Below are 114,885 nucleotides of genomic sequence, written 5' to 3'. Positions count from 1 at the left end.
TCTTTGCACGTCTTGCAGTTCTGGATATTCCAAAATATATTCTACAAACCATTTTCCTAAACCCTGTCCTCGATAAGGTTCAAGAATAAAAACATCTTTTAATAACGCAGAAGTTGCATAATCAGTAATGACTCTCGCAAAGCCAACTTGTTGATTATCTTCATAAATTCCAAAACATAAAGAGTTTTGTATTGACTTTTCAACAGTAGCTAACGGGATGTTTTCAGCCCAATAGGAAGTTTGTAAAAAATCATGAATAATTTGAGTATCTAATTTAGATTTATCGGTGCTGATGTAAAACTTGTGTTTTAATTCTTCGTTCATTTGGCTGAATTTTTTATTTAATATGTTGATGCCTAATAATTCATTATTACAGTCAGTGCTTTGCAAACTAAGATGATGAAATTACTGAACCAGTAGCTGGATAGTAGAGGCTATATTCAGTGTTCAAGTATATTGGTGCATCTACTATTGATTATGAATCAGCCTACAACAAAATCTTGGCAAGAAGTTCTTGCTGCTTTTAAAAAAATCTGGGGTTATGAAGATTTTCGTCCACCACAAGGAGAAATTGTCAGCAGTTTATTGGCACAAAAAGATGCGCTGATTATTATGCCCACAGGTGGCGGCAAGTCGATTTGTTTTCAACTTCCTGCACTGCTACAAACAGGATTAACCTTAGTAGTTTCGCCCTTAGTTGCTTTGATGGAAAACCAAGTTCAGGAACTACTACAAAGCCATCAAAAAGCAGCACTTTTGCATAGTGAATTATCTTCATTCCAACGCCGTACAACGCTACAAGCTTTGGAACGTCAACAGCTAAGATTACTGTATTTGTCACCAGAAACTTTACTCAGTCCGCCAGTGTGGGAAAAATTATGTCAGCCAGAATTGCAAATTAATGGCTTAATTTTGGATGAAGCTCATTGTTTAGTGCAGTGGGGTGATACTTTTCGCCCAGCTTATCGCAGATTAGGGGCAGTGCGTCCGGCATTGCTAAAATCAAAACCACCAGGAACAAAAATTAGTATCGCCGCTTTTACCGCGACTGCTGACCCCTCAGCCCAAAAGATTATTCAAACAGTTTTACAATTACAGCAACCAGAGATTTTCCGGTTGAATCCCTACCGTCCGAATTTGCATCCCAGCGTTCGCATTGCTTGGACACCACGAGGTAGAAAACAACAATTATTAAAGTTTATTCAAAATAGACCCCAACAATCGGGATTAGTTTATGTTCGCACTCGGAGAGATAGCGAAGATTTAGCCCAATGGTTAGCAGAGATGGGTTATGCCACAGCTAGTTATCATGCGGGATTGGGTGCAACTGAACGCCGTGAAGTAGAAGCAAGTTGGTTAAGTGGCAAAATCCTCTTTGTTGTCTGTACGTGTGCGTTTGGTATGGGGATAAATAAAAGTAATGTTCGCTGGGTGGCACATTTTCACGCACCACATTTGTTATCTGAATATGTGCAAGAAATTGGCCGCGCTGGAAGGGATGGGAAACCAGCAGAAGCGTTGACATTGGTAAGTGAACCTACGGGGTGGTTAGATTCGGGGGATAAGCAAAGACAGGAATTTTTTCAAGAACAAATGCGATCGCAACAGCAAATAGCGCAGCAACTTGTGAAAAAATTACCAAAACAGGGAGAAGTGAATACAGTAACTCGACAATTTCCTGAAGGTGCTACGGCGCTAGCTTTACTCCATAGCAGTGGTCAGCTAAACTGGCTTGATCCTTTTCATTACAGCATTGCTCAAAAAGCGGGAAATCAGCCAGCGACTCAATTAAATGCTGCTAAACAGATGCATCAATATCTAACAACTAAGCAGTGTCGCTGGCAGTTTTTGCTAAATGCCTTTGGTTTTGACAAAGAAGCTGCTAACCTGCGCTGCGGACATTGCGACAATTGCCGTCAATGAGTATAAAACCAATTCGCAATTCGCAATTCGCAATTCGCAATTAATTCAGCCACCCACAAGGGGTGGGGTTTTTACCTACCTTGAGAAACAAGGATTTTTTCGCCCACAAGGGGCGAGGTTTTGAACCTAGCTTTTTCTGATAAAAGACTCGTCGCTGAGTATAAAAGGTGGATGAACGGAGCTAAAAGCCTCATTCACGAGTATAAAAGGTGGATGAATGGAGCTAAAAGCCTCATTCACGAGTATAAAAGGTGGATGAATGGAGCTAAAAGCCTCATTCACGAGTATAAAAGGTGGATGAATGGAGCTAAAAGCCTCGTTCACGAGTATAAAAAACTCGTTCAGGAGATCAATACCTGATCCCTTATTTTCCAATGAGGTTCATCCAATAGGATGAATTGTCATTTTCACCACTAAGTGACAATAGGGTAGTCAAGTAGAGGATGAAAATATGTCATCTGCTCAAGCGCCCTCCCTATCACCGTTGATTCCGCGCGAAATTCTGTTTGGGAATCCCGAAAAAACCAGCCCACAACTTTCCCCTGATGGCAAGTACTTGGCATATATTGCCCCCGATGAGAAAAATGTATTGCAGGTATGGTTGCGAACTGTAGGACAAGAAGACGACCAGATACTGACTGCCGACAAAAAGCGCGGTATCCGCATTTTCTTCTGGACTTATAATGCCAACCAGTTGATTTATATGCAGGACTCGGATGGTGACGAGAACTTTCACCTCCACTTGGTTAATATTCACTCCAAGATTGTGCGTGACTTAACGCCATTCCAGGGTGTGAAAACCGGACTTGTGGAACTGGAACCTAAATTTCCAGATGAAGTGCTGGTAGCGTTGAACTTAAACAATCCTCAAAAGTTTGACGTTTACCGTATCAACCTTAAAAATGGTGCAGTTGAGTTCGACACCGATAACCCCGGTAACATTATCAGTTGGACATCTGACGCTGATTTCCAAATACGTGCAGCGACAGCTAGTACACCCGATGGTGGTTACGACCTCTTATTGCAGAAATCAGATAAACAGTGGGAAACTCTCCGCCACTGGGGGTCAGAAGAAGAAGGGAATTCTGTTAGCTTCTCAGATGATGGTAAAACCCTTTACATTCAAGGGAATCACGATGCTAACGCCAAACGTCTGCTAGCTGTTGACCTAGACACCCGTCAAGAAACTGTCATTGCTGAAGATGAGCAGTATGATGTCGTGGGGATAATCATTCAGCCATTAACGCGAGTTATCCAAGCAGTTTCTTTCTACAAAGATAAACAGGAATGGCAGGTAATTGACCAAAGCATCGCCGCAGATTTTGAGGAAATCGCTAAGGTGCGTCCTGGAGAATTCTCTATAATTAGCCGCGACTTGGAAGACAAAACCTGGCTAGTAGCTTATAGAACTGACGATGGCCCAGTTTATTACTATGCCTATAACCGAGAGTCCAAAACTAGCACTTTCCTCTTTAGCAACCAATCCAAACTCGAAACGTTGCAGTTAGCTTCAATGCAACCGATTTCTTACGAAGCGCGGGATGGTTTAACTATTCACAGTTACCTGACAACCCCTGTAGGAATACCTACCCAGAATCTACCAACAGTATTACTGGTTCATGGTGGCCCTTGGGCGCGGGATACTTGGGGTTTCTCTCCCACAGCGCAATGGCTAGCTAACCGGGGTTATGCCGTTCTGCAAGTGAACTTTCGCGGTTCTACTGGCTACGGTAAAGCATTTTTAAATGCCGGAAATCGGGAATGGGCTGGCAAAATGCACGATGACTTGATTGACAGCGTGAACTGGCTAGTGGAAAAAGGCATTTCCGACCCGCAAAAGATTGCGATTATGGGCGGTTCTTATGGCGGTTACGCCACCTTAGTGGGGTTAACTTTTACACCAGAAATCTTTGCGGCTGGTGTGGATATTGTGGGGCCGAGTAACCTAATTACTTTGATAGAAACTATACCGCCTTATTGGGAACCATTAAAGGCAATGCTTTATCATCGCGTCGGTAACTTAGAGACAGAAGAGGAATTTTTGAAATCGCGATCGCCTTTATTCTTTGCTGACCGAATTCAAAAACCTTTACTCATCGGTCAAGGTGCAAATGATCCGCGAGTGAAACAATCAGAAAGCGATCAAATTGTCAACGCAATGCAGCAAGCTGGTTTACCAGTACAATATGCACTTTATACAGATGAAGGACATGGTTTTGCCAGACCAGAAAATCGGTTGCACTTTTTTGCGATCGCAGAAGAGTTTCTCGCCAAATACATAGGCGGTAGGTTTGAACCTTTGACAGATATCCCCGGTCATTCAGGAATTGTTAAATAAAGTCTCACGCATGGTGGTTAGTGTAATTCACTGACCACTTTTTAGCGACAAATATTTGAGAAACCTAGATTTCGCACGCTTCTACATCTGCTTAGACAGAAGAATTGAGTCCTGTCGTCATAAGTTTACTAATACTTATGAGGCTGCTTGGACAGTTGAATAAAAAAATCCCACAATGCCCAGCGCGATGAGCGAAAATGAAATTCTAAGTGTCGCAAAAGCCTTGCCTAATGAATGGACGAGAGTTCTACTCAAGCTTAATTCGGCTTCATATTCTGCATCATGCAGTTCAGGAGCCAATTTTTGGGCTAGGCATTATTGAAGAACTGGCACGTCACGGCTATAAACTCAGTGCCGGAACACTCTATCCAATGTTGCATGATATGGAGCGCAAGGGATATCTATATTCCGTTGAGCAGAGATCGGGACGGCAAAGCCGACGACTCTACCGAGCTACTGATTTAGGAAAAATGACTCTAGAGGATGCCAAAGAAAAGGTACGCGAATTATTTGGCGAATTGTTCGAGGAGTAGAGACGCGATAAATCGCCGTCTCTACAAGGATCAATTTTTCGTCTTGACGGTGATTTATCGCGTCTTTATATCTAGATTTTCATCAAAAAACCTTAACCAAACCGTATTGTCATCTCCTCTACTCACCACTACTCACGATAAGCTTTCTAAAAACTTCTGGAGATAAGGTTGACCTGGGTTGATATCAAGTTCTTTTGCTCTTGCTAAAACCTGTTCACGGTTTAGCTTTTGTTGAGTTGCAAAGGCAATGAGCGCTAAGGCACTGGCTCGTCCTCCTGCACCGCAATGAAAATATACAGGAGTCGGCAATTCCTCTAATTCTGAGAGAACTGTTGCAGTCAAGTTGTCGTTGGCTGAATTTGTCTTGAGTGGAACATTGACATATTCAAGACCTGCGGCTTTTGCTTGTTGCTGTTCGTCTACTAAGGCTCCAGTTTCATCAAGCGATCGCAGATTCACCACAGACTTATACCCTTCATCAGCAAGCTGTTTTAGTGTCTCTGGGGTTGGCTGTCCACCTGCCGAAAACTCATCGCTCACTTTCTTGACATCACTCATACATACTCCGTAATCTCGATTGTATTGCAGTGTTTTTTAGTCAATGGCATAGTATAACAAATTAATTTCTAATTATATAGATTTTCGTTATCGAAATCCGATATTCTTGTTTTGTCATCATCATTAATCAGGAAAATTATAGTGACGCAAGAAGCTGAGGATATCCAGAAAGAGCAAGAAGTGATTTCCTATAAGGTTTTGACTCCCAAAGAACAGAAGCAGCGATTAACAGAACTGGCGGCGGTGTTTTTGCGACTGGGAGCGATCGCTTTTGGTGGCCCTGCTGCTCACATCGCCATGATGGACAATGAAGTAGTGAATCGCCGTCAGTGGATGAGCCGGGAGAAACTGCTAGATTTACTGGGAATTACGAATTTGATTCCAGGCCCCAACTCGACGGAATTAGCCATTCACATTGGCTACGAACGAGCCGGATGGCGTGGTTTAGTAGTTGCGGGTAGCTGCTTTATTCTACCTGCGATGTTAATTGTTTGGGCATTAGCCGCCATTTATGCTCGTTATCAAACAGTTCCCCAGGTAGAATGGCTGCTCTATGGAATTAAACCTGTAATTATTGCGATCGTGATTCAGGCTGTGTGGAATTTGGGGAAAAAGGCAGCCAAAGACGTACCGACGATTATTGCAGGGATAGCTGCGATCGCAGCATACTTAGCTGGATTGAATGAAATTTTGGTGCTGATTTTGCTAGGTATCGCTGTGATGCTACTCAAGAATTGGCAAGCCAGAGGACATACAAGCGGAGCATTCCTGTTACCTATGTCAGGTATTCTGGCGCAGGTTGGGAGTACAACAGCAGCAGTTACATCAGTCAGTTGGATTAACGTCTTTGTCTTTTTTCTCAAAATTGGATGTGTTCTCTATGGTAGTGGCTATGTATTGCTGGCATTTCTGCAACGAGATTTAGTCGAGCGCAACCAGTGGTTGACATCACAACAGCTTTTAGATGCTGTAGCGATCGGGCAGTTTACACCGGGGCCTGTTTTCACCACCGCAACATTTATTGGGTACTTGCTAGCAGGAAATGCCGGAGCGATCGCAGGTACAATCGGCATTTTCTTGCCAGCTTTTGTGCTGGTGTTGGTGATTAATCCTTGGGTTCCTAAGTTGCGTCAATCTCCTTGGGCAAGTGGATTTTTGGATGGTGTAAATGCAGCTTCTTTAGGATTAATGGCAGGAGTCACATACACATTAGGACGAGCTGCGCTGGTAGATTGGTTAACAATTATTCTGGCAATTTTGAGTGCGATCGCTGTGTTTAGATTTAAAATAAATTCAGCATGGTTAGTGCTAGCAGGAGGAGCCATTGGATTGGCTTCACACATATTATTTGGCTGAACATAGCGATACAAAAGTAGTTATAAACCTTTTTTTGATGAGTGAATTTTAACTTTTTACTTTTGCCTTGCTGGGTGTATTCCTTTCTCCGGCTTGGAGTAATTACTGTGCGGTGTAAATATTTGAAACGATTTATGCATACAATAACTGATTCTTAATTTCGTCAGCCGTTAGTGTACTTACCAGAATCCCAATCCGTTGCGCCACTTCATAAGCGTTTTTCTGAGGCACAACGATAATACCAAAATGTTCTCTATTCTCCTCTATATACTGGAGATGCAACCGCTCAAAATCGACATGGTTATGTGTCAGAATACATCTGCCTACAGAAGTTGCAAATTCAAGTTGCTCACGGTCAGTTTTGCCGAGGGTTGCTTGTTCAGGAACAGTTGCGATATCCAGACCGCGTGATCGCAACAGTCTAGCAACCAATGCTGACATATCCTCATCACTGTAAAGTGCAGCAAAAACCGTCACAATGTCCCCAATATAGCTTTTACAGATGGATGTATTAATTCATCGGGTACTCGGTTTCGCTCAATGTATTCATTAATCTCTGCCTGATGATCGAGATAAAAACTCAAAGCATCAAACACTTGTGCTAGCGTCAGATGTGGCAAATGGTTCAGGATTTCTTCTGGCATAATCCCCAACCGCCACAAACCGACAATGGCACGAACAGATGTGCGAGTACCTATAATAATTGGCTCTCCACTTAAAATTTCAGGGTTGCGGGTCACGTAGCGTGAGGAGGTTTCAGCAAACATATAACGAATGAAGGAAGCATAACTGGCGCTGTCTTTAGTTTACCAGACTAGAAAATTGCTTAGGCGAGGGTTGCGATCGCAGAAGGGTTTCTCGCCAAATACTTAGGTGGCAGATTTGAACCTTTGGCAGATACAGCGCTTCCGCCTGTTATAAGGTACACTAGGTTAAAATATAAATACTTTTAAATGAAGTCATACTCTATCGAGCTTCGAGAAAAAATAGTTGCAGCACATATTCAAAAAAATATCTCAATCAGGAAAGTAGCTAACATATTTTCTGTCTCAAAGAGTTTAGTGCAAAAGCTTGTAAAACAACAAAAACTTGAAGGAAATTTACAACCAAAGCCGCGAGGAAAACCACAATTTAGTCATCTGACAAATGCTGACATAGAGTTAAGAGAATTAGTTGAAGCACATCCAGATGCAACATTGATAGAGTTGTGTGAATTATTTGCAGACAAAACTGGTAATTGGGTAGGTCGAAGTGCAATGTGTCGTGCCTTACAAAAATTAGGATTAAATCGTAAAAAAAAACATTGCGGAGTAGTCAAGCAGCAACAGAAAGAGTTCAAAAACTAAGAGTAGAATATTGGGAACAGGTCAGAGATATAGATCCAGATAACTTAGTATTCCTAGATGAGACAGGAGTTTTATTAGGTCTGGCAAGAACTCATGCGCGTTCGCAACAAGGAACAAGAGCTTACGACCAAAAACCATTTTATAGAGGTGCAAAAGTCACAGTAATTGGAGCAATTAGTATTAAAAAAGTAGTGGCGTTAATGACGATGAATAACTCAATGGATAGCCAAGCATTTGATGTATTCATTGAGAAGTTTTTAGCGCCTAATTTATGGACAGGAGCAGTAGTCGTCATGGATAACTTACCTGCCCATAAACTAGCATCAATTGTACCAATGATTGAAGCTGTAGGTGCGAAAGTTATTTGTTTATCCTCATACTCTCCTGATTTTAATCCAATCGAGTTATGGTGGTCACAACTCAAATCTTTTTTACGCAGTTTTGCTCCAACTACAACAGAAATGGTTGATACAGTAATCTCAGTTGCACTCGACTTAATGAATCCTCAACATTTAAAAAACTGGTTTACTAATTGTTGCTATTGTACCTCATAACACCGGGAAGTGCTGTATCCCCGGTCATTCAGCAACCCCTAAATAAAGTTTCAAAATGGTGGTCGGTGAATTACACTAACCACCCTTTTGAAAGCCTTACTGATAAAGCAATTTAAGAGGTGCAAACGCTCACCATTGTTGCGCGATATTGATATTTGTCCTTGCAATAGTCCTCGAACCCACCTTATAAAAAGGCTTGCTCTAATTCCCTGATTTTTATGGAGGGAATTAGAGCAAGCTTTAATTAAATACTATTGTGTAATAACGTAGATGCAAAGCATAATTAAGGGTCTATAAACCTTGCTTTTATGACAGTATTAACAGACTCTGTGGCTGCACGAGAAATATCCACAAAGTCTTGTACCACATCTCTGTGCATTTGAGCTTGACATACAAAGCTGTATTTTGCGTGTCCCAAAGTTCCTGATTCCACTTGTTGCACAGGAGCATTATTATATTTTTGATTAAAAACAATTTTGTTTTGCCGATTGAAAGCTATTGATTCTTGAACTTGAAATACACCTGAATTACAGTCTGCAATTTCTCGAATTCCAGCTATAACTGCACCACTTTTATCTGGGCGTAGGTATCGCATTCTGATACTATATTCGACTAAATAACCAGACCTTTGAATAGAATTTGCATCAACATCTAACTCAATACCTTCATTAGAACTACCAACATTCACCCAATCCATAGATTGTGCATGGGATGGTAGCACAGTAGATAATGCCAGTATCAATCCCAAAGTAAGTTTTCTAAACATATCTTCTCCCTTCTATATATCCAATCTAGAGGGGAAGTAAGCAAAACAAAATCCGCAAAAAAACGTAAGTTTTATGAATTTCTCTAGCAAGTAAATGTAACCTACTTGCTACCAGGCAATAAAACTACGCGATCGCACTTCTCAAATCACTTCGCCTGTCTGCCTTTTAACCGCATTGCTTTATCCAGCGTTGAGTACTTGCTCTGCGGTTAGCTGTAACTCTGGGAAAATAGTAGAAGCGATGTCTACGACGGGCTACGCCTACGCAGAAGATTTTCTCACCAAATACTTAGGTGGGAGATTTTAACCTACTCTGATGCTCAGACTCTTCTTTTTGCAACAGAAAATCGAGATAATCTTGTAATTGTAACAATCTCGCTCCAGATAGCTGGCGTAACTTGGCTAAAATCATTTCTTCTTGCTGCAACTGGGCAATGGGGATAATTTGAGATGCTGCTACTTCGATCGTCACATGGGGCAGATCAAACCCTTCCAGACTATACCCGTCCTCTTCCCCTTCAGGCATGGGATAATGTTCCACAATTGTTGCAACATTCCCTCGCTTGAGATTGTATTCTGGTAAATCCTGTGCTAATGCAACTTGAGAGAATAAGGGGTACTGTACCTTCATAAGTTAGCTCCTTGATCTGGCACTAAGGTGACAAATTTGGTTGTATCGTTTGCAACCATCCAAATGGTTAAGATATTTAGTTCAACACCATTAAGCCCTCGCAGACACGCACGAATAGCATACTTCTGCCCATAACGAGTTGTTTCGATCGTCTCGGCAGGTTGCGTTAAAACTTGAGCGCGTAGATCCCTTTCCAGTTGTTGCCAGTTGTCTAGTGTGTACCCAGCCCTAGCTAGAAATTTAGATTTATCGTCTTTTGGCAACGGCACAAGCAGATACTTGGTTAGCTTTTCTTCTGCGATTATTGCATCCTGCGGTAAAAAGGCCATCGGCTCATGGCATGAATTTTGGGTAGCAATTATTTACTACATTTTACTGTTTGAGATGATGAAAGTTTTGATCGCGATCGCACTTTTAAAATCCCTTCGTCAGTCTTCCTTATTAAATTTAAACTAAGAAATGGCGTCACACGTATTGCTTTCTCCAGCTTTGAGTACTTGCTCTGCGGTTAGCTGTAACTCTGGAAAAATAGTAGAAGCGATCGCAGTGTTTCCTGCAAATCTGGTTTCTTCATAAAACCCGTTAACTAATATCAGTACGGTAACTGCATTTATCTGAGGGTCAACAATCCAATATTCAGTAATTCCCCTTGCGGCATACTCGGAACGTTTGTAGCGATAGTCTCGATCTTCGTTAGCTTTGCCAGGAGAAACAACTTCGACAACTAGTGCTGGAGGTGGCATATCCAGGGTGATTGTGGATCGAGTTGCACCTTCTAAGATTGTTGCAAGTTCATCCGTTAGCACAACTAAATCAGGAATGCGAGTTGTTGCACGAGAACCAGCAACAACAATTTCAACTTTGTTACTTAACCGATTGAACGGGACGAACTTGAGAAAATTGACCAGCAAAAATAGAGATATCTGGACATTTTTTGGACTTTCGGGTGGCATTGCAACTAACTCACCTGCCACAAGTTCATAATGACTATCCGTGCCATCGTCATACTTCAAATATTCCTCAAGCGTTAGACCTTTGCCAATGATTGTAGTCATATCAGGTCAACAGAAGTTACGTACTAATAGTTTACCAAATTCATCAATCCTGATCTATTATTTAAAACCACAGATAATTCATAGATATTTATCTGTGGTTATATTTTCATCAAATTGACTTTTGTAAATTTAGTAAACGCCTGATTATTTAAAGCGATCGCTTCCCTAAAATTGCTGCAAAAACCGCAAATCGCTAGCATACAAGCGACGAATATCATCGATTTGATGTAACACCATTGCAAAGCGTTCTACACCAAAACCGGCAGCAAACCCAGTATAAACTTCTGGATCATAACCCACAGACTTAAGTACATTTGGATCAACCATACCGCAGCCCATCACCTCCAACCAGCGCCCATTCCACTGCAAATCCACTTCAGCTGAAGGTTCAGTAAACGGGAAATAACTGGCGCGGAAGCGAATAGGTAAATCGCCAAATATTGCTTGTAAAAATACTTTAATTGTGCCCTTGAGGTCTGTAAAAGTTAGTCCCTCGTCAATGGCTAAAAGTTCTATTTGATGGAAAACAGCCGAGTGAGTCGCATCTACATTATCTCGCCGATAAACTCGCCCTGGAGCTACAACTCGAATCGGTGGTTCTTCTCTTTCCATGTAACGAATTTGCACTGACGATGTATGAGTCCGTAAAAGATTCCCATCTGGCAGGTAAAAAGTATCCTGCATATCACGGGCGGGGTGGTCAGGCGGGGTATTAAGAGCCTCGAAATTATAATAATCTGTTTCCATCTCTGGCCCTTGAGCCACGGTATAGCCCATACCAACAAAGATATCCAGCGCCCGGTCAATAATTCCATTGAGGGGATGAATGCGACCTTGGGGGCTGTAAATTCCCGGCATAGTAACATCCAGAGTTTCCGCCTCTAGCTGTAGTTGAATTTGCGCGGATTCCAGGGCAACGCGTTGCTGGTCTAGACTAGTTTGCAGAGATTCTTTGACTGTATTAGCGATCGCTCCAATTTTTGGCCGTTCCTCTGCACTCATCTGCCCCATACTTCGCAACAGTGCCCCCAGTTCCCCTTTTTTACCCAGATAGTTAACTCTGAGTTCCTCTAGACGTTCTAGGGTGTCGGCGGCTGCGATCGCTTTTTCTCCTTCCTGCCGCAGTGCTAAAAGTTGAGCTTCTAAATTGCTAGTCATTAGTTATTAGTCATTGGTCATTAGTCATTAGTCTATATTCAAAAGCTGTAAGCTGCTCGATAAATCAACTTACGCTATGCCATTAACAGCAATGAAAGGTGAAGGTCAAAATCAAACCTCTGTTTATCAGTTAGAGACGATTGGGCTAGTACAGCAGGCGCGTAAATCTAGCTAAAACATCTCACTTAATGAGACTTGGGGATTGAGCAACTTATGTTAAAGGTAGGCAAACTGATGCCACAGTGTACTAGTGAGTATAAATGTTTTTTTGCTGCTTGTGACCTCAGACATTGACAAATGGCTAATAACAACCAACTAATAACTAATGACCAATGACTAATACTTCGGCTCCCTTCCCTACGGGACGCTACGCGTAGCTTGCTTCCCCGCAGGGGTACGACTGCGCTCAGGGCAAGTCGCTCAGTACAAGTGACCAACGACCAATGACTAATGACTATGAAATTACTAATTAGCAACGATGATGGCATTTCTGCCTTGGGGATTCGTACCCTAGCCAACTACTTGGCAGAGGCAGGTCATGATGTGAGTGTAGTTTGCCCAGATCGAGAGCGATCGGCAACTGGACACGGGTTAACTTTACACCAACCCATTCGCGCCGAAATTGTTGAAGGGATTTTTCATCCTGCTATCAAAGCTTGGGCTTGCGATGGTACGCCTTCAGATTGTGTCAAATTGGCGCTGTGGGCTTTGCTAGATACTCCCCCCGATTTGGTTCTATCTGGCATTAATCAAGGTGCAAATTTGGGAACTGAAATCTTATATTCCGGTACTGTTTCTGCGGCAATGGAAGGTCTAATTGAAGGTATTCCCAGTGTAGCGCTGAGTCTTATTAGTCACACATCTAAAGACTTTCAATCTGCTGCTAAGTTTGCCAAAATTCTTGTAGACCATTTAGCCCAAAAACCACTGCCAGATTTAATGTTGCTCAACGTCAATGTTCCTGCGGTCAAATGGGAAGAAATTGCCGGTGTTACTCTCACCCGTCAAGGAGTACGGCGTTACATTGATGTGTTTGATAAACGAGTTGATCCTCGTGGAAAAACGTACTATTGGCTAACCGGAGAAGTCATTGAGGATGTAGAACCCCCATCTGGATTAAATCTGCCTCAAAATGTACCGACAGATGTACAAGTTGTACGTAATAACTACATCAGTATTACCCCGTTGCAATACAATCTTACTTACGCAACTGGACTAGATAAATTGTCTGATTGGGAATTTAATTTTCTGTGAATCATTTGATTAATCAGGACAAAACTGGAGTTATTCAAATGCATCACAGAAAAATGTAGGCTATAACGTAGGGAACTCTTGAAATAAGCGATACACATCCATCCCAAAACCGGGAAAATTCTAAGTTACAGGATTTCATTCACATTTACACAATCAGCCAGAAACAGGGTATGCTGTTTTACCAAGAAATCCTCCCTCTACCAAAATCGGTGAGACAGTACAAACTTAGACAAAATAAGTAACAATTATTTCATTTATCGCCCGCTCAGTCCAGCAAGCAATACCCATGTCTAGGATAGAGAAACAATTTACCGTGCAATTTTGGGGCGTTCGCGGCAGCATCCCCAGTCCAGGGCCACACACTGTTCGTTACGGCGGTAATACCCCTTGCATATCAATGCAAGCGGGCGATAAACGCTTAATTTTCGATGCTGGCACAGGATTACATGTTTTGGGGCAATCTATGTTGCGCCAAATGCCGTTAGAAGCTCACATATTTTTTACCCATTCTCACTGGGATCACATGCAGGGTTTTCCCTTCTTTAGCCCAGGGTTTGTAAAGGGTAATGACTTTCATATCTACGGCGCGATCGCACCTGATGGTTCTACCATAGAACAGCGCCTCAACGATCAAATGTTACACCCTAACTTTCCCGTACCCTTGCAGATTATGCAAGCCAATTTAAATTTCTACGACATTCGACCAGGGCAACCAATCCACATCGATGATGTCACTGTAGAAACAGCACCTTTAAACCATCCAGGAGAAGCTGTAGGATACCGCGTCAACTGGCATGGTGGTGCTGCTGCTTATATCACTGATACCGAACATTTTCCCGATCGACTTGATGACAATGTGCTGTGGCTAGCTCGTAATGCCGACATTTTAATTTACGATTCTACGTACACAGACGAAGAATATCATTGCCCAACATCGCCAAAAATTGGCTGGGGACATTCCACCTGGCAAGAAGCGGTGAAAGTGGCACAAGCTGCTAATGTCAAAACTCTAGTAATTTACCACCACGACCCCGCCCACAATGACGACTTTTTAGATCGTGTAGGCAAACAAGCATCTGCGAAATTTCCTGGTGCTATTATGGCACGGGAAGGAATGGTACTTCAGATTCCTACCTCAGTTGTCTTATCAGAATCTTTTCCTGTTAGTAAGTTTTCTAGTTAAAGATCGCGATCGGAGGAATTGGAGATTTTAGATTAGATTGGTGATCAGAAGCTTTTAGCGCGAGAGCGTACCTGTTGGCTGCACAGTGAGACAGCGCTGCCCAGAGTTGTCAAAGCGCCGACACAGGATAAGGGCGACAACAGGAGGACACATTTTATCGATTCTACCAACACAGCCCAGATACCCTCTCTTGCTGCTGATTACAGGGTAAAACCTTGTAATCTCAATGCAGAACTAGAGCCTTTTTAGCTCTGCTATTTGGGGTTATCTAGACTTAGCGATTAGCTCTCAAGCTAATGGCACAAGAAATCATCTTGGGCAACTTCCCCTGGTTATGCTTTTGGCTGATAGCTAAAAGGGATGGCATCAATACCCTGGCTGATCGCACAAAACCTCATGGGCAGTTAGTGAATGTCCTCCTCAAGGCGGTTTACCATAGGGTAGCTTCCTGCTGATAGCTAAAATAAACCTAAAATCTCAGAATCCACGTGCTAAATTTGTCTAAAAATGGGTGTTCTGTGCGGGTTGCTTCTTCAAGCGTTGGGCTACTAACGCCGACTGCTGTTGCCCTTGGCAAGTTTGATGGTGTTCATCTTGGGCATCAAAGGGTAATTCAACCAGTCTTGCACGCTGGTGATCACTTGTCAGGAGCTAGTAGTCCGCAGTCAAAGGAAAATCAACAACTAACAAATCAAGAATATACTTACTCAACAGTTGTCACCTTTGACCCCCATCCACAGGAGTTCTTTACAGGGCAACCCCGGACTTTGTTAACGCCACTGGATGAAAAAGTCCAACAATTGCGATCGCTTGGGGTAGAGCAACTGGTACTACTACCCTTTGACAAAGAATTATCGGCTTTGACTCCCGAAGAATTTGTCGACAAAATTCTCGTGCAACAACTACAATGCCAAAGAATTAGTATTGGGCAAGATTTTTGTTTTGGCGAAAAGCGAAGTGGTACTGCCAAGGATTTGCAATTACTCGCCGCCAAGCACAATATCCCCGTTACTATCGTTCCCTTGCAAACTTATACAGGTGACTCGCCTATAGAAAGCAGTTGTGTCACCACTACTCCGAGCCAGGATGTCCCTATTAGCACTTCATTGATCCGCCAAACCCTGGAAAACGGCGACATCGAAAACGCAAATCTACTACTAGGACGCACCTACACCTTGGTTGGTGTAGTCGTTCAAGGTCAACAATTGGGCAGAACAATTGGCTTTCCTACTGCCAACCTCCAACTACCAAAAGAAAAGTTTTTGCCGCGCCAAGGAGTCTACGCTGTTCGCGTTTTCACTCTCACTGAAACATTAGATACCGCTCTTAGTGAGAGCTTAGGCGTAATGAATATCGGTAATCGCCCAACTGTAAACGGTACTGATTCATCGGCAGAAGTACATTTACTCGATTGGTCTGGTGATTTGTATGGCAAAAAATTGGCTGTGGAACTAGTGAAATTTTTGCGCCCTGAACAAAAATTTGCTTCTCTAGAAGCCCTAAAAACCCAAATCCAACTTGACTGCGTTGTTGCCAAAGAAATTTTGAGTGCTAAAGCGCAAAGTTAAAAGTTAGGAGTTAAGAATTAGGTGTTCTGAGTGGGAACAATGTATTTAGGGAAATTGGGCATGGAGAAGAGGCAGAGGGGCGGGTGCAGGGGGCAGAAGGGAAAACCTTCGCCCTTGCTCCCTGCTCCCTGCTCCCTGCTCCCCCTGCTCCCCCTGCTCCTCCTACTCCCCACTCCCCACAACGCATGAGAGAAAAAATCGACGCTTTAACACAAAATCTGGCTCTTACCATCGTTGGCAAAGCTGAGGCAATACGCTTAGTGCTAGTCGCCTTCCTCGGTGGTGGCCATGCCCTCCTAGAAGATGTTCCTGGTGTTGGTAAAACTCTCCTCGCTAAATCTCTAGCTCGTTCACTGGATGGCAAGTTTCAACGGCTACAATGTACCCCCGATTTACTGCCAACGGATATAACTGGCACCAACATTTGGAACCCAAAAAGCGGCGAATTTACTTATCTTCCTGGGCCAATCTTTGCCAATATATTACTAGCTGACGAAATCAACCGCGCTACACCCCGCACTCAATCAGCTTTGCTGGAAGTTATGGAAGAACATCAGGTAACAGTCGATGGTGTGTCTCGTGCAGTTCCCCAGCCATTTTTTGTTATTGCCACTCAAAACCCTATCGAGTACCAAGGTACTTTTCCCCTGCCAGAAGCGCAAATGGATCGGTTTATGTTGTCGCTAAGTTTAGGCTATCCTTCCGAGGTAGAAGAACTACTTATGCTGCAAAATCTCCAAAATGGTGTAAAGATTGCTGATTTGCAGCCTTGTATTACCTTGGCAGAAGTACAAGAATTACGTTACTTATGCTCTCAAGTAAAAGTGGCAACTTCTTTGCAACAGTACATCCTCGAATTGGTGCGGGCAACACGCCAAGATGAGGAAATCGCCCTTGGCGTCAGTCCGCGTGGTACATTAGCATTACAACGGGCTGCCAAAGCGCTAGCTTTTCTATTAGGGCGTGATTATGCCATCCCCGATGATGTGAAATTTCTCGTCCCTCACGTTCTTTGCCATCGCCTTATTCCTAGAGGAGGACGCAACGCTAGAACTGTTGTTGAGCGATTATTGCGATCGGTTTCTATTCCTTAATGTAAGAGTGAATCTAAACTTTAGATTCTTTATCCTGCTTCAATTTGTGCGTGTTAAAGTGAGTTCGATGTTTCTCAAATTTTGTGCTTGTTCTCTTAGTTATATTCTACCTTATTAAGTAGATACATTCACAAAATGTACACTATTTGGAAATGTCATAAATGACCGACAATAGCCATGTTAACACTGAGCTAATACAGGGTTATATGATATTTTTCTACCAGTGTAGACAATATTGAACGGGCAAGAATGCCACTATAGTTTCTGTCAGCCAACCATTTTTTACCTTTATCTGAGATGACACAGTTGCCACTTGATAGACTCTTGTCATTGATAACTTTCAATAATCCCAAATCTGATAATTCTCTCACTACTTGCGAAATATATTTATGACCAGCTAGTAGTTCATCTATTAACATCATTAAACGGTCGAGCTTGTACCAGTGAACTCCTTCATCACCTTTTAGATCAAGAAGTTCAAGAATGAGAGCATAATCCTTTCCCATAGATTCTAATGAGGTAGACAACAGATGAAAGCGATCGAAGTTACCGGTAGGATTGACTCTCAAGGAAACCTAGTTTTAGATGAGCCGATTCAGGGAAGCACTTATCCTCATCAGGTTCGGGTAATTGTGTTGGTTCCAGAACCAGCAGAAGCAGAAGAGGTTGACCCTGATGATACACCCATTGAGGAGATTAAAGCTAGCTTGAGAAGAGCCTTGCAGCAAGCAAAAGCTGGTCAACGCCTACCATTATCCGAAATGTGGGAGGGAATCGATGCCGAATGAACAGCCATTGGTATTAATCGATTTAACTCCTGAATATAAACAAAACTTGCGCGATCTTTCTAAGAGATTTCGCAATATTCGCTCTGATGTTCAAGCGATTATTGAGCAATTACAGCAAGGCAATTTTGTCGGCGATCGCATTGCGGGTATCGGTGAAGAGTATATTATTTACAAGCGAAGAGTTCGCAACAGTAGTATCCAAAAAGGTAAGAGTGCTGGATACCGATTGATTTATCAAGTTGAGTCACCTACAAGTATTTTGCTATTAACGATTTATTCCAAGTCTGATCGAGAAGATATTGGTGTAAATGAAATCCGAGATATTTTGGCTGATTTTTCTGGTGAGTCAGTTTAAAACTGCCAACAGATTTTTTCTGGGAAAGTCAGTGGTGTGCCACTGTGATTAATCTTTAGAGATGTATAGACACAGGGCTGCTTGCCATTATAAAACTACTGACACAAAATCCGAAACACTACCAATACTGCGTAAGTCCTATGATTAGCACAAGCGCTACTTTTAAATATCTGGGAATGTGAGGAATGTCAATTTTTGTTAAGCGCAAAACCAGCGATGCCTACGGCGGGCTACGCCAAAGCGCCGAACGTGAATTTAAACGCCAATTTTTTGGTTTACTTTTGGTAATTGTAACGTGGAGTTTGGCTATGGGCTGGCTTCTAGCCTTGGCAACTAACGCCCAAAGTGCTGTTACCACCCCTGAAATTGGTAGTGTTGACGTTGTGCCTGCACAATACCAACTGGGGCAAGAACTGTATTTGGAAAACTGTTCCACGTGCCACATTGGCATACCACCAGCCGTTTTACCTACCCAAACTTGGAAAAATCTCCTGCAAGATTCACAACACTACGGCGCACAAATCAAGCCTTTAGTCGATCCGCCGCGCATTTTAGTGTGGAAATATCTTTCGACTTTCTCCCGTATCCAGCTAGACGACGAAGAAACACCATACCGCCTCGATAACTCGCGTTATTTTAAAGCTTTGCATCCAGGAGTTGAGTTATCACGTCCCGTCCAGGTTGGCAGTTGTGTCAGCTGTCATCCCAGTGCTAGTGATTATAATTTCCGCCAGCTGTCAGCAGAATGGAAGTGAGGAGTTAGGAATGAGGAGTTAGAAGTTAGGAGTTGAAAAATTCATAACTTACGCCGTGTGCAACTTTCTCTCAGACCTAACCCCCAACCCCTTCCCTACAAGGGAAGGGGAGCAATAATCAAAGCCTCTCTCCGTTTCGGGGAGAGGTTTGGAGAGGGGTTTTAAGAATAAGTCGCACATCGCGTTAACTTATAACTCCATTCCCTTACTCCCTCTCTGGCCCCATCTGGGGGCAAAATGATACTATGAAGAAAGAGTAAATATAAGATAAGAGTTAAAACCAATCATTTAGTAAACTGATTGGCTAGTTTTTCTCCTGTTTTTGAGGTAATTGTCATTTCACACCCATCCACGACCGAGACGGTTGGGCTGGGTTAAATGTTTATAATCAATGCCGAGCCTTTAATCCCCATCCCCCTTGATTCAGTTCTATAATCTGCCATGCTAAAACTTTTGTTGGGCGACCCCAACGCTCGTAAGCTTAAAAAATATCAACCTTCTGTTACTGAAATTAACCTTTTAGAGGAAGAAATTAAGGTTCTTTCTGATGATGAGTTAAAAGGTAAAACCGTCGAATTTAAACAACGGATTGCTAAAGGGGAAACCCTAGACGACATATTGCCAGAAGCTTACGCCGTTGTTCGGGAAGCAGGACAACGAGTCTTAGGCTTGCGGCACTTTGATGTCCAACTCCTTGGCGGTATCATTTTGCATGTGGGACAAATTGCCGAAATGAAAACCGGCGAAGGTAAAACCCTAGTTGCTACCTTGCCAAGTTACTTAAATGCCCTTACTGGTAAAGGTGTACACGTCATCACTGTGAACGATTACCTGGCTCGTCGGGACGCTGAATGGATGGGACAGGTGCATCGGTTCTTGGGGCTGAGTGTGGGGCTAATTCAGTCAAGCATGACTCCTAGTGAACGCCAGAAAAACTACGACTGCGATATCACCTATGTTACCAACAGCGAGGTCGGCTTCGACTATCTGCGGGATAACATGGCGACATCAATGGCAGATGTGGTACAACGCCCGTTTAATTATTGCGTAATTGACGAGGTGGACTCGATTTTAGTTGATGAGGCGCGGACACCACTAATTATTTCTGGGCAGGTGGAAAGACCTACAGAAAAGTATCTGCAAGCCGCGGAAATAGCTTTCACACTCAAAAAAGACGAACATTACGATGTAGACGAAAAAGCTCGTAACGTTTTATTGACAGATGAAGGATTTGCGGAATCGGAAAATCTTTTAGGAGTCACAGATTTATTTGACCCAGAAGATCCTTGGGCGCACTTTGTTTTTAATGCAATTAAAGCCAAAGAACTTTTCCTCAAGGATGTAAATTACATCGTCCGCAATGGTGAAGTGGTAATTGTGGATGAATTTACCGGTCGGGTGCTAGCCGGACGGCGTTGGAGTGATGGATTACACCAAGCGATTGAAGCTAAAGAACACGTAGAGATTCAGCCAGAAACTCAAACTCTAGCGACAATTACTTACCAAAATATGTTTTTGCTGTATCCAAAACTCGGTGGAATGACGGGAACGGCAAAAACAGAAGAACCAGAATTTGAAAAAATTTATAAGTTGGAAGTTGCGGTAATTCCTACCAACCGCGATCGCAGACGCGAAGATTTGTCTGATATGGTCTTTAAGACGGAACCAGGCAAATGGGGTGCGATCGCTAGCGAATGTGCCGAAATGCACGAACTCGGCAGACCTGTGTTAGTAGGAACCACTAGTGTGGAAAAATCCGAACTTCTCAGCCGGCTGTTAAAGCAACTGGAAATTCCCCACGAATTACTTAACGCTAGGCCGGAAAATGTCGAGCGTGAGGCGGAAATTGTCGCTCAAGCTGGACGGAAAGGCGCTGTCACTATTGCTACTAACATGGCTGGTAGAGGTACAGACATCATCTTGGGTGGTAACTCCGAATACATGGCACGTCTGAAGCTGCGGGAATACTTCATGCCCCGGATTGTCATGCCAGAAGATGAAGATAACTTTAGTGTGCAAAAACCAGCCGGATTACCTACAGGACATGGTGGCGGTCAAGGCTTTGTCCCTGGTAAAAAAGTCAAAACTTGGCGGGCTTCGCCAGAAATTTTCCCCACCCAGTTGACCAAAGAAACAGAAAAACTACTCAAAGATGCAGTAGAAATTGCAGTGCGTGAGTATGGCGATCGCAGTTTACCAGAACTAGAAGCTGAAGAAAAGGTAGCTGTAGCCGCAGAAAAAGCTCCCATCGATGACCCTGTGATTCAGAAATTGCGGGAAGCTTACAACCGCATTAAGCAGGAATATGAACAATTTACTACCCGCGAACATGATGAGGTAGTGGGAATCGGTGGTTTGCACGTAATTGGTACAGAACGCCACGAATCGCGGCGGATTGATAACCAGTTACGGGGACGTGCAGGACGACAAGGCGACCCTGGAACCACGAGATTCTTCTTAAGTTTAGAAGATAACCTACTGCGAATTTTTGGTGGCGATCGCGTTGCCGGATTAATGAATGCTTTCCAAGTGGAAGAAGATATGCCCATTGAATCTGGGATGCTTACCCGCAGTTTGGAAGGCGCACAGAAAAAAGTCGAAACCTACTATTACGACATTCGTAAACAGGTGTTTGAGTACGACGAGGTGATGAATAATCAACGTCGGGCTATTTATGCCGAACGCCGCCGGGTGTTAGAAGGTCAAGATTTGAAAGAACAAGTAATCAAGTACGCTGAAAAAACGATGGATGATATCGTTGACTACTACATCAACATAGACTTGCCCTCGGAAGAGTGGGAGTTAGAAAAGTTGGTTGAGAAAGTCAAAGAATTCGTTTATCTGCTAGCAGATTTACAAGCGAGTCAATTAGAAGATATCACAGTCGGCGAGATTAAAGCCTTTTTGCACGAACAGGTGCGAATTGCTTACGACCTCAAAGAAGCGCAGATTGACCAAGTTCAACCCGGACTGATGCGGCAAGCGGAACGCTTTTTTATCTTGCAACGCATTGATACTCTGTGGCGGGAACACTTGCAACAAATGGATGCCTTGCGCGAATCAGTGGGGCTACGTGGTTACGGTCAAAAAGACCCACTAATTGAATATAAGAGCGAGGGTTACGAACTCTTCTTGGATATGATGGTTAACATTCGCCGAGATGTAGTGTACTCGTTATTCATGTTCCAGCCGCAGCCTCAGCAGATGATGCAAGCTTCATCTGAGATGGTGTAAGTAGGGAATAATTTCATGCAGAGACGCAAAGGTGCAGAGGCACTTTTGCGTCTTTGTATTTTAAGGCATCTCTCAAAAATATTTTGCTTTCAGGAGCGATCGCATCCCTCGCAAACTTAAGCTGTTGACTCATGCTATCAGCATTAGGCTCAAATCTGATTAATTCATTTATCTGACATAACTGGAAGAATTGCTCATCTGTTATTTGAATAACAGGAGCAAAGTTGATAGTTAACGCATCCATAGAAAAATTTCAACTTGAATATTCCCATCAAATGCCAAAGGCGAATACACTTTAGCGAAAAAACATATTTAGAATGATTGACCCTAAGGATTAATTACTTTATCCGCAGCACCAGTTAATATTTCATCCATCCAAGCATTTATGCTTTTGCCAGCCTTTTTAGCAGCAATAAATATTTTGCGGTGGTGTTCTGGAGTTGTGCGGAATGGAAGTTTACCAGAGAATGGTTTATCAGGCTCCTCTCCTAGTTCTTCACAGAAAGCAAGATAATCATCAACAGAAATTTGAAATTCTTGACGCGCTTCCTCTACAGTTTTTGCCTTAAAGGTAATCACGTCATTAATATCTAGGACTTGACCAAAAAGTATTCCCGCTTCTACATCTACTTCTATACTAGCTGTGTATCCTTTATAAGTCATCCATATTTCAATTCCTGCCTTAATTAAAAATTCTCTAACAGACTTTGACTGCTCCTTTATCTGTCTCATTTTGAGGATGCGGTTCGTGAAAAACAGCTTTCACATCATTTAATTTCACAGCGAACCCGCGAACCTCTACCTTGAGTAATATCAGCACCGAGAGCTATAAATAAACTTTCAATATCTTTCCAAAGAATATTAGATGGTACAGGATTCGTAAAAATTAACTCTAAAATCTGACGTTGTTTGTTATTGAGATCCATTTAATCAATACAATTTCAGCCATCTTACAGTTAAGTTGAATATAGCCACAGATATAATGATATCATATTATGATATCATTGAAAATATAGAAGCGTAGCGGCTTGTCGTTAGACATCGCCTATTGTGGAAGAGTGAGTGCGTTAGCGTTCGCGCAGCGTCTCGTAGAGAAGCTCACCGTAGGTATTGCCTTACAGAAAACCTCAAAAATAATGCGATCGCCTGAGTAGAACAATAATTTACTAAGCTGTTGCAAATTCTGTAAATTTTCTCACATCTGGAGGCTGAAAAGCTAACACAATATCGTTGCTACTTACACCTAATTTTATTAATTCAGTCGCTATTCCTTCTTCTGTCCAGTCTTCTTCTATGAAAATTTTCTCATTTTTAATCCGAATATGAACATGAGTATATTTAAGTCTTTTGCTACCTTGCCAATCTACAGTTAACCAGAGATAATGATCATGACTTTCATCAAACACTAAACAATTTTCAGCAATTTTATCAGGTGATTGACGAGATAAATTATCATATTCAGTTAGCACCTGTTTAATTAACTCTCGATATTGTGTTAATTTATCCATAAAGTAATTTCCTCCCTTTCATTGTTAAAAACAATAAATTAAATTTGCTGAAGTTTAACTACTGCTTGAATAGATTTTCTTTGAAAGAAAGTATCAAACACTGTATCTCTGAGTTGCTAGATAAATTTTATAGGTTTTACTGGCTAGTTGTAAAATATAGCGGTATAAAATATATTGACCTAGAGAATTTTCAAAATTTCTCATGGGAGAAGGACTGATAAAACTCTTGATTTCTACAACTATTTTTCGTCCCTTCTTGTTATGCTAATAAGGCTTTTTCTATAAATAAATCAGCATAAAGTTCTGCATCTTCATACTGCAAAAAATAAGGGTCAACTATAATTGTCCAGCCATCCTTAATTAAGGCATTTTTAACAGCATTATGGTAAATGTCTTTTGCTGGCATTTCCTTTGTGGTAATATTGGCTAGATATTAAGCTTAGTTATTATAATTATACTCACTGGCCGAGAACTTCAATATCCCAAGGCAGAGAATTATAACATTGCCAGAAACGTCGCATTGTATAGTGCATCAGAATTACCAACCGCTTCCTGTGCTAAAGCAGACATCGCCTGTTGTGAAAGAGTCAGCGTTAGCGTAGCTCACCGTAGGTATCACTTTGTATATTTGACTTCAAGACAAAAAAAGTATAGAGCATCAAACCTCTATTTGTTAGAATATCTTTTGTTACTAAAGAGAGAGAAGTTATCTGGTGGACTCTACATTTAACTGGAAACTGGAACAGACTTTACTTGAAAAAGTCATAAATCTGGCTACTCAACGAGGGCAATCTCCTGAATCAATAGTCAGTGAAGCTGTTAGGCTATATCTCGAAACCCAATTGCTAGAAACAGTTGATGATGCTGCATCTGACCCATTAATTGGTTTATTTGCAGCAACACCTGATTTGGCTATAAACTCAGAAGATGTTCTCCAACAGGAGATTACTGAAAAATCTGGTTGGACGTGGAAATAAAATTAGCAGTAGCTGATACAGGTTTTGTTGTAGCATTGTTGAACCGTTCGGATGCAATGCACAGTATTGTTGCACCACTATATACACAACAAAAACAAATTCTGTTACCCCAAACAGTATTAGCAGAATTAGCTTATTTGGTAGGACGTAATGCAGGTATAGCGACAGTAGTAGCTTTTTTACAAGGACTATCTGCGAGTCGTTTTAGTTTAGTAGCTTTAACAGAGCAAGATGTAATTCGTGTGGCGGAAATCTTGGATGAGTATGCAGATAGTCGGATTGATTTTGTAGATGCAAGTGTTATGGCTATAGCTGAACGCTATGGGATTAAAAAAATATTTACTTTAGATCAGCGAGATTTTAGATTATATCGACCTCAGCACTGCGATAGCTTTGAGATTTTGCCTTAAAGAAAATAATAGTTAACAAAAGAGCGATGTCTACGACGGGCTATTCGGCGTCGCCTTACAGAAAACCTCAAAAACTAAGCGATCGCGTGTTGGGGAAGAGTGAGCGATCGCCTTGCAGAAAACTTCAAAAATTAAGCGATCGCCTATTGTGGAAGAGTGAGTGCGTTAGCGTTCGCGCAGCGTCTCGTAGAGAAGCTCACCGTAGGTATTGCCTTGCAGAAAACCTCAAAAATAAAGCGATCGCTGTTGTGGAAGAGTGAGTGCAATGTCTACGACGGGCTACGCCTACCCTTTGTTTAGGTATTCAATTCTCAATTTTGCGAAGTTGCCAATACTATGACAACCCCAACCAACACCGCAAAGATTGCTCTAAAAGTTCAGCATCAGCATCAGCTAACTTGCCAATCACTTTGACAACTAAGCTTTTATGCACTGTGTATAAACCTCTCTTGACTGCTGTAGCCACGTTTAGCCCTGCTGCTGCCCATTCAGACAAGACAAACTCACCTTCTAGCAATGCTCCAGTTTTGCTCGTCAAGGGCGTGATTAAAATGTCTTGGGAAACGTGTGGCGCACTTACAACAACAGCAGGTCTAACTTTTGAACTGGACAAATCTGAAAAGGGATACTGAACCAAAATGATGTCATTTTTAGAGTAGTTGGGCATAGACATCATCCTCAGCGTTATCCCAAACTGATGAGAGTGATGTTTGACTGGTTTGAAGCCAAAATTCAGTTTCATCATCAGGAAGCAGCGTCACTAACACTCTTGTCCCTTCCGGTAATTCCTCTGACTCCAGCAATTCGATTTTTCCTTCCCGAACAGTAGCCCAAAGCGTTTTTAGCATATCTGTTTTATGAATAGTCATGCTTTAATTTTATGCTTCGATAGTTTATGAAGAGCGATCGCCTTGTAGAAAACCTCAAGAACAAAGCGATCGCCTGTTGTGGAAGAGTAAGTGCGATCGCTTTTAGAGTAGTTCGGCATAGACATCATCCTCAGCGTTATCCCAAACTGATGAAAGTGATGTTTGACTGATTTGAAGCCAAAATTCAGTTTCATCATCAGGAAGCAGCGTCACTAGCACTCTTGTTCCTTCCGGTAATTCCTCTGACTCCAGCAATTCGATTTTTCCATGCCGAACAGTAGCCCAAAGCGTTTTTAACATATCTGTTTTTTGAACAGTTATGCTTTAATTTTATGGTTTGATAATGGTTTGATAGTTGATGAGAAGCGATCGCCTTACAGAAAACCTCAAAAATTAAGCGATCGCCTGTTGTGGAAGAGTAAGTGCGATCGCCTTGCAGAAAACCTCAAAAACTAAGCGATCGCCTTGCAGAAAACCTCAAAAATAAAGCGTAGATGCGTAGCGGCTTTCACTTGTCCTCTCCAACAATGTCTTTGACAACGCTCTATATGCCAGTATTTGATTGGTGTGTTCGCTGTGCAAGTTGCTCTCGATAAGCCTGAACAGCAAGAACTTGTTGGAAAAATTTATTTGGATCAATCATGCATTTTGGCGATGAATTCTCATCAAAAGCATTTATCGCAAGAGTAGGATTCAGTAGTCCACTTATGCCTTGCTTTTCAAGAAATCGCTTTTTCTCAATACACCACTCATTAAGTTTAATAACAGTATTAAGAGCCTCTGTAGTAGTTCCCCAATATGATCCAAGATTATGAGGGCGTGGAAACCCCTCTTGCTGGTCATACTGCCTCATTGCTCTGATAATTTGCATTCCAGTATCAGGATGTAAAAGTCCCGAGCCAGATACAAGTTGATGAACAAGAGCGTATGTCTGTGGCTCAAGAATTCCGGTATGTCTTTCAAGAATACGTTCTGCTCTGGTGTAAAACTCCTGTTCTCGTTCAGGCAACCATTCCCACCAAGTACGTGGTGGAGCTACGCTTGGCTGACTATCTAAATCAAGATACGTTTTTATTGCATCGATTGTTTCGAGCGAAAGAAGTTGATTAACTGTTAAAGGTACTGACTGTGAAACAGGCGCTTTACATACATTCTCCCAGAATTGGATGATTTCTGATGGTGCTGGACGAGGAACAGTTTGTGCGAAAGCAGATTCCCAAAATTGAATTATTCTTGTTGCCAACATCCGAACATCTTCGTATGCAGCAGCTTGAAGAGGAAGAGTTCTTCGTAATTCCTGCTGTCGAATTAACTGATCAACAAAAACAACTGTCAAGATAATGCCAAGTATTTCAGTAAATGCATTTAAGCCAAAATCAGCCAGCCCTGGAATGTTCTTCTTCCAGAAGAAAAGGCAGACAAGAGCTAGAATTGCAAGTGGGATTGTCAGATTACGAGTTTCAACAATTGGCACTAAAAAAGGGTTTAGCCAGTCCTCAATTTTCAGATAACAGCGTTTCAAGAACTTGCTGCTCATGTGCTAGAATTAATACTTAATAAATGCGGAAGGCACGGTATAACCGTGCCTCTTAATATTGTAGGGTATGTATAAACCTACTCTATCCCTTCAATCCGGTCTTCAACCTCTTGGTACAACTCGCGCAGACGATCTAAATTATCCTCGCTAGTCTCCCAATAACCGCGTCCATTCACTTCCAACAAAGTTGATACAATCTTGCGGAAAGAATGGGGGTTGAGGTTCAACAACCGTTTCTGCATTTCTTCATCTTTGATGAAGGTTTCGTTAGTATCCTCATAAATCCAGTTATCCACAGCGCCGGCTGTCGCACTCCAACCTGTTGTATTCACCAACCGCTTGGAGAGTTCGCGCACACCTTCGTAACCGTGAGACAGCATCCCCTCGTACCATTTGGGATTTAACAATTTGGTACGTGCATCTAAACGGACGGTTTCTGATAATGTCCGCACTTGGGCGTTAGCTGTGGTTGTATCTGCAATATAAGATGCTGGTTTTTTACCATCACCCCGCAGACTTGCCACTAGTTTAGTAGGATCTGAATCAAAGTAGTGGGAAACGTCCGTTAAGCTAATCTCGGAAGAATCCAGATTTTGGAAAGTTGCATCAGCAGTTTTCAATGTACTTTCAAAAATACCGCGCGATTCATCCATGATTCCGGGGTTATCGGAATTGAAGGAGAAAGATTTCCGGTTGAGATACATTTCCTGCAACTCGGCTTCGCTATCCCAAGTACTGTTTTCTACTGCCAAGTTGATATTTGACGAGTAGGAACCAGAAGCATTGGAGAAAACACGAGTTGCTGCTTGACGCAGATTAATCCCCATTTCCTCAGCTTGCTGCAAAGCGTGTTTGCGAACAAAGTTCATTTCTAAGGGTTCATCTGCCTCGGCTGCCATCTTCACCCCTTGGTCTAGCAGGTTCATTTGGTTGATGAACAAGTCGCGGAATACACCAGAACAGTTGATTACCACATCAATTCTGGGTCGTCCCAACTCTTCTAAAGATATCAATTCCAACTTGTTCACCCGTCCCAAGGCATCGGGAACTGGACGCACGCCCACCATCCACATAATTTGCGCTAGGGATTCACCGTAAGTTTTGATGTTATCGGTTCCCCAAAGGACGCAGGCGATGGTTTCTGGCCATTTCCCATCGTTTTCAGCCTTGTTACGGAGCAAAAGCCTGTCTACAACGATTTTGGCTGATTGGACTGCTGCTGTTGTTGGGATGGATTGCGGATCTAAAGCATGGATATTCTTACCTGTGGGCAATACATCCGGGTTGCGGATGGGATCGCCACCAGGGCCGGGTAAGATGTATTCACCTTCCAGCCCTCTGAGTAATGCTCCGAGTTCGTTATCTGCACAAACTTGTTGCAGGCAGAATTCCAAATACTCAAGTAAGGGTTTTAAGGCTGCGGTGTCAACTTTGGGATAACCTGCTTTATGCAATGCTTCTACCCAAGGTTCTTTTTTGCCCATGTTGAAGAAATTCAACCGGGAAACCAGAGAAACTCGTCCTTCCGCGTCGATTTGCTCTTGGACAAGGGCGGTAACTGCTGCACGGGTTGCCAAAGTGATATCTTGCAACAACTGGACATCTTCTAAAATGCCTCTGTCATTATTTTGGTAAATATCGTCAATGTTACGCCCAATGCTGTTGGCGATAATTCCCGGCAAGCCTTGAAGTCCTTCTTCTTGACGATCTAGACTAGCAATGTTTACGAGAGTTGCGATCGCTTCTTCTGCACTTGGCGGTTTACCAATGACGTGTAAACCACAAGGCAACAACCGAGACTCGATTTCCATCAACTTGCGGTAGACGTTACCAACAATATTATCGCGCTCTTCGGCACTCATATCTCTGGCATCGGTTTCTGGCAGGTTGATATCCTTATCCAGATTCACGATCCGGCATTTATCCATGATGCTGTTGACAATGGAAACACCGCGTCCACTATCTTTTAAGGTTTGGTAGGAAGCAATTAACTCGCTGAGTTCCTTCAAACCTTTGTACAACCCAGCATTTTCTGCTGGCGGTGTCAAGTAGGAAATTGTTTCGGCATAACTCCGACGTTTGGCAATTGTCGCTTCACTAGGATTATTCGCTGCGTAATAATACAGGTTGGGAATTGAGCCAATTAAGTTATCTGGATAACAGTCACCAGACATCCCCATCTGTTTACCTGGCATGAATTCCAAGGAACCATGTGTACCAAAGTGCAGTACAGCGTCAGCTTTCCAAACCTGCTCTAGGTAAGTGTAGTAAGCAGCAAAACCGTGGTGAGGACTAGCTGAACGGGAGAATAACAACCGCATCGGGTCGCCTTCGTAACCAAATGTAGGTTGGACACCGATGAAGACGTTACCGAATTGCTTACCATAAATCAGCAAGTTTTGCCCGTCGCTGTTAAGGTGTCCGGGAGGTGGGCCCCAGTTTTCCTCTAAGCGGTGAGAGTAGGGAGTCAGCGCCTCATACTCAGGAACCGACATTTTGTAAGCAACGTTCAGTTCTGGGCTGTTGTACTGCGCCTGGGCATCGTGAATGACTTCTTGCAGCAATGCTTCGGCTGATTCTGGTAATTCTGGTAAGTCGTAGCCGTTATTTTTGAGGGCTTTCATCACCTCGTAAATGGAGCCGAATACATCCAAGTAAGCGGCGGTTCCCACATTGCCTTTATCTGGCGGGAAGCTGAAAACGGTGATGGCGACTTTTTTATCAAGTTTTGGCTTGCGGCGGAGGTTAGCCCATTTTAAGGCGCGTTCGGCTACAGCTTCAACCCGATCGCGCAGTGCGATCGCTTTCCCTGTAGTTCCATCTCTACCAGATAATATAATTGGCTCAATTGCCCCATCCAATTCAGGAATTGCAATTTGCAAAGCTACTTGAATTGGATGTAACCCTAAATCGCTATCCATCCACTCTTCTGTGGTTTGGAATACTAAGGGTAACGCCACCATATAAGGACGGTTTAAGCGTTTGAGTGCCTCAATTGCTTTGGGATGATCTTGTCTGGCTGGGCCACCCACTAAAGCAAAACCAGTTAGCGAGATCACTGCATCTACTAACTGTATTTTGGTAATTGGTTCGTAGAAGTACGCCTCAACAGGTTTGGAGAAATCCAAACCACCAGCAAACACAGGTAATACCCGTGCGCCTAGTGCTTCCAACTCCTGCACCATTGCTACATAATGGGCATCATCCCCTGTAACTAGGTGAGTGCGTTGCAATACTAACCCGACACAAGGAGCTAGGGGATCTTTTAGATCACTAGAAATATCCTTACGAGCTGTATACCAATTGAGGTATTCTCTGACATCTTCAAACATACTGGGAGCCAAAGGATGCCAAATCCCTAAATCGGGATAAACCACCGGCTGTTCGTATGTAGAAGGTGCAAAATCTTGTTTTTCTAAACCTTTAAATACGTATTTATCAGCTAGCATCAGCAAAAAGTTTTCCAGGTTTTCTGGAGAACCACCTAGCCAATACTGAAAACTGAGCATGAAATTTCGGGCATCCTGTGCCTTATCCATCGGTAAAAACTTCAGCACTTGCGGTAGGGTTCGCAAAAGCTTCAGCATTCCATCTTGGAATCCCGCACCGGATTTTTCTTTGCGTTTCCGCATGAATTGAGCGATCGCACTTTTTGACTGACCCAACTGTGCCAAGGAAAAGCTGCCCATTTTACTTAAGCGCATTACCTCTGGCATGGAGGGAAAGACAACGGAAACGTCTAGATGATCGCGGTGTGGTTCTACTGCTGCTACTACTTTTTGTGCTAAGTCTTCGATGAAAATGAGGGAAGCGATGAAGATATTCGCACTCTCAATTTCTCGTTTGAACTCCTCGTAATTTTCAGGGTCGCGGAGTTCCTCAATCAAGTACCCGCTAATTTCAATCGCCAAGTTGGGATTGTTCGCGTTAATGGTGCGAACCGCTTGCGACAATGCGCTCTGGTACTGGGACTCAAGCACGACATAGACCACCTTGATTAAACTACGTCCGCGTAAGTTATCAGGCGCAATGTGTCTAATGGTGGACTTGACGTGTGTGAACATGCTTCTTCGGCTCCTTTGATGCGTGTTCTCTGAAGGAAGCTACTAGGGGCATCGTCAGCCACAGGTAACTTGTGATTTTTAGGCAATATCTGTTTTTTATCAGAAAATGCTTGCCCAGTAGGCATTTTATCCCTTATATGACACAAATCGATATAAAAAACGAAATATTTCTTTGTAATTGTTGACTTTACATAAAAGTATTTGCTCACAAATTTGTAAATTTTTCGCAATACTTATTTTTAATAGTTAAATAGCTATCTAGCAATTTAAATCAATTTAACGAAACTTGCCTATACTGACTAAATATTTTTTAGTTACAGCACTTCCGGCAGCTATGAGGTACATCCTCAAAGCTAAAAGCTATGTTAGGAGAGAGGCAATAAGAAAAACTGTATTGCATAATAGCGGGAAGCGCTGTAGCGTAGAAAGGCTACAATTATGTACTTAGTTTTAATTTGTACTAACTATTAAGTAGACAGGGTTTCTTTCGGGTTAGGGACTTCCAAGTAAAAAAATATTCCATGAACCATAGATAGCCCTAAAGCAATTAGTATTTATCTTTTGCCTAAATCACACCATACTTGATAAGCAAACAGCTAAAAATGAAGTATATAATTTCTCGTCATGCACAGACAGAAATGGAGCGAAGAAATATATCTAAAGCTGTAGTTGAATCCGTTCTCAATGCTCCTGGACAAGTAGTGTCAGAAAAAGAAGGTAGAAAAGTCTACCAGTCAAAAATTGACTTTGGTAGTGGGAAAACATTCTTACTGCGCGTTATCGTAGTAGATGATATTGACCCGGCAGTTGTAATAACCGTATATAAAACTAGTAAGATTGAAAAATACTGGAGATAATATGAAAATTACCTATGACCCAGAAGTAGATATATTAAGAATTATATTGAGTGATGTACCCATAGAAGATAGTGACGAAGAAAAGCCAGGGGTAATTTTAGATTACGACGAAGATGGAAATATTATCGCCCTAGAAATATTAGACGCTTCCAAAAAAATCGATAATCCACGTTCCCTAGAGTATTCGATTTCTACATAATAAAGCTTGGATATGTATTATACCAATTTCAAAAACCAATAGAAGAGATGCATTTGTAGAGATGAGGCTTCCCCGCCCCTTATGTCATCCAGCTTGATTATCGTTCGTTTAAGCCTGTAATTGTTGAACTTGCTCGACAGTCAAACCAGCAAGACAGACAATTAATGCGATGGCGTAAACGCCTGCCGTAGGCGAGCGCAACTTATTCACTAAGCATAAGTAACTACGCAAAATTAATTACAGTCATTGCCAGCGTTGGCGTTCGCGCAGCGTCTTGTTGGCGCAGCCTCTCGTAGAGAAGCGTTCGCGGAGCGTCTTGTTGGCGCAGCCTCTCGTAGAGAAGAGAAGCAATTAGCTTGCGGATGGGATGCGTGAAAGAAGTACACGCATAGGCGCACAAAGCTAGTAGTTAATTATTTTCCTCCTTTGCTTCCTGACTCCTACTGATCCTCAAAACGGATGCAACTGCTGCCCCACAAGGCATTTTTGGGAGAAGACATACCACAGCAAAGGTTTTGCCAATGCAGACAAACACCGCGTAATATTAGTATCATCTATAACCAAAATAGCTTCTTGATTGCCCAGTTACTAGTATATAGTATGGCTAAAATTACCGTTTGCATTCCTACTTTTAATCGTGTTCATCTTCTCCCTTATGCCATTGACAGTGTACTAAACCAATCTGAGCAAGACTTTGAGTTAATTGTTTGTGATGACGGTTCTAGCGATCGCACACCTGAGTTAATGTCACAGTATACAGACCACCGAATTAAATATATCCGTCATCCGCAAAATATTGGTAAAAGTAATAATATGCGCTCTGGCTTTGATGCTGCCAGTGGTGAATATTTTATTAAATTTGATGACGATGATCGACTAACACCCGATTTTCTCGCAAGTACCGCAGCTATTCTTACTCAAGACTCTAGTATTGATTTTGTTGGTACAGACCATTGGATAATTGATATCAACAATGTCCGGGATGAGGCAAAAACTCAAGAAAATTCTCATCGCTGGGGTAGGAATAATTTACCCGCAGGTGTTGTAAATAATTTGTTGGAAGTCGTATTTATTCGGCAAAGCTTTCAAGTTGGAGCGACATTATTTCGGCATAAAATTTTGCAAGAATTAGAATATATGCAGCCAAATCTGCAAAATTGTGAGGATAATGATTTATTTGTGCGTCTGGCTTTGGCTGGAAAAAAGGGCTATTACTTACCAGAATTATTGATGGAATATCGCTACCATGCAGAGCAACAAGGTATAAATCGAGCGATTCCTTATTTATTTGATAAAATCCGGTATTTAGAAAATTATAAGTTTGAGTCTGAACAAATAGAGGCAATTAGGAAAAATCGTTTAACTGAAACGCAATTATTATTAGGTTTGCGTCTAATTGAAAAGGGTGAAACGCAAAAGGGCAGAGAACTAGTTTTAGCAGGACAGTCTTTTTCAACTCCTAAAGCTTGGACTGGTTTAGGGTTATCGCTGTTACCAGTAGGGTTACGAGGTAAGGCGTTTAATGCACTGCGACAGGTGCGGGGTTAGAAAATAGTTATTGAAATGTTTCACATAGAAGTGCAGAGAAAATTATGCAGGGTTTTACACTGTGAAAAACTTCTCCTAATACGGTTCAGTTAGCCCAAAAAACTTTAAGCTGTGTAGGTTGGGTTGAGGAACGAAACCCAACATTAAGCCTTAATCGTTGGGTTTCACTTCGTTCAACCCAACCTACTAGGTGCTTATTTGACTAACTACTAACTTCTTGACCACTCATCAATAATAGTCAAAATTGTTTTATCACCCAAGTTCTTAACAGATTTTACTACATCACGATAATCTTCAAACTCTTGCTTTGGTTTTTTATATCGAGCATCTTCTATAGCTTTTGCAAGTTTTTCCGCCCCAGGAATCCTAGAGCGTTGTAACTTTATGGATAACTCGTCTTTATTCAAAGAGTTCAATAAACTAAGTGGATTACTCTGTTCACCCTTTTGGGGAATAAGGTTTTCAAGTTGCTTGAACTGACTATCTATTCTCTGTCTTTCTTGTATAAGTTCTGACTTAAATTCATTGAATTGCTTCTCAAGACGCAATTCTAGATTTGCCAAACGTGGTTCTAATTTTGTTGTTTCAGGGTGTAATATTGCTGTTTTACCAGAAGAATCAGTTTTTTGAAGAGATACAACTTGCTTTAGTACTAAATCTTCCAATTTTGGGGCGATGACAAAGGCATTAACCATTTCAGCTTGCCGAGGATTTTTTTTCTCGTGCTTTAACAGCAGCATAATATTCAAAATGTCCATCAACTACTGTATAGCTCTCTACTCCTGTCACTTTTACAACTAATGGTCTGATAATTCCTCCAGTTTCTATAATTATGTCTGCAAGATTTTCCAAATCAGCCTCTGAAAAACTTGATCGAGGTTCATTAGAAGTAATACTTTTTACATCTACTAAAGAGAAATTAATCATTAATCAACCCCCATTTTTTGGATAACTTCATCTGCTAATACATTAAATTCTTCAGCAGAAATTTGAGCAGAAGTTTTTATTTCGGCAAATTTAATAATAGATTTAGGGTCAGGATATTCTAAATCTCCAACTAGGATAGTCTGATTCATGCATTCTGATAATGCTGTTCTGTCATAAATTACAGATTCCATAAGTGGCAATTGATAGCGCTCTGAAATTACTTCTCTCTGTTTAGGGAAATTGTATTGTAAAAACTTCGCATTTGTTGAAATTTTAGAAGCAAGAACACCCATTATACTAATGGGCGATTTACCCATAATTTCCCTAGATTCATTAATTTGATTAACAAAATTTTTGACTGTTGGTAAACCTTGGTTAGCAAATGGTTTCAAATCCGATGGAATTATCAGGTAATCAGTAGCAATCAGTGCAACTTCAGCATACAAATCTCTAGATGGTGGAGTATCAATGATTACAACCTCATAGCTGTCTTCTACCTTTTTTAATTTTGTTACTAGCCTACTCCTACTAGCTAATATTTTAGTTAGTTTATCTTGAGATTCAATCAACGTGATATGTGAAGGAATAACATCAATTTCTGGATTATTGAAATAATCAGATGTACGCACTAATTCTGCAATAAAATTAAAATCTCCTGATTCTAATAAATGGTATACGTTTCGCTCTCTTAAATTATCATCTTCTTCAAATTGAAATTTGATTAATCCTGTAGCAAAAGTAGTATTCGCCTGAGAATCTATATCAATCAAAAGTACTCTTTTACCTTTTTTACGTAATGCTGCTGCAAGGTTGACTGCAATAGTAGTCTTGCCAACGCCGCCTTTATTATGGTAGATTGCAATCGTTTTCATTGAATGTTGCCTCTTTGTTTCAAAATTTAAATTATTTTCAGTTGCTTGAACTTCTGGTTTATTTACTAACTGTCCTTCTTTCAAACTTTCTCTACCAATTAAATCTTTAATTTCATCTAACTTAGTCTCAACTTCCTTGCCAGGACACTGAAATACTAATTGAATATCGTATTGCAATTTTTGATAAATTCTAATCTCTTTGCCATTAGTCAACAATCCATACCTGACATTCAAGCTGGTTAAATAATGCCTGAGTCGCGGGACATGATTATTTAAGTTTTGTTTGGGATGCTTTGCCTCCATGACGACACTCAGTGGTGAGTTGGCATTTAAGACAAAGGGAATCACTTGTGCAGCAAATGCTAAGAAATCTAAACGGATGCTACCAACGGCAACCTCTTGATGCCAGGTGTCAGGAGTATAACCTAGTTGTGGTAGCAAATATTGCACTATGAGTTTGCTTTCAACTTCGCTTTCGTTACGGCACAGCTCAGGATTAAAAGGCAATATTTTTCTACCTCTAAATAATTATTGGACTTGAGACAAAACCTCATATTTGCTAGATTATGGCATAGCCTTAATTATGTTGAGTGATAGAAATCACTTAGAAAAAGATAAAAAATCATCATAAAATTAGTACTATTTACTGATAAAATAGCCAATTCTGAGAGCTAGGCATATTCAAAATTAACAGGCTACGCATATATTTCCCCATTGCTCCTGTAAATGGCTAGAATCAAAGAGTTTACTCAACCTATTTGCGTTAAAGGTTTTGGCTACTGTATCTTGTCCGCACTGCCATCAACTCGTTGATAGTCAAGCTATTAGTTGTCCCAATTGCCGGACGACACTCAAAGCTTACGGTCATCCCGGTATTCCATTGCACCGCGCCACTGGGGATGGGTATCTGTGCGACACTTGCACCTATCACGCTGATGATACTTGCAATTTTCCTCAGCGTCCCTACGCTAAAGACTGTACCCTCTACCAAAATATTGAAGAGACAAAGTTAGAGTTGCAACAGCAGCGTTACACCAAGGATTTTGCAGTAACTGTGAAAAGTTGGGTAAAACGCAATCAGGCTTTGCTGTTGCTATTAGGTTTATTATTGATCTGTTTGTTGTTCGTTATATTAAGGTCTTAATTTGGATTTTCTGAGGAGTGGGGAATATAACGCTTTTGTGTTGAGTTTAATATAAACCTAAAATACTTACGATTTTATATTTCAATTGTCTCCCTATCTAAATTGGAATTTATTTTTTGTTGTTTGTGAGAAATCCGGGTTTAGACATCTGAATTATCGGCTGTTTGAATTTATTGCTCGTATTGCCGTGCAGCTATCCCCCATTCATCCGGAATATCCCCTTAAATGCTTCATCCAAAATCGCCACCATAGGGAATAGTCAAAAATAATAAACTATGCCCAATCCCTAATCTTCAGGCTGTGATGATTTTGGATGCTGCCGCAATCTTCAAACTGTGGTGATTTTGGGTTCTTCGGCAATAGGTTCAACTTGTATCGCTGGCGCTTTATCCTCAAAGGCGGCTAAGTCGAACCAAAAAGTAGTGCCTATACCAACTTCACTCACTAAATGGACTTTACTACGATGTCTATCAATGATATTTCTGACAATTGATAAACCTAAACCCGTACCTTCTAGGGTATGAACTCGGTTTTCTACCCGAAAGAAAGCGTTCAAAAATTGAGTGTTGATCTTCTGTGGCGATGCCAATCCCAGTATCAGAAATTTCAATCCGCACTGGAGAAGATAGCGTGTGACTGGGTTTAAAATCTAGCTGGTAGGCGCGGATTGCCACTTTACCACCGACTTTGGTGAATTTAAGGGCATTACCAATCAGATTGCCAAATACTTGTACTAATAGATCATAATTACCCATTACTAGGGGCAAATTAGGAGCAACTTCCTGAACTAGTTCAACACCTTTATCTTTTGCATTGAGTTGGTAAGTACGCAAGGTTTGCTCGATCGCTTGGGCTAAATCTACGCCATCGAAGCTGTAGTTGCGACCAGATTCGAGTTTTGATAAATCTAAAACATCGTTAACTAGGCGGGTGAGGCGATCGGTTTCATGGTTCACAGTTTGCAGAAACTCTTGCCGTTCTTGCAAAGCTAATTCTTCGCCGTAGTCGTGCAGGGTTTCAATATAAGTTTTGATGTTGAATAGAGGCGTTCGCAGTTCGTGAGAAACGTTGCTGATAAATTGGCTTTTTGCCTCGTTGAGTTCGACCTCACGGGTTATATCTTGGATAGTAATTGCAATACCTTTGATGCTTTCTCTTTGCAGGTTGAGTACTGTAGTCAAGAGAATGCGGATCGTTCGCGGCGCGGGTTGGTTAATAGAAATTCGGAATTCGGCGCTTTCGCATTCGCCTGCTGCCATTTCGTACAAGGGACGGCTGATTTCCATTTGTACCGATGGAGGTAAGTGATGTAACACATTGCAGCCAACCACATCAGCAGTTTCCCAGCCAAAAATTCGCAGCGCTGTAGAGTTGACTAAAATCACTTGCATATTGTTATCAATCAACACAGCACCATCTGCGATCGTCGAAACTAGGGTTTCTAGCTTGGCTTTTTCTGCGGTTAATTCTTCAATATTCTGTTCTTCATAGCGCTCTAATCGCTCTCCCATTTCATTAAAGCTTAAAATTAACTCTCCCAGTTCGCCGCCTAAAGGTAAATCAATGCGCTGCTTGAAATTACCAGTAGCAATTTGCTTTACCCCCACCAGCAGTTCTTTAATGGGCTTAGTGATGGTCAAGGCGTTAATCACTCCTGCCAAAATCACCATTACCCAAATCGTGATAAAAACGGCAATAGTGACATCACGGGTAAAATTGGTGGAGATGACAGCAGTTTGATTAGGATTGATACCGATCGCTAATACACCTAAGTATTTTTGATTGACAATGAGAGGAACAAATACATCGGTAACTGCGCCATCTGGGGTTGTATGTTGCCGCACCATCGGCTTTTCCCCATCCCCAGGGTAATCTTCTGGTAGTTGTATTCGCCGTTTAATGGTGAGGGAGTTTTCTACCTCGGCTTCCCAAAAAGGTATGCCAAAAAAGATTTCCCCGTTTTCATCAGCGTATAGCATATAACGCACACTAGAGGTACTGCTGTAGAAGCGTTGAGAAAATTGAGCAACCTCACTGAGATTATTGTCAGCGATGAGGGGGGCAACGTTGCAGCAAGTAGCAGCCCTAAGTCACCGCCCGAAGCGGGTGTCAATCATCCGCGCATCTTGCTGAATTGTATTCACAGCCCAAAAAGTCAAACCACTCATCACCAACGAAACCACCAATGTAGCCACAGCCAACAGTTTAGTCTGGAGTGTGAACTCCGACCACCAACTTGCGATCGCACTTCGAATTGTTTTTAACAGAGTTAGCATCTTAAATAAAGTTGTTAGTAGTCTTTGTTATAAAGCCCAACAACTAAAAAATTAACAGTTAATTTGACAAATATGTTAGCGGAGAGAGGAAGATGGAAAAGTGCAGGGAATATTCCTGTAAGGTAGTCCTAACGAATTTACCTCATTTCAGCCATCTGAGTTGATATCGAGTTGAGGATTAACGCGTTAAACTCCATTTTTGTGACTATTGTTTACGCACAGATGAGTAGTCTAACAAAAATTGCGTCTGTCGTGATTTTTAGCTAGTTGTTCGGCTCTGGTTAGCGGCTGCGATGAAACTAGAACTAAGCACATATTCAAACCGACGCGCCACCGCTACGATGCTACTGCAAAATCTGTATACTGCCGCATCTTAGGCTCATGGAATGCCAACACTATATCCTCCTTGGCAACACCTGCACGAACTAGGTCAGTTGCGATACCGTTTTCAGTCCAATCTTCCTCGATCCAGAATTTGCGATCTCGAATCCGAACGTAGACAGTTATACCAGTAATACGTTCGCCATTTTGCCAACCAAGGTTCATCCAAATATAGTGACCCTTTGGGTCATCGATAATCAAAAATGTTTCCATGTCTTGGTTAGGACGACGGTTACATAGTTCTACATACTCTGTCAGGATACGCTTAATTATCTTGGGGATACTCTGTTAATTTATCCATTCTGTGATCTCCTCTGTTTCTGTATCGACTACAACGAGTGGAAGTTGATGTTTGTGAAGGATGAGTTGAATTACATCCTGGTTGAAAAAGTTTTTATAAATGAGCGCACCAACAGCAACGTAAAGTTTACGGTCTGGTGCTGTTTCCTCTAGAAGATAACGGTAGATGTCATACTGACCGAGAGCTTCTTTCAAATCTTGTATCTTTGATGCGCCAACAAAGCTTTTCACTTCAACAACAAGTTTTTGCCCATCTCGTTCAGCTGCAATGGGGCGTTCAGCACCGAGATCAGCGTACAACGTTGTTCTTCGATACTGAATTATGTAGGGATCGTCTGTAATTGCCCAGCCCGTCCTTTATCAATGCATTTTTTACGGCGTTATGGATAAAGTCTAACTTGGGCATAACTATAACTTAAGTATAAGTCGGTCTTGCGGCCTGATCGAAATCAAGTACTAGGCTTAAAGTTGACATCAGACCATCGCTTACGGGGCTTGCTCCCCCTGCTTCACGCTGGCCACTCTATGCCCAATATCTCTCCGGTAATATATTCCCTCAAACTGAATATAATTTGATCCCTGCGTAGGCTTGAGCGATCGCTTGCTCAAAATTTTCGCCGATTCCAGTCACATTTAATACTCGACCGCCATCGGTCACTATTTCTTGTTGCTGGTTTAACTTCGTACCTGCATGAAATACAGTTGCTCCGGTTGCTTCTGCCTCACCAATACCAGTAATCACCTGGCCTTTCTTGTATTCTCCTGGATAACCACCGGAAGCGGCAACGACAGTAGCAGATGCTCCCGCTTTCCAAGCAATGGGCGGCAATTCACTTAATCGCTGCTGTACACAGGCTAGAAGCAACTCTTCTAGGGGTGTTTCTAACAGTGGCAAAATCACCTGAGTTTCTGGATCGCCAAAACGACAGTTAAATTCCAAAACTTTCAAGTCGCCATCGGGTGCAATCATTAACCCAGCATACAATACGCCTCGGTAGTCAATGCCTTTAGCTCGTAAAGTGGCGATCGCTCTTTCTAAGACTTCTGTTTGAATGCGTGCCATCAACTCTGGTGTAGCGATAGGTGCTGGGCTGTATGCTCCCATCCCGCCAGTATTTTCACCCGTATCGCCGTCACCAATTCGCTTGTGGTCTTGAGCTGGCAGCAAGGGTCGAATCGTTAACCCATCGGTTAACGCTAAAACTGACACCTCTTGCCCAGTCAAACATTCTTCAATGACGACAAACTCACCAGCACTGCCAAACTGTCCCTGAAAAATAGCATCAACGGCACTCTCTGCCTGTTCAACTGTTTCAGCCACCGTTACACCCTTACCAGCCGCCAAACCATCAGCTTTAACAACAATTGGCGCTCCCGTAGCTCTCACATAAGATTTAGCTGCTGCTGCCTCCGTAAATACCGCAGCCCGTGCCGTTGGAATTCCCGCTTCTTGCATTAGGGCTTTTGCCCAAGCTTTACTCGCCTCAATTTGCGCTCCGGCTCTGACTGGGCCAAATACCATCAATCCTTTATCTTGAAGGTAATCTGTGATTCCCTTAGACAGAGGGACTTCTGGCCCAACTATTACTAGAGTTATGCCATGTTCTAGAGAATATCGGCTTATACCTTCAAAATCATCTAATGTTAGGGGCAAGTTCTGGCAACGTTCCATACTTGCTGTGCCCCCATTGCCTGGTACACAGACAACTTGCTCAATTTGCTTAGATTGCAACAGTTTCCACGCCAGAGCGTGTTCACGCCCCCCATTACCTACAACTAAAACTTTCACTTATTTCCTCGTGCGTTTCTTGCGAAACGAGAATGCCCGATTCGGCTCTCGCAGATCAATTTTTCATCAATTCTCACACTTGTGCAAGCCCCCTGATGACTAAAATCATCTTCAGCTAATGACGATTATTGATTACAAGTATTAACCTGTGAAGATGGAGATTAATGAAAATATCAAAAAATAGACAACATGGCTAAAATTATTGTTACTGGAGCTGCTGGCTTTATTGGCTCTCATCTTGTAGAAACATTGCTGCAACAAGGAGAAGAAGTGATCGGCATTGATGAATTTAATGATTACTACGATCCTATGTTAAAGCTTAAGAATGTTGCCCACTTACATCAGTCACCTGGCTTTACATTAATTGAAGGAGATATGCAGTTTTTGGATTGGCAGCAACTCTTAAAAGATGTTGATGTAGTTTACCATCAAGCGGCCCAAGCAGGTGTTAGAGCAAGTTGGGGTAAAGCTTTTCGCGGTTATACAGAACGAAATATTAATGCTACACAAGTTTTGCTAGAAGCAGCTAAGGATGCTAAAGACCTGAAAAGGTTAGTTTTTGCCTCGTCATCGAGTGTATATGGTGATGCGGAAACATTACCTACCCATGAGGGAATTTCTCCTCAACCAGTTTCTCCTTATGGCATTACCAAGCTAGCAGCAGAGTTTTTATGTGAACTGTATCACAAAAACTTTGGTGTGCCCTGTGTGGCATTACGCTACTTCACAGTTTATGGGCCCAAACAGCGGCCAGATATGGCATTTAATAAGTTCTTTAAATCCATTTTGCAAGATGAAGCGATTCCGATTTACGGCGATGGCCAGCAAACGCGGGAGTTTACGTTTGTTAGTGATATTGTCGCCGCTAATTTAGCCGCCGCCAGCGCACCCCAAGCAGTGGGAGAAATTTTTAATATTGGCGGTGGTAGCAGAGTAGTTTTAGCGGAAGTTTTGGATACGATTGAAGAAATTGTCGGGAAAAAAATCAAAAAAAACCACATAGAAAAGGCTATGGGAGACGCACGCCACACTGCTGCTGATGTATCTAAAGCGCAGAAAATTCTGGGATATCAGCCACAAGTCTCTCTCAGAGATGGTTTGACGCAGGAATGGCAATGGATTAAGTCTTTGTATTGACCTTACGTGAGGTACACCCGTAGGGGCACGGCATCCCGTCATAGGTGTCAACTTAAGCTAAAAGCCTTTTCAAATCTCGTTTCCAGCCTCTGGGCTGGAAATGCAACTCGAAAGCGGCTCTGCCGCCAGCAAGGGAGGCGGAGCTTCTATGAGGGCATTCCCAGTCTCCGACTGGGAACGAGGCACGAGGCAATCCTAAAAGCTTTTTCTAGACTGGTTTTTACGTTGAGTTGACACCAATGGGCATCCCGTGACCCTCTTGCGATATAATTTTGTACCGCATCTGAGTGGGAACCGCTATATAACAAAGACTTAAGTATATTTGACTAAATTAGAAATCGCTATAAGCAATTCTTCTGGTGCTACAGGTTTAACGATGTGCTGTTGAAATCCTGCTTTTAGCGCGTACTGCTGATTAATTTCGCCTGCATAAGCAGTCAGAGCGATCGCGGGAATCTGTTTTCTGCCGATTTTTGCTTCTAGAGTCCGCACCTGTTCCATTAGCATATAGCCGTTCATCTCTGGCATCCCAATATCGCTGAGTAAGATATCTGGCTTTGACTGTGTGAGCGCTTTTAATGCTTCATCTCCTGATGCGACTGCGGTGACGATCGCACCAAACTGTTCTAGCACAAAGCTGAAAAAGTCGCGGCTATCAGCATTGTCATCCACAACCAAGACTCGTAAACCCATGAGGGGAGAAGAGGCAAAAACAGCAGTTGAGGAATCAAGATTTATCTCATCCGGGATTTTTGCACTGTCTTTGATTAGCGGCAACCTAACTGTGAAGATCGCTCCTTGCTCCTCGCCAAGACTTTCAACCCCAATCGTTCCCCCGTGCATCTCAATTAAGTGACGAGCGATCGCTAAACCTAACCCTAGCCCCCCAAACTTTCTCGTTGTTGTACTATCAGCCTGACGGAAATAGTCAAATATATAAGGTAGAAAGTCTGGGTGAATGCCTTTACCTGTGTCGCTGACGGTAATCTGCGCTTGAGAGTCGATGCACTCCAATCGCACATTTACTTTTCCGCCAGTGGGTGTAAACTTGACAGCATTTGATAACAGGTTCCAAAGGACTTGCTGTAAGCGGGCTGAATCACCCAGAACTTTCCCCGTCGTTGGAGCAAGCATCGTCTCAATCTGGATGGTTTTCGCCTCTGCTGCTAAATGTACTGTTTCCATTGCGGCTTGAATGGTAGATACCAGATCGACTGGGATCATGTTGAGGCTGAGTTTGCCTTGGAGGATACGAGAAACATCTAGTAAGTCTTCAATTAGTTGAGCTTGTAATTTGGCATTGCGCTCAATAGTTTTCAATGCTTTGTTGAGTGATATATCATCAAATTTACGGCTCTGCAACAGTTTTGCCCAACCAAGAATCGGATTCAAGGGCGATCGCAGTTCATGGGAAAGTACTGCCAAAAATTCATCTTTGATGCGATTAGCAGCCTCGGCTTCTGCTCTAGCTAATTGCTCAAGTTGCAAAAGGCGATCGCGTTCTGATTCAGTGCGTTTGCGATCGCTAATGTCAGTTAACATAGCGATCGCACCTAAGAACTCATTTTGCTCATCAAATATCGCTCTAGCAGAAACCAGTGTCCAGATGTACGAACCATCTTTGCAACACAATCGAGCTTCTTTAAGATTGTTGTTTTCTCGCTTCAGCCACTCCAGTTTCTGTTCATCTGTTATGCCATCAGCCCGATCTATAAAATCAAATATGGAACGACCGAGCATTTCTTCTGCCGGATAGCCCAACATCTGAAACATTCGCTGATTCACAAACTCTGTTCGGGCTTCTTGGTCAATCATCCAGATTCCTTCATAAGAGGTATCAACAATTCTGCGATACTTCGCTTCACTCTTCTGTAAGGACTCCTCTGCTTGCTTGCGCTCACGCCGCTCTCTAGCTTCGCGCAATGCCCGTTGTACTGAGGGAACTAATCGCCCTAGTCGTTGTTTTAACACATAATCGGTTGCACCGTTCTTCAAAGCTTCGATCGCTAATTCTTCACCCAGCGCGGCAGAAACAAAAATAAAAGGAACCTCTGGACAATGATTTCGGGCAATTTCCAAAGCTAAAATTCCATCGAAAGAGGGCAAGGCATAATCGGCAAGAATTAAATCGAAAGTCTCTGTTTCTAGAGCAGCCAGGAAATCAGCACCGGTTTCGACTCGGATCAGTTCGCAATTAATTTCCCCTTCGGTTAGCATCGCTTCGGTTAGCTCTGCATCTAAGGCGCTATCTTCCAAAAGGAGGAAACGGAGGCAATTCATCAGGTACGCTCCTTTTGAGGATGAGGCACTGGAGGTAGGGCACCCACGGGAGGCTGATTAATCACCGCCCAAAACAGGCCAACACCTTTAATGGAATCGACAAAATCATGGTAATCCACTGGCTTGACAACATAAGCATTGACCCCTAACTCGTAGCAGCGAACTAAATCCGGTTCCTCACGGGAAGAAGTCAGTACCACAACTGGAATCACTCGCATTATTGGGTCTGATTTGAGTTGTGCCAGGACTTCTAGCCCATCGACTTTCGGCAGTTTCAAATCGAGCAACACGACAACAGGATACCCTTCCATTCGCAACCGAAACAATCCCCGGCGATAGAGATAATCTAGTGCTTCTTCTCCATCACGCACTACCACCACTTCGTTAGCGAGATGGTTTTCCGACAAAGCAGCTAATATTAACTCTGCATCATTGGCACTGTCTTCAATTAGCAGAATTCGCTTGAGTTCTTTCATCACTCTCATTTATCAACAACTTAGGCAGCAAGAAATAAAAGGTGGCTCCACTGTCAACTACAGCCTCTGCCCAGACTCGACCGTTATGTCGATGAATAATGCGTTGCACGTTTGCCAATCCAACACCAGTGCCTTCAAATTGGGGGTCGCTATGTAAGCGTTGAAATACTCCAAATAGCTTGTGTATATATTGCATATTAAAGCCTACGCCGTTATCTTGAACAAAAAAGACAACTTCGTTTTGATTATCAATACTTCCAATAGTAATTTCTGCTAGGTTTTGAGTCTGGGTATATTTTAGGGCATTGCCCATTAGGTTGCGAAGCACGAGCCGCAGCATGGAGGGGTCGCCCTGGATTTCTGGCAGTGGCTTGATGTGCCAATTGATTGTGCGTCCTTGAGTTTCTGTGAGCAAATCGCGTTTTACCTCTTGTACCAATTCCTCCATATTCAGGTTGATGTAGCGCATTTCAGTGCGCCCCATACGAGAAAATGTTAACAATTCATCGATCAGTATTCCTGCCTGTTTTGCTGTTCCGGCAATTATTTTCAAATAGCGCTGACTTGTTTCATCTAAACTTGTTGAGCTATTACGTTTTTGAAGCAATTCTATAAATCCGGCGATGTGGCGTAGCGGTGCCCGCAAGTCGTGAGAAACTGAATAAGAAAAAGATTCGAGTTCTTTATTAGCGGCTTGGAGTTGGGCAGTGCGCTCTTGAATTCGTTGCTCCAGCATTTCGTTGAGTTGTTGCAGGGCGTCTTCGGCAACTTTGCGATCGTGAATGTCGCTGGCGATGCCCACCCATTTGATAATCTGTCCGGCTGCATCTCGAAATGGCAAACCCCGGACAATATGCCAACGATAGCTACCATCAGAAACTCGACGAAAGCGGATTTCTATTTCGTAGTTTGTACCATTAGCAACAGCTTGCATCGAAGTTTTCAAAACGCGATCGCGATCATCCGGGTGAATCACATAAATCCAGCCATAACCAGAAGTCTGCTCCATTGTCAGTCCGGCGAAGTCTAACCAGTATTGATTGCAATAAGTAATACCACCATCGCGATTGCCCATCCAAATGGCCTGCGGTGACACCTCCGTTAAAATTCGGTATCGCTCTTCACTGTCACGTAGCGCTTTTTCTGCCAAATTGCGATCGTGGGTATCAACACAGGAGCCGATATAGCCGAGGAACTCCCCCGTTGGTGCAAACCGAGGCACACCAGTATCAAAAACCCAACGATATTCGCCATCATTGCGTCTGAGGCGATATTCCATTGTAAAATTTTGTCGGGCATCAAAGGCATTGGTGTATGTGTTTAAGCAACGCTGAAAATCATCAGGATGAACACCTTCAGCCCACCCATTGCCCATCTCTTGCTCTAGAGTCCGCCCGGTAAAATCTAGCCAGGGTTTTATTAAAGTAGTTACAAAGTTTATCAGTACCGGGACATCCAAATCAGTACCGGAGCCGTGTCTGCCAAATGGCGAAAGCGTGATTCACTTTCGCGCAACGCTGCTTCTGCTTGGTTGCGAGCGCGTAGTGCGGCTTGCTGTTCGCTGATGTCAGTGATCAACGCTGCATACCCTTCAACGATTCCCTGTCTATTAAACTGAGGAACATAAATACAATTGATGTAGCGTGTGCCACCATCTTTATAAGGAATTTCACCTTCAAATATTAGCTGCTTTCCTGCCAGAACTTGTTCCACATTGGGACGAACTACTTGATATGCAGATTCACCTAAAACTTCCCAAAGATACTTTCCATAGATTTCTGCTGCCGAATGCCCAAACCACTTTTCATAGGCTCGGTTGTTGAAGCGGTAGCGTTGTTCTGAATCTACAAAAGAAATTAGTACTGGTAATGTATCTGTAATTAAACGAAGTTCTGTTTCTCGTTGCCGCAATGCTTCTTTGTTAGACTCTGTTATGCGACCAAACCTGACCTCGCTTTCGCGTAGTGACTTCAGATTTGCCTCAGCTTGCCGTTGGGCTGCGCGGCGTGATTCGTTGAGCCAGCTGATTAACACTGCTGTCAGCATGAACACAACTAGGGGGATTACAAGACCGTGACTAATTTTCAGCGAATAGAGTGGCTTAAAAAAGAAGTAATTGATTGCCAAAGTAGACAAAACGGTTGCAAGTAAACCTGGCCCTAAGCCACCGTACGAGGCACTCACCATCACCGCAGCAAAAAACAGTGTCGCAGGCGTTGGGGTGAGATATGGATTTAGTAGCAGGGTTGCCCGCAGTGCTAAAGCAACGGATAGCAAAGCAACACCATAGTGCAGCAGCTGCTCTCGGATGAATGCGCCCTTGTCTCTACCGCCAGCAAAGATATTTTGGGATTCAGATGCCCTCGCCTTACGACTCATAACCCTACTCTGCTTCTGGAAAATACTGATTTAGCAGGCTTTTGCCGGGTTCGCCCATCTTCCGTAACATTTCTTCTATTAGTTTTAGGGCTATGCTTGAAGGCTCTGTATGTCCATTCTCCCAACGGTTGACTGTTTTGAAGGAAACTCCTACTTTAGCAGCAAACTGTTTTTGAGAAAGATTGAGTCGCTGCCGAAGCTCCCGAATTAAATCTAAAATTTCCAGCCGCTTTGTTACAGGCATTTATATATTTTATTTTCATAGAATAATTATTCTATGACAGGCGTCTTATTGATTTTCTCCTACTAGGGAAAGATTTTCTCTGTTTCCGTCTCTTACTGAACCGTATTAGTTCAAAGGTTCAACGATGATGCTCAGAGGTTCAACGATGATGCTCAAAGGTTCAACGATGATGCTCAGAGGTTCAACGATGATGCTCAAAGGTTCGACGATGATGCTCAGAGGTTCGACGATGATGCTCAGAAGTTCAACGATGATGCTCAGAGGTTCGACGATGATGCTCAGAGGTTCGACGATGATGCTCAAAGGTTCAACGATGATGCTCAGAGGTTCAACGATGATGCTCAGAGGTTCAAGTTTCAGTATCTAAGGGTGAAACTTGAAGTTTCCAATGTTGGGGTAGTTGAAGATGTTCCGGTAGAATGGTTGTGCGATCGCCTTTAGCCAATTCAATCTGCTGTTGTTCTAAATTTTCGGCTTCGTTGAGGATTGACCTTTGCAGATTGGCTTATAGCAATCCTAAAGGATTTATTTTTTTAACGAACCGCAAAGGACGCAAAGAGCGCAAAGGGAAGAGGATTATAAATAAAAAGTGAAACTGGTAGAATACGCCCAAATAACAAATGATGCTGAGATAACTTAACTAGACTGCCGCCAGTGTGTCGGTGCTTCGATATAATCAGGTAGACGAGTAGTGCGATCGCCAAGTGCGTCTGTAATCTGCTGCAGCTCTAAATTTTTAGCTCCTGTCAAAATTGTCCCTTCCAGTTTGACATCATTAAGGTTAGTCTCTGAAAAGTTAGCTCCCATCAGGTTTGCCTGAGTCAGGTTAGCTTGATAAAAAGTTGCCCGATATAAATTTGCTCCAATGAGGTTAGCCTGAAACAAATCAGCTTCCGTTAAGCTGGCTTCTGAGAGATTGGCAAAATAGACTTCTGTTTGATGAAGTTTGGCTGCATTCAAATTAGCCCCTGAAAGATTAGCACCATTTAAATTAGCCCCACAAAGGTTAGCACCAATCAAACCCGTTAGCTGTAGGTTGGCTTTCCCCAATTTGGCTCCTTGCAAATTAGCTAAAAACAGCTTTGCCCCTGAGAGGTTGGCAACTTTTAAGGTTGCTTGTTGCAAGTTAGCTTTATAGAGGTTCGCCCCTTGCAGATTAGCTGCACGCAGACTTGCTCCAGATAGGTTGGCTGAACGCAGGTTTGCCCCGGTGAAGTTGGTACGGTTGAGGTTAGCCCAACAAAGGTTAGCTCTACATAAGCTAGCTTTTTCTAATTTGGTTTCATAGAGAATAGACCTAATGAGTTTAGCGCCACTAAGGTCAGCCCCACTCAAGTCAGCCCCACGTAAGTCAGCCCCACTCAAGTCAGCCCCACGTAAATCTGCTTGTTGCAGGTTAGCTTTTAACAAGTCTGCTAGTCTAATATCGGTGTTACGTAAATCAAGTTTCTGATCTTTTGGGTCTTCGAGTAAATTACGTCTGCTGATAACAGTTAGGGCTGCTTGAATATCGGTGCGTATTTTTGGTAATTCTTCATGGAGATTTTGATCTAACGGCTGTGTAGGACGCGGCTCAATTCTACGTCTACTTGAGTAAACTTCTGCTTGATATTCTGGCTTTTGTTGCTCCCCTTTTACGTGCTGGATAGGTGCATTCTCTCGCACAAAGGCAGTGAGGATTTCCATGATTGTCCAATGTTCTTTCGGAAAATCCTGAGCAACTCTTTCTAATGCATAAATTGCGCCTGTCCGCGTTTCGACTTTTTCATGCCCAAGCTGCCCAATTGCCCCCATAAAGCGCTCTGCAATCAATCTGTCTTGATTGAGTTTTGTATTTTGCAGACCAATTTCGAGATTTTTCTCAGCTGCGATCGCATTTTTCTGCATCGCTTGGGCACGCCTTGCCGCATAATAAGTATTAACCATTGCTGCCGATGCGAGAAAAATTATTGCAGTAGTGGTTAATGCTTGGTTTCTATACTGTATTTTTTCCTGTATTGACAATTCTTTAATACTAGACAATACGAAAAAAATTATAGTCAATGAGAAGCCAAATATAACTGTTATGGTTATCAACCAATTCAACTGAGTGTCTGTCTTTTTAGAAGACATGGTAAAAATTTTCCTTACAACTTAGAATTATTACTTAGATGTTGAGGAAAAATAGTATAGCATTTAGCAGAAAATTATAATAGGTGTCCAAACACTCCTTGAACTAAGGAATGATATCGAATATTATTATGTCCTAATTTTCAAAGCTGATTAAAGCTTGCTGCCTATCAAAGACTCAATGAATGCATTCCCCTTCTGTCTGGGAACAGGTTAAGCCTGATGTATGTACACTGTAGGCTTGCGAGGTTAGTTATTCGGGTTTAATAAGTAATCAAGCGAACATGATATTAGTCTTTTACTGAGAGAATTTGATTTCTCTAAGATTTGCCCCATCGAGTATGGCATCATTGAGAGTTGAGATATGTAACGCAGCTAGATATAAACTTGCACGATGCAGATTAGCTGCACAAAGGTTAGCCCTCTCTAGGTTGGCTGCACTGAGGATTGCTCCTTCTAAGTTGGCTAAATGTAAATTAGCCCCTTCAAGGTTAGCTGCACTAAGTATTGCTCCCGCTAGATTAGCTTCTTTAAGGTTAGCTCCCGCTAGATTAGCTTGATAAAGATTTGTTTGTTTTAGATTCGCCCCATTCAAGTTTGCTCCTCTCATGTCCGTATAGCTCAAGTCAAGCTGCTCACCTTCTGGGTCTTTGTTTGCATCTCTTCTAGCGATAACAGTGAGAGCTGCTTGAATATCTACACGAAGTTTTGCTGACAGGTTGTTTGTTACTTTCTCTTGGGGAATACAAAGAGCATTTTCTCGCACAAAAGTAGCAAGAATGTCTATAATTATCCAGTGGTACTGTGGGTAACTTTGGGCAATTTGTTCTAGCTCACTAATTATAGCTAGACTGCTTTCTATTGTGTTATGTCCTAGCTGTTGACTTGCTATTCTTAAACGTTGCTTTGGCGAATAATACTGATTATTTTTAAATTTTTCTTGGAAAGTGTTTATCCACAGGGATATTTTTGATGGCTGTATATTATTTCTTGGTGAAATATTTTTCATAGTATGAAAAAGTTAATAATAACTCAAAGTATCCTGAAATGTCCAAGTGTATTGCATACAAATGAGAAGCGTTATATTGTTTCATGCGTGGTCAATATTTTAATATGGTAATGCAATAAAAACATGAAGAATATAACTGTTGAAATTCAGCAAAACTTACAGCCAATAGTTAAAGACCTAGTGTTAATTGGTGGCGGTCACAGTCATGCTATTGTTATGAAAATGTTCGGGATAAAACCGTTACCTGGAGTGCGTTTGACATTGATTACCGCAGCCTCAGACACAGCCTACTCTGGAATGTTACCAGGACACATTGCCGGATTTTACAGCCACGATGAATGCCATATTGACTTGCGACCTTTGGCGAACTTTGCTCAAGCACGGTTATATATTGACACGGTAGTTGCCCTAGACTTGGAAAACAACAAAGTTCTTTGTGCTAACGGACTGGTGGTAGATTTTGATTTGCTGTCTATTGATATTGGCAGCACTCCGTCCAAAATATCTGTATCAGGTGCGGCAGAATATGCGATCGCAGCTAAACCAGTATCGCAGCTATTAGAGCATTGGGATAAATTAATTGCAGCCGTAAGTAAAAATCCTCACGAGCCAATTAGCATTGCGATCGTTGGTGGAGGTGCTGGCGGTGTAGAATTAGCGCTATCGATGCGATCGCGTTTACATCAGATTTTACATCAAACTCAACAACCTATTCAAAACCTGGAAATTCATTTATTTCAGCGTGGGCAAGAACTGATGCCCAATTACCATCAATCAGTGCGGCATCAACTTCAGCAAATTTTAACTGAGCAAGGTATTAAGCTGCACCTTGGAGAAACTGTGTGTAAAATTGCACCCATAACACCCAAGGAAACTAAAGAAGTATTTGAAATTAAATGTGAATCTGGCTTGGTAGTAGAGTGCAATAAAATCTTTTGGGTAACACAAGCATCAGCACCCGAATGGTTAAAAGCGGCTGGACTAGGAACTGATGAGCAAGGTTTTATTCTGGTAGAAGACACATTGCAATCTCAAACGCACCCGCAGGTATTTGCATCTGGTGACATTGCCACAATGGTAAATCATCCACGTCCCAAAGCTGGGGTATTTGCTGTTAGACAAGGCAGACCTTTATTTAATAATTTGCAGCGAATTTTATTAGGTAAGTCGCTTAAACCTTATAAACCACAGAAACAATATTTAAGTCTAATTGGTACAGGAGACAAACGAGCAATCGCAACCAGAGGCGCTTTTACTTTACCACCTTACAAACTATTGTGGCATTACAAAGATTGGATAGACCACCGCTTCATGGAACGCTTTCGCTTTGAATAATATCATGTCTGAAATAATTTAGTTGCGATTTCTACAGTCATTGCACCCCACAGGGCAGATGCTCCACTTCAAGACCTTACTGGCTCTCCTTAATCCCCTCCCCTTGTAAGGTTACTGTGTACACACAAGTCTTTTAGAGTTGCTGCGTAACGTAGAGTGAGCTAATACCAATTCTGGATGAAGATGCGCTAAGGGACTTGCAAGAAAATAAAGTACCAGCTAAACAGGGACAATAGTAATATCCCATTTGGGTAATGTTTCAGAACGCTGCCATTGGGGTTGGTATTGTTCTAACTCTTGCGAGAGAACCTTGATTCCTTTGTGATATGTGGTTTGAACCAGATGTACAATGGGAGCAATTCCTTTCCAAGTCATATTGGCGGCCCATTGTGCTGCGGCGGCAACAGAATCTAAAATCGCACCATTCCAATAGTTCTCCAAGGCAGCCCAACACCGCTCTATTGGATTGTACTTGCTATGGTAAGGGGGATAATAAATCAGTCGAATTTTTAAATTAATTGCACAAGACAACTCAACCATGCGTTTGATAAATTGTGTGCGGTTACTGCGAGTAGCGGCACCGCCATCAAGATCAATCACCCACTCATCAAGTTCCAGGTAATTGTGTTGATTCTCATGCCACCAAGCGGTTAAACAATCGACGATAAAATCACTGGTTTCCGCCGACTGACCCAAGTAAATCGATAGCTGGTCATTATGTGTATTGAGAATGCCAAAGGGAACTAAGACTGATGACCACTGTGTATCGTGGTCATCAGCAGCTTTCGCCTCCATTGTCCGAGCTTTACCGCCTCTAGAAAGGTTGCCAATCTTCACCTTAGCTTTAGTATCTATAGACACTCGCAACGATTTGGGGTTTTCATCTGATGCCTGATTCTCCCGGAACACATTCTCGAAAATGGCATCAGTTTGCGGAATCTTTTTCAAGGGTTTCGTTTTTTGTGTTTTTTTAGGCGATACCCTAAGCGATTGAGAATTTCTCCACAAGTTTGACGAGATGGCAATTCGCTCTCGTTATAGCCATGAACACTTACTAATGCTTCTCTTACTGCTCTGGCACTAATGCGGGCATACAGAAAGGTCGATTGAAATTTAGGGTCGGCTTGAGCTTGAGCATCCACCAATGAACGAATATCTGCTTCTAAGTTGGGCAATACCTCAATACTATTGTGTCGTCCCCTTGCCTGATAATTCTCTACACAGACTATCCCCGTCCGCCTTTCATGCAAGCCGAGTTGCACACTCTGGCGATTCCATCCCATAACGGTTTCTGCAATGCGTGCTGAACTATCGAAGTAATCTTCGGTAACTTTTGCCATGAAATCTCGTTTGCGATTGCTAGTCAGTTTCTGTGCTGCATCTTTAAAGGTCGATTTGATGGTGTCGGTGAGCATGAATTGAGGGATTCCCATTCTAGATATTTAAACTAGGCGCGGACAGTTCACCGCTTCTTCTCTTCTAGAATGGCTGGTATTTTATTTTCTTGCAAGTCCCTAAACGATATTTAAGTACAAGAAAGAAGAAAGAGAAACGAACCGCAAAGGACACAAAAAAAGAAGTTAAAAGGGTTTCGCGCAGCCTCATAAAGAAATGGTATAACTTTCACAAGTCGATGCATTGGCATTGCAAGTCGATACATTGGCATTGCAAGTCGATACATTGGCGTTGCAAGTCAATGCATTGACACTGCAAGTCGATACATTAGCATTGCAAGTCAATACATTGGCATTGCAAGTCGATGCATTAGCATTGCAAGTCGATACATTGGCATTGCAGGTCGATGCATCAATTTGTATGTACAGAGTAGCCTTGCTAACGAAAGGGGAGACAAAGCACAGCTTTGGCGAGGTGAAGTTCTTCAACTAAGAGGCTCTTGGTTGGGGGTCTGTTTCTTCTTCCCTGCTCCTTGCTCTCTGCTCCCCTGCCTCTTTTTCAAAGCTGTTCAATTAATTCAATAATTTGTTGATAATATTGGATATTCCCTTCTTGGTAATATAAGTCTGCGGATTTCTGGAAATCTGTAATTGCTTGTTGAGAGTCTCCCAGATTGCGGTAGACATCTGCCCGAAGGATGTAAGCTGAAGCCCAATTAGGCTGACGCTGTAAAGCTTGATTTAAGTCTGCAAGCGCTCCTTCTAAGTCTCCTAATAGTGAACGGCTACGACCGCGATTATACCAGTCTTCGGCAAAGCTGGGGTCGAGCGCGATCGCTCGACTGTAATCTTCTATAGCCTTTTGATAATCTTCTAGGGCATAGCGAGCATTGGCACGATCGCTGTAAAATGCAGCAGATTGGGGATTAAATTGTAATGCTTGGGTGTAATCGGCGATCGCACTTTCATAAGCTTCTAAAGCATAATGTGTAGAACCTCGGTTGTAATATGCTTCAATTAAATCAGGATTAATTTTTAATGCTTGATTATAATCTGTGATCGCTCCCTGTTCATCTCCTAAAAGACGACGAGCATTTCCGCGATTGCAATAGGCTTGGGAAAATTCAGGAACAAGCTCTATGGCTTGAGTGTTATCATCAATTGCTCCCTGTAAATCTTGCAGAGCTTCACGAGCAATACTCCGACCATAATAAGCTGCGGCTAAGTTATCATTAATTTGCAATGCTCGATCATAATCTTTAATTGCGCCTTTATGATCTCCTAAAGAACGACGAGCCGCCGCGCGATCGCAATATCCTTCTGCTAAATTAGGATTGAGTTGTAATAGGCGATTGCTATCTTCAATTGCACCTTGATAATCTCCCAATCGGCGGCGAGCGTTAGCCCGAAAGCCATATACTAAAGCTAAAGTCGGATTTTCTTGTAACGCTTGGTCATAATCTGCGATCGCACCTTGATAGTCTTCAAGAGTACTACGAACCAGACCCCGCTCACAATAAGCTTGCACATCATCAGGATTCAGCTTTAATGCTTGGTTAAAGTCTTCAATTGCTTCGTGATAGTTTTTGAGGTGAGCAAGCACAAGACCCCGATTATAGTATGCTCCGGCAAAGCTGGGGTTGATTTTTAGAGCCTGGTTGTAATCTGCGATCGAACTTTGATAATCTGCTAAAGCGTAGTGAGCATTACCTCGGTTATGATAAGCTTCTGCCAAATTAGGATCTAATTGTAATGCCTGATTATGGTCAGCGATCGCTTCTTGATAATTTTCTAAAACGTGGTGAATATTGCCGCGATTGCTGTAAGCGCCGGCAAAATGGGGATGCCATTGTAAAGCTTGCTGAAAATCTGCGATTGCTCCTTGATGATCGCCACGTTCAAAACGAGTTACGCCGCGATTATGATAAGCGTTGGCAATATCAATATTGATATTATCAGCTAATTGGGTACTCATTTCGATAGTTTGGATATAATCTGCGATCGCTTTATCGTAGTTTTCCAAAGCAAAGTAGGCGTTTCCCCGGCTGTGGTAAGATTGGGCTAAATTTGGATCGATTTGTAATGCTTGGTTATGGTCAGCGATCGCACCTTCATAATCGGCTAGAAAGTAACGAGCATTAGCCCGGTTGTAATAGGCTGTGGCAAAATTGGGATTGATTTCGATGGCACGATTAAAGTTAGCGATCGCACTGTGATAGTCTTTGAGTTGACCACTTAAAATCAGTCCTAGATTGTGGTAAGCTTCGGCATAGTTAGGATTTAGCTTGATTGCTTGGGTGTAAGCTGCGATCGCGGCTTGATAGTGACCTTGTAAATTGTGATTTAATCCTTGGTTAAAAAAATCTTCAGTATTCATATAATTTTTTTTGGCTTTTGACATTCTCTAGCCTAAAGCATCAGGATTCTTAACGATATATTTTGAAAATTACTCCAATTAGGCAAAACCCAATTGTAGAGACGCGATTTTATCGCGTCTTAAAAGCCCAATCATCTACACCGTGTAATTTTACTATATTTTTGATAACGGAAGATTAGGCATAGACACCATCTGGTTAGCCTTTTCAGACTTCGTTTGCATAGTTTCCAGCTTCCAGTCTGAAGAATAATCAGGCAACTCATAACCAACACTCTTAACATGAGCCAACATTAACTCATCTCGTTGATGCCAAACAGCAAATATTTTCTCCCTGCCATCATATAGCGTTTCTAAGTCAATTTGATAAACCTCATTTACTCGTTTTAACTTCAAACCCAACAAATTCAACAGTCGGCTGAGTATTTTTATTGCCGAAACCTGCTCTTTCTCTCCAACCAAATTAATCCCCAGCGCTCTTTTAATATGCTTACTATGTTGAAACGCAACATTTTTCAGCAATATCAAATCTGGATCATTTTCAACAAAATTTCGTTTGTTTTCAAGAAACTGAAGCATCCCTAAAGCTCTCATCGCTTCAACTTTGAGCGTGTAAGTTTTTAAATCTGGGAGAAAAACTTTCCCTTCACCCCAAGACAATTGCTGATGCCATTCTTGCTCATCTCTAACGTGAAAATATTCGCTTTCATGAGTTAAATAATAGTGAATTAATAGTTGACTATAATATCCTTGGTCATCTTGTAATTTCAGCCAAGGAGTAACTTCTACACCATACCTTTGTCTAAGAACATATTTGTTAATTTGGTTGCGTTCTCCATCTGTTAGGGAATGCTTAACTAACAATTGCTCATACTCTACATAATCGATATCTTTAGCATTGGCAACAGCAGATGCTACCGATAACTGATTTTGCTGCTTAATCTCTTTGATTTTGCGTTTAATTTCTTTAGCTTTCTGACGACTTTGTGCCCAATCTTTTTGAACTTTAACAATTTCTAAAACTAATCTTTTGCGGGTAGCTAAATCATCTGCATCAGTTGCCAAAAAAGCTAGGCGCAAATCTCGAATAATATTATTGTGAACCGCATTACTCCGCATCTGAATTTGATGCCCATCAGCAATTAAACCATCTTGCATCGATTGCCGATAAAGGCGGATAGAAGCATTTACCCTTGCAGATAACTTTGCCCAAGTTCGCAAATGAATTGGGTCATAAACTAAAGGTAAATCCACATCTATTTTATGTAATGGACTGAGTAAAGCTAAGTTTTCTTTTTGATTTTCCTGATACCAATCAGATAACAAGCGATAATTTGTACTGCCACTACCAATTAAACCAATACCTCGTTTAGCACACCAGACAACACGCGGCACATCATCCCTAACTCTTGCTAAAGCTTGTCTTGCTTCTGAGTCAGGAATTACCCCTTGAAAAATGCCATAAACCCGGTCGAAATGTTGGACATCAATACTAATTCCTGTACCAAGGCTAGGGGTAACAAAAACGCCGTCATATTCAGATATTTTTTGATTAATCGCGGCGATAAAATCAACGGCTGCATGACCAGGTGTATTTGTAGTATGACTACTAACTACCAGAGTTTTAGGAAATTGCCGCCGTAATTTTTGTAACCGCTCTTTCAAATAACGTTCAATTGTTTCACAACTGTAACGCCCAGCGCGACTATCGGTAGTAACATAACATTTACGTCCAGCAAGTAAATCTAATTCCAGTTGGTGAATTAGCGGTGTTGGGTTCGGTGAATCATAAAAAGTTACATCCCAACCATGCTGAGGTTTCCACTGATTGAGAACTACCCAAGGCGTTAATTTAATTCCTGCTAATCCTTGTAAATATTCCAGTGAAACATCTGATAAATCAGCATCTTGAGCAATTACTAACCCCCCACTTGTTAAAACTGTAGCAATTAATTGCTGGAATAACTTTAATATTTTTACACGTTTGTGCTTACAAGTATTACTATTTAAAAGATGCCATAAAGATTGCTCCACTTCATCTAGAATTACTATTGCTCCCCGCCAATGTTCTGGGTTAAGTTTCCAAATTGAATCAACGCACAAACCGAGAGATTGCTGAGGGAATAGAGAGCGCAGGATGGGAGGAGCGGGGGTAAGTGCTTTATTAATCTTTTTCTCTGCATCTTCTTTATGCGTTCCCCATTGAATACCAATTTTTTCACACAAAAATCGTCCAAGCAGGATTCTGTGAGTAATTAATAAAACAGGTTGGCTTCTACTTTTTGCTTGCTGAACAACGCTTTGTAGTGCCGTAGTTTTTCCCGTTCCTTTCGCTGATTTTACTCCTACTAATCCAGAAGTGGGAAAAGGTATCTCACCTATATAAGGACGGTTAAAGGTGAGTGCAGCAGGAATGCTTAATTCGGTGTGGGGTTTGGTTTGAGCAAGATAAATTTCTAAATCAACACTTTGACGATAAACTTTCTCAAAACTACTTGCACCTTTAGCAATAATAAATTCATCAACCCCTTTTTCTATTCCTGGAAGTTCGATAACTTTAACAGGGCAGTTTTTTTGCTGGAATAAACAACCAAGTTGAGAAATAGCATTGTTAACAGCAGCGATTGTCTTGGGTTGAGTTTCAAAATCAAAGCAAATGTAAAAGCTGCGTTTTGTAACTGCAAACGCTCCTAAATCAGGAATTAGCTGACGACGGGTAACTTTGCCAAATTCATCTTTAACAACTCGATAACCACTGGTAATTCCGGGAATGGCAATAGCTACATATCCTTGCGTCAACAAGGTAGCTGCTTTCTTTACACCTTCACAGATGACGAGGGGAATGTTGTGTTGCATCACCCACTGCCAAAAGCCTCCAGCCTCGCCATCAGGAGTAATGCTGATATTGTCAGGCATCACCAGATTGTAACGCCCAGCGACTTGCTGCCAAACTTGCAGCGTTACCCGCAAACAAAATACTCGCGTTGGCGTGCTGGGGGGATGCTCGTACTTGATAGACTTGCCATTGTGATTTTGTCGGGGTTGGTTTGGCTTAAAGCATCCCCATTCCATCATTTGCCAATTACTCAGAGGGTCTAGTCCCGAACACCACCAACCACCTTCAGTGATATGAGCATAACGCTGTAACCATCCAGCCTTCACCATTCCAGTATTGGTGCGGGGAAGTAGCTCAGAAATCAATAGGTACTCATAAGCTGTTACGCCTTGGAGCGACCTAAAATTAAGATGCACTAAGTGTAAGTCTATACCACTACTCTTGACTAATTCTTCAAGGTGTTGGGGGTGTAAATAGTGCAGATGCATAGGGAAAAGCCCAAAGGGAAAGTCAATGAGATTAAAACATTAACATGCATCTGCTTTTTTTCTATAAGAGAGATTGCGAGGCTTTTATGATGCTTTTTTTACTTCGTTACACTAGACACATCGGTTAAAAATCTAGTGGGTTATTCTGCCTATTAGATCCCCAAAGTAATAATTTTGTATTGTGATATTTGTTCAGTTTTAATTTTTATTTATCAGTAAATTTCTGCGTTAAGGAATGCGATCGCTCCAGGGGTTGCAGCAGCGATCGCTATAGGGTAACATCTTGCAAGATAAGCTTTGTCAAGAATCGTAGACGCATAGTTCCCTTTAGCTATGTGCTATTTCAGTAGTGATATCGAGCTTGAAGAAAATCAATTCGGTCATCACTTACTAAATAAACAATTCGATGTTCTTGAGTAAGTCGGCGCGACCAAGCATCTGAATCTAAATATTTCAATGGTTCAGGTTTGCCAATACCTGTAAAAGGATATCGCATAATCGCTTCAACCAAGTTAAAAGCGCGAAGCGCAGTTTTGCGGTTTTTTTCTACCCAATATGCAAGGTCTTCCCGAAATTCTGGATGAAATACAGCATCTCGAAGTTTATTTTCTTGGGGTTAGGTTTTATCCTTCTTCTTCTTCGTCAAATCCCAACTCCTGACGTAATTCGTTAATATTTTGAGGTTTTAAAGTTCTAGCTTTTGCTCTTTCCAAAGCAGTTAACAGACGGACTGCATTTTTAGGTGAACGAAGTAAATGAGATGTTTCTAGTAAACTATTTAGTTCATCAACAGCAATTAGGGCGACGTTTTCCCCTTATTGTCGAGTGATAATTACCACTTCTCTATCTGCAACTACTTGATCGCAGAGTTCGGCTAGGTTGTTACGAGCATCAGTCAAGTTTGTCTGCTTGGACATGGTGGGAAATTTCCTAATGCTGTAGGCTTTACAGTACATAATAGCTTGACTGGTTGGAGGCGTAAGCGTTCTTTCAGCAATGTAATAAAAGTAACTAAAATCATCTGTCAAGTCATACTTAATTCAAAACTGATAAAAAAGTCTATTCTGAAAAATAGGGGTTATGCTTTAAGTCTAACTAAAGAATTTAGAATAACGTTATTGCTGCTGCAATCATTTGATAAGTGCTGTGACAAACTCAATAGCACCAGCACTCTTACTCTCGTAGATACATCGAGATGGACTAACTTATTTATTGTAGTGTTAACCGAAGATTTTCTGAGGTGACTCGTCGATCTAAAACATACGATTGAAGTATGAGTTTAGAGGGTGTTGCAATGCAAGGCAGAATTAATGGAATTAGTTCTCATTATCTGAGTGGCGGTCATGGTGATGATTTATCAGAGCTTATAGATAATTCATATTATGATTCTTATGATTCTGATGGACTTGACTTTATAGATGAAGATGAATGTGAGGAATCAATAAATTCAGTTGATAAAAAAGAGGTTGATAAATTTCCAAAAAAAAAGAGTCCGTGTCAGCAAAATACTGCTATTAAAACATTTATTAATTACTTTAACTTAGGGGTTGACTGTCGTCAGCGAGGAGATCAGCAAGGGGCAATTATGGCTTGGAATGAAGCATTAAGTCTTAATCCTAATAATGCCCATACTTATTACTATAGAGGAATAACTAAAGCTGAAATAGGCAATTATGATGGTGCAGTTGAAGACTTAAAACAGGCGCTCTATATAACTCCTAAATATTTAAATGCTAAACGTCAGCTAGAAAAGATACGTCAATATTTCTTAGGAGTAGATAGTACAGTTTTACCTCTACAATCTAATAACGCTACTCAACATTATCAGCGTGGAAGAGTTAGTTTACACTTTGGAGAGTATCAAGAAGCAATTAAAGAATTTAACCAAGCATTACAGATTAATCCTAACTTAGTTGCAGCATACTACAGTCGAGGAAAGAGTTACTATCAATTAAAAAAGAAGGAAGAAGCTATCAAAGATTTTCAAACATCTGCAAAACTTTTTTGTGAAAATAACCAACCTGATAAACTGGCTAAATGGACTCCATTTGAGTTAGGTGAATCAAATCGAGAAGAAGCAATTTCTTATCTTATTCCATATCTATCTAAAAAAAGCTCCTATGACGAAAAAAGATTAGCTGCTTCCGCTATACACAAACTTGCCAATAGTTACAAAAATATTCCCGCTTTAGCTATTCGTCTTTTATTAGATAATCTAACTTACCCTGCACCACAGGTTAGGCAATACGCTTTAAAGGCTCTTTCTCTAATTAACCTACCTAAATATGCATTTACAATAATTCAGGAAATTGCTAATAGAGATCCAAAAAACTATAACAGAAATTTAGCAAAAGCTATATTAGAAAATTTGAATTCTGTTCCTAATCAAGAATTTAAACAACATTCTGATAAATCTAAACCTGATAATAAATATTTATCAGAAAGAAATGTTTTTAATACTGAGAAAATTGATAATTCTTATAACCAAGGCTATTTTCCTGAAGAAGCTTATGATACATCTATGGATTACGGCTATGTGGATGACCTCAGCAATCCAGAGGATTATCTTTACAATTGTTGATTAAAGTGTTGTTTCTGTATCAATGTAGATAATTTAGTCATAATACCAATTTTTATACTGCTTCTAGAGGTGGTCTTGGTGGTGGTGGTACTATATCCACTAATTTTTGATTATTAAAGTAATCTTTGATATCTTGGGCTATTTGCCCAGAAAACTCAAGACGCTCTTGAGTAGAATTTGTTAATAGCATAGTAATCTTATCTTCAGAAAGCTCAATAATTGCTATGGCACTTAAGTTAATAAGCCGATCACCAACTTGAATAAACTTCATAAATGTAGAAATAAGGTATAAGGTATCAACTTTTATTATACATATTTCGTCTATTAAGTATATGTAAAATTATTTGTGAATTAAAATAATGCTTTATAAACAGTGAGGAGTATTTTTTACTCCTCACTGTTTATAAAGCAATATAAGCTAACCCGCTAATCTAAGACCCGACAGCTTCCTTCGCGGCGTACAATACCTCAGCATTAATTTCTTTGAAACCGCGATCGCAATTAAATTTCTTAATGCTGCACTAGATTTATATTCTGTTAGTTGGAATCATTGTTTAATAGCAGGTAAAACTTCTAATTCACTAGGATGAGTTAAAACTTTGCCTAATAGCTCACTGAAATAAACAACTTGATAATTAGGTGCAAGTTCTGTTTGCAGTTGCTTCCATAGGCTGATTCCTTCTTCTTCAAAAGCCGCTTCAGCCTCTGCACTCAAATCTGGTGAATTAGCAGGATCTTGCCAATTTAATGTTGCATTGTAAATTTCTTCCCATTTTTCAGACGTTTGATTGTTTTTTGACTTAATGGCAATGTCTCTGGGTCAATGTTGCCAATTTTATCAGAACTCACCCACCATAGAGGATAGCATCCATAGTCAGGCATGAGTTTGATTTTTTCTGCTTTAAACTGTCTGTTTTGTATCATGTTCAATACTTCCCCAGGTTTCAGGTAGAGGATTGACCCAGGAAATAGGCACAGAAACAACATCTAGAGTTTCACTGTCTTTAAATATTTCTAAAATATATCCTGGCTCTTGCTGAGTTTTAGTAGGACGCAGATGATCCAACACAACCCCTCTATCGCCAGCTTTTACAGGACTATTAGGAACATTGTGCTTCAGTTCTACCCACTGAAATAAACTAGCTGCTGTCATCGTTTAAGTCTCCTGTGATTTATCAGGATATAGTGTTATAAATCTAACAAATTCTGTTTCTTCATCTTGTTGCCAGATAGTAATTACCTTAATTAATTGACCATTCGGCCCAGTCCACTCACTTTTCACTTCAAACTGAGTCCCCCAATCACTAGGGGTAACTTTTGCAATTTCAGAACCTTCTACAGCATTCATTATATCGTTCTTAAGAAGTTCCCAGTTCTCAAGATTATATCCTGCTAAAGCTAGATATTTTGATTTATCACTTTTAGGTTGATAAACAAGTAAGTATTTAGTGATTTTTTCATCTTGAATTACTAAACCTGATGGTATTTTCATTATATTTAATTTGGTTATTTTAAATAGTTATTGAAAAAACATATAAAAATTAATATTAAATCCATAATATCTGATAATTTAATTTTTATCACTAAAGCAAAAAATGGGGTAAAGAGTATACATAACTCCTCACCCCTCAATCTTCTCGATTAACCGCTAATCTAAGCCCCGACTGCTTCCTTGGCGGCGTACAATACCTCAGCGTTGATTTCTTTGAAACCACGATCGCGGGCAAATTTTTCAGTATTACGCTTCACTTTACCGCGCACAAATCCAGGAATCTTATTCAATTCTGCTTGACCATCTTTTGTCCAATTCAAATCAGAATCAGCAGAAATTCCCCTCGTAATAACTTCTTTAGTATCATGACCACCGAAGATTTCTAATAGGTGATCTTCCATTCCCAAAGTGAAGGAATTGTAGATCAAATCTGTAATCTGATTCGTGCCTTCGTAACCCATAAATGGTTTGTAACCAATGGGGAAGTTTTGCACGTGGATTGGTGCAGCAATTACGCCGCAGGGAATATCCAAACGTTTACCAACGTGGCGTTCCATTTGGGTTCCGAAAATGGCAGAGGGTTCGACACGAGCGATCGCATCCCCAATTTCACCATGATCTTCGGAAATTAGCACTTCATCGCAATACTCGCTCACCTGTTCACGGAACCAGTCTGCATCATATTTGCAGTAGGTTCCAGCCCAAACAACATGAATCCCCATTTCTCGCGCCAGAATCTTGGTAATGGCGGCGGCGTGGGTGTTGTCACCAAATACCACAGCTTTTTTGCCAGTCAAGTTTTGACAGTCAATCGAACGGGAGAACCAAGCAGCTTGAGATACATACAGGGTTTGCTCATTGATGAAGTTTTCGTAGTCAACTTCTGCACCTTGATGCATTAATTACCTGCTGAATCTTGCGAATAACAACGGGCAGTTTCCACTACACCCATTGGAGTAATGTCTATATAAGGTGTGCCAAATTGATTCTTCCAGGTAACGAGCTGTAGTCAAACCGAGTTCGCGGTAAGGCACTAGGTTAAACCAGGCTTTGGGCATCTTCTTCAAGTCATTCACCGAAGCACCTTCGGGAATTAAGGTATTTACCTCAATTCCCAAGTCAGCCATCAGCCGTTTCAGTTCGGTGCAGTCGTGATTATTGTGGAAACCGAGGGTGGTAGTACCGATAATGTTCACTGAGGGCTTTGCTGTTTTGCCCTGTGCCAATTCGCCCCGCTTCCGGGCTTTTTCAATGTAATATTGGACGATTTGATCCAAAGTGCGATCGGCTGCTTGCAGTTCGTTGTAGCGGTAGTGGTTCACATCCGCCAGCATTACATCTCCTTTCGCTTCCAACTGCGCCCGTTCGACAAAGTTGTGCAAATCCTCTTGCAAAATGCTGGAGGTGCAGGTGGGAGTTAACACAATCAAATCTGGATGTTCCTCGGCATCCTTGCGGACGATGTTATCTACTACCTTCTCTTGGGAGCCGCGTGCCAAAACGTTGCGATCGACGACACTGGTTGTTACCGGAGTAAAATCTCTCTCCCGCGATAGCATGGAGCGCATGACGTTAAAGTAGTCATCGCCAATGGGGGCATGCATAATCGCATGAACATTTTTAAAAGAGCTAGCGATTCGCAGAGTGCCGATGTGGGCTGGGCCAGCATACATCCAGTAAGCCAATTTCATGTTTGTGTTCTCCCTTTTCAACAGAAATAACACGGAGTCCGATAAAAGTGGACTATAGGTGCTTGATTATTATTAAATCGTTTCTGATTGTCTCAAAACTTGTAGACCTAAAGAAGTGAAGAGTTGTAAGGGTTTTATCTGGAGTGCATGGGCGTAGGCATCGCTCAAACCTTTTAACTGGTTAGGGTGTAGCTCTTGGCTTTCACAATATGCCTGCTGTTTTATTTAAATAAATCTTAATTTTTCAGCAAATTAGTTTTCAATTTGGGGCGATGCAGTAGTTATTTAGGCTATATTACGCATTTCATAGTGTATTAAGATACTTAAAAAATAATTACCAAAATATTCCATCATTTAGCAATTATGTTTGCAAACCAAATTCTTCTGGATCTACACCCCAATTTACCCAGCGAATTGCTTCACGCGCTGAGTTCATATTCGGTAGAACTCGCAAGGCGTGAATAAAGCTTGTGCTAGGGCAAGTCATTTTTAATAAATGAATTGATTCTTCATCAACATCAGCATCAATTTTTAATAGAGTATATTCTTGCTAAATATCTAATTCAATAGCTTGTAGTTCTTGGCAAATTCGGGCGTAACCAATACCCTGAATTAACACTCGGCGTAGTTCGGCGTTTTCCTCTGTCAAAAGCCATTGAGATTGCCATTGTTGCGGGTGAATTTTACCGTATTTTTCAGGTAAGGTTACACCGTGGTAGGAGTAGAGGCTATATCCATCAATAAATTCAATGGCAGGTTCGCCTTCAGCGTGGAGGCGGTTTTCATTGTCAAAGCGCAGGTGAAGGGGGCGATCGCATACTATACAAATTTTTTCATAAGGCAAAATCCAGCTACAATACCCTAATAGCGACTGCAAAGCTTGCCATTTTATTTGGTTGTAAGAGCAATTTAAGACCGAAATATAAAAATCTACCCAACTGCACACGCTTGAATATAAATGAGTTTTAAACCAAAGACTAGGAAGATTTGTTATGAGTTGAAGTTGAGTTTTTAATTCATCTCTCAATATGTCTTCTAGTATAGTTAAATATGGTAGCACGGCAAGTAGTTGCAGCTGGAGTTGGTTATTTAGCTGCCATTCAACTTGGCTACCTAATTCATTTGTAAATTTGTACAAAAGTTGGTTATAAAATTCGCTGTTCAATAGGTGTTTTAGTTGCTTGTGAATAACAATTTCTAGACCAGCATACGGACTATCACAAAATATAATTTCAGGCTCTTGTTTACGAATCGCTATATACCCAGCTTTTACCGCTTCCGCCGCTTTTTCACGATCAATTCGCTCAGTCGAAAGCGCGATCGCTCTCCACTTTTCCCGATAAACTGGAATCAAAGCCTCTTGCTCAGGCGTTAACTTTTCAATCAGCGACATAACGCCAACCTTCAGGCTCGTATTCTCGCTGAATTTTCACCATCGAGTCACCTTGGGGAATAGAAATAGCTTTATGCTCCTCATGGGCAAGCAATGCCGACTCTGAAAAGACACGCAAGTAGAGTGTGCTATCTTTATCGTATAATTCTGCGTCTCCCTCTGTAATGCGATGCTTATGCCCCGTAAATTCGCCTTCTGCCAAAGTTAAGTGAGGTATTTTTTGTCCTTCAATTTGCTGCACAGGCAGTAAAATTACATCACCTTGACGGATTGGTTTCATAATTTTGCTTTCCTGACATGGGTGCAAACCCAACTTCGCTTTTGCTCTCAAGTTTGGTTTAATCTTGGCACAAGCTCTTAGAAAGTGGGGATTGGGCATTGGTCAATTAATAAATAGTTATTCTTCCCTTCTTTCCCCTACTTCCTCATCTCCCATGCCCTAATGCCCTATGCCCCATGCCCCATGCTCAATGATATTTTGAAAACTGTAGTCGCCAATTATGCGTTAGATAAGTTAAAGATTGAAATAGCTGGAAATTCACACCCAGCGTTTCCTTCCTCTAACCTCTGGGATAGACTAGGCCATAAGTTCAGCGAATTTTATCCCAAGCAGACAGTTTATGTGAGGATTAAATCACCGCCCTAAGCGCGACCTTTTATCTTGACAATTTGCAAAAATTACCTCAATTTGACTGTTTAGCTTAGTAGCTCTTCTTTTTATTGAAATTTCCATGTCAACTCTCGTCATCGTCGAATCTCCAACCAAAGCTCGTACCATTCGCAACTACCTGCCAGCAGGCTATCGGGTGGAAGCGTCTATGGGTCATGTGCGTGACTTACCCCAGTCGGCTAGTGAAATTCCTGCTGCCGTCAAGGGGGAAACATGGGCGCAGCTAGGGGTAAATGTGGACGCCGACTTTGAACCGGTATATGTTGTCCCGAAAGACAAAAAGAAAATTGTCACCCAGCTTAAAGAAGCCCTAAAAGATGTAGATGAACTGATTCTGGCAACGGACGAAGACCGGGAAGGTGAAAGCATTAGTTGGCATTTATACCAACTGCTGAAGCCGAAAGTTCCGACTAAGCGGATGGTGTTTCACGAAATTACCCAAGAGGCGATCAAAAAAGCTCTGAAAGACTGCCGTCAAATTGATGAGCAGTTGGTTCGCGCCCAAGAAACCCGGCGGATTTTAGATCGATTGGTAGGCTATACCCTGTCTCCCTTGCTATGGAAAAAAATCGCCTGGGGATTATCTGCTGGGCGAGTGCAATCTGTAGCTGTGCGAGTTTTAGTGACTAGGGAACGCCAACGCCGCGCTTTCCATGAGGGTACATACTGGGATTTGAAAGCTAGTTTGTCAAAGGAAAAAACCCCCTTTGCTTCCCAGTTGGTAACATTGGCAGGAACCAAAATCGCTAACGGTAGCGATTTTGACGCAACCACCGGACAAATTACCGCAGGTCGCAATGTCTTGTTGCTCAATGAAGACCAAGCTGTAGCGCTCAAGGAACGCCTAACTGGTAAAACCTGGAGTGTTAGCGACATGGAGGAACGCCCAGTAACGCGCAAACCTGCGCCACCGTTCACCACCTCAACACTGCAACAAGAATCTAACCGAAAATTGCGCCTCTCAGCCCGTGACACAATGCGGGTTGCCCAGAATTTGTACGAGCAAGGGTATATTACCTATATGCGGACAGATTCTGTACATTTGTCAGATCAAGCGATCGCAGCTGCTCGAAGTTGTGTAGAAAAGCTTTACGGTCAACAATACCTCAGTCCCCAACCCCGGCAATACACCACCAAATCTAAAGGCGCACAAGAAGCGCACGAAGCAATTCGTCCAGCAGGTAGCAGCTTCCGCACGCCCCAAGAAACTGCTTTGGGTGGTCGAGAACTTGCCGTTTACGATTTGATTTGGAAGCGGACTGTCGCCTGTCAAATGGCTGATTCTCGCCAAACTCAAATTACCGTGCAGTTGCAAGTTGAGGATGCTGGATTCCGTTCTTCTGGCAAAAGGATTGAATTTCCAGGATACTTACGCGCCTACGTCGAAGGTTCAGACGACCCGGAAGCAGCACTGGAAGATCAGGAAGTAATTTTGCCGAATCTGAAAGTGGGAGATCATCCGAATTGTACAGAGTTAGAAGCCGTTGGGCACGAAACTCAACCGCCAGCTAGATACACCGAAGCAACTTTGGTGAAAACCTTAGAAAGCGAAGGTATCGGTCGTCCCAGTACCTACGCCAGCATCATTGGCACAATTATCGACAAGGGTTACGCCCATTTGGTAAGTAACGCTCTCATTCCCACTTTCACTGCTTTCGCCGTCACCGACTTGCTGGAAAAACATTTCCCAGACATCGTTGATCCTAGTTTCACCTCGAAAATGGAGCAAACCCTTGATGACATTGCTACGGGTGAAGCGAAATGGTTGCCCTACTTGCAGCAATTTTATTTAGGAGAAAAAGGGCTGGAAACCTTAGTTAGAGAAAGGGAAAGTCAAATTGATGCCACCAAAGCTAGGACTGTAGAACTAGAGAATCTAGATGCCAAAGTCCGCATTGGAAAATATGGCCCCTACATTGAGGTTGTGAATGGTGAGGGGGTGATCACCGCCTCAATTCCCAAAGACTTGACACCAGCTGACCTCGACCCCAAACAGGTAGAAGTGCTGCTGCGGCAAAAAATCACTGGCCCTGACCAGGTAGGTCGGCATCCCGAAACTGGCGAACCGATTTATGTGAAAATTGGTGCTTACGGGCCTTATGTTCAATTGGGTGATAAAACCGACGAAAACCCCAAACCGAAACAAGCCTCCCTACTCAAAGGTGTCACCCCAGAAACCGTTACCCTGGAAATGGCTGTTGGTCTGTTGGCGCTACCCCGAACATTGGGAGTTCACCCAGTTACTGGCGGCAAAATCCAAGCAAGTTTAGGACGCTTTGGGCCTTATGTGGTTCATGACCAGGGTAAGGAGGGAAAAGATTACCGCTCCCTAAAAGCTGCTGACAATGTATTGACAATTACCCCAGAACGTGCGTTGGAATTGTTGGCTGAACCAAAAAAGGGACGCAGTTCCACCAACAGTAAGTCTAAGGCAGCTTTGCGCGAATTGGGTACGCATCCAGAGGACGGGGAAGCAATTAACATCTACGATGGCCCTTATGGCCCTTACATTAAGCATGGCAAAACTAATGTAAGTATCCCAGAAGGTCAAACGGTGGAAAATATAACGCTGGCTGAGGCGCTGAACTTGTTGGCAGCTAAGGCATCAACCGGGAAATCGACTCGCAAAACGAGTAAATCAACGAGTTCCAAATCTAAGTCAACTGCTAAATCATCAACGACTGCTGCGAAAAAAAAAGCTACAGAAACCTAGTTGCAAGTCAAGAGTCCAAAGTATGACTCTTGACCCTTAAGACTCATCCTTGATAGGATGCAGTTCGATAGATTGCAATGTATGATAGTCTAAAAGGTAAGGGAAAACACAACGCCAAATTTTAGAAGTGGCTTATGTCCCAAATACGGGATTGTGTATCAGCCCGATTGGAAGCCAGAGGTGCGAAAATATGCCATTTTATGCGTACCTGTTAATCAAAAATTGAGGTAGTATCTCAGGAGCGGTCTGTTCATGGACTATATAGAAAAGGTGCTGGAAAAGCTTAAGGAATTAGCTCGTAGGCTAATTGATAGCCTGTTAGGGCCAGAGGCTGAACCGGAACCGGAACTGATTCCGATTCCTGTGAACGATCGCTCACGCCGTCGGCACTAATCCCCAAGTGCTGAACTCGACTTGGCAACCCTTAAGCATTCTGGCACTGCATGGGCCAAACTTAAATTTGCTAGGACAAAGAGAACCCGAAATTTATGGTTCGTTGACACTAGCTGAAATTAACCGCCTGTTAGAAGAACAAGCATTCAAATTACAGGCGAAAATTTTTCCTGTGCAGTCAAATCATGAAGGAACTTTGGTAGATAATATTCATGGCGCATTAGGGCAACATCAGGGAATTCTGATTAATGCAGGCGCGTATACCCACACAAGTGTGGCATTGCGAGATGCGATCGCGGCTGTTAATTTGCCTACAGTAGAAGTACATTTAAGTAACATCTACCGCCGGGAAGATTTTCGCCATCATTCGTATATTTCTCCAGTAGCGATCGGGCAAATAAGTGGTTTTGGCGTTCAAAGTTACTTGTTGGGTTTACAAGCTTTGGTAGATCATTTAAGGATTAGGAGTTAGAAATTAGGAATTGGTAGTTGGTAGTAAAGTTAGGAATTAGCAATCTTTGATTAAGTCCTCACTTTTAACTACATACATAATTTATGCGTCACTCTCCTATAAATCGCTTTAAAGGTACTTTACTCGGAGCATTCCTGGGGGAAAGTTTAACTTCTGGTGGTGAAATACAATTTCACAGTTGCCTAGATTTGGGCAATATGGCGGTTCTGGGTATCCAGAGTTTCATTGCCTTGGGTAGATTAGATTTAGATGATTGGATAGAGCGTCAGCAAGAAGAATCGGCTCATTTCGCAGCAACTGATAACATCTCAATATCTATAAAAATAATTATTGCTACGCTACCAGTAACACTCTTTTTTCACGAAAGTCCAATTAAGCTGCGACAAAGCTTGCTGCGTGTGGTAAAAATCTGGGAAGATGACCCAGTAGTACGGGATGGAACACTAGCAGTAGGATATGCGATCGCTCTTGCCTTAACTGAAAAACTCAACCCTTTAACCCTCATCCCGCAAACAATCGCTTTTCTCGGAGAAACACCGACATCAATACCAAAAAAATTATTAAGAGTCCAGAATTTATTAGAGCAAGGAGCTGGATTGTCAACGGCGCAGGCTGAGTTTGCCAGGGAAGAAAAACTCAGTAACACTATTGCGATTGCATTTTATTGCTTTTTGAGTACTTTGGAGGACTTTCGCCTTGCAGTTTTGCAGGCTACTTACAATGATAATTCTCAAGTGCAAAATGGTACGTCTCTAACCTCCCAAGCTACAGGTGCAATTACTGGTGCTTTATCAGGAGCATATAACGGTACAAGTGGAATTCCTGTAAATTGGCAAGTCTTGCTCTTGCAGAAGAATTCTCCAGGATGGGGACTAACTACTTTTTCCCAAATGTTAGAATTGACCGATGCATTTGTGGCGGTGTGGTCAGGAGTGTATAATCTTACCTTAAATGCAAAGGAGTTCACAGAGGAGGGATGTGAAGAGGCTCCGCTTTCAGTTTATGCAGCTCCTCGCGTTATTCGGTCGCGTTAAGAATAATTCGTAATTAGCGCTTGCCACCGTAGTTGCAGTCTTTTTTTGAGGTATCAAAGTCAGCAATTGCAGGCAGAGATAATGAAAATGCAGCAATTTTTGCAGTTCTTAACCCAGCAATTGACTAACTGGCGGCGACAGTACAAAGGACTACGCCGTAAGGGAAAGTTAATGAGAAGTCCCAAAAGCAAAAGCCATAGAAGGGAACTTCTAAGCACTGTCCAGAAAAATATAATCTTATTTTTATCAAAAACCAACGATAAAAGCGTAGACGTAGCTCGCCGTAGGCATCGCCGAAAACAAGAAATAGCGCTCCAGTCAAAAACAAAATCGGTCAAAACTAAAAGTACTATTTATGCAGTCTGTTTAGATTGGGTGCATGAACAGCGTTCTTTGGTAATTTTAGCGATCGCTCTAGTATCCCTCACTGCCGTTATTGGACATAAATTATACAACCAGACGCAACTTCAAGTAGGAAATCCTGCACCCCAGACAATTACAGCGCCTTACGCAGCTAGTATCGAAGATCAGAAAAAAACAGAAGCCGAGCGCAAAGCTGTTAGTACAAGCTCCTTACAAGTGCTGATGCTTGATGCGCGAATGAACGAACAAATTAAGGAAAATTTGCAAAAACTTCTGGATGATGGCGACGAAATTCGCACCGTTGCTGGAGCTTTTCCTTTTTTTGATCCTGTAATTTTGTCCATCTCTACCCAACGTTATCTCCGCTCTTGTCCTGAATCAGAATGGCAAGCAGTGCTATTGACTATAGAAAATAGTAAAAATCAACAAAAAAGACAAACCGCCGCCTCATCACGCCCATCATCTATAGCTGCACCCAATCAGGAACGCCAACCGCGTACAACAACGCCACAGAAGACAAACCCTGTTGATTTTTCTCAAAACACTGACTTTACTCAAGCCGTAGCACAACTAGAATCTTACCGCATCACTAGTTCTGATAAAAGCTTATCCTCACTGATTGCCCAAATTTTTCAAACACGCCAAAGATACACCCAAGCTAATGCCAAACTTTTACAGTTAGAGACTGTTATTCCAGAAGCAATATACGAGGAATCTCCTTTCTTGGATTTGTCAGATGTGGAATGGGACAAAACACAAATGGGAATCCATGAGAGTGCAGAGCGGATTCTCACCCAAGGCATCCCACAAGGACTGCCAAAAAATATTTTACAAGATGCGGTGAGTTTACAATTGCAGACCTTTGTACCAGAATCCGCCAAAGCTTTGGCAAAGAACCTGTTGTTAGCTGTACTCAAGCCGAATCTGCAAAAAGATGAAGAACAAACCAGAGAAAACGCTCAAAAGGCCGCTGCTGGTGTGCCACCCGTGATGATGAAGCTACGACGTGGTGAGGTGATTGTCAAAAGAGGAGTGCAGATTACTGCATGGAATTTTGAGGTGCTAGAGCATTATCGCCTGGTTCGCCGGGAGGTAAAATGGCACGAGTTAGGCAAGTTAACAGGTATTATTGCGATCGCTATTGGCATTGTTGTCTGGGTAGAACGGCATGTAGATTACGAATTGCGACAACGCGATCGCCTATTGGTGTTATTGCTAACTCTGAGTGTGCCAGGAGTGATTGTGATCGGATTACCTTATACCACCTGGAGTGCCCTTGGTTTATTGTTGGGAAGCTTTTATGGCCCCACTTTGGGGTTAACAGTTGTCGGACTGCTGTTGCCGATATTAGCTATTAGCTTGGATATAAGCAAGGCTGCGCTTTTAGCTGGTGCCGGGGGAGGAATATTAGGTAGTTACATAGCGCAACGATTGCGATCGCGTGAGGAATTGGCATTATTGGGTGTGGCGATCGCTTTAACTCAGGGTAGTATTTATCTGGTTGTTAAAATCTTAATTGGTCAAGCATTTGGTTCAACTTGGTATATCGTTCTCCGAGAAGCCGGATTGTTTGCTTTATCCGGCTTAGGCTGGAGTGTTGTAGCTTTAGGGTTGAGTCCTTATCTAGAAAAAGTTTTTGATTTAGTTACTCCCATCCGTTTAGCGGAGTTGGCGAACCCTAACCGCCCTTTGTTAAAACGACTTGCTACTGAGACTCCCGGAACTTTTCAACACACGCTGTTTGTCGCTACCCTTGCCGAAGCTGCTGCCAAAGAATTAGGATGCAATGTTGAGTTGGTCAGGGCTGGAACATTATATCACGATATTGGCAAAATGCACGATCCCCTTGGATTTATTGAAAATCAAATGGGGGGGCCGAATAAACATGATACAGAGGTTAAAGATCCTTGGAAGAGTGCAGAAATTATCAAAAAGCACGTAACTGAAGGATTGGTGATGGCGCGTAAACACCTTTTGCCGACAGCGATTCAAGCTTTTATTCCAGAGCATCAGGGAACGATGCTGATTGCCTATTTTCATCATCAAGCCCAGCAAATGGCTCAAGAAGATCCAAGTTTAACAGTAGACGATGCAGATTTTCGCTACGATGGCCCAATTCCCCAATCACGCGAAACCGGGATTGTTATGTTAGCAGATTCTTGCGAAGCAGCGCTGCGATCGCTCGAAGCATCGGCGAAACCTCTGGGAAAAAAGCCATCACTCAAAGATGTCTCCACTGAGCAAGCTTTAGCAATGTTAAATAATATCCTGCGTTCTAAATGGCAAGACAATCAGCTCGTAGATTCAGGATTAACACGAGAAGAAATATCAAAAATTGCCCAGATATTTGTGGATGTTTGGCAGCAATTTCATCACAAACGGATTGCTTATCCTAAGTTGAAAGCTAGTAACACTGTGCGGAATTCGTAATCTGATTGTTATTTCCTAACTTATCAATCTTAAAACCCGAAGAAATTATTAGGAGTTAAACAAAAATGGCTACTTTAACTATTCGTTTACCAGACGAAAAACACAACAGATTAAAAGAACTTGCTCAAGCTAAAGGAATCAGTGTAAATAAGCTGATTGAAGAACTTTCCACCATAGCTCTAGCAGAATTTGATGCCAGTACCAGATTTAAAGCAATGGCTGCAACTGGCAACCCAGAAGAAGGCTTAAAAATACTGGCAAAACTTGACGCTTTGACAGAATAGAAATAAGAGAGCTTGTAGTGCGATCGCTTATCCTAAAAGTGATGTATTAAAATACTCGTAATTATTATTCCAAGTCATTCTCTCCTAAATCTTCATTTAAGATTGTTTCAATATCTCGTCCGCCATAAATGACTCTAAGAATTTCTATACCGGAATCTGAAGGAAGATAAAAAACAAGATACTTTTTAAATCCTTTTATTGCTTGCTGTCGAACACCAGCTAAATTGGGATGAGAAAATTGACAAGGTTTCCCATTTCTGGCATTTTACCCAGTTGTTTGAAAGTTATTTCTGCTGCTCTAAGAAACCGATCTGAAGCTTCCAAATTATCTTCTGCAATATAAGTCGCTAATTCTATCAAGTCGCGGATTACTTGCGGTCGTTTGCTTACGTCGCTCATTAACCTTGGTTTGACCCTTTATGCTTGGCGATTCTTTCCCGCACAGCTTGGCGGATGTCTTCCCAATCGTCAGGAGTCATCTCAGTTGCATTCCCAGAATTTAGACCTTCTAAAAGCATCGTTTCCAAACGTTCAGCCGCTTGACGCTTTTGGTCTTGGCGCACTAACTCACGAAAATATTCACTGACGCTGCTGTAACCACCAGTTGCCACTTTCTCTTCTATGTAAGTCCGCATCGCATCAGGGAGAGATATATTTATACTTTTCACTGGCATAACTTCCCTAATTTTTCCTTCATAATATTAGTTTATGCCAATTTATGCCATTTATTGCCATACTAAGCTCAACTAACGAAAGCGATACCTGCGGTGGGCTAGGTTTACGTGCTTTCTCTCAAAAACTACTTCTCTCTAATGTTCCTTCAAACTCTTTCAAAGCTTGTACAGTTCCTACTTGCCAAGCTCGTTCAACTGTAGCGGCAATAATTTGAGTTAGAGGGAGATTTGGAAAGTTAGGGCTGTGATCAGATTCGATGTAATGTTCATCCCTAAGTAGATAAATCCTCAGCTTTTTACTATCGTAAATCCATAGTTCTGTAACTGCGATCGCAACGTATGCATCAAGAGTTGTTTTTGATGTCACAATTGAGGCTGGATTAGCTTTAACGTAACCTAATCAGATTACCTACAGGCTAGTTGTAAAAACTTTCCTTCATTCCCTAAACTATTTTTTTCTCAGTACCAGCATTTGATAAGTTAGTACATAATCTGAAACAATAACATTAAAAGCAGAGAGGGGATTACGTTGAGTCACAATCCAGATGCCATAGCCCCGCACGGTGGACAGTTGGTTAACCGTATCGCCACACCAGAAGAAAGAGCAGAGTTTCTCTCAAAAGCTGACTTTTTGCCGCGAGTGCAACTAAACGATCGCGCCGTTTCTGATGTAGAAATGATTGCGATCGGTGCTTTTAGTCCACTCACGGGTTTTATGAACCAGGAAGACTACGATCGCACTGTTACAGAAATGCGACTAGCTAACGGTCTTGTGTGGTCAATCCCGATTACACTATCGGTCAGTGAAGAAGTAGCTTCCCCATTGCCAGAAGGCGGCTTAATCCGTCTGGATAACTCCAGAGGCGAATTTATTGGAGTTTTGCAACTGACGCAAAAATATAACTACGACAAAACCCGCGAAGCCATAAATGTCTACCGCACTGATGATGCTAAACATCCCGGCGTGCAGGTACTCTATAACCAAGGTAATGTACATCTGGCGGGTGATATTTGGTTGTTGCAACGCGAACCTCATCCCCAGTTTCCCAGTTACCAAATTGATCCAGCTGCCTCACGGCAACTATTTAGAGACAAGGGTTGGAAAACCATTGTTGGCTTTCAAACTCGCAACCCCATCCACCGCGCCCATGAATATATTCAAAAGTGCGCTTTAGAAATCGTTGATGGTCTATTTTTGCACCCGTTAGTCGGGGCGACAAAAGAAGACGATATCGCTGCTGATGTGCGGATGCGTTGCTATGAAATTTTGCTGGAACACTACTACCCCTTAGACCGGGTAAGTTTGGCAATTAATCCAGCCGCAATGCGCTATGCTGGGCCTCGTGAGGCAATATTCCATGCTTTAATCCGCAAAAACTACGGCTGTACTCACTTTATCGTCGGACGAGATCATGCTGGCGTTGGTGACTATTACGGCACTTACGACGCTCAATACATCTTTGATGAATTTGCCCCAAGTGAATTGGGCATTGTGCCGATGAAATTTGAACACGCTTTTTACTGCACGCGCACTAAACAGATGGCAACATCTAAAACCAGTCCCAGCAGGCCAGAAGAACGCATTCATTTATCGGGAACAAAAGTCCGGGAAATGCTGCGGCGCGGTGAATTACCCCCACCAGAGTTTTCCCGTCCAGAGGTGGCGGCTGAGTTGGCACGGGCAATGCGGATAGAAGTATCGGTTTAGGGCATTGGGCATTGGGCATTGGGCATTGGTAAATAATTAATAGTTATTCTTCCCCCACTCCCCACTCCTCCCATTTTGTAACTTTACAATACAGAGTTCAGCCCTGTAAGCTGCTAACTAATGGCTGAGGGCTGATGGCTAATTATGGAACGGCGCACGTTTTTACATAGAATTGGCTCAATACTCGCGGTATTGGGGGTAACTGAAGCTGAGTGGTTGTCTTTGGGAAATCGCTATTATCAGGCTTTGGCAGAACCCAATCCGCGCAAGTTGGCACTGTTAATAGGTATTAACCAATACCCACAAATCCCAGCCCTCAGTGGTTGCCTGACGGATGTGGAATTACAAAGAGAACTTTTGATGCATCGCTTTGGTTTCCAAGGGTCAGATATTTTAACCTTAACTGAGGAACAAGCTAGTAGGGAATTCATTGAGGCAGCTTTTTTGGATCACCTGGGTAAGCAAGCTAAACCTGGTGATGTGGTAGTCTTTCACTTTAGCGGCTATGGCAGCCGTGTCAAATTGGAAACATCACTAGATACAGGACAAAATGCTCTGGTGGCAGCTAATGTGGGTCAGTATTCACAAAATGAGAAACTAGTCAACTATATATTAGAAGAAACTCTACTGCTATTATTGCGATCGCTCCCCACAAATCGAGTAACAGCAGTATTGGATACTAGCTATTACGCTCCTAATACAGTCTTAGGATTAAAAATTCGCGCCCTTCAGGAATCAGTAGGAAAGCTGGCACTAGAAGAACTCGACTTTCTCAAACAACTTAAAACTCAGAAGTTATCCAGCACTCCGATTGTTTTAGCAGCTACCTCAGAACCAAATCAGACAGCAAAGGAAGGATTCTTTTCTGGTTTTACTGCTGGGTTATTTACTTACGCCTTAACACAGTATTTGTGGGAATTCACCCCAGCCACCACAATTCAAGTTGCCTTCTCCCATGTAGAAAATTCTTTATCCCAATTGGGTAGCAAACAGCAACCAGCATTATTAAGTAGTCAGAAAAATCAAAATCTAACGTCTCTACAGCCAGACGGTATCATTGGTGCAGAAGGCGTGGTGACAGCTATTGAAGAGGATGGTAAAACAGTCCATCTGTGGTTGGCAGGATTACCTGCACAAGTACTGCTATACTATGGAGTGAATTCTCGATTAACCTTGGCAACAACAGAAGAATTAATATTGCGATCGCGGACTGGGTTAACTGCAAAAGCGCAAATTTTCAAAATTCAAGGTGCAAATCCCCTACAAGTCGGGCAACTCGTCCAAGAAGCAGTCCGGGTTTTACCTCGAAATATTAATTTAACCATAGCTTTGGATACTGGATTGGAAAGAATTGAGCGGGTAGATGCTACAAGTGCCTTCGCTGGATTTTCCCATGTATCCACCGTAGTAGCAGGAGAAAAACCAGCTGATTATCTATTTGCGAAGCTACAGCAAACACCCAGCCGTTATGGTCTATTTTCTATTGGTGGCGAAATAATTCCCAATACTATGGGGGAAGTAGGAGAAGCAGTAAAATTAACAGCGCAAAGGTTATCGCCACAATTATCAATCTTGCTAGCAGCAAAGTTATGGCGACTCACCGAAAATCAAGGTTCTTCCCGCTTGCCTCTCAAGGCAACCTTAGAAATAATTAGTGACAGTTCACCTCGCATCGTCATGCAGCGCGAAACAGTGCGAGCTTTTAAAACTGAAACCTCGGTTAAAACATCAGTACAGAAGCGATTAATTGCATCTCTCCCCACTCCGATTGTGCCTATTGGTAGTCGAATGCAATATCGAGTGGAAAACCAGAGCGATCGCCCAGTATATTTAATCTTGCTGGGATTAAACAATAATCATACAGCAGTTGCCTTCTATCCTTGGGAAACCCCTCAAGAACCAAACACTGCCGATACCAAACCCCTCTTAAAAGAGGTTGTCATCGCCCCAGGTGAAACCCTCACCTTACCCCAAACTAATGGTGCTTCCGAATGGGTGATTTCAGGGCTAGCTAGCTTTTGCGAACAACAACTAATTTTTAGTACTGCCCCCTTTAGCGAAACTCTCGCCGCCTTGAGTACTATTAAGTATTCCACAGCCGAACAACGCCCGATTAGCGCATTATTCAATCCCTTAGACGTTGCACAAGCCTTGCTACAAGACTTGCATCTCAAAACGGAGACGAACGGCACAGCAGCCGACTCATATATCTTGGATGTGAATAATTGGGCAAGTTTTAGCTTTAGTTTTCAAGTGGTGTAAGTGGGCGTGAATAATTAAAGGTTTGTAGTCAGGGACTGTATCCCTATTTTAAGGGTAAAAGCGTAGCGTTTTTAATGCGAGCCGATGCATTAACAATGCAAGCCGATGCATTAAGGGATTTCCAAGGAATAAATTATCCCAAAAAACGAACCACAGAGACGCAGAGAAAACAGAGAGAGGAGAGATTAAGAGGATTTTTGTGTCAGTTTTGGAATATTTTTTTATTTGGAAGTCCCTAAAAATGCAAGCCAATGCACAAGCCAATGCATTAACAATGCAAGCCAATGCATTAACATTGTCGGGTATTGTCAAGTTTAATTCTCTACAAATTAATGAAATGCTGTACTTAGCGAACAAATAATATTAATACAATTACTGAGAAGTCCCTGAAAATATTAGGAGATTCTCAACGGGAATTCGCTTCTAGTCAGTTTGTCAACAAGCCGCTAGAGTAACTTTTTATTAAGATAAAAAGACGACTGGTTGCAAACATAGGGGATATGCAAAACACAGATATAGTTGTCATTGGTAGCGGTATTGGCGGTTTAAGTTGTGCCGCTCTTTTGGCACGATACGGCTTTGATGTGATGGTTTGTGAAAGTCACTCCATCCCTGGTGGTGCTGCCCACAGTTTTGAGCGCAACGGTTTCAAATTTGACTCAGGCCCATCCCTCTACTCTGGACTATCTTATAGCCCCTCCACCAACCCCCTAAAACAAGTATTAGATGCAATTGGTTCTGAATTACCATGCGTAACCTACGATACTTGGGGTTGTTGTCTGCCAGAAGGTGATTTTGATACGTCGGTTGGTTCCGAGCAATTTTCTGAAGTTTTGATGAAATTTCGTGGTCATAATGCTGTTGTCGAATGGCAAGAACTCCAGCGCGTTATGGAACCATTCGCTGGTGCAGCAATTTCTATACCACCAGCCGCATTACGCTTTGATTTGGGTGCAGTTAGAACTGTAGCCCCGTTTGCCCTATCTCTGGCAAAAAACTTGCCAGATGTCATCAAGTTGACGGGCCCCTTCAGCCGGATTATGGATGGCGTTGTTAAAGATCCATTTACCCGAAATTGGCTGAATTTGTTGTGTTTTCTGCTTTCTGGACTGCCCGCAGATGGCACTAGTGCCGCAGAAGTAGCATTTATGTTTGCCGACTGGTATCGACCAGATGCAGTACTTGAATATCCCATTGGTGGGAGTGGTGCTTTAGTTGACACCCTTGTACAAGGATTGGAGCGTCACGGAGGGAAGCTGATATTGGGCGCTCATGTGGAGCAAGTGTTGGTAGAAGGTAATCGTGCCGTGGGTGTGCGTCTGCGCGATCGCCAAGAAATTCGGGCGCGTCGGGCAGTTATATCTAATGCATCGGTTTGGGACACACTGAAGTTACTACCAGAAAAGGCAATACCCCAACAGTACCGCAGCCAGCGACAAGCAACACCTGAGTGTGATAGTTTCATGCATCTACATTTAGGTATTGATGCTCAAGGATTACAGCCAAATTTGCGCTGTCATTACATCGTAGTTAATAACTGGGAATTGGGCATAACAGCACCTCAGAATGTTGTGGTGATATCAATTCCTTCAATTCTCGATCCATCCTTAGCGCCACCAGGAAAGCATGTGATTCATGTGTATACTCCTGGTAATGAGCCATACTCTATCTGGCAGGGAATGGATAGAAGGAACCAGGAATATGCCGAACAAAAGCGATCGCGTGCAGAAGTAATGTGGCAAGCTTTAGAACGGGTCATTCCAGATATCCGCTCTCGTTGCGAAGTCACACTTGTTGGTACACCTCTAACCCACGAGCGTTATCTCCGTCGTCATCAAGGTTCCTACGGCCCAGCAATTCAGGCTGGAAGTGGTATGTTTCCTGGCCCTAGCACACCTCTAACAGGATTGATGTGTTGCGGAGACTCGACATTTCCCGGCATTGGTTTACCAGCAGTTGCCGCAAGTGGGCTGATTGCTGCCAATACACTTGCACCTGTTAATAAGCATTTAGCAATGCTTCAGGATATTAAGTGCATTTAATTTTTTGAGTATAAAATCTAGTTGCCAAGAGAGCCGCACCCACTGCCAAAACTGCCAGTACACTGTCAGGTTCGGGTACGGCAGCAACTTGAGCATCAACTCGTGCAGTTCCAGCAAACAAACCTGTTAAGTCAGGATCGCCTAGTATATTTGCAAACTCTGGAGAAATCAACAATCTAACATCAGGGATGGTTAAAGTTTGACCATCAAATGCTACAGGTTCCGGAAGACTTAAATCAAACAAAATTGTATTTAAAGAAAATGTGTCTCTTAAAACAAATCCGCTAGTATCTTTAACGGTACGTCCTGAAGCAAAACCAATTGAAAAGTCACCAACAGTAATTTGATCGTTAAAGGTAACAGTACCAGTATGCTCGATTGTACCTGAGAGCGGAGTGAAACCACCCTCGTTAGTGAATGTGAAGTTGGTGGCTGAGTCGATATTGAAGCCAACTAAATAATTGCTGGGAATTGGTGCGACTGTCTGATTAGTGCCTGTCAAGGTTAACCCAATATTTCTCAGAATATCTTCGTGATCGCGATCAATGCTGGTGACTCCAGATATCACCTTAAAAGTTGCAGCTTCTACTTGTATGGGTGCAATTAATATAAAAGCAGTTGTCGTACAACCGAGAATTCCTGCAAACTGAGGAAAATGCATATATACTCCTGATGATATTTATAATTTATTTTATCTAATAAAATGCTTTTTATTAATGTAAAATCTTTAGCATTACCGCTAAAAATCTACTTTTATAAATGAAAAACTATTTTTTAATCTTGATATAAATCAACCATAACATTGATGTTGAAATTTAAGCTATGCAGTTACAAACGTAAATTAAATTAGGTAGTTACAAATAAATGACACTGCTTAAAATAAAGCACAAAGTATAAGATATAAGGCATTAGAGACAACAAATGATAAAAATATAGTTACGTTTAATTATGTCCAGTTACGATTATTTAGCCTTGAACTTACCAATAAATAGAGATGAAACTTATGTTTTACCTCTATTTATTGACAAATTTAGATTAAGAGGTGAAGCAAAACACGAGAGACAATCTCGTTCCCAGTCGGAGACTGGGAATGCCATCTTTGGGGCTGCCGCCTCCCTTGCTAGCGGCAGCAGCCCCAAGAGCATCATTTCCAGCCCAGAGGCTGGAAACGAGGTTTCAAAGGGATTTGAGCTTAATTTGACACTAATGGGCAAAGACAAGCCCTTACCAGCATATTCGTATCATTATTAAAGTGAAATGGTATTACTTCTGTTCATAGACTTGTTCTAATCCACCAGCTTATTTTCTCCAAATTAGGATTTATTTCCTGCCAAAAGCTAGCTGATGAGTCTGCTTCTCTTATTTCTATGAGTATTTTATCTATACTGTCAAAATTTTTTTGAATTAACTGTTTATCTAATTTAGGAATATCTAATTTAAGATATTTCAGACGGTTGGGTAACTCTACTTGCTCTTTCGTCGGCAAATTGGGAATTTGAGCAACTTGTTCTAAAATTTTGTCTACTGATGCAATCACTTCTTGTAGGTTCGGCTTTTTAGTTTGTAATTGTAAATCTTTTTCTTCAAAGGTTTCTTCTAGATTACCTAGCTTTACCATCACTATTTTAACAAAAAAAATATTGTAATCTATCTCGCTAACTTCACCCACTTGCTGGTGATATTTTCCACTTTTATTTATAAATACTATGTCACCTTTCTCAATTCTGTTGTTCATAATTTCTACAACCTCTCAATTAAATTGTTAAATAATCTCCTCTACCGAAAATACTACTCTAAAGCCACAAACCCTAAGTCCACCGTCTGATTCATTCCAGCTACGGCTAGCGCTGCGACACAGTTCTGCGTTGAAACTCCAAGAACCACCCCGTAGCACCCGGCGATTAATATCACCGCCAGCTTCCCAAGCTGTTCCATCTGAGGGTGCATCGTTGTAATTGTTGTGCCACGAGTCAGCACACCATTCCCAAACTAGCCCGTGCATATCGTACAATCCAAAAGTGTTGGCGACTTCAAAACTACCGACGTTTGTTGTTTCTTTACGGAATTTGCTTTTTGGTTCCATAGTGCAGCTGACTAACTCAGAGGTAATGGTTTCGCCAAAGTGAAAGGATGTTGTAGTTCCAGCACGACAAGCGTATTCCCACTCAGCCTCACTTGGTAAACGATAGTCGCGTCCAGTTTTTTCTGATAGTCTGAGACAGAATTCTACAGCCTCATACCAAGATACATTTTCTACTGGTCTATCTAAACCTTTAAATTTCGATGGATTAGGATTTAAAGCTTGTTTTATTTTAGGTAAAGCTGCTACTACTCTCCACTGTGCTTGAGTTACGGGAAATTTCCCCATAAAAAATGGTTCGACGCTAACTTGATGTTGAGGACGTTCGTCAGCATCCCCTTCAAACTCCGGTGAACCCATCATATAAGTACCGCCAGGAATTGATACCATTTCTAATGTGACAGACTTACCCAATTCTTCGGCAAAGAAGTTGGCATTACAACTCATGCGGTTTACTTCCCTACCACCTGTGTCTACTGTCACTACGTCAAATTCAAAAGTTTCTAACGGGGGTAATGGTACGATTACTTTTTGTGGTATCGGCGGTAATATGGGTTGGGACATCGAAACAATTTTTAAGGCAACAGGTTCAATGTTGAATGTTGCAAATTTCAAATCATTAATAACTTCGACTGCTGTTTGATATCTTTCACTCGGTAGATGTTTTAGTAATTTATCTAAAATTTTTCCTAATTCGTCGCTGATAGTAATAGCTTGTTGTTGTAAACGCTCACGCCACAACCACTTAGCATTCATGGCATCATAAATAGGATCATTAACTTGTCCAGAAGCATCCTGCAAAGGCAAACATCGAGTTAAAAGACGTACACAAGTTACACCCAAAGCATACAAATCACTACCGTGACAAGCAAATCCAGCCATTTGTTCAGTTGGGGCATAACCAAGGGTATAAATTACTGTAGCTTGTCTTCCTAAACTGGTTTGTGTTACCTGTTTAGCACCGCCAAAGTCAATTAATACAGGTTTTTTATCACTTGCACGGCGGATAATATTTTCTGGTTTGATATCCCGATGAATTACGTTATGGGCATGAATGAATTCCAGAACTGGCAATAAATCAGCTAAAAGTTCCCAAATTTGTGCTTCACTATAGATTTGTTGCTGAACTTCTTGTAAGAGGGTTTTTCCTTGAATAAATTCTTGTACGAGATATAAGCTAGCACCTTGTTCAAAATAAGCTAGTAATCTGGGAATTTGCGTATGATTTTCTCCCAGTTCATACAAACGAAAAGCCTCTTCTTTAAAAAATTCTGCTGCTTTGGTGCGTTGTCCTGTTCCCTGAAACTGGGGAAAAAATTGCTTGATGACACAAGGCGCGTTTAGTCTGTCTACATCTTCTGTAGCATAGGTTCTACTAAATCCACCTTCACCTAAAAGTCTTAATACGCGGTAACGGTTTCTTAGAAGTTTGCCAAAGTTACTTTGTCCGCAACTCACGCAAAATCTATTGCTATCAGAGTTGAATGGATTTGAGCAATTGGGATTTTGGCAGATTTGCATAATGAGGGGGAAATAGCATCTTCTCCAAAGTTAGCCCCAATATTATCTAATTGAAAACAGTTATGTAGAGAAGCGAACACGGAAGTTTATTTATGTGTTTAAGATTGCTCTAATCCCTTCCTTTTTAAGGAGGATTAGGCAGTATTAACTAACTCAAGGGTATTTGCTTAAAACTATCTTTTACATGAGAATATAAGAATGATTAACAATTAAAAATTAAATACAGTTACATCAGAGCATTGAAATTCTGAATAAAACTAATATCAGTATCTTAGCTTGACGTAATGCACACCACATTTAATATAGCGGTTGTTCATTATCTAAAAAAGTTCGTAAAGAACCAATTAAAGAATCCAAAGTTTATGAGAGTTACAGAATAGGTTTCAACTCTTTTAGTAGTTTCTTAGGGTGCGTTATAAACTAATACAGTTCAGTTAAGAAATTTATCCTTGAGGCAGGGGGAGCAGGGGATGTAAGGGATGCAGAGGGAAGCACGGGGAGAGAAAAAAGCTTATCTGAACCGTATTGCCTTATGGACACGCCGAAGTAACAAATGCGAACCCCGAAATAACAAATGCGAACCCCGAAATAACAAATGCGTACCCCGAAATAACAAATGCGTACCCCGAAATAACAAATGCGTACCCCGAAATAACAAATGCGTACCCCGAAGTAACAAACGCGTTGGCGTAGCCCGCCGCAAGCATCGCTGTGATTGCAACAATTTAGCTTTGTCACACCAACGTAACGCACCACAAATCTTTGGTAAATGAAGTTTTCCGACTTGTGTGTACACCGTAACCTTTACAAGGGGAGGGTTAGGGTGGGGTAAAACCTTGGTTAATCAGCTATTTCAGACTTTCAAGATTGATTTGACCAATTCTTCCTTGATGGTACAAGCCCCTAAATTCATTTATGGATAGATAGTTTTAAACTTTGCTTGGTTCAAGCCCCCGGATTTATCCGTGGGCATTAATTGCGAATTGCGAATTGCGAATTGCGAATTGCGAATTGTGCTGACTCTGACTCTTATTTGAAACTTTTATTCTCTCCAGAAGCACGAATTAATTCAGCTATAAGAGCAACGATCGCAGATACTGAAATCAGCATCACACTCAAAGCGTTAATATCAGGCTTGACTCCTGATCTAATCCGGCTAAAAATTTCCATTGGCAGGGTGTTAGAACCACTACCAGCAGTAAAACTGGCAATGAGAAAGTCATCTAAGCTGAGGACAAAAGCTAACAGACAACCAGCTAAAATACCAGGCATCAATTGAGGTAACAATACTTGGATAAAAGCTTGTGTTGGTGTAGCACCTAAATCTAGTGCCGCTTCTTCTAAGTGAGGATCTAAATTAGTCAGCCGTGAAGCAACTACAAGTCCGACATAAGCGAGACAAAACACGATATGGGCTGCAACTATTGTCCACAAACTCAAAGGTATTGCAAAGGCGGCTAGACATACTAGGGTAGCCACTGCGATCGCAATATCGGGAATAATCAATGGTAGGTAAGCAACACCCCGATACAATTTCTTACCAGGAAATTCGTAACGCGCCAACCCAACTGCCATCAAGGTTCCCAGCACTGCTGAAACCCCAACTGCACAACCAGCAACTATCATACTGTTTTGCAAAGCTGATAAGATGCGATCGTCACTGAACAACTTGCGATACCAATCGAGAGTGAATCCTTGCCAAGTTGCACTGTAGGGCTACTGATTGAAGCTATAAAACCCAAGTACCAGTATGGGCAGGTACATGAACACAAATATCAACAGTGAGAAAACCGCCTGCCATGAGACACGCGGTTTTTTGAGAGATGGAGAGATATTCACGTTTATATATGATTTTTATTGATAGTAACATAAAACATCATATTTTATGCAATAAGTCAATAATTTAATTTTTCTCTCCCTTTTGACTCCTGAATTCTGTTTGATAATTGCTACCAAATTAGGCGATCGCGCCATTTTTCTACAGTTCTAGCACTCACTCCTGGAACTCTTTCTAATTCTTGTAAAGATGTAAATTTTTGCTGTTGACGACTAATAATTATCCTCTGTGCTAACTTCTTACCCACGCCAGGGAGAGTTGCCAATTCTTCCAGACTTGCAGTGTTGATATTTATTTGTTTAATTGGTTGTAATTCACTTGATGAAGAACTTTTTATCTGAGGACACCGTGTTTGTTCTGCTCTAATTTTTTCTTGAATTCCTGGTGGTAAGCCGGGTTTAAGTTTGGCATAAAGTCGAGCAAATTCGCGCACATAATGATCAGCAATTATAGGACTTTCAATCACTACAAGCGTCTCATCGTTACCATAATTGGCAGCATCTGACCAATTATGAGAACCTGTAATTACTCTTTGGTTATCAATAACACCAAATTTATGATGTAATAAATCGCCTTTGGGTAACACAGGTACGCCTACAGTTGTAATTGGATTTGACCAAGGATGGTTATCAACTTCATATTTACATTTGTTACTGAGAGCAATCCCCATCATATCCAATGCCTCACTATAGGGACGATAGGCAAATTGTGGTTCAATTAAAGCGCGAATTTGCACATCTTGCTGATGCCGTTTTTCTAAGGTATTGGCAAGACGCTGATCGGAAAGGACAAATAACGCCATATCAACAGATTTGGTTGCTGAATCTAAAGTTTTATTGATTAAACCATTACTACTGTTACTCCAGGGTTGAGTTGGGGAAGTAGGCGAAAAATGTACAGTAATTTGAGTGTTTCCTAAAGTTATCTGTTTAGGTAAACGGATCGGTTTTTGCAAACCAAATTTACTATCTGGCTTACCTCCTGGCCCATCTCCCCACAGAATATTAAACTCTTCTGTAAATAAAGATGCTAATTCTGGGCTGTCAATCTGCAATAAGTTATTGGCATTGCCTAAACTGCTAGAATTTGTAAAATCACCTGAAGTATCACTTAATGTAAAATTGGCTGAAGTTATAATCACGATGCGATTATCCACAATCACAAATTTGTGATGCATCAAACTGCTACCTGCTGAACCATCCGCTTGATCATCTATCCAGGGAATTTTGGCATTCTGCAAAATTATCAAAGCATCTCTTTGATTTATTTCCTCTAGACTGAGTTGATTATCTTGGTTAATATCGATAAACTTGCGAAATTCGTTGTAACGTTCTTGTTCCCTTTTATCTAACTTAGCAACTTCAGTAGATGTTAAGCTACTCCAAGGTCGGCTATAGGTATTTTCTAAAATTATCCTGACTTTTACCCCAGCTTTTTGTCTATCAGCCAGTGCTTGGGCAACTTTGGGTAAACGTAATTCTTGCACCGCCACATCTACTGTAGACTTAGCTTGCGTAATAGCATCGACAATCTGTTTTTCTAAATCATCCCCCAGGCGAGTTTGCTGACGGTAAGGTTCTTTGTATTCTGAAGACTCAGAATGGTTAAAGTAAACTTGAACTAACGGATCTTGTGGTAAAGGTGCTAAACGTTGATTGGAAGACTGGACTCGTTGACAAGCAGCAAGGGGAAATATCAGTAAAAAGATATATAAAAAATATCTTCGTCTAGAGATAAGTTGCACTGTAATCTGTTAGAAGTGGATTGGGAGTGGACATATTTATCATTCCCAAAATTTTGTCTTCTGAATTAAGTAGAAAAATAACTTTCCAAGTAAACGGAAAAATCCACTGATAGAGGCATTACAGAGATTTTTTCAGGATTTGTCCACTCAAACTGTATATGCTGACAAGATCAGCAGACTACTACCAACGTGTGTTCTCACCATTATCGGTTATATGCAAATTTATCTAGATTACAGCGCCACTACTCCGACTCGAAAAGAAGCGATCGCAGTTATGCAAACAGTCCTAACTCAACACTGGGGCAATCCTTCCAGCTTACATGAGTGGGGACAACGGGCGGCAACGGTTGTAGAAGAAGCTAGAGTCCAAGTTGCTGGTTTAATTAACGCTGCAAGTCCTGAATCGATCGTTTTTACCTCTGGTGGCACTGAGGCAAATAATCTTGCAATCATGGGTGTGGCTAGGTTATATGCTGTTCCTCAACATATAATTATCTCCAGCGTTGAGCATTCGGCAATTTCTGAGACAGTAAAGCTGCTAGAAACGTGGGGTTGGGAAGTTACGCGCTTGTCTGTAGATGTTAAAGGTAAAGTTAATCCTTTGGATTTAAAGGCGGCGTTGCGACATAACACAGCCTTAGTTTCTATAATTTACGGCCAAAGTGAAGTTGGAACTGTGCAAGCGATCGCAGAACTGGGTAAGATTGTGCGATCATCTGGTGCTTTGTTCCATACAGATGCGGTGCAAGCTGCGGGACGCTTACCCATAGATGTGCAACAACTGCCCGTAGACTTACTTAGCCTTTCCAGTCATAAAATATATGGGCCACAAGGTGCAGGGGCGTTATATGTGCGTCCTGGTGTGGAAATGATGCCCTTATTGGGTGGTGGTGGGCAAGAAATGGGATTGCGTTCTGGTACGCAAGCAGTACCGATAATTGCCGGATTTGGTGTAGCAGCAGAATTAGCAGCCGAAGAATTAGCTACAGAAACACCACGATTAATTGAGTTACGCGATCGCGCTTTTGCCCAATTAGTTGAGATTCCTGGTTTAATTCCTACAGGGGATGACTGCGATCGTTTGCCTCACCATATTAGTATGTGCTTAGAATACGCCAATGGGGAAAAACTTAGCGGCAAAACCTTGGTAAGACAGCTAAACCTTGCTGGCATCGGCATCAGTGCTGGTGCTGCCTGTCACAGTGGTAAACTTAGCCCTAGTCCGATATTGTTAGCGATGGGTTATTCCGAAAAAGCTGCCTTGGGAGGAATTCGCATCACATTGGGGCGTGATACTACTGAAGCTGATATAGATTGGACAGTAATGGTATTAAAGCAAGTTTTGCAAAGGCTAACACCAGATTTATCTTTAGTTAAGCGTTAAATTCTGGACAATAATCTTAGGATTTCAAATAATTACGATCGTCTAATTGCTATGATTTTAATTCTCGTAATAAGGAAAAAACATCATGAATACTGCCAAACTCACCACTGATGGTACTCATCAAATCGTTATTTTACCCGAAGACTTTCAACTTACTGGTACTGAAATTTATATCAAAAAAATTGGCACTGCCATTGTCCTCATTGCCAAAGATAACCCTTGGCAATCCCTAATAGAGAGTGTAGACAATTTCTCCGATGACTTCATGAATTCTAGAGATCAGCCAGTTATTGACACTATTACAACAAGGCAAAAGTAAAAAGTAAAAAGAAAGAATACTTATACCGCAAGCCTTGTATCCATTTTGCGTAAATCAATAAATGAGTCTATCTAACCCAGAACCGAGTTTCCTCAAGACTTTAAAACGCAAGGCTACCAGCACAGTTGGTCGGGGAAAAGTAGTCAACCTCAACACCAACTTAAATTTTTCTGCGTGGAATGATGAAAGCGTTGCTCTATATCTAGGTGATAGTCTAGAACATTACAACAGTTGGGAGCAGCCTACAGTCATCGTTTCAGATGGAGCTTACGGTGTTCTTGGTTTTGAAGGAGACACTTCAGATCATATTGATTTACCTAATTGGTATGAACCTCATATTAAAGCATGGTCAAAAGCAGCCATACCATGCACAACACTCTGGTTTTGGAATTCAGAAATTGGCTGGGCTGTTGTGCATCCACTTTTAGAAAAGCACGGTTGGCGTTATGTTAATTGTAATATTTGGAACAAAGGAAAAGGTCACATAGCAGGGAATGTTAATACAGAAAAAATTCGTAGATTTCCAGTAGTTACAGAAGTGTGTGTTCAATATGTAAGAGAAGTTAAAGTCAACGAACTGACGTTGAAAGTATGGTTGCTTGAAGAGTGGAAACGTTCTGGATTACGACTACGACGGGCAAACGATGCTTGTGGTGTAGCTAATGCTGCAACTAGGAAGTATTTCGATCAAGGACACTTATGGTATTTCCCTCCTCCAGAGATGTTTGAGAGGTTGGTCAACTATGCAAATGAGCATGGTAATCCAGAAGGAAGACCTTATTTTTCTTTGGATGGAAACCAATCTTTAACAGGGCAAGAATGGAGTAAGATGCGCTCTAAATTTAGATGTCCTCATGGTTTTACAAATGTTTGGGATCGCCAAGCTCTACGGGGTGATGAGAGAGTTAAGATTCCTTCTGGAAAAGCACTACATCTTAATCAGAAGCCCCTCGACTTGATGAGCATTATTATTGAAGCGTCAAGTGATAAAAATGATGTTATCTGGGAACCTTTTGGAGGATTATTCAGTGCATCTCTAGCAGCACATAAACTGAGACGAAAAGCTTACTCTTGCGAAATTGATCCAGATTATTTTTATTATGGAGTTCAGAGATTTAATCAAGAAGTTCATCAATACTCTCTTCTCTAATTTCTAGATAATCTTGTAGAGATTTCTTGATGCTGTCTTCTCGACGGCTTGATAAAAGTCTATTCCATTGACTAACTGTAATACTAGAAAATTCAATGTTATAGACACGCTGCTTAAATTTTTTAATACCTGGATGCACGATTCTGTCCATCTTTGCAAAATTAGTATCCAGTCTGTATTTATACTGGCTCAATAGTTCACGCAGAAGGTGCTGATATTCTCTAGTTGGTTTATAGATTTTTCCTTCAACACCCCATGAATCAACTATTTTTTGAGCTTCTAAGAACTCTTCGACAGAACCTTGAAATTTATAACCGCTAGTGTTTGTCTGCTGTAAATTTGCTGTTCTTTGAGTTGTATCTTCTGGCTCCAAAACAAGATAATCTGGCGGATTATGATAATGAGTATCTCTAGCTAAGGCTACCGACAAACCAGAAACAACACATATATCAAGAATACGAGGTTTGCCATAGATAATTTTCTCAGGCAACCATGCCAGCATAGCAACATAAGTCTGATCATACTGAAAGTGATTTTGGCTGTCTTTAAAGCGTGCTGTTATTTCCGTTGCTAATGGAAACCATGCTTTAATCTCTAATCCTGGTGTCGGTTGAACTTTTCCCACAAAAATAGTATCTGGAAAGCCAGGATCTTGCCTCTGCCACTTTCCAAACTCAGAAAATTCATTTTGTTTATTCAAAAATTCAACTGTGTTAAACTCGATTAAATTTCCGAGTAAGGGTGAAAGCTTTGAGATAACTTTAGTCAAATTTAGCGCTGCGTCTATAGTTACAGGCTTAGATATATCTAAAACGTCAAAAGTATGACCAGATAAGTTATCTAAATATTGAGATGCAAGCCTGATTACATCCTGTGTATTCATACCTCCTCCTCACAAGATGCTTTAGATATTCCTTGTTCAACTTTTCTGAGAATATCGCAAGGATCTACCCCCATTACGCGAGTAACTAACAGAAACTCAATTACATCTAACCGCCGTTCACCGTTTTCATATTTGGCTACGAAAGATTGTGGCTTTTTCAAGGATTTAGCAAGCGTCTGTTGAGTTAGTTTTGCCTCCTTACGAGCCGCAATCATACAGTGACGGAATATTTTATAATCCTGGCTGAGAACAAATTTCATTGTGCCTTGGCTTTAGCACTATGTATTACTTTGAACACAATAAACCCATTTTCGGATAATCCCAAAATAGGATATTTTTATAGATCCTAAGCCTCATAATGAAGAAGTGCGTAGGGGTAGCCTTTCGTAGACGTCGCAGTTTTCCTACAAGTTCCTGAGTAAGTGCGATATTTATGGAGTTTGCGATCGCATCCCATAATATCAATCAAAATAACTTTAAGCTCAATAAAAATCAGCATTATGAGTATTATCGTCTTCGGCAGCATAAATATAGACTTGGTAGCAATAACACCCCGGTTGCCAGTTGCAGGAGAAACGTTACTAGGAGAAGATTTTTTTAAAGTTTCGGGAGGTAAAGGAGCTAATCAAGCCGTAGCATTAGCAAAATTGGGCATTCCTACCCAGATAGTAGGGCGTGTAGGTGCAGACGATTTTGGTAAGGAACTTGTTAACAATTTGCAAACATCTGGTGTGCAGACTGATAACATTTTTGTGGATAAAACTGTTAGTTCTGGAATCGCTATTATCACCGTGAGTCATACTGGTGAAAATCAAATTGTCGTCATTCCTGGTGCAAATGGGCGCGTCAATCAAGAAGATGTAGAGCGATTATCTTACTTATTACCAGAAGCTACAGCACTACTTTTACAACTAGAAGTTCCTATTAATACCGTCATTGCTGCTGCTAAAGCCGCAAAAGGTGCAAATATAAAAGTAATTCTCGACCCCGCACCAGCACAATCTAATTTACCAGATGAACTGTATCCATTGGTAGATATTATTACACCGAATGAAGTTGAAACAGCGCAGTTGGTGGGTTTTGCTGTGGATGGAAAAGAACTTGCAGCCAAAGCAGCTGCGGTTTTGTTACAACGGGGTGTGAAATGTGCGATCGTCAAACTGGGTGCTAAGGGTATTTTTTGTGCCACTGCTGAAGAAAGTTTTTTTGTACCCGCGTTTCCAGTTCACGCAGTTGATACAGTGGCCGCAGGTGATGCTTTCAACGGCGGTTTAGCTGCGGCACTTTTTGAAGGACTTTCTTTACATCAGGCAGTTGTTTGGGGTGCGGCTGCGGGTGCTTTAGCAGCGACAAAATCAGGCGCACAAACTTCGCTACCGGATAGGTTTACATTTGATGCATTTCTTGAAGAAAGGGAGGTGGGGTAAAGACGCGATTAATCCCGTCTGTGAGAGAGACAAGAGGACAACGGGAATAACCCATGTCCAATAACAAGTGACAAATGACTATTTACCAATATCTTCATTCCATAGTTCGGGATTAGTTTCAATAAACTGACTCATCATTTGCTCACATTCGTCAAGATTAAGATCAATTACGTCCACACCGTGAGATACCATAAATTCTTTAGCACCAGGAAAAGTTTTGGATTCTCCAACGATGACTTTTTTAATGCCAAATTGTACTACTGCCCCAGCGCATAGGTAACACGGCATTAAAGTTGAATAGAGTGTTGTCCCTTTATAGCTGCCAACTCTCCCAGCATTGCGGAGACAATCGATTTCGGCGTGGGTAACAGGATCTGCGTCTTGCACACGTTTATTGTGTCCTCTGCCCAGAATTTTGCCATCCTTGACGAGAACCGAACCAATAGGAATTCCACCTTCTTGTCTGCCTTGTTTTGCTTCTTGAATAGCAGCTTTCATAAACTCATCCATATTAATTCTCCTTTTATGACAAAACAACTAGTATTGATGGATCACGATGGCGGTGTAGATGATTATCTAGCAACTATGCTGCTGTTGACGATGGATCATATTGAACTCCTTGGCGTTGTCGTCACTCCAGCAGATTGCTACGTTCAACCAGCTGTGAGCGCCACACGTAAAATTATAGATTTGATGGGATATTCTCATATCCCGGTAGCAGAAAGTACTGTGCGCGGTATCAATCCATTTCCTACTTTATACCGCCGTGATTCGTTTATCGTTGACCATCTCCCCATTCTCAATCAAGGCGAAACTATCACTACGCCCTTGGTTGCCGAAACAGGTCAAGATTTCATGATCAAGGTGTTACGGGAGGCATCAGACCCCGTAACGTTGATGGTAACTGGGCCATTGACAACGGTTGCAGTGGCGTTAGACAAAGCACCGGACATTGAAGCGAAGATTCACAAAATTGTGTGGATGGGTGGTGCATTAAATGTCAGTGGCAATGTAGAAAAAAGTTTGGAACCAGGACAAGATGGTTCTGCGGAATGGAATGTTTATTGGGATGCGGTTTCAGCAGCGCGGGTATGGGAAACCCAAATTGAAATTATTATGTGTCCTTTGGATTTAACTAACAATGTCCCAGTCACATCGGAATTAGTATACAAAATGGGACGACAACGCCACTATCCCATCTCTGATTTAGCTGGACAATGTTATGCATTAGTTATCCCCCAAGATTATTATTTTTGGGATGTCTTAGCAACAGCTTATCTCGGACATCCAGAATTTTATCAATTGCGCGAATGGGAAACAGAAATTATTACCACTGGTCTTAGTCAAGGGCGTACTAAAGTAATTACTGGTGGTCGGAAAATTTATGCGATAGATAAGGTAGATAAAGAGGCTTTTTATGCTTATATTTTGCAGCAATGGGCAAGATAAAAAACTAAAAAATTAGGTAGCGAGGATACTCAAACTTGTGCCTGCACAACAAAATCCTCAAGTTGTCTGATTCGATCCCAATCAATGGCAGCAACCCACAACTTCTCCTCTTCGGAGAACTGCACCACTCCATCAACTTCCAAATCCTCGCTATATATCGTGAGTAACTGCCCATCTCGTAGCTCAATACTTTGATTCGCTAAGTCTTCGATTGTACCAATACAGTTCAAACGCAAACGCCCTTCACCATCAGTATTATGAAAATCTGCAAAAACTCTAGGGGTAATCATTCTAGTGATCCAAACTATAACTGCTGCTTTGCTGGATTAGGAACAGTAGGTGTAAGGAGTTGACTAACTTGCTGCGGGTTTAAACCCCTTAATGTTGCATGATTAGCACTTCTACCGGATGTTCGGATTACATCACCACCTGCTTGGCGAACCTCGCCAACTGTTGTTACACCAATCTGCCCATGAGGAATACTCAATGCCAACTCCGCTACTGACGATCCTACTGCACATTCCACAGAAATTCCTGTTATGCCACTCGGATGAGTACCTATTCCACGTCGAATATCCTCTGGACGATTACGCCCTCCCCGAACTACCAATGCTTCATCTGGAATTATTGTCACAAGTATAATGTTTTGTTTGGATTAAAGATTAGAATTTGGCAGGTACTTCATGGATTGCATTGTATGCTACAAATTTAAAGAATCGTTAGGCTGCTATGCGTAACTATATGTCAATTGAAGTAGTTGAAATTACCTCTGATCAATTAAATCAGATACTTATAGCTCAGGAAAGCCATTTTCTCGATCTAAAGTCGATAGATATACAGCCAGGAAAATTATGTAAGTTTATTGCTGGATTTGCCAATGCAGATGGTGGAGAACTGTTCATCGGCATTGATGAGGATACTGTTGAAGACAAAAAAACAAGAGCTTGGCGAGGTTTTACTGATCAGGAAGCCGCAAATGGGCATTTACAAATTTTTGAACAACTTTTTCCTTTGGGAGATGGTTATTCATATACCTTTCTGATTTATGAAGGCTGTCCTGGTTTGGTTTTGCAAGTTACTATTTTTAAATCACGAGGAGTAGTGGAGGCTTCGGATAGTTTTCCCTATCTAAGACGTGGCGCACAAACTCTGCCTATTAAAACTGAACAAGCTTTAGAAAGATTAAGATTAGACAAAGGTATCGAGTCATTTGAGAGAAGAACTATTGACATAGAACTAGAGGTAATTACAACATCACAAGTAATGTCTAAATTTATTAGTGCTGTAGTTCCAACTAGCGAGGCTGAATTGTGGCTCAGAAAACAACAATTAATTCAAAAGAATAAACCAACAGTTGCAGGTACTCTACTGTTTGCTGATGAACCTCAAGCTATTTTTCCAAAGCGTTGCGGAATTAAAATTTATCGATACAAAACAAAAGATATAGAGGGCACAAGAGATACTCTTGCCTTTGACCCGATAACTATTGAAGGTTGTCTATACGAGCAAATTCAGCAAGCAGTAGCTAAAACAATAGAAATGGTTGAAGAAATTCCAAAAGTAGGAGACACAGGATTAGAATCAATCAGCTATCCAGAAGAAGCTATTCATGAAATTATAACAAATGCTTTGTTACATAGAGACTACAGTATAATATCTGATACTCATATTCGCATTTTTGACAATAGGATTGAAATTGAAAATCCAGGTAAATTACCTGGTCATATTACTGTAAAAAATATTCTCAAAGAGCAGTATGCACGGAACGGAGCTATTGTTCGTATAATCAACAAATTTCCCAATCCACCTAATAAAGATGTTGGAGAAGGTTTGAATACTGCTTTCCAGGCAATGGCTAGGTTGAGACTGCAACCTCCGGAGATATATGAAACCGAAACTTCTGTAGCTGTACACATTAAACATGAACCTCTAGCTTCAGTAGAAGCAACGATAATGTTATATTTAGAAAAGCATAAAGAAATAACTAATAAAATTGCTCGAAATGAAACTGGAATTCGTTCAGAAGGAACTATCAAGCAAGCATTTTATAGGTTAAAAGATAGGGGACTTATTGAGGCTGTTCCTGGGAGAGCAAGAAGTAATGCAGCCTGGCGTAAAGTTGGAATTAATGACACAGATTCAGAAAATACAATCTCAATGTATGAAATGTATCCACAGTATGAGCAACTAGTCATGGACTATCTTGTAGCTCATGAAGAAATAGATAATCGTATTGCTCGACAAGTGACTGGGATCGAATCAGGTACAGTAATGAAAAATATTTTTTATAGGTTGCGGAACAAAGGACTTATAAAAATCGTGCCAGGGAAATCGCGTATCAATGCCAAATGGTGCAAAGTTTAAACCTGCCTCAAGCATTATTCTTGTTAAAGCCAAAAAAGCTATATTGATTATTGAGAAGTGATAAACTTTAAACCTAAGAAGAGAGCCGCAATAGTTCCCGCCACAGAAATTTCACCTTGGGCGATTTTATCTAAAACTGATTCTACAGGAATTAATACAACTTCAATCTCTTCTGTAATATCTAATTGTTGCTCTCCAACTTTGCTCACATTCTCTGCTAAAAATAAATGTATTTTATTGGTATCTTTACTCGGCTTATCGTATAAAGTTCCGATTTTACTAAATTCTTGGGGTATATAACCAGTCTCTTCTCTTAGTTCTCTAATTGCTGCTACTTCTGCACTCTCTTTTGTCGGATCGAAATTCCCTGCCGGCAGTTCTAAGAAAAATTCGCCTACTGCGTGTCTGTATTGCCGTACAAAAATTATCTCTTTGTTACTATTAATAGGTAAAACCATCGCAACGTCAGGCTTAATACTGACAAAATAATCATCTATAATTTTTCCATTGGATAATTCTATTTCATCTTGCCTCACCTGACACCAAGGATTATCTAAAACCATTTTCGATTTTAAAATCTTCCATTTTTTTAAGTTGTTCATAAATAAAAATAATGTATAAAACCTTTAGTCATCAAGCAATGAATGTAAAAAAGTATAACAGATGCATCTGATAATCTAAACTTTGAACTTACACTGGCTTTTGCATAACATAATATGTATAACCAGTATGCAAATAAATATAAATTTATTTACAGTAAATAAGAGATTTCCGTTGACTATTAGTCGAGGTACAACGGCACAGACAACGAATGTATGGGTGAGAATTTCACAAGATGGGATCGAAGGCTGGGGGGAAGCATCGCCATTCGGTGTGGGTAATCATCGACAATCAACTGATGCAATCAAAAATGCTCTAGAACAAGTTGTGCCACTGTTAAAAGCATTCAGCCCTTTACAACGTCAAGAAATTGAGCAAGTTTTAATACAAAACCAAGTTCCTTCTGCAGCAAGAGCTGCCTTGGATATGGCAATGCACGACTGGTTGGGTAAGCGTGTAGGATTACCCTTGTGGCAAATGTGGGGACTCGATCGCAATCAAATAGTCCCGACTTCTGTCACAATTGGGATTAATTCGCCTGAAGCAGCTAGGGCGAGAGCGCGAGACTGGTTACAATTTACTGATGTCCGCCTTTTCAAGGTGAAGCTAGGTAGTCCAGATGGCATAGATGCAGATAAACAAATGCTCTTAGCAGTGCGAGAAGAAGCACCTGAACTAGAATTTTTTGTTGATGCCAATGGGGGTTGGAGCTTGGAGGATGCGATCGCAATGTGCAATTGGCTGGCTGATTTAGGTATAAAGTATGTAGAACAACCATTACCACGGGGACAAGAACAAAGTTTAGCAAAACTCAAAGAACACTCTTCCCTGCCCATTTTTGTCGATGAAAGTTGTTTTACAAGCGCTGATATTCCCCATTTGGCCAACTACGTAGATGGTATTAATATCAAACTGATGAAATCAGGCGGACTAACGGAGGCAATGCGAATGGTATATACAGCACGAGCATATCAGTTGCAAGTAATGTTCGGTTGCTATTCTGATAGTTCGTTAGCTAATACAGCAGCATTACAATTAGCACCACTAGCTGATTATTTAGATTTAGACAGTCACCTTAATTTAATTGATGATCCCTTTACAGGTACATTGATACAAGAAGGAAGGGTTTTGCCAAACTATTTACCAGGTTTAGGAATTAATCGATGCTAAACCAAAAGCTAACAATTAATAGCACGAAAAAACTATATTTATCCACGTAAAAACTTCAATTTGGAAAGAGCGATCGCTTAATTCAAAATCTGTGTTAAATCCAGCACAAATCCAGGTAATACATCCTCTGCTGATAAACTAGTAGGCGATGTCTCCGACGGGCTACGCCTACGCAAAACCTCAACACACTGTCCTGAGCGGTAAATTTCCACCTGTTGGTTCTGCGGATCAACCAGCCAGCCTAAACGCACACCGTTGTCAATATACTCCTGCATTTTTTGTTGCAAAGTCTTTAAGCTGTCTGAAGCAGAGCGTAATTCTACCGCAAAATCTGGAGCGATGGGTAGGAATGTTGCGGGGTCTGGATTCAGGGCTTCTAATCGCTCCCGACTCACCCAAGACGCATCTGGAGAGCGATTTGCACCATTAGGGAGTTTGAAACCTGTTGAAGAATCAAAAGCCAAACCTGTGCCATCAGCGTCAGTCCAATTACCTAAGCGCTGCGTCAGTCTACTATTACGATTTCCGCTTTCCCATCCAGTTGGTGGCATGATAATCAATTCTCCCTCTGCCGTGCGCTCAAGCCGCAAATCTCGATTATTTTGACACAGTTGGAAGAACTGCTCATCTGTTAGTTCAATGGTGGGGCTGAGGTTTAGAATCAGGGCAGTCATAGTTGCCTCTCAATCTTGCTAACTGTAGCCTAGCACTGGGTTGACATACTCGGTTAACCATCTAACAATTACCATGCTTACTAGCGGCCAATTTTAGCTGTTGGATATTTGAGTATCTACAGCAGTAATTAGCTACAGTATCTACTTAACTGTAAAGCGCAGTTAGGCTTTGTAAATCTAAATTACCACTCGCGGTAGAGTTTTTCTGCATAGAACATAATCTCTTCATTCGGCAATCTAATTTTTGGTTTTTGCCGAGGATACAAACTTTCAACTACATCTGTATCCTGTTCAATAACTGTGGCTGCTGCTTGTAAAACTGAATTTTTAAACAGAAATTTTATTAAAGGATTGACGAATTTGGCATACATCAAAATAAACGTCTTGGTGATTTTTTCTGTTTCTGGGTAAAGAATATGGATTTGAGCAATATCAGCAATAGGCGTTTTAGCAAAAAAAGCTGTAGTTGAAGGAAAAGCGTATTCGAGTGTGTTACTAAGAGTTTTAGGGAAGATTCCCAAAATAGGATTTTTGAGAATTTCTCCTAGCGTGTTGTTGGATCTTACAGCGCTTCCCGCTATTATGCAATACAGTTTTTCTTATTGCCTCTCTCCTAACATAGCTTTTAGCTTTGAGGATGTACCTCATAGCTGCCGGAAGTGCTGTAGTGTGAATCGGTTTTTGTTGAGAGAGAGATACGAACCGAAAGATTTATTCAACATAGTAGAGAAAATCATTAATTTGGTAGGAGGGATATTAAGTGTAGACGATACAGTAATAGAAAAGATTTACAGCGACCCAAAAAATGCCGAATTAATCAGTTATTTTTGGTCAGGAAAAGCCCATAAAACTATTATTGGTTTAAATTTAATCACTTTATATTACAGCGATATTAATGGTAACTCAGTACCAATAAACTACAGAATATATGACAAAAAGGAGGGGAAAACAAAAAACGATTATTTTAGAGAAATGGTGAGTGAAATAATAAGCTGGGGAGTCAAACCAAGAATAATAACAGGAGATAGTTGGTATTCAGGAGTAGAAAATTTAAAATTTCTAAAAAACCAGAAATTGGGTTTTCTATTCGGGATTGAAAAAAACAGAACTGTCTCAAATGAGCCACATAAGTATTGCCAGGTAAGTACTCTGGTGATTCCAGAGTCAGGATTAAGAACTCATCTGAAAGAATTTGGATTTATAAAGTTGTTTAGGAAAGACTTCAAGAAAGAAGACTCTAGACCGGAGGCGGAGCGTCTCCGGCTCCGCACTATATTTTGTATGTTCCAGATGAGGAAAGAATCAAGGATATAACTAGAAATGAATTTATCACAATTCATGATACCCATTGGGGAATTGAAACCTTTCATCGAGCCATAAAACAAGTATGTGGAATTTGTCGGTTCATGGTTAGGGATACCTATGCAATCAAGACTCACATATTTTGTTCACTTCAAGCTTTTATTAGATTGGAGTTTATGCGGTCTGAAAAAATAATTAGCAATTGGTACGAAGTACAACGGAATATGTTCACGTTAGTTGTACGTGAGCATATTTTTGCAAACCTTAGCAGTGATGGCATTATCTAGACTTCATAGATGATTCTTTTTGTCAATGCGTAAGTCCTAATTTCATCTTCTCTGTCAACTACTAACCAATTTTTTAGTTAATATATTTTCGTTATGATGATGGAGCAACGTGAGTCGTTCAACGCAATCAAAATTCTCAGCTAAAAAGCCGCGTCAGGTGCGCGATGCAGAAGCGACGAAAAAGCAGATTCTCGATGCGGCGGAAGCAGAGTTTGCCAGAAATGGACTTCAAGGGGCGCGGACAGGAGCGATCGCTAGAGGTGCAGGTGTCAGGCGATGATTTACTACTACTTCCAGAGCAAGGAAGGACTATACCAAGCTGTTCTGCAACGTCCGGCGGTGGAGATGCACGAAGGGTTTGAGCAGCTAAATTTGGATCAGTTTCCACCGGAGGAGGCATTGAAGGTGCTTGTCAAAGAAGCGATCGCTTATGAAGCTGCTCACCCGCACAGAGGAATGCTTTGGTTTCAAGAAGCAAACCAAAATCAGGGAAAGTATTTCAAACAAGGGAATTGGCAAGAAAATTTTAGCTATCTCATCAAGATTTTAGAACGAGGAATGACTGAAGGTTGTTTCCGTCAGATCGATCCATTTCTCACCACTCTTCATATTATTGGGGTTTGTAATTTATACTTCAACGCTTATGAAAATATCAAGCATACTAGACCCGATTTGCAACTGCTGAGTTCAGAAATGATTGAAGAGCATACTCAAGCAGCAGTTAATTTTATTTGGCTGGTGTGCGACGTACTGAAGATTAGAGATTGAACATCGGGAAAGTTGCTCAAAAAAGGTTTTTAAGGAGTGTTGTAAGCAGTGACAGGCTCAAAACCCCGACTTTTAAATAAGTCGGGGTTGTTTTTGTCATAAAGGTTTTGCTAATCTTTACTCCGATTTGACATCTCCTCCGGCTAGAAGCCGGAGGATTCTAAACTGATGTTGCTACAGGGTTTTAAAAACCCACTACGCAACGTTTACAAATTGATTTATTTAATAAGATTTAAGAAATCAATTTGTTGTGGCACTGTCAAAATTCCCTACCCAGCTCGACTAGATTAAATCTAGCGGTGTGGCTACTTGATTGTTAGTTGAAATGCGTAAATATGTTTTTTTTATGGAGTTTTTCATCCTATATTTACGCATTTTAATTGTATCATGTTGTCTGATTTATCAGACAATTAGCTTTCAGCCCCCGGTTAAAAACCGGAGGTTCTCAGCATAGGTACGATAGCAATTCTAAATGAGTTGTGAAAAATAATTTTTAATCGAACCGCTACAGATGCGGAGAACATAGAGAGAGCAAAAATAGAGATTTTCACAAATGATTTAGGACTGCTATATACGGACAAAGTAAGCTAAAAGAGAAAAATCTTGCCTGATTTGTTCTTTGGTTGTCATTGGTTAAGTCATATCAGAAGAGATAACTTAATCATTGTCCTCTTCTCTAGAGTTGCTCTTAGATAAAGCTAGAGAATTGTAATAGAAACCAGTAACTGCTGTAGCTAATGGGCCTATTAACGAGTACAAAGTTTTAGCAGTATCATTGATTAAAGCTGATGATGTTTCAGATTTCTTTTGAACCTCCTCAATTGCAGAATTTGTTCCCCAGAGGTTCTTTGATATGGAGTTGATTGCAAAAGCGTGCCAAAATATTACTCCTATCAAAGTACCCCACAACATTAATGCTAAAGTACCTGCTAGATAAGTATTAAAATTTTGACGTTGATCAGCAGGACTAATATTGGTTGTTTTTTCGCCAAACTGGGGAACCAGATTATTTAAAGAATTACTTGTTTTAGGCGAATTTTCCATTAATAATTACAAAATTACTAATGTTTGATCGCCACTTTTTTCATTTTTGAGTATGAGTGAGTTTTCCTCATCTTCAGCATAAAGTGCTATAAGTTTTAATCCTTTTCGGATAACTTCAGATTCAGATGTATTCATCTTTTGGGCTATTTCTTTCAGATACTCTGAATCTTTCTCACTTAAATTAACTCGAAATTTACGTGCTGACATCGTTACAATCTCCTTCTTACAAAACCATGCAAGGATATAGGTAGACACACCATAACTGAGCAGTTGTTCACTGCCCATACTGTAGTTAAATTAACTCTTGTCATCTAAAGCGGGAGTGCCATAAGCGGTAAAAAGCTAAATTATGACTATGAGAGTGCAGAAGATATAAAAGTGTCACCCAGAAGTTGCACAGTAGTATATATACTTGGTACAATAATGTACCTCTTTATTATCCCTATAATAACCCCTAAAGATAATTCTTTCAACACGTTCACAAAATGCTTATATTGTTTTTCATAAATCTTAACCGAATCTTCATATACGTATGATGTATTTTATACATTTATTTTTTGCTATGGTTTGGGTTTCTGATAACAAATTGTAACCCTTGCTATATAAGGTTTTTATTATCCAGAATAAAAACAATATTTACGTAACTTCAAGGAAAAAATCAATAAAAATTATACTATAGCCGTTCTCGCTTGCGTCAAATACAAGCATTCGTAGGGGCACAGCATCCTGTGCCCCTACCGAATATCGTGGTGTAGTGCATTCAAACAATAAGTGCTGTATTTCTCAGTCAGGAGCGATCAATGTTTATAAAAATGCAAGCCTTTTTCCTGACCTTATCTTAAACAAATAGAACTATCTTTAGAAATAATTTTTAATTAGCTGCCAAATATCTGTATAACTAGTTAGAATGACAATAGGACGTTTTTAGTCCCTTTTAAGGGTATTTCTGTAGTACATAACAAGGGGGTTATTATGACTATTCGTGTATTTTACAACACCAGTGATGACTCAAGTGACCCTCATGTAATGTTAGATGAAGAAACTTATAATGCAATTAAGTCTCTTGCAAATAGGTTAAATATACCGCCTGAAAAAGTACTTGTATTAGCGATTGAACGTCTTCGAGGCGCACAGGCAACAAGTGAGAAATTGGAAAAACAATTGATTGAAATATTGACTAGATAATGTTTATATGATTTGACATTCAGAGAATCATATAAATTTTTTGGCATTGATATTTGAAATAGTTTTTGTAGATTTAGTTCAGGAGTATAGTGACAATTAAGTTGAATATTGTATCAATAGTATTCAATGCAATTTAAATTAATTATTATTTATGCTTTTAAATAAAAGTAGTGAAAAAGCCTCTCTAACTATCTAGAGAGGCTTTTTCAAGCTTTAAAGTTGATACAAATACCTTGATAGGGGGCCACAGATGTGGATTGGTGTTAACTTAACGAGAAAGCCAGTCTCAAACAAGCTTTTACATTGTCTCGTTAAGAGTCTCCGACTGGGAATGCCATCTTAGAGGCTGCCGCCTCTCTGACATGCTTACAAGTGAAGAAGGGTGGTTTTGCTTTATCCCAAGACAGGGTAAGAGTTATTTTTAACTAAACTGCTCAATTATTCCGCCACCTAAGACTTTTTCCCCGTTATACCACACCGCCGCTTGTCCGGGAGTAATGCTGATTTGGGGTTCATCAAACACCAAACGCACGCGAGAGTTTTCCAACGGAATCACCGTCACTGGTGTAGGCGTTGAACGATAGCGAATTTGCACTTCGGCATAAATTGGAGTCGATGGTTCAGCTATGGAAACCCAATTTACCCGCCCTACAGTGCATTCTGGCTGAGTTACCTTAGTGCGATCGCCTACTACTACTTTATTATTTTCTGCATCTAATTCAATCACATATAACGGTTCAGCAGCAGCCACCCCAAGCCTTTGCGCTGGCCAATCGTGTAGTGATGGACACCATCATGCTGTCCCAAAATTTTGCCTGCGGTATCGACAATATCGCCTGTTTTCGGAGCTAAATATTTATCCAAAAATGCCCGCATGGAACCGTTACTTTCCACTAAGCATAAGTCTTGGCTTTCTGGCTTATCAGCAGTTTTCAGTCCGTATTCAGTCGCAATCCGACGCGTCTCAGTTTTTTCTAATTCCCCCAGAGGAAATATAGTTGCTGCAAGTAAATCTTGAGACAAATCATAGAGAAAGTATGACTGGTCTTTGTTGCGGTCAACAGCCCTTAATAATTGGTAACGTCCAGTTGCTTCGTCATAGCTAATTCGGGCATAATGACCAGTGGCAATGCGATCGCACCCCAATTCTTCACGAGCATACTGCACCATTGGCCCAAACTTCACCGTTTTATTGCACTGGGAGCAAGGCAAAGGTGTAATCCCAGCACTGTAACCAGTCACTAGGTAATCGACAATATGCGTCTGAAAGAGATCCCGAATATCAACAATCTGATGGGGAACGCCCAGTTGTTCACAGAGTTCAGCCGCGTCGATCATACCTTCAGAGCAACATTGACCTTTGCCTTTCATTAGCCAAAGAGTCAAACCAATCACTTCATAGCCCTGATGGTGCAGGATAGCTGCGGCGGTGGAACTGTCAACGCCACCAGAAAGACCAACGACGACTTTTTTCATACAAAGCACGACACGATAGCTGCGTGGTTGTCCAATTGTAGCACACACTCTTCAAAGCCTTACTAACAAAGGACTTCAGTTTTAAAATCGCTGAAGGAGTGTAGACTTAGCCCATCGTAGACATGGCTCTTATCTAAGATTAATTACAGATGTATTTTTTGCCACGCAGATGAGCTAATTTTACGTTAACGCTATATAGTTGCTACAACGGTGAAGTGACATACTCCTACACTGATGCTTCTCTACGAGAGGCTTCGCCAACGCATACAGTGGGTAGGGTCGAGGTGTGCATTACTGCATCACCCCTCCCATTCGGAACCGTGCTTGCGACTTTCACCGCACACGGCTACTCAGTGTGTTATCCATTTGTCATATCGGACTTCCTGACAGCATGACCTATGAAATTAGGAATATCGTGTATCCACTCCCAGTTAGTTTTATTCCAAAATTGAGAAAGTTTCTCTCGAAATTTGGAGCGGTCTTTCTTCCGTATTTCTTTTAGGTCAATTGCGGTCTTTTCGTCGTGACAATGCCGATGTAGTAATTGCAGATTTTTATACTCATCCTTGCCTCTTAATGCTCTGGGGATTTTGTGGTCTACTTCTAAAACATCCCATTCTTGGAAGCTTAAACCGCACCAAGGACATTTACCTTTTTGAAGTTTTAGCAACTTAGCCTTACGATTAGGCATTTGGGGGTGTATCCCTAGTCTTTTACTCCAGTAAACTGTATCGCCATCGTAAGGGCTTTTATCGCCTTTAACTTTTACATAGTCAGTGCTACTGCAAGAAAACTCACTATGATTAAGTAACCGGAAGGGGTTCGCTGTTCCTTCCCTGGTTGCGAATACCCAGTTTTTATCACCAATGGAAGTCCAATATTTGATGTGACCATCATTAATGTCTCCACATCGGCGTTTTGCCCATCGTCGAAGTTTCAGGTATGTGAGGTAATCTTGTTTTGCAAGTTCTCCGACGTTTTTTGCATCGGACTTTGAGTAGTAAGAAGTCCATCCCCTTATTACAGGGTTAAGGTCTTTTATGAGAGTCGATTGGGGCGATGACCTATGTTTTGCGATGATTCTTTCGATTTCCTCAATATGAGCCTTACTCGCCTTCGCGGATGGGGTGATGAGTGTGTTACAGCGCTTCCCGCTATTATGCAATACAGTTTTTCTTATTGCCTCTCTCCTAACATAGCTTTTAGCTTTGAGGATGTACCTCATAGCTGCCGGAAGTGCTGTAAAACCTAATTTTTTACCTTTGGTGTCTTTTGCACTTTGGTATTTACTGGCAGGGTATTGTTGGATGTGATGACCTAGAAAGTCAAAACCAGCTTTACCATCCTCACTAAATTTAGGATTGAATGTGTGAGTTAGCCTAGTTTTTTCGGGTTTTAACTCTAAGCCTATGCTTTCTAACCACTCCGAGATAATTTCTCGGCATCTTTGGATAACGGCTTTGTCTTTGTGGAGAACCACAAAATCGTCGGCATAGCGGACTAGGTTCAGGCTGGATAAATTATCCCTTTTATATCCTGGTAGTGTTTCCGCATATTGTTTTATCCGATTTTCTAAACCGTGAAGGGCTATGTTTGCCAAAAGTGGAGAGATAACCCCACCTTGAGGCGTACCCTCAGATGTGGCAGTGAATGCTCCAGAGTCTATAACCCCGGATTTCAGCCAAGCTTTAATTTGTTGCCTGACTTTACCCAAGATGTTCAACTTTTGGAGCAGTGCTTCATGGTTGATGCGGTCAAAGCATTTGGCTATATCCGCGTCTAGTACAAATTTTGCCTTGCCTTGGATACAGTTTTTGATATGCTTTATCGCATCATGGCATGACCTTCCCGGTCTAAAACCATAACTGCTTGGCTCGAAAATTGCCTCCCATTCTGGTTCAAGTGCAGATTTAACTACAGCTTGTAATGCGCGGTCGTACATTATGGGTATTCCTAATGGGCGTTTTTCATCTACTCCTGGCTTTGGAATCCAAACTCTGCGAGTGGGTTTGGATTTACCAGTAAGTTTTACAGCAATTTGATATCAAACCCGCCACAAAGATAGTAAACTGTAAAAATGTAAAGAATAATATTTAAAGATGGCAGCATATTCAATTGACTTACGACAAAAGATATTGAGTGCCTGGCAAAACAAAGAAGGCAGCCAAAGGGAATTAGCAAAACGATTTAAAGTCAGTTTGTCTTTTATCCGTGACTTTTTACGTCGATATCGAGAGACGGCAGAGATAGCTGCCAGACCCCAAGGAGGAGATCGCCGCTCTAAGCTTAATAGTATTGAGCAAGAATTATTAAAGGTAATGGTGACAAAGCAAAGCGATATATATTTGCGAGAAATTCAAGAAGCAATAAAAGAACGCACAGAAATAAATGTAAGTATATCAAGTTTATCCCGCACTCTTAAACGCTTAAAATTAAATCGTAAAAAAAAACTTTAGTATCGACTGAGCAAACTACAGAAAGAGTACAAAAATTACGCTATGAATTTCGACGTTGGCTAGATACTATAGATATCAAAAACCTCATATTTATTGATGAAACAGGTGTAAATCTGGCTATGACACGACATTATGCCAGAGGTATTGACGGAGGAAGAGTCTATGATGAGCGACCGGGTAATAAAGGCAAAAATATTACTGTAATTGGAGCTATGAGTGATGAGGGCTTAATTGCCACTATGACTTTTCCAGGTAGTCTGAACACTGCTAGCTTTTTAGTTTTTATTGAGCAAATATTACTACCATCATTATGGATTGGAGCGATTATAGTTATGGATAACTTACCTGTACATTATGCTGGGACTGCAAAATCTTTAATAGAATCTGTTGGAGCAAAGGTTAAGTTTTTGCCTCCATACTCACCTGATTTATCACCAATTGAGTTATGTTGGTCAAAGTTAAAAGAAATTCAACGTTGCGGCTAAAACTCGAACATTCGATGCTCTAGATGTTGCAATAACTATGGCTGTTAATGCCATTACTGATGAAAATGCTCTAAATTGGTTTAATCATTGTGGTTTATTCTTTGAGCCTATTTAGATAGCTCTTTTTGTGGTGAGTTTGATCGCAAACTGCTGTAACTCCCTTACCAGTTGAAGACGTGCTTCTGGGGGCAGTGATTTAATACCGTCCACACCCGCCGTCTTTTTACCTTGGTTTTCAACTGTTACCCTACGTACCGCTAGCACCCTATTAGACCAAGACCTCATCAGCGTCTTTTGGAGTTTGCGGCATTGCTTGACATCACCACGGCGGGAGGCAGCGTAGATGCGTTTTTGCAACTTGAAAACATATCTTTCAGCTTGTCGCCAATTGATTGTTTTCCATCCCTCGGTATTCATTACTAAATCCGAATTAGGCTTATTCATAGCTACTGTTACCTCTAGCTTTCCCACACTGCGGCTCACGTCTGCTTATCCTGGCAGTTACGCCATCCCTTTTAAGGCATTACCCGTTAATTCGGGTTAGGCATTTGCTTCTTGAGTCATCCTGCGCCTTCATGTCTTATGGCTGATGCCTACCTGTTACCAATTTCAGGAGAACATGAAGGGTTGTTTCGTTCCCAATATCCATAATTGAGTCTTTTAGGGTGTGTCTCTCCACCGAGGTTATGAGTGGTGCGCCATCACGATGCCCAAAATCTGATGGACTCTACCTTTATCGGCTATTTCCGATCCAAGGGCACGGGAAAAGACCCATTAGCTTATACCCCTTGGTTCTTGGTTACGATGGTTCAAACAACACTTTGCTTGGTCTACCCGTGAGACTCTTGCTAGTAGTAGGTACTTTCAGCAATTACTACCTATTCCTACTTTCACCCCCGCTTTACACCTTTGATAATCAGTCTTGGGTGTAGGGGCTACCAATTTGTATTGGTAGTTTGTGTGCTTTTAATCCCGCACCGGGACAGTAGGACTTGGTGTATTTTTGATTGGGTTATAATTCAAGTTGGTAACTTCAATCTTTCCCTTTCTCTTCTAGCTTTCTTAGCTGTTGGCTTGGCTAGATGTCCTCACCTACATGGATCGTGAGTTGTCATTTGTTGAGGATTAAAGTGCGAACTCTACCCGAATTGGGTTACTCAACAAAAGCCAGTCGTCCTCCTTTTTGGGTTTAGACTGAACGAATCGCACTAGGCTTCCAAGACAATCCGGCTATTGCTTAGGAGGCTCTTGGCTTTAAGAACGGAATGCCCTACCGCTCTATTTTTTATATTTACGGCTGCATTATGATCTCGGTCAAGACTGCATTTACAATTAGGGCAGTCGTGCCATCTTTCATGCAGTTTTTTAGGAACTTTCACCCCACAGTTAGAACAATCTTGACTTGTACCAGATGGATTCACGGCAATCACCAACAACCCAGCATTTTCGGCTTTGGTTGATAGGATTGACAAGAAACTACCCCATCCAGCATCATGTACAGACTTTGCCAACATAGAACGGGAAAGGCCTTTGACGCTTAAATCTTCGTGAACTACAACGTCATATTTTTTCAGTAAATTGTTAGCCGTTTTAAAGTGAAAGTCTTTACGTTTATCAGCTACTTTTTTGTGCTGCTTGGCAACCTGCTTGATAGCTTTTTTACGGCGAATGCTTCCAATATGCCGGCGTGAGATCCGTTTTTGAATTACGCGCAATCGTTTCTGAGATTTACGGTAATGCTGAGGAATTGGGACAACATCACCCTCAGAAGTTGTCAAAAAGTCTTTTAAGCCAAGGTCAATACCTGTTATTGAGTCCGCATTAAAATCAGGTTTAATAGATGGAACTGTTATATCTTCCAGACTTAAAGTCAAATAATATCCATCAGCCTTTTTTGTTACTGACGAAGTTTTAATTTTAAACCCGTCAGGGATTGGGCGATGCAAAATAATCTTGACTATACCAAACATCGGCAAGGTAATCTGATTACCTTGCAGACACCCGTCCTTCATTTGCGGATAAGTGAAAGTCCTGTATCGATCACGAGACTTAAAACGAGGTCTTCCACTTCGTTTTCCGTTGGTATCACCTTTTAAAAAACGGTCAAACGTAACATAAACTCGTTTAACCATATCCTGCAATACCTGCGAGTAAATTTCGCCGTACCAAGGATGAGTTTTTTTTAGTTGTGGCAGCGTTTTCTTTTGTGAATAATAGTCTGGGTTGTCCCGCAATTCTGGTATATGGCACACAAGGGGACAAGCGTTAATCGGTGAGCGATTAAACTCGTACCAATCAAATCTATCAGCCAACAGAAAATTGTATTGGGCGCATAACATAGATAGCCATCTATCTATCTCTATGGCTTGCTTTGCTGTTGGTCGTAGCTTGTATTGGTATGCTATCCTCACGTTTTTACCCTTAATCATTAAGAATACAATAGCATATTAGTGATAACAATGGGTAGACAAACATGAAAACTACTAGGTTAAATGTGAGGATGTCTGAGCGCAGATTAAACAAACTTCGCTCTTACGCTGCAATGAAAGATAAAACAGTCACGCAGATAGTAGAAGACTGGGTTGATAGACTGCCAAATATAGAGAGTGTTAAAATTAACGCTGACCCACTCCCTGTCAATCCTGTGGATTGAATTGGTCGGAGGTCGCGTTAATTTTAACCGCCTTATATCTCGCCACTGACTCGGAGTACCGAGTACAGTGGGAGGCTTACGGCGTAAAAGCTAAAAATACTTTGACTACTTTCTAAACTACTATGTCTAGAGGAATATCAAATCAATTTATCCAATTTCCGATGCTGTGCCGAAGTTATGAAGGTTGGAAGCCCACTATCAGACTTCTCTTCTTGTTAGTAGGAGGATGGTTAGTACTGATTCCCAACTCTACCCCAGCACAAGCACAACTGCACAACAACAATGCGCTACTAGCTCAACAAGAAGGCGAATTTTTACCGCCACCGCCAATAGTTCCCTTTGGTCAACAGCCATCACCACAGTTACAACCGGCTCAACCAGAAGATTTCAATCAATTTGAGCAGGATTTTCAGCCCTCTCAACCATTTCAGAACAATCAATTTGAGCAGAATTTTCAGCCCTCTCAACCTGGACAGTTTAGTCAATATAACCAGAACTTTGAGCGCTACTTTGTTTACGTTGATAGTGGTGATTTCCAGACACTACAAGCAATACGTCAGATTGAACCCAGTGCTTACATTCGTGAGTACCAAGGCCGGAGGGTAATTCAGTCAGGAGTTTTTAACAGAGCATCTAACGCCCAACAACGGGTGAATGAGTTACAGTCACGAGGTATATATAACGCCCAAATTATCAACTTCGCTAACGGACAAGAAATAAATTCAGGCTCTAGAGGCTTTGTTGGCGATCGCAATAATATAAATGCTAATAGACCAGCCTCTAGATATTATGTTGTAATTCCCACCACTTCTGAACAATTACCTGCGATCGCAGAACAACTTAGGCAGAATCTAGCTCGATTTAGCCCAGATTTCAATCGAGTTGGCGGAGTCCTCGAAAGGACGCAACCACGAGGCCCACACGTAGCAGTAGGGCCTTTCTCCGATCGATTCCAAGCTGGCGAATGGAATAAGTATCTGCGAAAGATAGGATACGGGAATGCCAGAGTTTACTACGGGAAGTAAATAAGCGGGGATTGGAGATTGGAGACTAAGGACTGGGGAGTAAAATTAAACTCATAACTCAGCACGGGCTAAACGCCCCGCTATCGCTAATACCAATTCACGAAAATCCTGATACACATAGATTTATCGTAGGGGCATGGCAATGCCATGCCCTTAACAGCGTATTTGTATCATTATTAAAGTTAAATGGTATAACAGCACTGATGGAAGATAGGCAAGAACAAATTTCGCAAGTGGTAGTGACTGCTGGGCAGATGCGCGATATTGAAAAGCGGATCTTTGCAGCAGGAATGCCTGTAGTTGCTTTGATGGAAAAGGTGGCGGGATTAATTGCCCGTCGCATTCTAGAGATTTCTCCAACTCTCCTGCAAAATACTTTCTCGATTCCTGCAAACACTCGCTTTTTAAGGGTGTCGCCACAGGCGGGGGGATCTCGTATCGGAATTCTTGTCGGCCCCGGTCATAATGGTGGCGATGCTTTAGTAGTAGCCCGTGAATTACACTTTCGCGGGTATGAAGTTTGGATTTATTCTCCTTTTTCTCAGCTTAAAGAATTAACTTCGCAGCACTTGCAATATGCCCAGAGTTTGGGTATTCCAATTTATCAAACAGTTGGGCAGCTGCCAGATTCTGATTTGTTGATTGATGGGTTGTTTGGGTTTGGTTTAGAAAGAAACCTGACTGATCCCATCGCCTCTGCAATTAATCAGTTAAATGAATTGTCTGTGCCGATTTATAGTATTGATTTACCTTCAGGTTTACACACCGACACTGGCGTTGTATTGGGAACTGCCATTCGCGCCACTCGCACATTTTGTTTAGGTTTATGGAAACTAGCTTTTTTTCAAGATCAGGCATTGGAATATCTTGGTAAAGCCGAGTTAATTGATTTTGATATTCCTTTAGCTGATGTTGAAGCTGTTCTCAAAGATGTCCCCAGAATTAAACGTATTACAGCAACAAAAGCACTTGCTACTTTACCTTTACCTCGTCCAGCAGTTACTCACAAATATAAAGAAGGACATTTATTGCTGATTTGCGGTTCGCGCCGCTATGCAGGTGGATCAATTTTAACTGGTTTGGGTGCTAGGGCTAGTGGTGTAGGGATGCTTTCTATTGCAGTACCCGAATCGCTGAAATCTATTTTGGTGTCACACTTGCCAGAAGCGTTAATTGTCGGTTGTCCAGAGACGGAAACTGGAGCGAACGCTCACCTACAACTACCAGAAAAC

113 protein-coding genes and 12 pseudogenes (2 of these 125 cut by a window edge) are annotated in these 114,885 nt (G+C 41.5%); 51 read left to right on the top strand and 74 right to left on the bottom strand.

Annotated features, from left to right (window positions below):
- On the bottom strand, positions 1-324 hold the 5' portion of the coding sequence (locus tag ANSO36C_RS22005; RefSeq protein WP_251956236.1) for a GNAT family N-acetyltransferase. Its footprint begins 114 nt before the window's first position; 324 of the gene's 438 nt are visible here — the first part of the coding sequence; its start codon is at positions 322-324; its stop codon lies beyond the left edge, outside the window.
- 153 nt (positions 325-477) lie between these two features.
- Between ANSO36C_RS22005 and ANSO36C_RS22000 the strand changes: the two genes are divergently transcribed.
- The 3 genes from ANSO36C_RS22000 to ANSO36C_RS21990 all read left to right on the top strand — a co-directional run bounded on the left by ANSO36C_RS22000 (position 478) and on the right by ANSO36C_RS21990 (position 4,794).
- On the top strand, positions 478-1,923 hold the full coding sequence (locus ANSO36C_RS22000) for a RecQ family ATP-dependent DNA helicase (protein ID WP_251956235.1): 1,446 nt from the start codon (positions 478-480) through the stop codon (positions 1,921-1,923).
- A 451-nt stretch (positions 1,924-2,374) separates the two neighbouring features.
- Positions 2,375-4,261 (top strand): S9 family peptidase, encoded by a 1,887-nt coding sequence (locus ANSO36C_RS21995; protein ID WP_251956234.1) that lies wholly within the window; start codon positions 2,375-2,377, stop codon positions 4,259-4,261.
- A 230-nt stretch (positions 4,262-4,491) separates the two neighbouring features.
- On the top strand, positions 4,492-4,794 hold the full coding sequence (locus ANSO36C_RS21990) for a PadR family transcriptional regulator (protein WP_251956233.1): 303 nt from the start codon (positions 4,492-4,494) through the stop codon (positions 4,792-4,794).
- Positions 4,795-4,926: 132 nt separating this feature from the next.
- On the opposite strand, the gene ANSO36C_RS21985 is transcribed toward ANSO36C_RS21990, so the two are convergent.
- The gene (locus ANSO36C_RS21985; RefSeq protein ID WP_251956232.1) at positions 4,927-5,352 is read right to left on the bottom strand and encodes a protein tyrosine phosphatase family protein; all 426 of its coding nucleotides are present in this window, start codon (positions 5,350-5,352) and stop codon (positions 4,927-4,929) included.
- A gap of 141 nt (positions 5,353-5,493) precedes the next feature.
- On the opposite strand from ANSO36C_RS21985, the gene ANSO36C_RS21980 reads away from it, so the two are divergent.
- A complete protein-coding gene (locus ANSO36C_RS21980) occupies positions 5,494-6,708 on the top strand; it encodes a chromate transporter (protein WP_251956231.1) in 1,215 nt (404 codons plus the stop codon).
- Positions 6,709-6,840: 132 nt separating this feature from the next.
- Here the strand turns inward: ANSO36C_RS21980 and ANSO36C_RS21975 are convergent, their stop codons facing one another.
- Positions 6,841-7,185, bottom strand: a complete 345-nt coding sequence (locus ANSO36C_RS21975) for a DUF5615 family PIN-like protein (protein ID WP_251956230.1) — start codon at positions 7,183-7,185, stop codon at positions 6,841-6,843.
- A complete protein-coding gene (locus ANSO36C_RS21970; protein ID WP_251956229.1) occupies positions 7,182-7,475 on the bottom strand; it encodes a DUF433 domain-containing protein in 294 nt (97 codons plus the stop codon). Before ANSO36C_RS21970 ends, ANSO36C_RS21975 begins: the two co-directional genes overlap by 4 nt.
- A 186-nt stretch (positions 7,476-7,661) precedes the next feature.
- Here ANSO36C_RS21970 and ANSO36C_RS21965 point away from each other — a divergent pair, with 186 nt between their 5' ends.
- Entirely contained in the window at positions 7,662-8,054 is a 393-nt protein-coding gene (locus ANSO36C_RS21965) for a helix-turn-helix domain-containing protein (RefSeq protein ID WP_251955951.1), read from the top strand.
- Positions 8,012-8,608: an IS630 family transposase gene (locus ANSO36C_RS21960; RefSeq protein WP_251955950.1), complete on the top strand. Its 597-nt coding sequence runs from the start codon at positions 8,012-8,014 to the stop codon at positions 8,606-8,608. Before ANSO36C_RS21965 ends, ANSO36C_RS21960 begins: the two co-directional genes overlap by 43 nt.
- Positions 8,609-8,891: 283 nt before the next feature.
- Here the strand turns inward: ANSO36C_RS21960 and ANSO36C_RS21955 are convergent, their stop codons facing one another.
- From ANSO36C_RS21955 to pheS, 5 genes are all read right to left on the bottom strand, one after another.
- Positions 8,892-9,374: a surface-adhesin E family protein gene (locus ANSO36C_RS21955; protein WP_251956228.1), complete on the bottom strand. Its 483-nt coding sequence runs from the start codon at positions 9,372-9,374 to the stop codon at positions 8,892-8,894.
- A 289-nt stretch (positions 9,375-9,663) separates the two neighbouring features.
- Complete coding sequence (locus tag ANSO36C_RS21950; RefSeq protein ID WP_251956227.1) at positions 9,664-10,005, bottom strand: DUF4926 domain-containing protein; 342 nt, start codon at positions 10,003-10,005, stop codon at positions 9,664-9,666.
- Entirely contained in the window at positions 10,002-10,334 is a 333-nt protein-coding gene (locus ANSO36C_RS21945; protein WP_251956226.1) for a DUF6883 domain-containing protein, read from the bottom strand. Before ANSO36C_RS21945 ends, ANSO36C_RS21950 begins: the two co-directional genes overlap by 4 nt.
- 123 nt (positions 10,335-10,457) lie before the next feature.
- Positions 10,458-11,060, bottom strand: coding sequence for a Uma2 family endonuclease (locus ANSO36C_RS21940; RefSeq protein ID WP_251956225.1), 603 nt, complete (start codon positions 11,058-11,060; stop codon positions 10,458-10,460).
- 165 nt (positions 11,061-11,225) lie between these two features.
- A complete protein-coding gene (gene pheS / locus ANSO36C_RS21935) occupies positions 11,226-12,218 on the bottom strand; it encodes a phenylalanine--tRNA ligase subunit alpha (RefSeq protein WP_190892424.1) in 993 nt (330 codons plus the stop codon).
- Positions 12,219-12,674: 456 nt separating this feature from the next.
- Here pheS and surE point away from each other — a divergent pair, with 456 nt between their 5' ends.
- The 4 genes from surE (at position 12,675) to ANSO36C_RS21915 (ending at position 17,317) form a co-directional block, all read left to right on the top strand.
- Positions 12,675-13,472: a 5'/3'-nucleotidase SurE gene (surE, locus tag ANSO36C_RS21930; protein ID WP_251960407.1), complete on the top strand. Its 798-nt coding sequence runs from the start codon at positions 12,675-12,677 to the stop codon at positions 13,470-13,472.
- Between the two features lie 286 nt (positions 13,473-13,758).
- Positions 13,759-14,655: an MBL fold metallo-hydrolase gene (locus ANSO36C_RS21925; protein WP_251956224.1), complete on the top strand. Its 897-nt coding sequence runs from the start codon at positions 13,759-13,761 to the stop codon at positions 14,653-14,655.
- Positions 14,656-15,143: 488 nt separating this feature from the next.
- The gene (locus ANSO36C_RS21920; RefSeq protein ID WP_251956223.1) at positions 15,144-16,223 is read left to right on the top strand and encodes a bifunctional riboflavin kinase/FAD synthetase; all 1,080 of its coding nucleotides are present in this window, start codon (positions 15,144-15,146) and stop codon (positions 16,221-16,223) included.
- A gap of 185 nt (positions 16,224-16,408) precedes the next feature.
- On the top strand, positions 16,409-17,317 hold the full coding sequence (locus ANSO36C_RS21915) for an AAA family ATPase (RefSeq protein ID WP_251960406.1): 909 nt from the start codon (positions 16,409-16,411) through the stop codon (positions 17,315-17,317).
- Positions 17,318-17,508: 191 nt separating this feature from the next.
- Here the strand turns inward: ANSO36C_RS21915 and ANSO36C_RS21910 are convergent, their stop codons facing one another.
- Entirely contained in the window at positions 17,509-17,823 is a 315-nt protein-coding gene (locus ANSO36C_RS21910; RefSeq protein ID WP_251956222.1) for a hypothetical protein, read from the bottom strand.
- Positions 17,824-17,847: 24 nt separating this feature from the next.
- On the opposite strand from ANSO36C_RS21910, the gene ANSO36C_RS21905 reads away from it, so the two are divergent.
- The 4 genes from ANSO36C_RS21905 (at position 17,848) to secA (ending at position 22,449) form a co-directional block, all read left to right on the top strand.
- On the top strand, positions 17,848-18,105 hold the full coding sequence (locus tag ANSO36C_RS21905; RefSeq protein WP_251956221.1) for a type II toxin-antitoxin system RelN family antitoxin: 258 nt from the start codon (positions 17,848-17,850) through the stop codon (positions 18,103-18,105).
- Positions 18,095-18,460, top strand: a complete 366-nt coding sequence (locus tag ANSO36C_RS21900; protein ID WP_251956220.1) for a type II toxin-antitoxin system RelE/ParE family toxin — start codon at positions 18,095-18,097, stop codon at positions 18,458-18,460. Before ANSO36C_RS21905 ends, ANSO36C_RS21900 begins: the two co-directional genes overlap by 11 nt.
- A 185-nt stretch (positions 18,461-18,645) precedes the next feature.
- The gene (locus tag ANSO36C_RS21895) at positions 18,646-19,215 is read left to right on the top strand and encodes a cytochrome C (RefSeq protein WP_251956219.1); all 570 of its coding nucleotides are present in this window, start codon (positions 18,646-18,648) and stop codon (positions 19,213-19,215) included.
- Positions 19,216-19,656: 441 nt separating this feature from the next.
- Positions 19,657-22,449, top strand: a complete 2,793-nt coding sequence (secA, locus tag ANSO36C_RS21890; protein WP_251956218.1) for a preprotein translocase subunit SecA — start codon at positions 19,657-19,659, stop codon at positions 22,447-22,449.
- A 13-nt stretch (positions 22,450-22,462) separates the two neighbouring features.
- On the opposite strand, the gene ANSO36C_RS21885 is transcribed toward secA, so the two are convergent.
- From ANSO36C_RS21885 to ANSO36C_RS34370, 6 genes and pseudogenes are all read right to left on the bottom strand, one after another.
- On the bottom strand, positions 22,463-22,693 hold the full coding sequence (locus ANSO36C_RS21885) for a hypothetical protein (protein WP_251956217.1): 231 nt from the start codon (positions 22,691-22,693) through the stop codon (positions 22,463-22,465).
- Positions 22,694-22,776: 83 nt separating this feature from the next.
- Positions 22,777-23,112 (bottom strand): type II toxin-antitoxin system HicB family antitoxin, encoded by a 336-nt coding sequence (locus ANSO36C_RS21880; protein WP_251960405.1) that lies wholly within the window; start codon positions 23,110-23,112, stop codon positions 22,777-22,779.
- A 6-nt stretch (positions 23,113-23,118) separates the two neighbouring features.
- Positions 23,119-23,375 (bottom strand): annotated as a pseudogene (locus ANSO36C_RS21875) (type II toxin-antitoxin system HicA family toxin); the annotation flags it as partial.
- A gap of 240 nt (positions 23,376-23,615) precedes the next feature.
- Positions 23,616-23,957 (bottom strand): XisI protein, encoded by a 342-nt coding sequence (locus ANSO36C_RS21870; protein WP_251956216.1) that lies wholly within the window; start codon positions 23,955-23,957, stop codon positions 23,616-23,618.
- A 93-nt stretch (positions 23,958-24,050) separates the two neighbouring features.
- Positions 24,051-24,161 carry an element excision factor XisH family protein gene (locus ANSO36C_RS34375; RefSeq protein ID WP_323374476.1) on the bottom strand — a complete coding sequence of 37 codons (111 nt, stop codon included), beginning with the start codon at positions 24,159-24,161 and terminating at the stop codon, positions 24,051-24,053.
- Between the two features lie 55 nt (positions 24,162-24,216).
- On the bottom strand, positions 24,217-24,363 hold the full coding sequence (locus tag ANSO36C_RS34370; RefSeq protein ID WP_323374475.1) for an element excision factor XisH family protein: 147 nt from the start codon (positions 24,361-24,363) through the stop codon (positions 24,217-24,219).
- Positions 24,364-24,670: 307 nt separating this feature from the next.
- On the opposite strand from ANSO36C_RS34370, the gene ANSO36C_RS21860 reads away from it, so the two are divergent.
- Genes ANSO36C_RS21860 through ANSO36C_RS21850 form a run of 3 tightly spaced genes read left to right on the top strand, consistent with a single transcriptional unit; the run spans position 24,671 to position 25,604 of the window.
- Positions 24,671-24,934, top strand: coding sequence for a hypothetical protein (locus tag ANSO36C_RS21860; protein WP_251956215.1), 264 nt, complete (start codon positions 24,671-24,673; stop codon positions 24,932-24,934).
- Positions 24,925-25,344, top strand: a complete 420-nt coding sequence (locus tag ANSO36C_RS21855) for a type II toxin-antitoxin system VapC family toxin (protein ID WP_251956214.1) — start codon at positions 24,925-24,927, stop codon at positions 25,342-25,344. Before ANSO36C_RS21860 ends, ANSO36C_RS21855 begins: the two co-directional genes overlap by 10 nt.
- Positions 25,345-25,370: 26 nt before the next feature.
- Positions 25,371-25,604 carry a hypothetical protein gene (locus ANSO36C_RS21850; RefSeq protein ID WP_251956213.1) on the top strand — a complete coding sequence of 78 codons (234 nt, stop codon included), beginning with the start codon at positions 25,371-25,373 and terminating at the stop codon, positions 25,602-25,604.
- 74 nt (positions 25,605-25,678) lie between these two features.
- Here ANSO36C_RS21850 and ANSO36C_RS21845 read toward each other — a convergent pair whose 3' ends face one another.
- From ANSO36C_RS21845 to ANSO36C_RS21835, 4 genes are read right to left on the bottom strand one after another with little or no spacing between them, the layout of a single operon-like run.
- The gene (locus ANSO36C_RS21845; protein WP_194046650.1) at positions 25,679-26,011 is read right to left on the bottom strand and encodes a type II toxin-antitoxin system PemK/MazF family toxin; all 333 of its coding nucleotides are present in this window, start codon (positions 26,009-26,011) and stop codon (positions 25,679-25,681) included.
- Positions 25,995-26,213: a hypothetical protein gene (locus tag ANSO36C_RS21840; RefSeq protein WP_251956212.1), complete on the bottom strand. Its 219-nt coding sequence runs from the start codon at positions 26,211-26,213 to the stop codon at positions 25,995-25,997. Before ANSO36C_RS21840 ends, ANSO36C_RS21845 begins: the two co-directional genes overlap by 17 nt.
- Entirely contained in the window at positions 26,210-26,332 is a 123-nt protein-coding gene (locus ANSO36C_RS33945) for a hypothetical protein (protein WP_267145329.1), read from the bottom strand. Before ANSO36C_RS33945 ends, ANSO36C_RS21840 begins: the two co-directional genes overlap by 4 nt.
- Complete coding sequence (locus tag ANSO36C_RS21835; protein WP_251956211.1) at positions 26,316-26,513, bottom strand: hypothetical protein; 198 nt, start codon at positions 26,511-26,513, stop codon at positions 26,316-26,318. The genes ANSO36C_RS33945 and ANSO36C_RS21835 overlap by 17 nt, the downstream gene beginning before the upstream one ends.
- Positions 26,514-26,522: 9 nt before the next feature.
- On the opposite strand from ANSO36C_RS21835, the gene ANSO36C_RS21830 reads away from it, so the two are divergent.
- Positions 26,523-26,669: a hypothetical protein gene (locus tag ANSO36C_RS21830; RefSeq protein WP_251956210.1), complete on the top strand. Its 147-nt coding sequence runs from the start codon at positions 26,523-26,525 to the stop codon at positions 26,667-26,669.
- Positions 26,670-26,757: 88 nt separating this feature from the next.
- Here ANSO36C_RS21830 and ANSO36C_RS21825 read toward each other — a convergent pair whose 3' ends face one another.
- A complete protein-coding gene (locus ANSO36C_RS21825; RefSeq protein ID WP_251956209.1) occupies positions 26,758-27,687 on the bottom strand; it encodes a hypothetical protein in 930 nt (309 codons plus the stop codon).
- 140 nt (positions 27,688-27,827) lie between these two features.
- Positions 27,828-31,814: a magnesium chelatase subunit H gene (locus tag ANSO36C_RS21820; RefSeq protein WP_251956208.1), complete on the bottom strand. Its 3,987-nt coding sequence runs from the start codon at positions 31,812-31,814 to the stop codon at positions 27,828-27,830.
- Positions 31,815-32,416: 602 nt separating this feature from the next.
- On the opposite strand from ANSO36C_RS21820, the gene ANSO36C_RS21815 reads away from it, so the two are divergent.
- The 3 genes from ANSO36C_RS21815 to ANSO36C_RS21805 all read left to right on the top strand — a co-directional run bounded on the left by ANSO36C_RS21815 (position 32,417) and on the right by ANSO36C_RS21805 (position 34,418).
- Positions 32,417-32,671: a DUF4258 domain-containing protein gene (locus ANSO36C_RS21815; RefSeq protein ID WP_251956207.1), complete on the top strand. Its 255-nt coding sequence runs from the start codon at positions 32,417-32,419 to the stop codon at positions 32,669-32,671.
- 1 nt (position 32,672) lies between these two features.
- On the top strand, positions 32,673-32,870 hold the full coding sequence (locus ANSO36C_RS21810; RefSeq protein ID WP_251956206.1) for a DUF2283 domain-containing protein: 198 nt from the start codon (positions 32,673-32,675) through the stop codon (positions 32,868-32,870).
- A 600-nt stretch (positions 32,871-33,470) separates the two neighbouring features.
- On the top strand, positions 33,471-34,418 hold the full coding sequence (locus tag ANSO36C_RS21805) for a glycosyltransferase family 2 protein (protein ID WP_251960404.1): 948 nt from the start codon (positions 33,471-33,473) through the stop codon (positions 34,416-34,418).
- A 209-nt stretch (positions 34,419-34,627) separates the two neighbouring features.
- Here the strand turns inward: ANSO36C_RS21805 and ANSO36C_RS21800 are convergent, their stop codons facing one another.
- From ANSO36C_RS21800 to ANSO36C_RS21790, 3 genes are read right to left on the bottom strand one after another with little or no spacing between them, the layout of a single operon-like run.
- Positions 34,628-35,113, bottom strand: coding sequence for a hypothetical protein (locus ANSO36C_RS21800; protein ID WP_251956205.1), 486 nt, complete (start codon positions 35,111-35,113; stop codon positions 34,628-34,630).
- Position 35,114: 1 nt separating this feature from the next.
- Complete coding sequence (locus ANSO36C_RS21795; protein ID WP_251956204.1) at positions 35,115-35,345, bottom strand: ParB N-terminal domain-containing protein; 231 nt, start codon at positions 35,343-35,345, stop codon at positions 35,115-35,117.
- Entirely contained in the window at positions 35,345-36,724 is a 1,380-nt protein-coding gene (locus ANSO36C_RS21790; protein WP_251956203.1) for an AAA family ATPase, read from the bottom strand. The genes ANSO36C_RS21795 and ANSO36C_RS21790 overlap by 1 nt, the downstream gene beginning before the upstream one ends.
- A gap of 265 nt (positions 36,725-36,989) precedes the next feature.
- Between ANSO36C_RS21790 and ANSO36C_RS21785 the strand changes: the two genes are divergently transcribed.
- Positions 36,990-37,361, top strand: a complete 372-nt coding sequence (locus tag ANSO36C_RS21785) for a zinc ribbon domain-containing protein (protein ID WP_251956202.1) — start codon at positions 36,990-36,992, stop codon at positions 37,359-37,361.
- Positions 37,362-37,824: 463 nt separating this feature from the next.
- Here ANSO36C_RS21785 and ANSO36C_RS35010 read toward each other — a convergent pair.
- The 5 genes and pseudogenes from ANSO36C_RS35010 to purD all read right to left on the bottom strand — a co-directional run.
- Positions 37,825-39,031 (bottom strand): annotated as a pseudogene (locus ANSO36C_RS35010) (histidine kinase dimerization/phospho-acceptor domain-containing protein); the annotation flags it as partial.
- Between the two features lie 420 nt (positions 39,032-39,451).
- Complete coding sequence (locus tag ANSO36C_RS35005) at positions 39,452-39,637, bottom strand: hypothetical protein (protein ID WP_410174628.1); 186 nt, start codon at positions 39,635-39,637, stop codon at positions 39,452-39,454.
- 336 nt (positions 39,638-39,973) lie between these two features.
- Positions 39,974-40,319 (bottom strand): annotated as a pseudogene (locus ANSO36C_RS21775) (element excision factor XisI family protein).
- Positions 40,307-40,724, bottom strand: a pseudogene (locus ANSO36C_RS21770) (XisH family protein). The pseudogenes ANSO36C_RS21775 and ANSO36C_RS21770 overlap by 13 nt, the downstream one beginning before the upstream one ends.
- Positions 40,725-40,804: 80 nt before the next feature.
- Positions 40,805-42,107: pseudogene (purD, locus tag ANSO36C_RS21765) on the bottom strand (phosphoribosylamine--glycine ligase).
- Positions 42,108-42,296: 189 nt separating this feature from the next.
- On the opposite strand from purD, the gene ANSO36C_RS21760 reads away from it, so the two are divergent.
- A complete protein-coding gene (locus ANSO36C_RS21760) occupies positions 42,297-43,244 on the top strand; it encodes an NAD-dependent epimerase/dehydratase family protein (RefSeq protein WP_251956201.1) in 948 nt (315 codons plus the stop codon).
- A gap of 312 nt (positions 43,245-43,556) precedes the next feature.
- Here the strand turns inward: ANSO36C_RS21760 and ANSO36C_RS21755 are convergent, their stop codons facing one another.
- The 8 genes from ANSO36C_RS21755 to ANSO36C_RS21720 all read right to left on the bottom strand — a co-directional run bounded on the left by ANSO36C_RS21755 (position 43,557) and on the right by ANSO36C_RS21720 (position 51,741).
- Positions 43,557-45,524: a hybrid sensor histidine kinase/response regulator gene (locus ANSO36C_RS21755; protein ID WP_251956200.1), complete on the bottom strand. Its 1,968-nt coding sequence runs from the start codon at positions 45,522-45,524 to the stop codon at positions 43,557-43,559.
- Positions 45,524-46,000: a response regulator gene (locus ANSO36C_RS21750; RefSeq protein ID WP_251956199.1), complete on the bottom strand. Its 477-nt coding sequence runs from the start codon at positions 45,998-46,000 to the stop codon at positions 45,524-45,526. Before ANSO36C_RS21750 ends, ANSO36C_RS21755 begins: the two co-directional genes overlap by 1 nt.
- The gene (locus tag ANSO36C_RS21745; protein ID WP_251956198.1) at positions 45,969-47,459 is read right to left on the bottom strand and encodes a sensor histidine kinase; all 1,491 of its coding nucleotides are present in this window, start codon (positions 47,457-47,459) and stop codon (positions 45,969-45,971) included. Before ANSO36C_RS21745 ends, ANSO36C_RS21750 begins: the two co-directional genes overlap by 32 nt.
- The gene (locus tag ANSO36C_RS21740; RefSeq protein ID WP_251956197.1) at positions 47,441-48,379 is read right to left on the bottom strand and encodes a DUF4118 domain-containing protein; all 939 of its coding nucleotides are present in this window, start codon (positions 48,377-48,379) and stop codon (positions 47,441-47,443) included. Before ANSO36C_RS21740 ends, ANSO36C_RS21745 begins: the two co-directional genes overlap by 19 nt.
- A gap of 4 nt (positions 48,380-48,383) precedes the next feature.
- Positions 48,384-48,623, bottom strand: coding sequence for a helix-turn-helix domain-containing protein (locus tag ANSO36C_RS21735; RefSeq protein ID WP_251956196.1), 240 nt, complete (start codon positions 48,621-48,623; stop codon positions 48,384-48,386).
- Between the two features lie 105 nt (positions 48,624-48,728).
- Entirely contained in the window at positions 48,729-48,926 is a 198-nt protein-coding gene (locus tag ANSO36C_RS21730) for a hypothetical protein (RefSeq protein ID WP_251956195.1), read from the bottom strand.
- 333 nt (positions 48,927-49,259) lie between these two features.
- Entirely contained in the window at positions 49,260-50,735 is a 1,476-nt protein-coding gene (locus ANSO36C_RS21725) for a pentapeptide repeat-containing protein (RefSeq protein ID WP_251956194.1), read from the bottom strand.
- Between the two features lie 295 nt (positions 50,736-51,030).
- Entirely contained in the window at positions 51,031-51,741 is a 711-nt protein-coding gene (locus tag ANSO36C_RS21720) for a pentapeptide repeat-containing protein (protein ID WP_251956193.1), read from the bottom strand.
- A 144-nt stretch (positions 51,742-51,885) separates the two neighbouring features.
- Between ANSO36C_RS21720 and ANSO36C_RS21715 the strand changes: the two genes are divergently transcribed.
- Positions 51,886-53,076, top strand: a complete 1,191-nt coding sequence (locus tag ANSO36C_RS21715; RefSeq protein ID WP_251960403.1) for an FAD-dependent oxidoreductase — start codon at positions 51,886-51,888, stop codon at positions 53,074-53,076.
- Positions 53,077-53,295: 219 nt separating this feature from the next.
- Here ANSO36C_RS21715 and ANSO36C_RS21710 read toward each other — a convergent pair.
- Positions 53,296-54,359: pseudogene (locus ANSO36C_RS21710) on the bottom strand (ISAzo13 family transposase).
- A gap of 361 nt (positions 54,360-54,720) precedes the next feature.
- Between ANSO36C_RS21710 and ANSO36C_RS21705 the strand changes: the two are divergent.
- Entirely contained in the window at positions 54,721-54,963 is a 243-nt protein-coding gene (locus ANSO36C_RS21705) for a hypothetical protein (RefSeq protein WP_251956192.1), read from the top strand.
- A gap of 66 nt (positions 54,964-55,029) precedes the next feature.
- Here ANSO36C_RS21705 and ANSO36C_RS21700 read toward each other — a convergent pair whose 3' ends face one another.
- From ANSO36C_RS21700 to ANSO36C_RS34365, 4 genes and pseudogenes are all read right to left on the bottom strand, one after another.
- Positions 55,030-56,847 (bottom strand): tetratricopeptide repeat protein, encoded by a 1,818-nt coding sequence (locus ANSO36C_RS21700; protein ID WP_251956191.1) that lies wholly within the window; start codon positions 56,845-56,847, stop codon positions 55,030-55,032.
- A 153-nt stretch (positions 56,848-57,000) separates the two neighbouring features.
- Positions 57,001-60,168 carry a plasmid replication protein, CyRepA1 family gene (locus tag ANSO36C_RS21695; protein ID WP_251956190.1) on the bottom strand — a complete coding sequence of 1,056 codons (3,168 nt, stop codon included), beginning with the start codon at positions 60,166-60,168 and terminating at the stop codon, positions 57,001-57,003.
- A gap of 343 nt (positions 60,169-60,511) precedes the next feature.
- Positions 60,512-60,814: pseudogene (locus ANSO36C_RS35000) on the bottom strand (Txe/YoeB family addiction module toxin).
- 169 nt (positions 60,815-60,983) lie between these two features.
- A complete protein-coding gene (locus ANSO36C_RS34365) occupies positions 60,984-61,085 on the bottom strand; it encodes a type II toxin-antitoxin system Phd/YefM family antitoxin (RefSeq protein ID WP_323374474.1) in 102 nt (33 codons plus the stop codon).
- Positions 61,086-61,441: 356 nt separating this feature from the next.
- Here ANSO36C_RS34365 and ANSO36C_RS21680 point away from each other — a divergent pair, with 356 nt between their 5' ends.
- Positions 61,442-62,749, top strand: coding sequence for a tetratricopeptide repeat protein (locus ANSO36C_RS21680; RefSeq protein ID WP_251956189.1), 1,308 nt, complete (start codon positions 61,442-61,444; stop codon positions 62,747-62,749).
- A 52-nt stretch (positions 62,750-62,801) separates the two neighbouring features.
- Here the strand turns inward: ANSO36C_RS21680 and ANSO36C_RS21675 are convergent, their stop codons facing one another.
- The 9 genes and pseudogenes from ANSO36C_RS21675 to ANSO36C_RS21635 form a co-directional block, all read right to left on the bottom strand.
- On the bottom strand, positions 62,802-63,020 hold the full coding sequence (locus tag ANSO36C_RS21675; protein WP_251956188.1) for a hypothetical protein: 219 nt from the start codon (positions 63,018-63,020) through the stop codon (positions 62,802-62,804).
- Positions 63,021-63,296: 276 nt separating this feature from the next.
- Complete coding sequence (locus ANSO36C_RS21670) at positions 63,297-63,464, bottom strand: hypothetical protein (protein ID WP_251956187.1); 168 nt, start codon at positions 63,462-63,464, stop codon at positions 63,297-63,299.
- A gap of 29 nt (positions 63,465-63,493) precedes the next feature.
- Positions 63,494-63,673: a hypothetical protein gene (locus tag ANSO36C_RS21665; protein WP_251956186.1), complete on the bottom strand. Its 180-nt coding sequence runs from the start codon at positions 63,671-63,673 to the stop codon at positions 63,494-63,496.
- Positions 63,651-63,902 carry a DUF4926 domain-containing protein gene (locus ANSO36C_RS21660; RefSeq protein WP_251956185.1) on the bottom strand — a complete coding sequence of 84 codons (252 nt, stop codon included), beginning with the start codon at positions 63,900-63,902 and terminating at the stop codon, positions 63,651-63,653. The genes ANSO36C_RS21665 and ANSO36C_RS21660 overlap by 23 nt, the downstream gene beginning before the upstream one ends.
- 3 nt (positions 63,903-63,905) lie before the next feature.
- Positions 63,906-64,241, bottom strand: a complete 336-nt coding sequence (locus tag ANSO36C_RS21655) for a DUF6883 domain-containing protein (RefSeq protein ID WP_251956184.1) — start codon at positions 64,239-64,241, stop codon at positions 63,906-63,908.
- 161 nt (positions 64,242-64,402) lie between these two features.
- Entirely contained in the window at positions 64,403-64,642 is a 240-nt protein-coding gene (locus ANSO36C_RS21650; RefSeq protein WP_251960402.1) for a hypothetical protein, read from the bottom strand.
- Positions 64,643-64,711: 69 nt separating this feature from the next.
- A pseudogene (gene bchB / locus ANSO36C_RS21645) lies at positions 64,712-65,845 on the bottom strand (ferredoxin:protochlorophyllide reductase (ATP-dependent) subunit B); the annotation flags it as partial.
- 448 nt (positions 65,846-66,293) lie between these two features.
- Positions 66,294-67,325: pseudogene (locus tag ANSO36C_RS21640) on the bottom strand (DUF6745 domain-containing protein).
- Positions 67,312-67,704 carry a hypothetical protein gene (locus tag ANSO36C_RS21635; RefSeq protein WP_251956183.1) on the bottom strand — a complete coding sequence of 131 codons (393 nt, stop codon included), beginning with the start codon at positions 67,702-67,704 and terminating at the stop codon, positions 67,312-67,314. Before ANSO36C_RS21635 ends, ANSO36C_RS21640 begins: the two are co-directional and overlap by 14 nt.
- Positions 67,705-68,056: 352 nt before the next feature.
- On the opposite strand from ANSO36C_RS21635, the gene topA reads away from it, so the two are divergent.
- The 6 genes from topA to ANSO36C_RS21605 all read left to right on the top strand — a co-directional run bounded on the left by topA (position 68,057) and on the right by ANSO36C_RS21605 (position 75,684).
- Entirely contained in the window at positions 68,057-70,708 is a 2,652-nt protein-coding gene (gene topA / locus ANSO36C_RS21630) for a type I DNA topoisomerase (RefSeq protein WP_251956182.1), read from the top strand.
- A gap of 252 nt (positions 70,709-70,960) precedes the next feature.
- A complete protein-coding gene (locus tag ANSO36C_RS21625; RefSeq protein ID WP_251956181.1) occupies positions 70,961-71,101 on the top strand; it encodes a hypothetical protein in 141 nt (46 codons plus the stop codon).
- 7 nt (positions 71,102-71,108) lie between these two features.
- A complete protein-coding gene (gene aroQ, locus ANSO36C_RS21620; protein WP_251956180.1) occupies positions 71,109-71,573 on the top strand; it encodes a type II 3-dehydroquinate dehydratase in 465 nt (154 codons plus the stop codon).
- Between the two features lie 83 nt (positions 71,574-71,656).
- Complete coding sequence (locus ANSO36C_RS21615) at positions 71,657-72,607, top strand: ADP-ribosylglycohydrolase family protein (protein WP_251956179.1); 951 nt, start codon at positions 71,657-71,659, stop codon at positions 72,605-72,607.
- An 81-nt stretch (positions 72,608-72,688) separates the two neighbouring features.
- Positions 72,689-75,400 carry an HD family phosphohydrolase gene (locus ANSO36C_RS21610; RefSeq protein ID WP_251956178.1) on the top strand — a complete coding sequence of 904 codons (2,712 nt, stop codon included), beginning with the start codon at positions 72,689-72,691 and terminating at the stop codon, positions 75,398-75,400.
- 65 nt (positions 75,401-75,465) lie between these two features.
- Entirely contained in the window at positions 75,466-75,684 is a 219-nt protein-coding gene (locus tag ANSO36C_RS21605; protein ID WP_251956177.1) for a toxin-antitoxin system HicB family antitoxin, read from the top strand.
- A 219-nt stretch (positions 75,685-75,903) separates the two neighbouring features.
- On the opposite strand, the gene ANSO36C_RS21600 is transcribed toward ANSO36C_RS21605, so the two are convergent.
- The 3 genes from ANSO36C_RS21600 to ANSO36C_RS21590 form a co-directional block, all read right to left on the bottom strand.
- Entirely contained in the window at positions 75,904-76,083 is a 180-nt protein-coding gene (locus ANSO36C_RS21600; protein ID WP_251956176.1) for a type II toxin-antitoxin system RelE/ParE family toxin, read from the bottom strand.
- Positions 76,083-76,352 carry a type II toxin-antitoxin system ParD family antitoxin gene (locus tag ANSO36C_RS21595; protein WP_190896190.1) on the bottom strand — a complete coding sequence of 90 codons (270 nt, stop codon included), beginning with the start codon at positions 76,350-76,352 and terminating at the stop codon, positions 76,083-76,085. Before ANSO36C_RS21595 ends, ANSO36C_RS21600 begins: the two co-directional genes overlap by 1 nt.
- A gap of 124 nt (positions 76,353-76,476) precedes the next feature.
- Positions 76,477-76,725, bottom strand: a complete 249-nt coding sequence (locus ANSO36C_RS21590; protein ID WP_251956175.1) for a hypothetical protein — start codon at positions 76,723-76,725, stop codon at positions 76,477-76,479.
- Positions 76,726-76,887: 162 nt separating this feature from the next.
- On the opposite strand from ANSO36C_RS21590, the gene sat reads away from it, so the two are divergent.
- From sat to ANSO36C_RS21575, 3 genes are all read left to right on the top strand, one after another.
- Positions 76,888-78,066, top strand: coding sequence for a sulfate adenylyltransferase (gene sat / locus ANSO36C_RS21585; RefSeq protein WP_251956174.1), 1,179 nt, complete (start codon positions 76,888-76,890; stop codon positions 78,064-78,066).
- 144 nt (positions 78,067-78,210) lie between these two features.
- Positions 78,211-80,328: a caspase family protein gene (locus tag ANSO36C_RS21580; RefSeq protein WP_251956173.1), complete on the top strand. Its 2,118-nt coding sequence runs from the start codon at positions 78,211-78,213 to the stop codon at positions 80,326-80,328.
- Between the two features lie 500 nt (positions 80,329-80,828).
- Positions 80,829-82,370: a phytoene desaturase family protein gene (locus ANSO36C_RS21575; RefSeq protein ID WP_251956172.1), complete on the top strand. Its 1,542-nt coding sequence runs from the start codon at positions 80,829-80,831 to the stop codon at positions 82,368-82,370.
- On the opposite strand, the gene ANSO36C_RS21570 is transcribed toward ANSO36C_RS21575, so the two are convergent.
- The gene (locus ANSO36C_RS21570) at positions 82,357-83,031 is read right to left on the bottom strand and encodes a hypothetical protein (RefSeq protein WP_251956171.1); all 675 of its coding nucleotides are present in this window, start codon (positions 83,029-83,031) and stop codon (positions 82,357-82,359) included. The two genes, ANSO36C_RS21575 and ANSO36C_RS21570, sit on opposite strands and share 14 nt — an antisense overlap.
- Before the next feature lie 287 nt (positions 83,032-83,318).
- On the opposite strand from ANSO36C_RS21570, the gene ANSO36C_RS21565 reads away from it, so the two are divergent.
- Positions 83,319-83,621, top strand: a complete 303-nt coding sequence (locus ANSO36C_RS21565; protein ID WP_251956170.1) for a hypothetical protein — start codon at positions 83,319-83,321, stop codon at positions 83,619-83,621.
- A 22-nt stretch (positions 83,622-83,643) separates the two neighbouring features.
- Here ANSO36C_RS21565 and ANSO36C_RS21560 read toward each other — a convergent pair whose 3' ends face one another.
- The 4 genes from ANSO36C_RS21560 to ANSO36C_RS21545 all read right to left on the bottom strand — a co-directional run bounded on the left by ANSO36C_RS21560 (position 83,644) and on the right by ANSO36C_RS21545 (position 89,552).
- Entirely contained in the window at positions 83,644-84,105 is a 462-nt protein-coding gene (locus ANSO36C_RS21560; RefSeq protein ID WP_251956169.1) for a hypothetical protein, read from the bottom strand.
- A 27-nt stretch (positions 84,106-84,132) separates the two neighbouring features.
- On the bottom strand, positions 84,133-85,971 hold the full coding sequence (locus ANSO36C_RS21555; RefSeq protein ID WP_251956168.1) for a bifunctional serine/threonine-protein kinase/formylglycine-generating enzyme family protein: 1,839 nt from the start codon (positions 85,969-85,971) through the stop codon (positions 84,133-84,135).
- Positions 85,972-87,000: 1,029 nt separating this feature from the next.
- Positions 87,001-87,597, bottom strand: coding sequence for an ABC transporter permease (locus tag ANSO36C_RS21550; RefSeq protein WP_323374471.1), 597 nt, complete (start codon positions 87,595-87,597; stop codon positions 87,001-87,003).
- A gap of 323 nt (positions 87,598-87,920) precedes the next feature.
- Positions 87,921-89,552: a DUF655 domain-containing protein gene (locus ANSO36C_RS21545; RefSeq protein ID WP_251956167.1), complete on the bottom strand. Its 1,632-nt coding sequence runs from the start codon at positions 89,550-89,552 to the stop codon at positions 87,921-87,923.
- Positions 89,553-89,766: 214 nt separating this feature from the next.
- Here ANSO36C_RS21545 and ANSO36C_RS21540 point away from each other — a divergent pair, with 214 nt between their 5' ends.
- The 3 genes from ANSO36C_RS21540 to ANSO36C_RS21530 all read left to right on the top strand — a co-directional run bounded on the left by ANSO36C_RS21540 (position 89,767) and on the right by ANSO36C_RS21530 (position 92,405).
- A complete protein-coding gene (locus ANSO36C_RS21540; protein WP_251956166.1) occupies positions 89,767-90,936 on the top strand; it encodes a cysteine desulfurase family protein in 1,170 nt (389 codons plus the stop codon).
- A gap of 85 nt (positions 90,937-91,021) precedes the next feature.
- Positions 91,022-91,255: an antitoxin gene (locus tag ANSO36C_RS21535; protein WP_251956165.1), complete on the top strand. Its 234-nt coding sequence runs from the start codon at positions 91,022-91,024 to the stop codon at positions 91,253-91,255.
- Positions 91,256-91,316: 61 nt separating this feature from the next.
- Complete coding sequence (locus tag ANSO36C_RS21530; protein WP_251956164.1) at positions 91,317-92,405, top strand: DNA methyltransferase; 1,089 nt, start codon at positions 91,317-91,319, stop codon at positions 92,403-92,405.
- On the opposite strand, the gene ANSO36C_RS21525 is transcribed toward ANSO36C_RS21530, so the two are convergent.
- Positions 92,371-93,288 carry a hypothetical protein gene (locus ANSO36C_RS21525; protein WP_251956163.1) on the bottom strand — a complete coding sequence of 306 codons (918 nt, stop codon included), beginning with the start codon at positions 93,286-93,288 and terminating at the stop codon, positions 92,371-92,373. The two genes, ANSO36C_RS21530 and ANSO36C_RS21525, sit on opposite strands and share 35 nt — an antisense overlap.
- The gene (locus ANSO36C_RS21520; protein WP_251956162.1) at positions 93,285-93,548 is read right to left on the bottom strand and encodes a helix-turn-helix domain-containing protein; all 264 of its coding nucleotides are present in this window, start codon (positions 93,546-93,548) and stop codon (positions 93,285-93,287) included. The genes ANSO36C_RS21525 and ANSO36C_RS21520 overlap by 4 nt, the downstream gene beginning before the upstream one ends.
- A gap of 240 nt (positions 93,549-93,788) precedes the next feature.
- Between ANSO36C_RS21520 and rbsK the strand changes: the two genes are divergently transcribed.
- Positions 93,789-94,715, top strand: a complete 927-nt coding sequence (gene rbsK, locus ANSO36C_RS21515) for a ribokinase (RefSeq protein WP_251956161.1) — start codon at positions 93,789-93,791, stop codon at positions 94,713-94,715.
- A gap of 78 nt (positions 94,716-94,793) precedes the next feature.
- Here the strand turns inward: rbsK and ANSO36C_RS21510 are convergent, their stop codons facing one another.
- A complete protein-coding gene (locus ANSO36C_RS21510; RefSeq protein WP_251956160.1) occupies positions 94,794-95,225 on the bottom strand; it encodes a nucleoside deaminase in 432 nt (143 codons plus the stop codon).
- A gap of 15 nt (positions 95,226-95,240) precedes the next feature.
- Between ANSO36C_RS21510 and ANSO36C_RS21505 the strand changes: the two genes are divergently transcribed.
- Positions 95,241-96,164, top strand: coding sequence for a nucleoside hydrolase (locus ANSO36C_RS21505; RefSeq protein WP_251956159.1), 924 nt, complete (start codon positions 95,241-95,243; stop codon positions 96,162-96,164).
- A 29-nt stretch (positions 96,165-96,193) separates the two neighbouring features.
- On the opposite strand, the gene ANSO36C_RS21500 is transcribed toward ANSO36C_RS21505, so the two are convergent.
- On the bottom strand, positions 96,194-96,454 hold the full coding sequence (locus tag ANSO36C_RS21500; RefSeq protein ID WP_251956158.1) for a hypothetical protein: 261 nt from the start codon (positions 96,452-96,454) through the stop codon (positions 96,194-96,196).
- Positions 96,455-96,468: 14 nt separating this feature from the next.
- Positions 96,469-96,798, bottom strand: a complete 330-nt coding sequence (locus tag ANSO36C_RS21495) for a flavoredoxin (protein WP_251956157.1) — start codon at positions 96,796-96,798, stop codon at positions 96,469-96,471.
- A gap of 107 nt (positions 96,799-96,905) precedes the next feature.
- Between ANSO36C_RS21495 and ANSO36C_RS21490 the strand changes: the two genes are divergently transcribed.
- Positions 96,906-98,528 (top strand): ATP-binding protein, encoded by a 1,623-nt coding sequence (locus ANSO36C_RS21490; RefSeq protein WP_251956156.1) that lies wholly within the window; start codon positions 96,906-96,908, stop codon positions 98,526-98,528.
- A gap of 47 nt (positions 98,529-98,575) precedes the next feature.
- Here the strand turns inward: ANSO36C_RS21490 and ANSO36C_RS21485 are convergent, their stop codons facing one another.
- Positions 98,576-99,130 (bottom strand): NUDIX hydrolase, encoded by a 555-nt coding sequence (locus ANSO36C_RS21485; protein ID WP_251956155.1) that lies wholly within the window; start codon positions 99,128-99,130, stop codon positions 98,576-98,578.
- A 127-nt stretch (positions 99,131-99,257) separates the two neighbouring features.
- Here ANSO36C_RS21485 and ANSO36C_RS21480 point away from each other — a divergent pair, with 127 nt between their 5' ends.
- Positions 99,258-100,298, top strand: coding sequence for a dipeptide epimerase (locus tag ANSO36C_RS21480; RefSeq protein WP_251956154.1), 1,041 nt, complete (start codon positions 99,258-99,260; stop codon positions 100,296-100,298).
- 77 nt (positions 100,299-100,375) lie between these two features.
- On the opposite strand, the gene ANSO36C_RS21475 is transcribed toward ANSO36C_RS21480, so the two are convergent.
- Both ANSO36C_RS21475 and ANSO36C_RS21470 read right to left on the bottom strand, forming a co-directional pair.
- Positions 100,376-100,972, bottom strand: coding sequence for a Uma2 family endonuclease (locus ANSO36C_RS21475; RefSeq protein WP_251956153.1), 597 nt, complete (start codon positions 100,970-100,972; stop codon positions 100,376-100,378).
- A 182-nt stretch (positions 100,973-101,154) separates the two neighbouring features.
- On the bottom strand, positions 101,155-101,493 hold the full coding sequence (locus tag ANSO36C_RS21470; protein WP_251956152.1) for a hypothetical protein: 339 nt from the start codon (positions 101,491-101,493) through the stop codon (positions 101,155-101,157).
- Positions 101,494-101,554: 61 nt separating this feature from the next.
- On the opposite strand from ANSO36C_RS21470, the pseudogene ANSO36C_RS21465 reads away from it, so the two are divergent.
- A pseudogene (locus ANSO36C_RS21465) lies at positions 101,555-102,561 on the top strand (IS701 family transposase).
- A gap of 109 nt (positions 102,562-102,670) precedes the next feature.
- Positions 102,671-103,329 (top strand): annotated as a pseudogene (locus ANSO36C_RS21460) (TetR/AcrR family transcriptional regulator).
- Positions 103,330-103,986: 657 nt separating this feature from the next.
- Here ANSO36C_RS21460 and ANSO36C_RS21455 read toward each other — a convergent pair.
- Complete coding sequence (locus ANSO36C_RS21455; RefSeq protein WP_251956151.1) at positions 103,987-104,373, bottom strand: hypothetical protein; 387 nt, start codon at positions 104,371-104,373, stop codon at positions 103,987-103,989.
- Positions 104,374-104,379: 6 nt separating this feature from the next.
- Positions 104,380-104,580, bottom strand: a complete 201-nt coding sequence (locus ANSO36C_RS21450; RefSeq protein ID WP_251956150.1) for a hypothetical protein — start codon at positions 104,578-104,580, stop codon at positions 104,380-104,382.
- Between the two features lie 765 nt (positions 104,581-105,345).
- Between ANSO36C_RS21450 and ANSO36C_RS21445 the strand changes: the two genes are divergently transcribed.
- Positions 105,346-105,558 (top strand): hypothetical protein, encoded by a 213-nt coding sequence (locus ANSO36C_RS21445; RefSeq protein WP_251956149.1) that lies wholly within the window; start codon positions 105,346-105,348, stop codon positions 105,556-105,558.
- A 421-nt stretch (positions 105,559-105,979) separates the two neighbouring features.
- Here ANSO36C_RS21445 and mnmA read toward each other — a convergent pair.
- Both mnmA and ANSO36C_RS21435 read right to left on the bottom strand, forming a co-directional pair.
- A pseudogene (gene mnmA / locus ANSO36C_RS21440) lies at positions 105,980-107,034 on the bottom strand (tRNA 2-thiouridine(34) synthase MnmA).
- 358 nt (positions 107,035-107,392) lie between these two features.
- The gene (locus ANSO36C_RS21435; protein ID WP_251956148.1) at positions 107,393-108,976 is read right to left on the bottom strand and encodes a group II intron reverse transcriptase; all 1,584 of its coding nucleotides are present in this window, start codon (positions 108,974-108,976) and stop codon (positions 107,393-107,395) included.
- Positions 108,977-109,133: 157 nt separating this feature from the next.
- On the opposite strand from ANSO36C_RS21435, the gene ANSO36C_RS21430 reads away from it, so the two are divergent.
- Positions 109,134-109,490: an IS630 transposase-related protein gene (locus ANSO36C_RS21430; protein WP_251956147.1), complete on the top strand. Its 357-nt coding sequence runs from the start codon at positions 109,134-109,136 to the stop codon at positions 109,488-109,490.
- 119 nt (positions 109,491-109,609) lie between these two features.
- The gene (locus ANSO36C_RS21425) at positions 109,610-109,975 is read left to right on the top strand and encodes a transposase (RefSeq protein ID WP_251956146.1); all 366 of its coding nucleotides are present in this window, start codon (positions 109,610-109,612) and stop codon (positions 109,973-109,975) included.
- Between the two features lie 111 nt (positions 109,976-110,086).
- Here the strand turns inward: ANSO36C_RS21425 and ANSO36C_RS21420 are convergent, their stop codons facing one another.
- Both ANSO36C_RS21420 and ANSO36C_RS21415 read right to left on the bottom strand, forming a co-directional pair.
- Entirely contained in the window at positions 110,087-110,419 is a 333-nt protein-coding gene (locus ANSO36C_RS21420; protein ID WP_251956145.1) for a reverse transcriptase N-terminal domain-containing protein, read from the bottom strand.
- A 764-nt stretch (positions 110,420-111,183) separates the two neighbouring features.
- Positions 111,184-112,386: an RNA-guided endonuclease InsQ/TnpB family protein gene (locus tag ANSO36C_RS21415; RefSeq protein WP_251956144.1), complete on the bottom strand. Its 1,203-nt coding sequence runs from the start codon at positions 112,384-112,386 to the stop codon at positions 111,184-111,186.
- A 62-nt stretch (positions 112,387-112,448) separates the two neighbouring features.
- Between ANSO36C_RS21415 and ANSO36C_RS21410 the strand changes: the two genes are divergently transcribed.
- The 3 genes from ANSO36C_RS21410 to ANSO36C_RS21400 all read left to right on the top strand — a co-directional run.
- Complete coding sequence (locus tag ANSO36C_RS21410; RefSeq protein ID WP_251956143.1) at positions 112,449-112,628, top strand: hypothetical protein; 180 nt, start codon at positions 112,449-112,451, stop codon at positions 112,626-112,628.
- 122 nt (positions 112,629-112,750) lie between these two features.
- A complete protein-coding gene (locus ANSO36C_RS21405; protein ID WP_251956142.1) occupies positions 112,751-113,653 on the top strand; it encodes a hypothetical protein in 903 nt (300 codons plus the stop codon).
- A gap of 203 nt (positions 113,654-113,856) precedes the next feature.
- A protein-coding gene (locus ANSO36C_RS21400) for an NAD(P)H-hydrate dehydratase (protein ID WP_251956141.1) crosses the window boundary here: on the top strand, positions 113,857-114,885 show its 5' portion. It continues 576 nt past the right edge of the window; 1,029 of the gene's 1,605 nt are visible here — the first part of the coding sequence; the start codon lies at positions 113,857-113,859; its stop codon lies off the right edge, out of view.

It is taken from the genome of Nostoc cf. commune SO-36 (assembly GCF_023734775.1).
GTDB lineage: Bacteria > Cyanobacteriota > Cyanobacteriia > Cyanobacteriales > Nostocaceae > Nostoc > Nostoc commune_A.
This window is presented reverse-complemented; position numbering and strand designations above follow the sequence as displayed.

What these genes read in the sequence shown, in the direction of transcription:
- ANSO36C_RS22000 (WP_251956235.1), top strand. Translation starts at nt 478, where the DNA reads ATGAATCAGCCTACAACAAAATCTTGGCAAGAAGTTCTTGCTGCTTTT.
- ANSO36C_RS21995 (WP_251956234.1), top strand. Translation starts at nt 2,375, where the DNA reads ATGTCATCTGCTCAAGCGCCCTCCCTATCACCGTTGATTCCGCGCGAA.
- ANSO36C_RS21990 (WP_251956233.1), top strand. Translation starts at nt 4,492, where the DNA reads ATGAATGGACGAGAGTTCTACTCAAGCTTAATTCGGCTTCATATTCTG.
- ANSO36C_RS21985 (WP_251956232.1), bottom strand. Translation starts at nt 5,352, where the DNA reads ATGAGTGATGTCAAGAAAGTGAGCGATGAGTTTTCGGCAGGTGGACAG.
- ANSO36C_RS21970 (WP_251956229.1), bottom strand. Translation starts at nt 7,475, where the DNA reads ATGTTTGCTGAAACCTCCTCACGCTACGTGACCCGCAACCCTGAAATT.
- ANSO36C_RS21965 (WP_251955951.1), top strand. Translation starts at nt 7,662, where the DNA reads ATGAAGTCATACTCTATCGAGCTTCGAGAAAAAATAGTTGCAGCACAT.
- ANSO36C_RS21955 (WP_251956228.1), bottom strand. Translation starts at nt 9,374, where the DNA reads ATGTTTAGAAAACTTACTTTGGGATTGATACTGGCATTATCTACTGTG.
- ANSO36C_RS21950 (WP_251956227.1), bottom strand. Translation starts at nt 10,005, where the DNA reads ATGAAGGTACAGTACCCCTTATTCTCTCAAGTTGCATTAGCACAGGAT.
- ANSO36C_RS21945 (WP_251956226.1), bottom strand. Translation starts at nt 10,334, where the DNA reads ATGGCCTTTTTACCGCAGGATGCAATAATCGCAGAAGAAAAGCTAACC.
- ANSO36C_RS21940 (WP_251956225.1), bottom strand. Translation starts at nt 11,060, where the DNA reads ATGACTACAATCATTGGCAAAGGTCTAACGCTTGAGGAATATTTGAAG.
- pheS (WP_190892424.1), bottom strand. Translation starts at nt 12,218, where the DNA reads ATGACTAGCAATTTAGAAGCTCAACTTTTAGCACTGCGGCAGGAAGGA.
- surE (WP_251960407.1), top strand. Translation starts at nt 12,675, where the DNA reads ATGAAATTACTAATTAGCAACGATGATGGCATTTCTGCCTTGGGGATT.
- ANSO36C_RS21925 (WP_251956224.1), top strand. Translation starts at nt 13,759, where the DNA reads ATGTCTAGGATAGAGAAACAATTTACCGTGCAATTTTGGGGCGTTCGC.
- ANSO36C_RS21915 (WP_251960406.1), top strand. Translation starts at nt 16,409, where the DNA reads ATGAGAGAAAAAATCGACGCTTTAACACAAAATCTGGCTCTTACCATC.
- ANSO36C_RS21910 (WP_251956222.1), bottom strand. Translation starts at nt 17,823, where the DNA reads ATGGGAAAGGATTATGCTCTCATTCTTGAACTTCTTGATCTAAAAGGT.
- ANSO36C_RS21905 (WP_251956221.1), top strand. Translation starts at nt 17,848, where the DNA reads ATGAAAGCGATCGAAGTTACCGGTAGGATTGACTCTCAAGGAAACCTA.
- ANSO36C_RS21900 (WP_251956220.1), top strand. Translation starts at nt 18,095, where the DNA reads ATGCCGAATGAACAGCCATTGGTATTAATCGATTTAACTCCTGAATAT.
- ANSO36C_RS21895 (WP_251956219.1), top strand. Translation starts at nt 18,646, where the DNA reads ATGTCAATTTTTGTTAAGCGCAAAACCAGCGATGCCTACGGCGGGCTA.
- secA (WP_251956218.1), top strand. Translation starts at nt 19,657, where the DNA reads ATGCTAAAACTTTTGTTGGGCGACCCCAACGCTCGTAAGCTTAAAAAA.
- ANSO36C_RS21885 (WP_251956217.1), bottom strand. Translation starts at nt 22,693, where the DNA reads ATGGATGCGTTAACTATCAACTTTGCTCCTGTTATTCAAATAACAGAT.
- ANSO36C_RS21880 (WP_251960405.1), bottom strand. Translation starts at nt 23,112, where the DNA reads ATGACTTATAAAGGATACACAGCTAGTATAGAAGTAGATGTAGAAGCG.
- ANSO36C_RS21870 (WP_251956216.1), bottom strand. Translation starts at nt 23,957, where the DNA reads ATGGATAAATTAACACAATATCGAGAGTTAATTAAACAGGTGCTAACT.
- ANSO36C_RS34375 (WP_323374476.1), bottom strand. Translation starts at nt 24,161, where the DNA reads ATGAGAAATTTTGAAAATTCTCTAGGTCAATATATTTTATACCGCTAT.
- ANSO36C_RS34370 (WP_323374475.1), bottom strand. Translation starts at nt 24,363, where the DNA reads ATGCCAGCAAAAGACATTTACCATAATGCTGTTAAAAATGCCTTAATT.
- ANSO36C_RS21850 (WP_251956213.1), top strand. Translation starts at nt 25,371, where the DNA reads ATGTCTACGACGGGCTATTCGGCGTCGCCTTACAGAAAACCTCAAAAA.
- ANSO36C_RS21845 (WP_194046650.1), bottom strand. Translation starts at nt 26,011, where the DNA reads ATGCCCAACTACTCTAAAAATGACATCATTTTGGTTCAGTATCCCTTT.
- ANSO36C_RS21840 (WP_251956212.1), bottom strand. Translation starts at nt 26,213, where the DNA reads ATGACTATTCATAAAACAGATATGCTAAAAACGCTTTGGGCTACTGTT.
- ANSO36C_RS33945 (WP_267145329.1), bottom strand. Translation starts at nt 26,332, where the DNA reads ATGCCGAACTACTCTAAAAGCGATCGCACTTACTCTTCCACAACAGGC.
- ANSO36C_RS21835 (WP_251956211.1), bottom strand. Translation starts at nt 26,513, where the DNA reads ATGTTAAAAACGCTTTGGGCTACTGTTCGGCATGGAAAAATCGAATTG.
- ANSO36C_RS21820 (WP_251956208.1), bottom strand. Translation starts at nt 31,814, where the DNA reads ATGTTCACACACGTCAAGTCCACCATTAGACACATTGCGCCTGATAAC.
- ANSO36C_RS21815 (WP_251956207.1), top strand. Translation starts at nt 32,417, where the DNA reads ATGAAGTATATAATTTCTCGTCATGCACAGACAGAAATGGAGCGAAGA.
- ANSO36C_RS21810 (WP_251956206.1), top strand. Translation starts at nt 32,673, where the DNA reads ATGAAAATTACCTATGACCCAGAAGTAGATATATTAAGAATTATATTG.
- ANSO36C_RS21805 (WP_251960404.1), top strand. Translation starts at nt 33,471, where the DNA reads ATGGCTAAAATTACCGTTTGCATTCCTACTTTTAATCGTGTTCATCTT.
- ANSO36C_RS21800 (WP_251956205.1), bottom strand. Translation starts at nt 35,113, where the DNA reads ATGGTTAATGCCTTTGTCATCGCCCCAAAATTGGAAGATTTAGTACTA.
- ANSO36C_RS21795 (WP_251956204.1), bottom strand. Translation starts at nt 35,345, where the DNA reads ATGATTAATTTCTCTTTAGTAGATGTAAAAAGTATTACTTCTAATGAA.
- ANSO36C_RS35005 (WP_410174628.1), bottom strand. Translation starts at nt 39,637, where the DNA reads ATGCTAACTCTGTTAAAAACAATTCGAAGTGCGATCGCAAGTTGGTGG.
- ANSO36C_RS21760 (WP_251956201.1), top strand. Translation starts at nt 42,297, where the DNA reads ATGGCTAAAATTATTGTTACTGGAGCTGCTGGCTTTATTGGCTCTCAT.
- ANSO36C_RS21755 (WP_251956200.1), bottom strand. Translation starts at nt 45,524, where the DNA reads ATGAATTGCCTCCGTTTCCTCCTTTTGGAAGATAGCGCCTTAGATGCA.
- ANSO36C_RS21750 (WP_251956199.1), bottom strand. Translation starts at nt 46,000, where the DNA reads ATGAAAGAACTCAAGCGAATTCTGCTAATTGAAGACAGTGCCAATGAT.
- ANSO36C_RS21740 (WP_251956197.1), bottom strand. Translation starts at nt 48,379, where the DNA reads ATGAGTCGTAAGGCGAGGGCATCTGAATCCCAAAATATCTTTGCTGGC.
- ANSO36C_RS21735 (WP_251956196.1), bottom strand. Translation starts at nt 48,623, where the DNA reads ATGCCTGTAACAAAGCGGCTGGAAATTTTAGATTTAATTCGGGAGCTT.
- ANSO36C_RS21725 (WP_251956194.1), bottom strand. Translation starts at nt 50,735, where the DNA reads ATGTCTTCTAAAAAGACAGACACTCAGTTGAATTGGTTGATAACCATA.
- ANSO36C_RS21720 (WP_251956193.1), bottom strand. Translation starts at nt 51,741, where the DNA reads ATGAAAAATATTTCACCAAGAAATAATATACAGCCATCAAAAATATCC.
- ANSO36C_RS21700 (WP_251956191.1), bottom strand. Translation starts at nt 56,847, where the DNA reads ATGAATACTGAAGATTTTTTTAACCAAGGATTAAATCACAATTTACAA.
- ANSO36C_RS21695 (WP_251956190.1), bottom strand. Translation starts at nt 60,168, where the DNA reads ATGCATCTGCACTATTTACACCCCCAACACCTTGAAGAATTAGTCAAG.
- ANSO36C_RS34365 (WP_323374474.1), bottom strand. Translation starts at nt 61,085, where the DNA reads ATGTCCAAGCAGACAAACTTGACTGATGCTCGTAACAACCTAGCCGAA.
- ANSO36C_RS21680 (WP_251956189.1), top strand. Translation starts at nt 61,442, where the DNA reads ATGAGTTTAGAGGGTGTTGCAATGCAAGGCAGAATTAATGGAATTAGT.
- ANSO36C_RS21675 (WP_251956188.1), bottom strand. Translation starts at nt 63,020, where the DNA reads ATGAAGTTTATTCAAGTTGGTGATCGGCTTATTAACTTAAGTGCCATA.
- ANSO36C_RS21665 (WP_251956186.1), bottom strand. Translation starts at nt 63,673, where the DNA reads ATGATACAAAACAGACAGTTTAAAGCAGAAAAAATCAAACTCATGCCT.
- ANSO36C_RS21660 (WP_251956185.1), bottom strand. Translation starts at nt 63,902, where the DNA reads ATGACAGCAGCTAGTTTATTTCAGTGGGTAGAACTGAAGCACAATGTT.
- ANSO36C_RS21655 (WP_251956184.1), bottom strand. Translation starts at nt 64,241, where the DNA reads ATGAAAATACCATCAGGTTTAGTAATTCAAGATGAAAAAATCACTAAA.
- ANSO36C_RS21650 (WP_251960402.1), bottom strand. Translation starts at nt 64,642, where the DNA reads ATGGAAGATCACCTATTAGAAATCTTCGGTGGTCATGATACTAAAGAA.
- ANSO36C_RS21635 (WP_251956183.1), bottom strand. Translation starts at nt 67,704, where the DNA reads ATGCCCAATCCCCACTTTCTAAGAGCTTGTGCCAAGATTAAACCAAAC.
- topA (WP_251956182.1), top strand. Translation starts at nt 68,057, where the DNA reads ATGTCAACTCTCGTCATCGTCGAATCTCCAACCAAAGCTCGTACCATT.
- ANSO36C_RS21625 (WP_251956181.1), top strand. Translation starts at nt 70,961, where the DNA reads ATGGACTATATAGAAAAGGTGCTGGAAAAGCTTAAGGAATTAGCTCGT.
- ANSO36C_RS21615 (WP_251956179.1), top strand. Translation starts at nt 71,657, where the DNA reads ATGCGTCACTCTCCTATAAATCGCTTTAAAGGTACTTTACTCGGAGCA.
- ANSO36C_RS21610 (WP_251956178.1), top strand. Translation starts at nt 72,689, where the DNA reads ATGAAAATGCAGCAATTTTTGCAGTTCTTAACCCAGCAATTGACTAAC.
- ANSO36C_RS21605 (WP_251956177.1), top strand. Translation starts at nt 75,466, where the DNA reads ATGGCTACTTTAACTATTCGTTTACCAGACGAAAAACACAACAGATTA.
- ANSO36C_RS21600 (WP_251956176.1), bottom strand. Translation starts at nt 76,083, where the DNA reads ATGAGCGACGTAAGCAAACGACCGCAAGTAATCCGCGACTTGATAGAA.
- ANSO36C_RS21580 (WP_251956173.1), top strand. Translation starts at nt 78,211, where the DNA reads ATGGAACGGCGCACGTTTTTACATAGAATTGGCTCAATACTCGCGGTA.
- ANSO36C_RS21575 (WP_251956172.1), top strand. Translation starts at nt 80,829, where the DNA reads ATGCAAAACACAGATATAGTTGTCATTGGTAGCGGTATTGGCGGTTTA.
- ANSO36C_RS21570 (WP_251956171.1), bottom strand. Translation starts at nt 83,031, where the DNA reads ATGCATTTTCCTCAGTTTGCAGGAATTCTCGGTTGTACGACAACTGCT.
- ANSO36C_RS21565 (WP_251956170.1), top strand. Translation starts at nt 83,319, where the DNA reads ATGTCCAGTTACGATTATTTAGCCTTGAACTTACCAATAAATAGAGAT.
- ANSO36C_RS21560 (WP_251956169.1), bottom strand. Translation starts at nt 84,105, where the DNA reads ATGAACAACAGAATTGAGAAAGGTGACATAGTATTTATAAATAAAAGT.
- ANSO36C_RS21555 (WP_251956168.1), bottom strand. Translation starts at nt 85,971, where the DNA reads ATGCAAATCTGCCAAAATCCCAATTGCTCAAATCCATTCAACTCTGAT.
- ANSO36C_RS21550 (WP_323374471.1), bottom strand. Translation starts at nt 87,597, where the DNA reads ATGATAGTTGCTGGTTGTGCAGTTGGGGTTTCAGCAGTGCTGGGAACC.
- ANSO36C_RS21540 (WP_251956166.1), top strand. Translation starts at nt 89,767, where the DNA reads ATGCAAATTTATCTAGATTACAGCGCCACTACTCCGACTCGAAAAGAA.
- ANSO36C_RS21535 (WP_251956165.1), top strand. Translation starts at nt 91,022, where the DNA reads ATGAATACTGCCAAACTCACCACTGATGGTACTCATCAAATCGTTATT.
- ANSO36C_RS21530 (WP_251956164.1), top strand. Translation starts at nt 91,317, where the DNA reads ATGAGTCTATCTAACCCAGAACCGAGTTTCCTCAAGACTTTAAAACGC.
- ANSO36C_RS21525 (WP_251956163.1), bottom strand. Translation starts at nt 93,288, where the DNA reads ATGAATACACAGGATGTAATCAGGCTTGCATCTCAATATTTAGATAAC.
- ANSO36C_RS21520 (WP_251956162.1), bottom strand. Translation starts at nt 93,548, where the DNA reads ATGAAATTTGTTCTCAGCCAGGATTATAAAATATTCCGTCACTGTATG.
- rbsK (WP_251956161.1), top strand. Translation starts at nt 93,789, where the DNA reads ATGAGTATTATCGTCTTCGGCAGCATAAATATAGACTTGGTAGCAATA.
- ANSO36C_RS21510 (WP_251956160.1), bottom strand. Translation starts at nt 95,225, where the DNA reads ATGGATGAGTTTATGAAAGCTGCTATTCAAGAAGCAAAACAAGGCAGA.
- ANSO36C_RS21505 (WP_251956159.1), top strand. Translation starts at nt 95,241, where the DNA reads ATGACAAAACAACTAGTATTGATGGATCACGATGGCGGTGTAGATGAT.
- ANSO36C_RS21500 (WP_251956158.1), bottom strand. Translation starts at nt 96,454, where the DNA reads ATGATTACCCCTAGAGTTTTTGCAGATTTTCATAATACTGATGGTGAA.
- ANSO36C_RS21490 (WP_251956156.1), top strand. Translation starts at nt 96,906, where the DNA reads ATGTCAATTGAAGTAGTTGAAATTACCTCTGATCAATTAAATCAGATA.
- ANSO36C_RS21485 (WP_251956155.1), bottom strand. Translation starts at nt 99,130, where the DNA reads ATGAACAACTTAAAAAAATGGAAGATTTTAAAATCGAAAATGGTTTTA.
- ANSO36C_RS21480 (WP_251956154.1), top strand. Translation starts at nt 99,258, where the DNA reads ATGCAAATAAATATAAATTTATTTACAGTAAATAAGAGATTTCCGTTG.
- ANSO36C_RS21475 (WP_251956153.1), bottom strand. Translation starts at nt 100,972, where the DNA reads ATGACTGCCCTGATTCTAAACCTCAGCCCCACCATTGAACTAACAGAT.
- ANSO36C_RS21455 (WP_251956151.1), bottom strand. Translation starts at nt 104,373, where the DNA reads ATGGAAAATTCGCCTAAAACAAGTAATTCTTTAAATAATCTGGTTCCC.
- ANSO36C_RS21450 (WP_251956150.1), bottom strand. Translation starts at nt 104,580, where the DNA reads ATGTCAGCACGTAAATTTCGAGTTAATTTAAGTGAGAAAGATTCAGAG.
- ANSO36C_RS21445 (WP_251956149.1), top strand. Translation starts at nt 105,346, where the DNA reads ATGACTATTCGTGTATTTTACAACACCAGTGATGACTCAAGTGACCCT.
- ANSO36C_RS21435 (WP_251956148.1), bottom strand. Translation starts at nt 108,976, where the DNA reads ATGTACGACCGCGCATTACAAGCTGTAGTTAAATCTGCACTTGAACCA.
- ANSO36C_RS21430 (WP_251956147.1), top strand. Translation starts at nt 109,134, where the DNA reads ATGGCAGCATATTCAATTGACTTACGACAAAAGATATTGAGTGCCTGG.
- ANSO36C_RS21425 (WP_251956146.1), top strand. Translation starts at nt 109,610, where the DNA reads ATGACACGACATTATGCCAGAGGTATTGACGGAGGAAGAGTCTATGAT.
- ANSO36C_RS21420 (WP_251956145.1), bottom strand. Translation starts at nt 110,419, where the DNA reads ATGAATAAGCCTAATTCGGATTTAGTAATGAATACCGAGGGATGGAAA.
- ANSO36C_RS21410 (WP_251956143.1), top strand. Translation starts at nt 112,449, where the DNA reads ATGAAAACTACTAGGTTAAATGTGAGGATGTCTGAGCGCAGATTAAAC.
- ANSO36C_RS21405 (WP_251956142.1), top strand. Translation starts at nt 112,751, where the DNA reads ATGTCTAGAGGAATATCAAATCAATTTATCCAATTTCCGATGCTGTGC.